General features: G+C 62.0%; 102 protein-coding genes, 1 pseudogene and 2 riboswitches. Of the genes and pseudogenes, 53 read left to right on the top strand and 50 right to left on the bottom strand.

Annotated features, from left to right (window positions below; all coding sequences use genetic code 11):
• Positions 1-16: 16 nt before the first annotated feature.
• The 4 genes from AC1MEK_RS01025 to AC1MEK_RS01010 all read right to left on the bottom strand — a co-directional run bounded on the left by AC1MEK_RS01025 (position 17) and on the right by AC1MEK_RS01010 (position 4,187).
• On the bottom strand, positions 17-1,351 hold the full coding sequence (locus AC1MEK_RS01025; protein ID WP_480394397.1) for an MFS transporter: 1,335 nt from the start codon (positions 1,349-1,351) through the stop codon (positions 17-19).
• A 100-nt stretch (positions 1,352-1,451) separates the two neighbouring features.
• Complete coding sequence (locus AC1MEK_RS01020) at positions 1,452-2,297, bottom strand: NAD(P)-dependent oxidoreductase (RefSeq protein WP_480394396.1); 846 nt, start codon at positions 2,295-2,297, stop codon at positions 1,452-1,454.
• A gap of 11 nt (positions 2,298-2,308) precedes the next feature.
• The gene (locus AC1MEK_RS01015; RefSeq protein ID WP_480394395.1) at positions 2,309-3,310 is read right to left on the bottom strand and encodes a transketolase family protein; all 1,002 of its coding nucleotides are present in this window, start codon (positions 3,308-3,310) and stop codon (positions 2,309-2,311) included.
• Between the two features lies 1 nt (position 3,311).
• Entirely contained in the window at positions 3,312-4,187 is an 876-nt protein-coding gene (locus tag AC1MEK_RS01010; RefSeq protein ID WP_480394394.1) for a transketolase, read from the bottom strand.
• Positions 4,188-4,373: 186 nt separating this feature from the next.
• Between AC1MEK_RS01010 and AC1MEK_RS01005 the strand changes: the two genes are divergently transcribed.
• The 5 genes from AC1MEK_RS01005 to AC1MEK_RS00985 all read left to right on the top strand — a co-directional run bounded on the left by AC1MEK_RS01005 (position 4,374) and on the right by AC1MEK_RS00985 (position 9,494).
• The gene (locus AC1MEK_RS01005; RefSeq protein ID WP_480394393.1) at positions 4,374-5,261 is read left to right on the top strand and encodes a LysR substrate-binding domain-containing protein; all 888 of its coding nucleotides are present in this window, start codon (positions 4,374-4,376) and stop codon (positions 5,259-5,261) included.
• 219 nt (positions 5,262-5,480) lie between these two features.
• Complete coding sequence (locus tag AC1MEK_RS01000) at positions 5,481-6,464, top strand: DUF1852 domain-containing protein (RefSeq protein ID WP_480394392.1); 984 nt, start codon at positions 5,481-5,483, stop codon at positions 6,462-6,464.
• A gap of 30 nt (positions 6,465-6,494) precedes the next feature.
• A complete protein-coding gene (locus tag AC1MEK_RS00995) occupies positions 6,495-7,532 on the top strand; it encodes a methionine synthase (RefSeq protein ID WP_480394391.1) in 1,038 nt (345 codons plus the stop codon).
• Positions 7,532-8,038, top strand: coding sequence for a flavin reductase family protein (locus tag AC1MEK_RS00990; RefSeq protein WP_480394390.1), 507 nt, complete (start codon positions 7,532-7,534; stop codon positions 8,036-8,038). Before AC1MEK_RS00995 ends, AC1MEK_RS00990 begins: the two co-directional genes overlap by 1 nt.
• A gap of 193 nt (positions 8,039-8,231) precedes the next feature.
• Positions 8,232-9,494 (top strand): DUF1835 domain-containing protein, encoded by a 1,263-nt coding sequence (locus tag AC1MEK_RS00985; protein WP_480394389.1) that lies wholly within the window; start codon positions 8,232-8,234, stop codon positions 9,492-9,494.
• Positions 9,495-9,545: 51 nt separating this feature from the next.
• Here the strand turns inward: AC1MEK_RS00985 and AC1MEK_RS00980 are convergent, their stop codons facing one another.
• Both AC1MEK_RS00980 and AC1MEK_RS00975 read right to left on the bottom strand, forming a co-directional pair.
• Positions 9,546-10,463: a bifunctional helix-turn-helix transcriptional regulator/GNAT family N-acetyltransferase gene (locus AC1MEK_RS00980; RefSeq protein ID WP_480394388.1), complete on the bottom strand. Its 918-nt coding sequence runs from the start codon at positions 10,461-10,463 to the stop codon at positions 9,546-9,548.
• Positions 10,464-10,548: 85 nt separating this feature from the next.
• The gene (locus tag AC1MEK_RS00975) at positions 10,549-11,418 is read right to left on the bottom strand and encodes an AraC family transcriptional regulator (RefSeq protein WP_480394387.1); all 870 of its coding nucleotides are present in this window, start codon (positions 11,416-11,418) and stop codon (positions 10,549-10,551) included.
• Positions 11,419-11,638: 220 nt separating this feature from the next.
• On the opposite strand from AC1MEK_RS00975, the gene AC1MEK_RS00970 reads away from it, so the two are divergent.
• Entirely contained in the window at positions 11,639-12,055 is a 417-nt protein-coding gene (locus tag AC1MEK_RS00970; protein WP_480394386.1) for a GNAT family N-acetyltransferase, read from the top strand.
• A gap of 41 nt (positions 12,056-12,096) precedes the next feature.
• Here AC1MEK_RS00970 and AC1MEK_RS00965 read toward each other — a convergent pair whose 3' ends face one another.
• A complete protein-coding gene (locus tag AC1MEK_RS00965) occupies positions 12,097-12,990 on the bottom strand; it encodes a LysR family transcriptional regulator (protein ID WP_480394385.1) in 894 nt (297 codons plus the stop codon).
• A gap of 121 nt (positions 12,991-13,111) precedes the next feature.
• Between AC1MEK_RS00965 and AC1MEK_RS00960 the strand changes: the two genes are divergently transcribed.
• The 3 genes from AC1MEK_RS00960 to AC1MEK_RS00950 all read left to right on the top strand — a co-directional run bounded on the left by AC1MEK_RS00960 (position 13,112) and on the right by AC1MEK_RS00950 (position 14,575).
• The gene (locus tag AC1MEK_RS00960) at positions 13,112-13,555 is read left to right on the top strand and encodes a GFA family protein (RefSeq protein WP_480394384.1); all 444 of its coding nucleotides are present in this window, start codon (positions 13,112-13,114) and stop codon (positions 13,553-13,555) included.
• A 16-nt stretch (positions 13,556-13,571) separates the two neighbouring features.
• The gene (locus AC1MEK_RS00955) at positions 13,572-14,042 is read left to right on the top strand and encodes a GFA family protein (protein WP_480394383.1); all 471 of its coding nucleotides are present in this window, start codon (positions 13,572-13,574) and stop codon (positions 14,040-14,042) included.
• Between the two features lie 143 nt (positions 14,043-14,185).
• Positions 14,186-14,575 carry a VOC family protein gene (locus tag AC1MEK_RS00950; protein ID WP_480394382.1) on the top strand — a complete coding sequence of 130 codons (390 nt, stop codon included), beginning with the start codon at positions 14,186-14,188 and terminating at the stop codon, positions 14,573-14,575.
• Between the two features lie 42 nt (positions 14,576-14,617).
• Here AC1MEK_RS00950 and AC1MEK_RS00945 read toward each other — a convergent pair whose 3' ends face one another.
• Positions 14,618-15,331, bottom strand: coding sequence for an SDR family oxidoreductase (locus tag AC1MEK_RS00945; protein ID WP_480394381.1), 714 nt, complete (start codon positions 15,329-15,331; stop codon positions 14,618-14,620).
• 171 nt (positions 15,332-15,502) lie between these two features.
• On the bottom strand, positions 15,503-16,729 hold the full coding sequence (locus tag AC1MEK_RS00940) for an MFS transporter (RefSeq protein ID WP_480394380.1): 1,227 nt from the start codon (positions 16,727-16,729) through the stop codon (positions 15,503-15,505).
• Between the two features lie 135 nt (positions 16,730-16,864).
• Here AC1MEK_RS00940 and AC1MEK_RS00935 point away from each other — a divergent pair, with 135 nt between their 5' ends.
• Complete coding sequence (locus tag AC1MEK_RS00935) at positions 16,865-17,332, top strand: winged helix-turn-helix transcriptional regulator (RefSeq protein WP_480394379.1); 468 nt, start codon at positions 16,865-16,867, stop codon at positions 17,330-17,332.
• Here AC1MEK_RS00935 and AC1MEK_RS00930 read toward each other — a convergent pair.
• Complete coding sequence (locus AC1MEK_RS00930; protein WP_480394378.1) at positions 17,316-18,980, bottom strand: M24 family metallopeptidase; 1,665 nt, start codon at positions 18,978-18,980, stop codon at positions 17,316-17,318. The genes AC1MEK_RS00935 and AC1MEK_RS00930 overlap by 17 nt on opposite strands.
• A 77-nt stretch (positions 18,981-19,057) precedes the next feature.
• Here AC1MEK_RS00930 and pdxR point away from each other — a divergent pair, with 77 nt between their 5' ends.
• On the top strand, positions 19,058-20,557 hold the full coding sequence (pdxR, locus tag AC1MEK_RS00925; protein WP_480394377.1) for a MocR-like pyridoxine biosynthesis transcription factor PdxR: 1,500 nt from the start codon (positions 19,058-19,060) through the stop codon (positions 20,555-20,557).
• Between the two features lie 83 nt (positions 20,558-20,640).
• Here pdxR and AC1MEK_RS00920 read toward each other — a convergent pair whose 3' ends face one another.
• The 3 genes from AC1MEK_RS00920 to AC1MEK_RS00910 form a co-directional block, all read right to left on the bottom strand.
• Entirely contained in the window at positions 20,641-21,513 is an 873-nt protein-coding gene (locus AC1MEK_RS00920) for a DMT family transporter (RefSeq protein WP_480394376.1), read from the bottom strand.
• 318 nt (positions 21,514-21,831) lie between these two features.
• Positions 21,832-22,338 carry a GNAT family N-acetyltransferase gene (locus AC1MEK_RS00915; protein WP_480394375.1) on the bottom strand — a complete coding sequence of 169 codons (507 nt, stop codon included), beginning with the start codon at positions 22,336-22,338 and terminating at the stop codon, positions 21,832-21,834.
• A gap of 1 nt (position 22,339) precedes the next feature.
• Positions 22,340-23,455: a metallophosphoesterase gene (locus tag AC1MEK_RS00910; protein WP_480394374.1), complete on the bottom strand. Its 1,116-nt coding sequence runs from the start codon at positions 23,453-23,455 to the stop codon at positions 22,340-22,342.
• A gap of 211 nt (positions 23,456-23,666) precedes the next feature.
• On the opposite strand from AC1MEK_RS00910, the gene AC1MEK_RS00905 reads away from it, so the two are divergent.
• On the top strand, positions 23,667-23,972 hold the full coding sequence (locus AC1MEK_RS00905; RefSeq protein ID WP_480394373.1) for an NIPSNAP family protein: 306 nt from the start codon (positions 23,667-23,669) through the stop codon (positions 23,970-23,972).
• Positions 23,973-23,995: 23 nt separating this feature from the next.
• Here the strand turns inward: AC1MEK_RS00905 and AC1MEK_RS00900 are convergent, their stop codons facing one another.
• Positions 23,996-24,883, bottom strand: a complete 888-nt coding sequence (locus AC1MEK_RS00900; RefSeq protein ID WP_480394372.1) for an SDR family oxidoreductase — start codon at positions 24,881-24,883, stop codon at positions 23,996-23,998.
• Positions 24,884-24,981: 98 nt separating this feature from the next.
• Here AC1MEK_RS00900 and AC1MEK_RS00895 point away from each other — a divergent pair, with 98 nt between their 5' ends.
• Positions 24,982-25,830: a helix-turn-helix transcriptional regulator gene (locus AC1MEK_RS00895; RefSeq protein ID WP_480394371.1), complete on the top strand. Its 849-nt coding sequence runs from the start codon at positions 24,982-24,984 to the stop codon at positions 25,828-25,830.
• Between the two features lie 33 nt (positions 25,831-25,863).
• Here AC1MEK_RS00895 and AC1MEK_RS00890 read toward each other — a convergent pair whose 3' ends face one another.
• The gene (locus tag AC1MEK_RS00890; protein ID WP_480394370.1) at positions 25,864-26,064 is read right to left on the bottom strand and encodes a hypothetical protein; all 201 of its coding nucleotides are present in this window, start codon (positions 26,062-26,064) and stop codon (positions 25,864-25,866) included.
• 406 nt (positions 26,065-26,470) lie between these two features.
• Here AC1MEK_RS00890 and AC1MEK_RS00885 point away from each other — a divergent pair, with 406 nt between their 5' ends.
• From AC1MEK_RS00885 to AC1MEK_RS00875, 3 genes are read left to right on the top strand one after another with little or no spacing between them, the layout of a single operon-like run.
• A complete protein-coding gene (locus AC1MEK_RS00885; protein ID WP_480394369.1) occupies positions 26,471-26,707 on the top strand; it encodes a DUF2798 domain-containing protein in 237 nt (78 codons plus the stop codon).
• Positions 26,708-26,724: 17 nt separating this feature from the next.
• Entirely contained in the window at positions 26,725-27,573 is an 849-nt protein-coding gene (locus tag AC1MEK_RS00880; RefSeq protein ID WP_480394368.1) for an SMP-30/gluconolactonase/LRE family protein, read from the top strand.
• 15 nt (positions 27,574-27,588) lie between these two features.
• A complete protein-coding gene (locus AC1MEK_RS00875) occupies positions 27,589-28,503 on the top strand; it encodes a LysR family transcriptional regulator (RefSeq protein WP_480394367.1) in 915 nt (304 codons plus the stop codon).
• Positions 28,504-28,517: 14 nt separating this feature from the next.
• On the opposite strand, the gene AC1MEK_RS00870 is transcribed toward AC1MEK_RS00875, so the two are convergent.
• Positions 28,518-29,393 (bottom strand): LysR family transcriptional regulator, encoded by an 876-nt coding sequence (locus tag AC1MEK_RS00870; protein ID WP_480394366.1) that lies wholly within the window; start codon positions 29,391-29,393, stop codon positions 28,518-28,520.
• A 289-nt stretch (positions 29,394-29,682) separates the two neighbouring features.
• On the opposite strand from AC1MEK_RS00870, the gene AC1MEK_RS00865 reads away from it, so the two are divergent.
• The 5 genes from AC1MEK_RS00865 to AC1MEK_RS00845 all read left to right on the top strand — a co-directional run bounded on the left by AC1MEK_RS00865 (position 29,683) and on the right by AC1MEK_RS00845 (position 33,972).
• Positions 29,683-30,939: a 3-isopropylmalate dehydratase large subunit gene (locus tag AC1MEK_RS00865; RefSeq protein WP_480394365.1), complete on the top strand. Its 1,257-nt coding sequence runs from the start codon at positions 29,683-29,685 to the stop codon at positions 30,937-30,939.
• Between the two features lie 13 nt (positions 30,940-30,952).
• On the top strand, positions 30,953-31,453 hold the full coding sequence (locus tag AC1MEK_RS00860) for a 3-isopropylmalate dehydratase small subunit (RefSeq protein WP_480394364.1): 501 nt from the start codon (positions 30,953-30,955) through the stop codon (positions 31,451-31,453).
• 55 nt (positions 31,454-31,508) lie between these two features.
• The gene (locus AC1MEK_RS00855) at positions 31,509-32,345 is read left to right on the top strand and encodes an isocitrate lyase/PEP mutase family protein (protein ID WP_480394363.1); all 837 of its coding nucleotides are present in this window, start codon (positions 31,509-31,511) and stop codon (positions 32,343-32,345) included.
• A gap of 152 nt (positions 32,346-32,497) precedes the next feature.
• A complete protein-coding gene (locus tag AC1MEK_RS00850; protein WP_480394362.1) occupies positions 32,498-32,911 on the top strand; it encodes an ester cyclase in 414 nt (137 codons plus the stop codon).
• Positions 32,912-33,012: 101 nt separating this feature from the next.
• The gene (locus AC1MEK_RS00845) at positions 33,013-33,972 is read left to right on the top strand and encodes a LysR family transcriptional regulator (RefSeq protein ID WP_480394361.1); all 960 of its coding nucleotides are present in this window, start codon (positions 33,013-33,015) and stop codon (positions 33,970-33,972) included.
• Between the two features lie 53 nt (positions 33,973-34,025).
• Here AC1MEK_RS00845 and AC1MEK_RS00840 read toward each other — a convergent pair whose 3' ends face one another.
• From AC1MEK_RS00840 to AC1MEK_RS00830, 3 genes are all read right to left on the bottom strand, one after another.
• Positions 34,026-34,343, bottom strand: a complete 318-nt coding sequence (locus AC1MEK_RS00840; RefSeq protein WP_480394360.1) for a sigma factor — start codon at positions 34,341-34,343, stop codon at positions 34,026-34,028.
• 94 nt (positions 34,344-34,437) lie between these two features.
• Positions 34,438-34,809, bottom strand: a complete 372-nt coding sequence (locus tag AC1MEK_RS00835) for a VOC family protein (RefSeq protein ID WP_480394359.1) — start codon at positions 34,807-34,809, stop codon at positions 34,438-34,440.
• 132 nt (positions 34,810-34,941) lie between these two features.
• A complete protein-coding gene (locus tag AC1MEK_RS00830) occupies positions 34,942-35,853 on the bottom strand; it encodes a LysR family transcriptional regulator (RefSeq protein WP_480394358.1) in 912 nt (303 codons plus the stop codon).
• A 120-nt stretch (positions 35,854-35,973) separates the two neighbouring features.
• On the opposite strand from AC1MEK_RS00830, the gene AC1MEK_RS00825 reads away from it, so the two are divergent.
• On the top strand, positions 35,974-37,089 hold the full coding sequence (locus AC1MEK_RS00825) for an alkene reductase (RefSeq protein WP_480394357.1): 1,116 nt from the start codon (positions 35,974-35,976) through the stop codon (positions 37,087-37,089).
• A 63-nt stretch (positions 37,090-37,152) separates the two neighbouring features.
• Here AC1MEK_RS00825 and AC1MEK_RS00820 read toward each other — a convergent pair.
• Positions 37,153-39,005 (bottom strand): annotated as a pseudogene (locus AC1MEK_RS00820) (ABC transporter ATP-binding protein).
• A gap of 169 nt (positions 39,006-39,174) precedes the next feature.
• Positions 39,175-39,489 (bottom strand): hypothetical protein, encoded by a 315-nt coding sequence (locus AC1MEK_RS00815; RefSeq protein WP_480394356.1) that lies wholly within the window; start codon positions 39,487-39,489, stop codon positions 39,175-39,177.
• A 393-nt stretch (positions 39,490-39,882) separates the two neighbouring features.
• Between AC1MEK_RS00815 and AC1MEK_RS00810 the strand changes: the two genes are divergently transcribed.
• Together AC1MEK_RS00810 and AC1MEK_RS00805 are read left to right on the top strand one after the other, a co-directional pair.
• Positions 39,883-42,348 carry a PAS domain-containing protein gene (locus AC1MEK_RS00810; protein WP_480394355.1) on the top strand — a complete coding sequence of 822 codons (2,466 nt, stop codon included), beginning with the start codon at positions 39,883-39,885 and terminating at the stop codon, positions 42,346-42,348.
• Between the two features lie 83 nt (positions 42,349-42,431).
• A complete protein-coding gene (locus AC1MEK_RS00805) occupies positions 42,432-43,187 on the top strand; it encodes a carbon-nitrogen hydrolase family protein (RefSeq protein WP_480394354.1) in 756 nt (251 codons plus the stop codon).
• A gap of 834 nt (positions 43,188-44,021) precedes the next feature.
• Here AC1MEK_RS00805 and AC1MEK_RS00800 read toward each other — a convergent pair.
• On the bottom strand, positions 44,022-44,591 hold the full coding sequence (locus AC1MEK_RS00800; protein ID WP_480394353.1) for a GNAT family N-acetyltransferase: 570 nt from the start codon (positions 44,589-44,591) through the stop codon (positions 44,022-44,024).
• A 169-nt stretch (positions 44,592-44,760) separates the two neighbouring features.
• Between AC1MEK_RS00800 and AC1MEK_RS00795 the strand changes: the two genes are divergently transcribed.
• Positions 44,761-46,005: a 2-aminoadipate transaminase gene (locus tag AC1MEK_RS00795; protein ID WP_480394352.1), complete on the top strand. Its 1,245-nt coding sequence runs from the start codon at positions 44,761-44,763 to the stop codon at positions 46,003-46,005.
• Positions 46,006-46,020: 15 nt separating this feature from the next.
• Positions 46,021-47,400 (top strand): 2-oxoadipate dioxygenase/decarboxylase HglS, encoded by a 1,380-nt coding sequence (gene hglS, locus AC1MEK_RS00790; RefSeq protein ID WP_480394351.1) that lies wholly within the window; start codon positions 46,021-46,023, stop codon positions 47,398-47,400.
• Positions 47,401-47,488: 88 nt separating this feature from the next.
• On the opposite strand, the gene AC1MEK_RS00785 is transcribed toward hglS, so the two are convergent.
• Together AC1MEK_RS00785 and AC1MEK_RS00780 are read right to left on the bottom strand one after the other, a co-directional pair.
• The gene (locus AC1MEK_RS00785) at positions 47,489-47,935 is read right to left on the bottom strand and encodes a hypothetical protein (protein ID WP_480394350.1); all 447 of its coding nucleotides are present in this window, start codon (positions 47,933-47,935) and stop codon (positions 47,489-47,491) included.
• Between the two features lie 105 nt (positions 47,936-48,040).
• Positions 48,041-49,363: an NAD(P)/FAD-dependent oxidoreductase gene (locus tag AC1MEK_RS00780; RefSeq protein WP_480394765.1), complete on the bottom strand. Its 1,323-nt coding sequence runs from the start codon at positions 49,361-49,363 to the stop codon at positions 48,041-48,043.
• A 414-nt stretch (positions 49,364-49,777) separates the two neighbouring features.
• Here AC1MEK_RS00780 and AC1MEK_RS00775 point away from each other — a divergent pair, with 414 nt between their 5' ends.
• The gene (locus AC1MEK_RS00775) at positions 49,778-50,461 is read left to right on the top strand and encodes a GntR family transcriptional regulator (RefSeq protein WP_480394349.1); all 684 of its coding nucleotides are present in this window, start codon (positions 49,778-49,780) and stop codon (positions 50,459-50,461) included.
• A gap of 81 nt (positions 50,462-50,542) precedes the next feature.
• Here AC1MEK_RS00775 and AC1MEK_RS00770 read toward each other — a convergent pair whose 3' ends face one another.
• Positions 50,543-51,178: a cysteine peptidase family C39 domain-containing protein gene (locus AC1MEK_RS00770; RefSeq protein ID WP_480394348.1), complete on the bottom strand. Its 636-nt coding sequence runs from the start codon at positions 51,176-51,178 to the stop codon at positions 50,543-50,545.
• Positions 51,179-51,256: 78 nt separating this feature from the next.
• Entirely contained in the window at positions 51,257-52,162 is a 906-nt protein-coding gene (locus tag AC1MEK_RS00765; RefSeq protein ID WP_480394347.1) for a hypothetical protein, read from the bottom strand.
• 699 nt (positions 52,163-52,861) lie between these two features.
• On the opposite strand from AC1MEK_RS00765, the gene AC1MEK_RS00760 reads away from it, so the two are divergent.
• From AC1MEK_RS00760 to AC1MEK_RS00735, 6 genes are all read left to right on the top strand, one after another.
• The gene (locus tag AC1MEK_RS00760) at positions 52,862-54,181 is read left to right on the top strand and encodes an NAD(P)/FAD-dependent oxidoreductase (protein ID WP_480394346.1); all 1,320 of its coding nucleotides are present in this window, start codon (positions 52,862-52,864) and stop codon (positions 54,179-54,181) included.
• A gap of 93 nt (positions 54,182-54,274) precedes the next feature.
• Positions 54,275-55,609 (top strand): MFS transporter, encoded by a 1,335-nt coding sequence (locus AC1MEK_RS00755; RefSeq protein WP_480394345.1) that lies wholly within the window; start codon positions 54,275-54,277, stop codon positions 55,607-55,609.
• 70 nt (positions 55,610-55,679) lie between these two features.
• A complete protein-coding gene (locus tag AC1MEK_RS00750) occupies positions 55,680-56,585 on the top strand; it encodes a dihydrodipicolinate synthase family protein (RefSeq protein ID WP_480394344.1) in 906 nt (301 codons plus the stop codon).
• The gene (locus tag AC1MEK_RS00745; protein WP_480394343.1) at positions 56,582-58,084 is read left to right on the top strand and encodes an aldehyde dehydrogenase; all 1,503 of its coding nucleotides are present in this window, start codon (positions 56,582-56,584) and stop codon (positions 58,082-58,084) included. The genes AC1MEK_RS00750 and AC1MEK_RS00745 overlap by 4 nt, the downstream gene beginning before the upstream one ends.
• 296 nt (positions 58,085-58,380) lie before the next feature.
• Positions 58,381-59,259 carry a DMT family transporter gene (locus AC1MEK_RS00740; protein ID WP_480394342.1) on the top strand — a complete coding sequence of 293 codons (879 nt, stop codon included), beginning with the start codon at positions 58,381-58,383 and terminating at the stop codon, positions 59,257-59,259.
• Positions 59,260-59,437: 178 nt separating this feature from the next.
• A complete protein-coding gene (locus tag AC1MEK_RS00735; protein WP_480394341.1) occupies positions 59,438-60,130 on the top strand; it encodes a tRNA (adenine(22)-N(1))-methyltransferase in 693 nt (230 codons plus the stop codon).
• Between the two features lie 20 nt (positions 60,131-60,150).
• On the opposite strand, the gene AC1MEK_RS00730 is transcribed toward AC1MEK_RS00735, so the two are convergent.
• Positions 60,151-60,825 carry a GntR family transcriptional regulator gene (locus tag AC1MEK_RS00730; protein ID WP_480394340.1) on the bottom strand — a complete coding sequence of 225 codons (675 nt, stop codon included), beginning with the start codon at positions 60,823-60,825 and terminating at the stop codon, positions 60,151-60,153.
• 67 nt (positions 60,826-60,892) lie between these two features.
• Positions 60,893-61,627 carry an SDR family NAD(P)-dependent oxidoreductase gene (locus tag AC1MEK_RS00725; protein WP_480394339.1) on the bottom strand — a complete coding sequence of 245 codons (735 nt, stop codon included), beginning with the start codon at positions 61,625-61,627 and terminating at the stop codon, positions 60,893-60,895.
• A gap of 244 nt (positions 61,628-61,871) precedes the next feature.
• Between AC1MEK_RS00725 and AC1MEK_RS00720 the strand changes: the two genes are divergently transcribed.
• The 3 genes from AC1MEK_RS00720 to AC1MEK_RS00710 are packed head-to-tail and all read left to right on the top strand — an operon-like array spanning position 61,872 to position 65,346.
• Positions 61,872-62,903, top strand: a complete 1,032-nt coding sequence (locus AC1MEK_RS00720) for an ABC transporter substrate-binding protein (RefSeq protein WP_480394338.1) — start codon at positions 61,872-61,874, stop codon at positions 62,901-62,903.
• Between the two features lie 56 nt (positions 62,904-62,959).
• On the top strand, positions 62,960-64,027 hold the full coding sequence (locus AC1MEK_RS00715; protein WP_480394337.1) for a phosphotransferase: 1,068 nt from the start codon (positions 62,960-62,962) through the stop codon (positions 64,025-64,027).
• Entirely contained in the window at positions 64,024-65,346 is a 1,323-nt protein-coding gene (locus tag AC1MEK_RS00710) for an aspartate aminotransferase family protein (RefSeq protein WP_480394336.1), read from the top strand. The genes AC1MEK_RS00715 and AC1MEK_RS00710 overlap by 4 nt, the downstream gene beginning before the upstream one ends.
• On the opposite strand, the gene AC1MEK_RS00705 is transcribed toward AC1MEK_RS00710, so the two are convergent.
• Entirely contained in the window at positions 65,347-66,294 is a 948-nt protein-coding gene (locus AC1MEK_RS00705) for a LysR substrate-binding domain-containing protein (RefSeq protein WP_480394335.1), read from the bottom strand. It lies immediately after the preceding gene.
• 121 nt (positions 66,295-66,415) lie between these two features.
• Between AC1MEK_RS00705 and AC1MEK_RS00700 the strand changes: the two genes are divergently transcribed.
• Positions 66,416-67,138 (top strand): AzlC family ABC transporter permease, encoded by a 723-nt coding sequence (locus AC1MEK_RS00700; protein WP_480394334.1) that lies wholly within the window; start codon positions 66,416-66,418, stop codon positions 67,136-67,138.
• On the top strand, positions 67,135-67,461 hold the full coding sequence (locus AC1MEK_RS00695) for an AzlD domain-containing protein (protein WP_480394333.1): 327 nt from the start codon (positions 67,135-67,137) through the stop codon (positions 67,459-67,461). The genes AC1MEK_RS00700 and AC1MEK_RS00695 overlap by 4 nt, the downstream gene beginning before the upstream one ends.
• On the opposite strand, the gene AC1MEK_RS00690 is transcribed toward AC1MEK_RS00695, so the two are convergent.
• The gene (locus AC1MEK_RS00690) at positions 67,442-68,377 is read right to left on the bottom strand and encodes a LysR family transcriptional regulator (RefSeq protein ID WP_480394332.1); all 936 of its coding nucleotides are present in this window, start codon (positions 68,375-68,377) and stop codon (positions 67,442-67,444) included. The two genes, AC1MEK_RS00695 and AC1MEK_RS00690, sit on opposite strands and share 20 nt — an antisense overlap.
• Before the next feature lie 137 nt (positions 68,378-68,514).
• On the opposite strand from AC1MEK_RS00690, the gene AC1MEK_RS00685 reads away from it, so the two are divergent.
• Positions 68,515-68,778: a DUF2798 domain-containing protein gene (locus tag AC1MEK_RS00685; protein ID WP_480394331.1), complete on the top strand. Its 264-nt coding sequence runs from the start codon at positions 68,515-68,517 to the stop codon at positions 68,776-68,778.
• 232 nt (positions 68,779-69,010) lie between these two features.
• Positions 69,011-69,628: a trimeric intracellular cation channel family protein gene (locus AC1MEK_RS00680; protein ID WP_480394330.1), complete on the top strand. Its 618-nt coding sequence runs from the start codon at positions 69,011-69,013 to the stop codon at positions 69,626-69,628.
• Between the two features lie 134 nt (positions 69,629-69,762).
• Here the strand turns inward: AC1MEK_RS00680 and AC1MEK_RS00675 are convergent, their stop codons facing one another.
• The 5 genes from AC1MEK_RS00675 to AC1MEK_RS00655 all read right to left on the bottom strand — a co-directional run bounded on the left by AC1MEK_RS00675 (position 69,763) and on the right by AC1MEK_RS00655 (position 77,422).
• Positions 69,763-70,254, bottom strand: a complete 492-nt coding sequence (locus AC1MEK_RS00675) for a GNAT family N-acetyltransferase (protein WP_480394329.1) — start codon at positions 70,252-70,254, stop codon at positions 69,763-69,765.
• A gap of 587 nt (positions 70,255-70,841) precedes the next feature.
• Complete coding sequence (locus AC1MEK_RS00670; protein WP_480394328.1) at positions 70,842-72,641, bottom strand: ATP-binding protein; 1,800 nt, start codon at positions 72,639-72,641, stop codon at positions 70,842-70,844.
• Between the two features lie 215 nt (positions 72,642-72,856).
• A complete protein-coding gene (locus AC1MEK_RS00665; protein WP_480394327.1) occupies positions 72,857-73,705 on the bottom strand; it encodes a mechanosensitive ion channel family protein in 849 nt (282 codons plus the stop codon).
• Positions 73,706-73,910: 205 nt separating this feature from the next.
• The gene (locus AC1MEK_RS00660; protein WP_480394326.1) at positions 73,911-75,941 is read right to left on the bottom strand and encodes a response regulator; all 2,031 of its coding nucleotides are present in this window, start codon (positions 75,939-75,941) and stop codon (positions 73,911-73,913) included.
• Complete coding sequence (locus tag AC1MEK_RS00655) at positions 75,938-77,422, bottom strand: ATPase domain-containing protein (RefSeq protein WP_480394325.1); 1,485 nt, start codon at positions 77,420-77,422, stop codon at positions 75,938-75,940. Before AC1MEK_RS00655 ends, AC1MEK_RS00660 begins: the two co-directional genes overlap by 4 nt.
• 266 nt (positions 77,423-77,688) lie before the next feature.
• Here AC1MEK_RS00655 and AC1MEK_RS00650 point away from each other — a divergent pair, with 266 nt between their 5' ends.
• Entirely contained in the window at positions 77,689-78,501 is an 813-nt protein-coding gene (locus tag AC1MEK_RS00650; RefSeq protein WP_480394324.1) for a crotonase/enoyl-CoA hydratase family protein, read from the top strand.
• A 102-nt stretch (positions 78,502-78,603) separates the two neighbouring features.
• Positions 78,604-79,452, top strand: coding sequence for an NAD(+) diphosphatase (gene nudC / locus AC1MEK_RS00645; protein ID WP_480394323.1), 849 nt, complete (start codon positions 78,604-78,606; stop codon positions 79,450-79,452).
• On the opposite strand, the gene AC1MEK_RS00640 is transcribed toward nudC, so the two are convergent.
• The 6 genes from AC1MEK_RS00640 to AC1MEK_RS00615 form a co-directional block, all read right to left on the bottom strand.
• On the bottom strand, positions 79,414-80,187 hold the full coding sequence (locus AC1MEK_RS00640) for a TSUP family transporter (RefSeq protein ID WP_480394322.1): 774 nt from the start codon (positions 80,185-80,187) through the stop codon (positions 79,414-79,416). The genes nudC and AC1MEK_RS00640 overlap by 39 nt on opposite strands.
• Before the next feature lie 203 nt (positions 80,188-80,390).
• Positions 80,391-81,530 (bottom strand): Gfo/Idh/MocA family protein, encoded by a 1,140-nt coding sequence (locus AC1MEK_RS00635; protein WP_480394321.1) that lies wholly within the window; start codon positions 81,528-81,530, stop codon positions 80,391-80,393.
• A 933-nt stretch (positions 81,531-82,463) separates the two neighbouring features.
• A complete protein-coding gene (locus tag AC1MEK_RS00630; RefSeq protein ID WP_480394320.1) occupies positions 82,464-83,231 on the bottom strand; it encodes an SDR family oxidoreductase in 768 nt (255 codons plus the stop codon).
• A 35-nt stretch (positions 83,232-83,266) separates the two neighbouring features.
• Complete coding sequence (locus AC1MEK_RS00625; protein WP_480394319.1) at positions 83,267-84,334, bottom strand: phosphotransferase family protein; 1,068 nt, start codon at positions 84,332-84,334, stop codon at positions 83,267-83,269.
• Between the two features lie 201 nt (positions 84,335-84,535).
• Positions 84,536-84,850: an SCP2 sterol-binding domain-containing protein gene (locus tag AC1MEK_RS00620; RefSeq protein WP_480394318.1), complete on the bottom strand. Its 315-nt coding sequence runs from the start codon at positions 84,848-84,850 to the stop codon at positions 84,536-84,538.
• Between the two features lie 58 nt (positions 84,851-84,908).
• Entirely contained in the window at positions 84,909-85,619 is a 711-nt protein-coding gene (locus AC1MEK_RS00615; RefSeq protein ID WP_480394317.1) for a histidine phosphatase family protein, read from the bottom strand.
• 217 nt (positions 85,620-85,836) lie between these two features.
• On the opposite strand from AC1MEK_RS00615, the gene sohB reads away from it, so the two are divergent.
• Complete coding sequence (sohB, locus tag AC1MEK_RS00610; protein ID WP_480394316.1) at positions 85,837-86,859, top strand: protease SohB; 1,023 nt, start codon at positions 85,837-85,839, stop codon at positions 86,857-86,859.
• A 184-nt stretch (positions 86,860-87,043) separates the two neighbouring features.
• Here the strand turns inward: sohB and AC1MEK_RS00605 are convergent, their stop codons facing one another.
• On the bottom strand, positions 87,044-87,538 hold the full coding sequence (locus AC1MEK_RS00605; protein ID WP_480394315.1) for a DUF934 domain-containing protein: 495 nt from the start codon (positions 87,536-87,538) through the stop codon (positions 87,044-87,046).
• The gene (locus AC1MEK_RS00600; protein WP_480394314.1) at positions 87,522-89,180 is read right to left on the bottom strand and encodes a nitrite/sulfite reductase; all 1,659 of its coding nucleotides are present in this window, start codon (positions 89,178-89,180) and stop codon (positions 87,522-87,524) included. The genes AC1MEK_RS00605 and AC1MEK_RS00600 overlap by 17 nt, the downstream gene beginning before the upstream one ends.
• Positions 89,181-89,738: 558 nt before the next feature.
• Here AC1MEK_RS00600 and AC1MEK_RS00595 point away from each other — a divergent pair.
• Entirely contained in the window at positions 89,739-90,824 is a 1,086-nt protein-coding gene (locus tag AC1MEK_RS00595; RefSeq protein WP_480394313.1) for an ABC transporter substrate-binding protein, read from the top strand.
• A gap of 8 nt (positions 90,825-90,832) precedes the next feature.
• On the opposite strand, the gene AC1MEK_RS00590 is transcribed toward AC1MEK_RS00595, so the two are convergent.
• Positions 90,833-91,075: a DUF2970 domain-containing protein gene (locus AC1MEK_RS00590; RefSeq protein ID WP_480394312.1), complete on the bottom strand. Its 243-nt coding sequence runs from the start codon at positions 91,073-91,075 to the stop codon at positions 90,833-90,835.
• Positions 91,076-91,276: 201 nt separating this feature from the next.
• Positions 91,277-94,987: a methionine synthase gene (gene metH / locus AC1MEK_RS00585; RefSeq protein ID WP_480394311.1), complete on the bottom strand. Its 3,711-nt coding sequence runs from the start codon at positions 94,985-94,987 to the stop codon at positions 91,277-91,279.
• A gap of 174 nt (positions 94,988-95,161) precedes the next feature.
• Here metH and AC1MEK_RS00580 point away from each other — a divergent pair, with 174 nt between their 5' ends.
• From AC1MEK_RS00580 to nfuA, 3 genes are all read left to right on the top strand, one after another.
• A complete protein-coding gene (locus AC1MEK_RS00580; protein WP_480394310.1) occupies positions 95,162-97,474 on the top strand; it encodes a fatty acid cis/trans isomerase in 2,313 nt (770 codons plus the stop codon).
• A gap of 260 nt (positions 97,475-97,734) precedes the next feature.
• The gene (locus AC1MEK_RS00575) at positions 97,735-98,754 is read left to right on the top strand and encodes an acyltransferase family protein (RefSeq protein WP_480394309.1); all 1,020 of its coding nucleotides are present in this window, start codon (positions 97,735-97,737) and stop codon (positions 98,752-98,754) included.
• Positions 98,755-98,851: 97 nt separating this feature from the next.
• The gene (gene nfuA, locus AC1MEK_RS00570) at positions 98,852-99,445 is read left to right on the top strand and encodes a Fe-S biogenesis protein NfuA (RefSeq protein ID WP_480394308.1); all 594 of its coding nucleotides are present in this window, start codon (positions 98,852-98,854) and stop codon (positions 99,443-99,445) included.
• 186 nt (positions 99,446-99,631) lie between these two features.
• Here the strand turns inward: nfuA and cobM are convergent, their stop codons facing one another.
• The 4 genes from cobM to AC1MEK_RS00550 are packed head-to-tail and all read right to left on the bottom strand — an operon-like array spanning position 99,632 to position 101,737.
• Entirely contained in the window at positions 99,632-100,378 is a 747-nt protein-coding gene (gene cobM / locus AC1MEK_RS00565) for a precorrin-4 C(11)-methyltransferase (RefSeq protein WP_480394307.1), read from the bottom strand.
• Positions 100,375-100,809 carry a cobalamin biosynthesis protein gene (locus AC1MEK_RS00560; protein WP_480394306.1) on the bottom strand — a complete coding sequence of 145 codons (435 nt, stop codon included), beginning with the start codon at positions 100,807-100,809 and terminating at the stop codon, positions 100,375-100,377. The genes cobM and AC1MEK_RS00560 overlap by 4 nt, the downstream gene beginning before the upstream one ends.
• Complete coding sequence (locus tag AC1MEK_RS00555) at positions 100,806-101,528, bottom strand: CbtA family protein (RefSeq protein WP_480394305.1); 723 nt, start codon at positions 101,526-101,528, stop codon at positions 100,806-100,808. The genes AC1MEK_RS00560 and AC1MEK_RS00555 overlap by 4 nt, the downstream gene beginning before the upstream one ends.
• A gap of 11 nt (positions 101,529-101,539) precedes the next feature.
• A complete protein-coding gene (locus AC1MEK_RS00550; protein WP_480394304.1) occupies positions 101,540-101,737 on the bottom strand; it encodes a CbtB domain-containing protein in 198 nt (65 codons plus the stop codon).
• Positions 101,738-101,839: 102 nt separating this feature from the next.
• Positions 101,840-102,069: riboswitch (cobalamin riboswitch) on the bottom strand.
• A gap of 221 nt (positions 102,070-102,290) precedes the next feature.
• A riboswitch (cobalamin riboswitch) is annotated at positions 102,291-102,509 on the top strand.
• Between the two features lie 134 nt (positions 102,510-102,643).
• Here AC1MEK_RS00550 and cobW point away from each other — a divergent pair.
• The 4 genes from cobW to AC1MEK_RS00530 are packed head-to-tail and all read left to right on the top strand — an operon-like array spanning position 102,644 to position 109,161.
• Positions 102,644-103,708 carry a cobalamin biosynthesis protein CobW gene (gene cobW, locus AC1MEK_RS00545; protein ID WP_480394303.1) on the top strand — a complete coding sequence of 355 codons (1,065 nt, stop codon included), beginning with the start codon at positions 102,644-102,646 and terminating at the stop codon, positions 103,706-103,708.
• A gap of 3 nt (positions 103,709-103,711) precedes the next feature.
• Positions 103,712-107,476: a cobaltochelatase subunit CobN gene (cobN, locus tag AC1MEK_RS00540; RefSeq protein WP_480394302.1), complete on the top strand. Its 3,765-nt coding sequence runs from the start codon at positions 103,712-103,714 to the stop codon at positions 107,474-107,476.
• A 6-nt stretch (positions 107,477-107,482) separates the two neighbouring features.
• Positions 107,483-108,493, top strand: coding sequence for a magnesium chelatase ATPase subunit I (locus AC1MEK_RS00535; protein WP_480394301.1), 1,011 nt, complete (start codon positions 107,483-107,485; stop codon positions 108,491-108,493).
• Positions 108,475-109,161 (top strand): vWA domain-containing protein, encoded by a 687-nt coding sequence (locus AC1MEK_RS00530; RefSeq protein WP_480394764.1) that lies wholly within the window; start codon positions 108,475-108,477, stop codon positions 109,159-109,161. The genes AC1MEK_RS00535 and AC1MEK_RS00530 overlap by 19 nt, the downstream gene beginning before the upstream one ends.
• A 72-nt stretch (positions 109,162-109,233) precedes the next feature.
• On the opposite strand, the gene AC1MEK_RS00525 is transcribed toward AC1MEK_RS00530, so the two are convergent.
• Complete coding sequence (locus AC1MEK_RS00525) at positions 109,234-110,058, bottom strand: HDOD domain-containing protein (RefSeq protein WP_480394300.1); 825 nt, start codon at positions 110,056-110,058, stop codon at positions 109,234-109,236.
• A 345-nt stretch (positions 110,059-110,403) separates the two neighbouring features.
• Between AC1MEK_RS00525 and AC1MEK_RS00520 the strand changes: the two genes are divergently transcribed.
• Both AC1MEK_RS00520 and AC1MEK_RS00515 read left to right on the top strand, forming a co-directional pair.
• Positions 110,404-112,401, top strand: a complete 1,998-nt coding sequence (locus tag AC1MEK_RS00520) for a type III effector HrpK domain-containing protein (protein ID WP_480394299.1) — start codon at positions 110,404-110,406, stop codon at positions 112,399-112,401.
• A 74-nt stretch (positions 112,402-112,475) separates the two neighbouring features.
• Positions 112,476-113,438, top strand: a complete 963-nt coding sequence (locus AC1MEK_RS00515) for a lytic transglycosylase domain-containing protein (RefSeq protein ID WP_480394298.1) — start codon at positions 112,476-112,478, stop codon at positions 113,436-113,438.
• Positions 113,439-113,542 lie beyond the last annotated feature (104 nt).

Genomic DNA, 113,542 nt, shown 5'->3' with positions numbered 1-113,542 from the left:
TTAAGACTTCTTTCGGTTATTGCAACGCTTGCTTGCCCACCGGCGCCGTACGCTCGACCACCGCCACACCCCGCGCCACGGCCGGTGCGGTTTCGCGCATTTTCACCGCGCACAGGGTCGAGACCACGCCCAGCAGGCTGAACAGTATCGCCGGGCCCATCCAGCCCACCTGGGAGTACAGCGCGGTGGCGATGAAGGGCAGGGTGCCGGCGATCAGCGAGGCACAGTTGTAGCCCAGGGAAATCCCCGAGGAGCGCACGTTGGCCGGGAACTGTTCGGTGAACCAGCTGGCTTCGACGGCGAAGATCGGGTCGTGGCTGAGGATCAGCGCCAGGGCCACGGCAACCACGATCAGCGGCACGATGCCGGTGTTGATCATCATGAACATCGGGATGCCGAACACGATGGTGAACAGCGAGCCGATGAGGAACACCGGTTTGCGGCCGATGCGGTCGCTCAAGGCGCCGTAGAACAGGTGGCTGCCCAGGCCAATGGCCGAGCCGATCATGGTGCCCCACAGCACGTTCTGCTTGGTGGCAATACCCGCCAGCAATACGTAAGACAGCATGAAACTGGTCGCCAGGTAGTAGCCGCCGGTTTCCGCCAGGCGTAGGCCGGCGATCTGCAGCACTTTGCGCCAGTCCTTGCGGATCACTTCCAGCGCAGGCTGTTTGACCAGGGTGTTTTCGGCCTTGGCCTTTTCGAACTCGGGGGATTCACTGACGCTCAGGCGAATCCACATGCCGACCGCGACCATCACCACCGAGGCGAGGAACGGCGCACGCCATACCCAGTCGCCCTCGAACAACGCCGCCGAAAGCAGGAACGCGCCGTTGGCCATCAGCAGGCCCAATGGAATGCCGATCTGCGGCACCGCGCCGAAGAATCCACGGCGATGAGCGGGCGCATGTTCGCAGGCCATCAGCACCGCGCCGCCCCATTCGGCGCCGAAACCGATGCCCTGGATCATGCGCAGCAGAATCAGCAGGATGGGTGCGATGACCCCGGCCTGCGCATAGGTGGGCAAGGCGCCGATCAATACCGTCGCGCCGCCCATGGCCAGCAGCGACCAGAGCAGCACGGTCTTGCGCCCGAGGCGGTCGCCGTAATGCCCGGCCAGATAACCGCCCAGCGGGCGCATGAAGAAGCCCACGGCCATGGTCGCGAAGGCGGCGAGGATGCCGACGATGGGCTCGGTGGTGTGGAAAAACACCTGGCCGAACCAGCCCGCGGCGGCGGTGCCATAGATGAAGAAATCGTAGCTTTCCACGGCCGAGCCGACCATGGAGGCGAAAGAGACTTTACCGGCCTTGCTGTCTGTGTGGGTTGACGCCGTAGAGGATGTGCTCATGGCAAACTCCGAACTTTTATTGTTGTTGTAGCGGGCAGGGCCTGTGTGTGCAGGGGCCTGCCCAGAGTGTTGGAACGGATCCTTGTCAGTGTATCGGGCGTTACTCCCAGGTCTCGATGACCCGGCTGTCGTCGCGCCTGCCCAACCCGGCCTCAGAGGCCTGGCTGAAACGGGCGTGGGCGATGTCGAGCAACGGCACTGCGGCGTTGCATTCGCGGGCGGCGTGAGCCACCAGGCCGCTGTCCTTGACGAAAATGTCGACCATGCTGGTGACCTGGGTGTCGGTGCCTTCGAGCATTCGCGGCCCGCGGTCGGACAGCATCCACGAACCGCCTGCGCCTTTCTGCACCAGATCCAGCACCCGCGCCGGGTCCAGCCCCAGCGAGCGGGACAGGCTCAGCGCTTCGGCCGCTGCTACCAGGTGCACCGAGCACAGGTGCTGGTTGACCACTTTGATCGCCTGGCCATCGCCGACCTCGGCACCGGCATCGCGAACCTCGCCCATGCAACGCAGCACCGGTTCGACGTACGCAACGGCAGCCTTGGGGCCGGAGGCGAAAATCAGCAGGCTACCGGTCTGCGCGCGGGCCACACCGCCGGTCACCGGCGCATCGACCACCTGCACGCCTTTTTCCGCCAGGCGAGTGGCCTGTTCACGCACCGAGGCAGGGCCCACGGTGCTCATCACCACCCAGTGCTGGCCAGGTTTGAGTGCTATGCACTGGCTGACCAGCGCGTCGAGCTGGGCCGGGGTGGCAACCATCACCACCACCACGTCGGCGTCACTGGCCGCGCGCCAGTCGGCGCTGGATTCGATACCGAAGCCCTGCGCCAGCGCGCGGTTGTTGTCACTGAGTTCGACGCCGACCACATTGTGGCCCGCCTTGAGAATCTGCCGGGCCATGGGCAGGCCGATGGCGCCCAGACCGATAAATGCAACGTTCATGTGCGCGCTCCTTATGCCAGCCACTTGAGAATGTTGGCGGCCATGACCTGAGTGGAAATGCCGTAGCGGTCGTGCAGCGTCGGCAGCGCGCCGGCGTCGAGGTAGGCATCGGGCAGGGCGATCTGCTGGAACGCCGGGCTGACCCGCGCTTTCAACAGCGTCAGCGCCACCGCTTCAGAAAGGCCACCCACGGTACTGTGGTTCTCGGCGACCACCACCAGACGCCCGCTGCGACGGCATTGCTCGATGATGGTCGCTTCGTCCAGCGGCTTGATGGTCGGCACGTGCAGCACCGCCACATCGGCGCTGCCATCGCCCAGCAACTCGGCCACTTCCAGGGCGCGCATGGTCATGATGCCGCTGGAGATGATCAGCACGTCCTTGCCGTCGCGCAGCAGCTTGGCCTTGCCCAGCTCGAACGTGTAGTCGTACTGGTCCAGCACCATCGGCACCTTGCCGCGCAGCAGGCGCATGTACACAGGGCCGTTGTGCTCGGCCATGGCGGCCACGGCTTGCGTGGTGTCCAGCGCATCGCACGGGTCGATCACGGTCAGGCCCGGCACCGCGCGCATCAGCGCCAGATCGTCGGTGGCCTGGTGGCTGGGGCCGTAGCCGGTGGTCAGGCCGGGGAGGGCGGCGCAGATTTTTACGTTGAGGTTTTCTTCGGCGATCACCTGATGAATGAAGTCATAGGCGCGGCGAGTGGCGAACACGGCATAAGTAGTAGCGAACGGGATCAGGCCCTCTTTGGCCATGCCGCCGGCGGCGGCCATCAGCAATTGCTCGGCCATGCCCATCTGCAGGTGGCGCTCTGGAAATTCGCGACCGAAGATGTGCAGGTCGGTGTATTTGGACAGGTCAGCAGTCATGCCGACGATGCGCTGATCCTTCTGCGCGGCGGCGACCAGCGCGTGGCCGAACGGGGCGGTCTCGGTGCGCTGCCCTTCGCTGGCAATCGAGGCGATCATCGCCGAGGTGGTCAGGCGCGGTTTGTTTGCGATTGGCGTATCCATCTCAGCGTGGCTCCTGTTCCAGACGCGATTGGTAATGAGCATCCAGCACCTTGATCGCGGCCTGCCATTCGTCAGGCTCGACGCGGATGAAGTGGTTCTTCTCGCGGGTTTCCAGGAAATCCACGCCTTTGCCCATCAGGGTGTCGAACAGGATCACGCGGGGTTTGGCCTCTTTGAGCGCCATGGCCTGATCGAACGCGTTGATGACCGCCGCCAGATCGTTGCCATCGACACGTTGCACGTGCCAGCCGAACGCCTGCCACTTGTCCGCCAGCGGTTCGAAATCGAGAATCTCGTGGGAGTTGCCGTCGGCCTGCTGTTTGTTGAGGTCGACCAGCGCGATCAGGTTGCCGAGCTTGTGGTGGGCCGCCGACATCGCGGCTTCCCAGGTCGAGCCTTCGTCCAGCTCGCCATCGGACATGGAGTTGAACACCCACGCCGGATTGCCCTTCATGCGCAGGCCCAGCGCCATGCCGACGCCAATCGGCAGGCCCTGGCCCAGCGAGCCGCCGGAGATTTCCATGCCCGGCGTATAGCTGGCCATGCCGGACATCGGCAGGCGGCTGTCGTCCGAGCCATAGGTGTCCAGTTCGCTTTCGGGAATGATCTGCGCCTCGATCAGCGCGGCGTACAGGGCGATGGCGTAGTGGCCGTGGGACAACAGGAAGCGGTCGCGGCCTTCCCACTGTGGATCGTTGGGGCGCACGTTCATGGCGTGGCAGTAGGCGGTGGCCAGTACATCGGCCCAGCCCAGCGCTTGCCCGACGTAACCCTGACCCTGAACCTCGCCCATGCGCAGGGCGAAACGGCGAATGCGCCAGGCGTGATGGGCCACTCGCTGAAGCGGCTCGAGCGCCGCTTGGGGATTGATTGTCATGCTTGATTCCTGCTTATTTTTATAAAGGCATCAATCATTGAAAGCAGGCTGGCAACTGATGTTTCGAATTCATCAAAGCGCCTGCATCCAACCTGTAATCAAGCTACCATCGGCAAATAAACCCTTACAAAAGACATTTTTGCAGCAATGACTGAGCAGAATTCACTAATCCAGCAGCTTCGCCGTGTGCCGCTCTCATCACTGCGGGTGTTCGAGTCGGCGGGCCGCTCTGGCTCGTTCATTCAGGCCGCGCAGGAGCTGGGGATTTCTTCCAGTGCGGTCAGCCATTCGATCCGCAAACTCGAAGAATCCATCGACATTCAGCTGTTCGAACGCACCACCCGCGAGGTCAATCTCACGGCCAAGGGGCGGTTGCTGATGGAGCACGTGAAGCGCGGGCTCGAGGAAATGCAGCGCGGTTTCGTGCTGGCCAAGACCGAAGAACCGCCGCCGCTGCGCCTGCACACCGCACCGAGTTTCGGCATGCAATGGCTGATGCCGCGCCTGTCGCGTTTCGTCCAGGCCTACCCGAACATCGACCTGCGCTTCTCGGCCAGCACCGATTACGCCCAGTTCGAAAACGACGACTTCGACCTCGACATTGTTTACGGCGAGCCGCGTTCCAGCCTGATCGAAAAAGTGCCGCTGGCGGTGGAGCACCTGACACCACTGTGCAGCCCGGAACTGGCAAAGAGCATTCACACGCCCCAGGACTTGTACGAGCACCGGCTGATCCAGTGCGACGTGCAGATGCTGCAATGGAAAGGCTGGTTCGAGGCCAACCACCTGATGTCCCCGCACCATTACGCCCTGCGTTTCGACCGCAGCATCATGGCCATCGCCGCGGCCACCAGTGGCATGGGCGTGGTGCTGGAATCGACCCTGCTGGCCCAGACCGAGCTGGAAAACGGCAGCCTGGTCGCGCCGTTGCGCGCGGTGACCCACGACATCCAGTACATCGGCCACTACCTCGTCTACCCGAAACGGCGCACCCGGCACGAGGCGGCCGAGGTGTTCAAGAAGTGGCTGCTCGATGAGCTGGGGCTGCGGCCTGCAGTGCCGGCGCAATCCTGAAAGTGCAGCCCTGAGTTCTTTTTTGGCTCATGAATATGGCTAATGTTGCTTTGAAATCAATTCGTTTTCATTCATGCAGCCATCTTCTTAACATGCGCCCAGCTCTTCACGGTACAGCGCCACGAGTACCGGGCAGAAAGACAGAACAGCGGCGGGCAGTGCGAACTGATTCATCAATGGATTGAGCACTGCTCCCGAAAGATCAGGGTGCACATCACGATGAACACAGCCTTCACCTTTGCGATCAAGCGCATTCGTTTCGATGAGAACTATTACCCATCGGACAGCACGCGCATCACCACCAACTTTGCCAACCTGGCCCGAGGCGAGAGCCGCCAGCAGAACTTGCGCAACACCTTGAAGATGATCGATAACCGTTTCAATACCCTGGCGCATTGGGATAATCCCAAGGGCGATCGTTACCGGGTGGAGCTGGAAATCATCTCGGCTGAAATGAATATCGAGGCGAGCGGCGACGGTCGCGCCATCCCGTTGATCGAGGTGTTGAAAACCACCATCCTCGACATGCAAACCAACGAGCGCATCAAGGGCATCGTCGGCAACAACTTTTCATCTTATGTGCGCGACTACGATTTCAGCGTGGTCTTGCAGGAACACAACAAGGATCAGGCCGGGTTCAGTACGCCCGAGGATTTCGGCGATCTGCACGGCAAGTTGTTCAAGTGCTTTGTCAATTCGGATGCCTACAAGGCGCACTTCGACAAGCAGCCGGTCATCTGCCTGAGCGTTTCAAGCAGCCGAACCTACCAGCGCACCGAGAACTGGCACCCGGTACTGGGTGTTGAATACCTGCAGGATGAATATTCCCTGACGGATGAATACTTCAAGAAAATGGGCTTGAAGGTTCGCTATTTCATGCCGCCCAACAGCGCAGCGCCGCTGGCGTTCTATTTCTGTGGCGACTTGCTCGAGGATTACAGCAATCTTGAGCTGATCGGCACCATCAGCACCATGGACACGTTCCAGAAGATCTATCGCCCGGAGATTTACAACGCCAATTCCGCCGCCGGGAAAGTCTATCAGCCCAGCCTCAAGCACCAGGATTACTCGTTGACGCGCATCGTCTACGACCGCGAAGAGCGCAGCCGCCTGGCGGTCGAGCAAGGCAAGTTCGCCGCAGAGCACTTCATCAAGCCTTATCAGACCGTGCTTGCACAGTGGTCTGCCCAATACGCGCTTTGAGTCATTGAACAAACAAGGTTTGAATCAGCCATGAAAAAACTGCTACCCACTTCAACTGCCGGCAGCTTGCCAAAACCCTCCTGGCTCGCGCAGCCGGAAACCCTCTGGTCGCCCTGGAAGTTGCAGGATGAAGGCCTGGTCGAGGGCAAACAGGATGCGCTGCGCCTGGCATTGCAAGAACAACAGCATGCCGGTATCGATATCGTCAGCGACGGTGAACAGACCCGCCAGCACTTCGTGACCACGTTTATCGAACACCTCGAAGGCGTCGATTTCGAAAAGCGCGAAACGGTACGGATTCGGGATCGTTATGACGCCAGCGTGCCGACAGTGGTGGGCGCTGTTGCGCGCAAGAAGCCGGTGTTCGTTGAAGATGCCAAGTTCCTGCGTCAGCAAACCGGGCAGCCGATCAAATGGGCGTTGCCTGGCCCGATGACCATGATCGACACACTCTTTGATGCTCACTACAAGAGCCGTGAAAAGCTCGCCTGGGAATTCGCCAAGATCCTCAACCAGGAAGCCAAAGAGCTGGAAGCGGCGGGCGTCGATATCATTCAGTTCGATGAACCGGCCTTCAACGTGTTCTTCGATGAAGTGAACGAGTGGGGTGTTGCCACGCTGGAGCGGGCCATCGAAGGGCTCAAGTGCGAAACGGCCGTGCATATCTGTTATGGCTACGGCATTAAGGCCAACACCGACTGGAAAAAGACCCTGGGCTCGGAATGGCGCCAATATGAAGAGGCGTTTCCCAAGTTGCAGAAATCCAGCATCGATATCGTCTCGCTGGAGTGCCACAACTCTCACGTGCCGATGGACTTGATCGAACTGATTCGCGGCAAGAAAGTGATGGTGGGCGCTATCGATGTGGCGAACCATGCCATCGAAACGCCCGAGGAAGTGGCCAATACCCTGCGCGAGGCCCTGCAGTTCGTCGACGCCGATAAACTCTATCCGTGCACCAACTGCGGCATGGCGCCGTTGCCTCGCCAGGTGGCAAGGGGCAAGTTGAATGCGTTGAGTGCCGGCGCCGAGATCATTCGCAAAGAGCTCTTGAACCGGGAGCTGTGATGTCACTCTCTGCTACTGTCATCGAGCCGCTGAGCTTTCGTGAAGCGCTGGGGCACTACGCTTCCGGGATCACGGTGATCACATCGCACAGCGGTGACGAGCCGATCGGCTTTACTTGCCAGTCGTTCTACAGCGTGTCGATGGATCCGCCGCTGGTGTCGTTCAGCGTCATGTGCAGTTCGGCCAGCTATCCGAAGATTCGCCAGGCGGGTCGGTTCGCCGTCAACATCCTGGCAGGCGAGCAGGCTGGAGTTTCCAACCAGTTCGCTCGCCGCGGCGCGGATAAATGGCAAGGCATCCAGTGGCAGGCATCACCGCTGGGCAACCCGCTCATCGAGGGCTGCCTGCATTGGCTCGATTGCGAAATCCACGCCGAGCATGTGGCAGGCGATCACCTGATCGTGATTGGCGAAGTGAAAGCCCTGGATGTGCAAAAAGCCGATGCCGCCCAGCCCTTGCTGTACTTCAAAGGGCAGTATCGCAACCTGGCCCACGGCTTGGCTTGATTCGCTTGCCACGCAGTGGCGCTGTCGCTGCGTGGCTGCCCCGGTTGCATCTGCCCCACCTTCCCGCTAGATTCCGCAGCTGGGCGTTTGCTGCGCCTGCGGTCCGCGCGAAGGGGTCACCCAAGGCATGCTTGCCACATTTTTCATTCCAGCTCCCGGCTTGTCGGCGGACCGAGCCCAATAAGGAGTTGGCATGCCCGCCAGTATTGTTTCCCGTCAACACGGTCTTCTCGATTTACCTTCCCTGCGCAAACGCGCAAAGCGCCTTCTCAAGGCCCTCAAAGAAAACGAGGCGGATGAGGTGCGCCTGCAGCTGCGTGCTCTGGGCTTATCCGGCCCGGATTATCGACTGGCCGATACCCAGTGGCTGGTGGCCCGTGAGGCAGGTTTCGCCAGTTGGCCAAAAATGATCGCCCACGCCGACAGCGTCGCTTTCGCGGCGCGCCATCCGGATTTCAGCACGACTTTTGAGGCGACCGTCCAGCATTGGCGCTGCGGCAATGACATCGAGCACAGCCTGCGAATCGCCGGCTTCTCGGGCGCGTTTCACATGTTCGACGATCCGATGGTCATGGGCCCGGTTCCGGCGCTCCCCGACGAGCAGTACTGGGCAGTGCGCGCGGCTTTTGCGCAGCAGGCGTTCGGGCTGAGCGCCGCCGATATCCAGCAGCGTCAGGCCAGCCAGCGCAAGGCACTGGCGCAGCTGAATGCGCACAGCGAGCTGGTGCTCTGGTGTGAAGGCGACGCGTACGATCAGCTGTTTCTCATCCGTTTGCTGGCCAGCCTGCCAGCCTTGCCGCGCAGGCTCGAACTGATCGAGACCCACCGTGTGCCTGGCGTTGAGCGCTTTATTGGCATCGGCCAGCTGGCGCCGGACCTGCTGGCCTGGCTGTGGCCGCAACGTCGTCCGCTGGGCGAGGATGCGCTGGCACTTGCCCGCGAAACCTGGAAAGCCTACACCGCCCCCGACCCGAGCGACTGGGCGCAACTGGCAGCTGACCCGCATCCGGTCTTGCCGCTGCTGGGGCCCGCGCTGGCGAGGCAACTGCAAGAACTGCCTGGCGCAGAAGATGGCCTGAGCCTGACCCAGCGCCTGACGCTGCGCATCCTCGCCGAGCAGGGCGAACTGCCCGCTGGCAAGGTCTTTGGCCACCTGATGATGCGCTACGAGCCGCTGCCGTATCTGGGCGATCAGATGTTTCATGCGCTGCTGCGCCCCTTGATCGATACCCCGCAGCCGCTGATCGACGAGCAGCAGGGAGACGCGTGGGAAAGGCGCCTGCTGCGGTTGACCCCGCTGGGCGAGCAAGTGTTGCGCGGGCAAGTGAACTGGCTCGATTGCGCGCCCGCCGAGCGCTGGGTCGGCGGCGTGCGCATCGTGGCGGATGACTCGCCTTGGGTGGTCAGTGAGCAGGGGAGCGTGTCGCGTCGGCAGGTTGGGCGAGGGCGGTCCTGATCACTGAGTCGCTTGCTGAACCATCGTCGCGATAAGTCCCTCGCGGCGATGTTACAAATCCAGCGACCAGGTCTGGCTCACCAGCTCCCTACCGAACTGCTGAACATTTTCCTGCTCGATCAATTCGAAGCCGGCTTTCCGGTACAGCCTTGCTGCGTCGACCAATACGCTGGTGGTCCACAGCTCCATGCGTTGGTAGCCGACACGGCGGGCGAACTGGATCGTTTCCTCGACCAGCCGCTTGCCGATGCCCATCCCCCGGGTGCTGGCGTCGACATAGAGCATGCGCAACCTGGCGGTGGTGGGGTTCTCCCTGACGACGAACACGGAACCTACGACCTTGCCATTCTTCTCGGCAATCCAGCAGCGCTCCGACGCGGGGTCGAACTGGCGAATGTAGTGCGCGACGATCTCGGCCAACAGCGCTTCGAACTCTGCATTGAAGCCGTATTCGCGGGCGTAGAGCTCGGCCTGCTGCTGGACCACGGCGCCCATGTCACCGGGCCCCGGGGCGCGCAACAGCCATGAGTTGTCGCCATCGCCCAGCAGCGCCTGCATCTGTTGCATGGCCTGAACCAGCTGTTTCTGCTGCGCCTCGGGCATTTTCTCCAGCATCACCACCACCTCGTCACGCGCGGCCTGCTCCAGCGCGGCCAGCACCGTCGAGCCGTGTTCGGTGAGGCTCAGGTCCGAAGCCCGGGCGTCGCTGGCCGAACGGGTCTTGGCGATCAGGCCGTCCTTCTCGAGGCCTGCGATGGTGCGGCTGAGGTAGCCGGGATCCAGCCCCAGGGTCTGGCGCAGGTCGGCGCTGGTGATCCCGGCGCCGGTGCCCAGCTCATAGAGAATCCGGCTTTGCGTGAGTGAAAACTGCGAATGCAGCAGGTGCTCATCCAGCACGCCGATCTGGCGGGTGTAGGAGCGGTTGAAGCGGCGGACGGCTTCGGCGCGGTCAACGATGGGAGAGGCCATGTAAATACCCATATATTTGCTTTTGGCAATTATATGTTTGCCTAAGACAAATATGTCAAATGACGTTTCCATCGCCGGAATCCGGTCACTTCAACGGCACGTACACATCCGTCTGCCATTGATCCAGCGGCGTCTCGGGGTAGACGCTCAGGTAATGGAAAAACAGCGGATGATCCCGCAGCTCCTCGGCGCTGGCGGGCAGCCAGTCGCGGAACAGCGGGTAGATGCTTTCGCTGATGTGATCGGGCGAGCCCAGATGCCGGATCACCGCGCAACGCCCGGCGGGGATGACCAGATCGCGGACGCCGAAGTCATTGGGCAGGACGGACTCGTCGATTTCGCCGCAGATCGCAAAGCGAAAGTCGTCCGCCGGTGTGGTGTCGGGGTTGTCATAAGGAATGCCGAAGGTGCGGCTGCGCGCCACCGGCGACTGGCCGCTTTGCATGCGCCATTGCCGAAAACGCGCCACGCTCTGGTCCAGCAGGGCGGGTGCGCCGCGATGTTCGAGCGCCGCGACACGGGTTTCGGCGAATTCCACGATACGGATTTGCACAGTGATACTCCTGGAAAAATGAGGAACGACAAACACCGCACTCCAGACCTGCCAGTTCGGCGCCTTGCCGAATGCGCTCGGCGCTATCCCGAAGGCCCGCTTGAAGGCTCTTGAAAACGCCTCCGGGCTCTCGAAACCCACCTCCAGCGCCGCCTGCAACACCGATTGCCGAGGCTCGCCGACCAAGCCATGGGCCGCGCGTCTGAGCCTCATCAGCTGTACATACTGCGAAACCGGAACGCCGACGTAGATCGTGAACTGCCGATGGAAATGAAACACCGAAAAGTTCGCGACACGGCTCAAGGTGCTCACCGACAGGTCGCCATCCAGATGGGCGTCGATGTAGGCGAGCACGGCTTCGAAGCGCTGCTGATAGGCGTGGGCAGTGGAGGTTTCGGTCACCGGGTGAGGTCTCCTGGGAATGCGGTGAGGAGGATCATCCGGGTTTTATCCTACGCGGGCCTAGCCGGGTTTGCTTTGTTCGAATCCGTTCTCCGGACAGCTTTTGAGGGACAGATACTGTGTGGCAGCTGAGGTTCGGCTACCCACCCATTACCAGATGTAAACTGGAAAAAATCAATCAGGGAGCGATGCAGTGGCGCTACAACTAAGGAAAGCCCGCGTGACCGATCTACCGGCCATTTACCGAGGCGAGGAAAGTTACATCCGCGCCTTTGAGCCTGCACACGAAGCGGCATGGCGCGCTGACCTTGCGCGGCATCTGACGCGGTGGGTCGAGCACTTCGAGCGTCTGACCGTCGCTGTCGTCGATGAGGCGTTCGCCGGTTATTCGTTGTGGATGCCGGAGGGTGACTGCGCGGAGCTTTGCACCCTTCATGTCGCCCCGGGTTTGCGTCGCAGCGGCATAGGATCGAAGCTGCTGCAGGCTTACATGGCCGATGCCGGATCGCAGGGATTCAACCGATGGCGCTTGAGTGTGCGGCCTGACAATCCGGCAAGATTCATGTATCAGAACGCGGGTTTTGCATGCCTGGGAACTGGCGAGAATGGCTATCTGAACTACGAGCGTTGCCTTTGACAACGTTCTGGCCGGTCGCAAGGATACGCCTGCATCTGTCATCAAGCGTCGGCCAGAAAGCGTGAAAGGGATTGCGAAAGCGCATCGAATACCAGCGCGACACGCCGTACCCGCTTGAGGTCGTGGTGCATCGCGATCCAGACGTCGACCGTAAAATCCACTTGCTCGGGCAGTACGCGCACAAGGCCGTGACGTCGCGCCAGTTGGCTTGAACACACGCCGATGCCCAAGCCCGCCCGCAGAGAGGCGAACTGGGCCAGATGGTTGTCGCTGCGGATGACGGCATTCTCGCCGGTACAGAAAAATCCCTGCTGCTTGAGCAACGTCTGTTCCGTCAGGTTGCGGTCCGGGCCGATCACCGGGTAGTCGTTCAGTTCATCTGCATTGCGGGGCAGGCCTCGATGTTCGAGCAGTTGCGCCGATGCGTAGAGGCCCACGCGCAAGTCGCCGACGTGGCGGGTGACGACTGCAGCCTCTGAGGGGCGACGAATACGAACGGCAACGTCGGCTTCTTGCAGTGCCAGGTCTTCCAGCCGGTTCGACACACTCAGTTCGATCGCCAGATGCGGTTGCGCAGTGCGGATCTCACCCAGCATCGCCGGCAGCACCTCCACGCCCAGCAACTGGCTGCTGGTCACCCGCACTGTGCCGCCTGCTCCATTGGCCTGGGCCGAGGCGGCGCGGGCAAATGCCTCGGCCGCCAAGGCCATCGATTGCGCGTGTTCGATCAGCTCCCGCGCGGTGTCCGTGGGCATCAAACCTGCTGGCGAGCGGACGAACAGGCTGGTGCCCACGCTGTGTTCAAGCGAGTCGATGCGTCGTCGCGCAGTGGCCTGGGCGATGCCAAGCGCCCGGGCGGCGGCGGACAGGCTGCCCGTGCGCAGGACGGCAAGAAAAACCCGTTGGGTTTCCCACTGAAGTGGCGCGATGTTCATACATTTCCTATGAGCGGGTGGTACGGTTTGATCAATTTTCATCAGGTGCAATGTTGGGCATGCTTAACCCGGTCGATGCATGGCATCAAGTCTTACCTTCGGAAAAATAGAGAAATTGCCCATGAAACTTGCCGGTGGTTGCCGTTGCGGCGCTGTCACCTATCGTTCAGACAGCGACATGCAGGTGGCTGTTTACGCTTGCCATTGTCAGTTCTGCCAGATCTGGAGCGGCAGCAGTTTTGCGCTGCACGCCCTGCTGCCTGGTGATGCGTTTGTCCTGCACGGCCCGACTGTGGAATACATTCACGAAGATCAGGGTCAGATCGCGCATCACTACTTGTGCGCGACCTGCCACACCCGTATCTACAACACCACGACGGCGGCACCGGGGGCGTGGGTGCTGCGCGCAGGGACCCTTGAGGAGCGTTCCTCGCTGACGCCGATGGCGCACATCTGGGTCAAGCACAAACAACCCTGGCTGAGCCTTCCCGCTGATGTTGCCACCTGGCCGCAAAGCCCGACACCCCAGGCATTTGCTGCTGCGTTGAACGCTGGCCGATCCTGAGTCAAGCGAGGCAATCATGAGCGATGACCCGTACTGTGCAACCGGCAGCTGTCGGTGTGGTCAGGTGACATTTGAAGTGCGCGCCCAGCCGGTGATGACCAGCGCGTGCCACTGTGTCGGCTGTCAGAAAATGTCGGCCAGCGCGTTTTCCCTGACCGCGCTGTTTCCCGCCGAAGGCTTTTTCATCACTCAGGGCGCACCGGTAATCGGCGGGCTGCATGGCGCGAGCCGGCATTTTTTCTGCCCGCACTGTTTGTCCTGGCTGTTCACACGCCCCAGCGAAACCGACGCATTCGTCGGAGTGCGCAGCAGCCTGCTCGACCAGCCCTGGCGCTACGCCCCCTTCATGGAAACCTGGACTCGCGAAAAACTGCCTTGGGCTGGCACCGGGGCAGGGGGCAGTTACCCGACCTTTCCCGAGCCGCAGGATTACCCTGGGTTGATGGCTGCGTTTGCGGCAATGGCTGCGGGTGCCGAGCGTGAGTGACGCGAGCGCGCGCGGCGTGAACTCGCACCATTACCGCTTCCGTTCTGGGAAGGGTGGGGGAAAACTTTGAAATTCTCAGGCTGTGTCTTTTAGGCGATGATCCGGACAGAAACCTTGACCCACACCGAACCGGAGCATACGCATTGATCGATCATCTGGACCATCTGGTACTCACCACAACCGACCTCCAGGCGTGCAAGGACTTCTACGTGCGCGTGCTGGGAATGCGCGCCGAGACCTTCGGCAACGGCCGGCTGGCGTTCTGTTTCGGCAATCAGAAAATCAACATCCACGAGCGCGGACGGGAGTTCGAACCCAAGGCCCATTTGCCGGTGCCCGGTGCGCTGGATCTGTGTTTCATTGCCAGTGTCGGGTTGGATGCTGCGGTTGCCCGGCTGCAGTCCGAGGGCTGGCCAATTGTCGAGGGGCCCGTACAAAGAACCGGCGCCACCGGGCCGATTCGTTCCGTGTATGTCCGCGACCCCGACCTGAACCTGATCGAAATTTCCGAGCTTCTCGTACCTGGTCACTGAAGGTCTCATCACTCCCGTCGTGCAGACGAGAGTGACCTCCACTCAAGCAATGCTCGCCCCGCCATCCACCAGCACCGTTGAGCCGGTGGCGTAAGGCGTGCTCGCCAGATAGACGATCGCGTTGGCGATGTCCTCGGCTTGGCCCATTACCTGTGCAGGCAAGCGTGCTGCGGCGCCGTCGAACATGGACTGGCGGGCGTCGTCGGAGAGTTTCGACCACAGCGGGGTGGCGATCAGTCCTGGCGAGACGGTGTTGACCCGCACCGGCGACAGTTCCAGGGCCAGGCCGCGGGACAAGGCTTCCAGCGCCGCATTGATGGCGCCTTGCAGGACTGATGTTTTGCTGGGGCGTACGCTGAGGAAGCCGGAGACGAACGTCAGCGAGCCGCCGGCCTTGATCCTGGCCACGCGTGCGACGTGGTAGGCGCCCCAGAACTTGCTGTTCATCGCGGCGTGGGCATCCTCCAGGGCGAGTTGCCGGATCGGGCCGCCCGGGGTTTGCGCGGCGGAAATGACCACGTGATCGAACTCGCCGGCCGAGGAAAAAAATGCGCTGACGGCCGCTTCATTGGTGGTATCGAGCACGGCGGTCTTGATGTTGGCGCCGATGCCGTTGGCGACGGCGTCGAGTTTTGCCTGGTTGCGCGAGGCAATGGTGACCTGGGCGCCGAGTTTTGCGAATGCCTGTGCAGTGGCGGCACCGATGCCCGAACTGCCGCCTACGATCAATACGTTGCTAGCTGAGAAGTCTTTCATGGGGGTTCCTCCGGTTGAGTGGCCCCATTCTGCGAAACAGCTGTGATATTGAAAATTGGCTCGGCATTTGATGGATTTTCAAATTATTTGGAAATATCCAAGGGCTGATCTGTCACCCAGCAGCCAGAACTCCCCAAGCTCTCCTCGGTTGCACGCGCCCCACCAGCGCGGTCACGGTGGATTTGCGGCAGTAGCGGCGCACGCTGGGCTGCGGGACGTCAGCAACCACAGGATCAGGGCACTGGCGCTGACCGATGCGCCCAGCAGGCTCACGGCGGGCCATCCCCAGTGCTCGTAGACTTGAGTCGCGGCTGCTGCGCCCAGGGCGCTGCCGGTGGAGTAGAAAACCATGTAGGCGCCGACCAGGCGGCTTTGCGCATCCGGCCGGGCGGCGAAGATCAGGCTCTGATTGGTGACGTGAACGGCCTGGACGGCGAAGTCGAGCAGGATCACTCCGCAGACGAGGGCGAACAGTGAGGATTGGGCCAAGCCGATCAGCAACCATGAAAGCGTCAACAGGCCCAGTGCGAGGCCGCTGATCCGTTGCCCCAAGCCCTGATCCGCCCAGCGACCCGCGCGTCTGGCGGCCAATGCACCGGCCACGCCTGCCAGGCCGAACAGGCCGATGGTGGTGTGGGATAACGACAGCGGTGGCGCGCTCAAGGGCAGCACCATCGCCGTCCACAACACCGAAAACGCGGCGAAGATCAGCAACGCCAGCAGCCCGCGAATCCGCAGCACAGGTTCGGTCATCAACAGCGTGAACAGCGAGCGGATCAACTGCCCATAGCTGCCGGCGGACTGCCGGGAGGGCGTGTCAGGCACGCATTTGAACAGCACTGCAGTGAGGGCAAGCATCAGCCCTGATGAAACCAGATAAACCGCTCGCCAGCCGGCCAGATCCGCGATCAACCCCGATGCGAAACGCGCCAGAAGAATGCCCAGCACAATGCCGCTGGTCACCGTCCCGACCGCCTGGCCGCGTTGTGAAGGCGCTGCCAGCACCGCCGTGTAAGCGACCAACACTTGAACGACCACCGCCATCAACCCCACGACGACCATTGCGGCCAGCAACGCCAGCCATGTCTGCGACGCGCCAACCGCTGCAAGGGCAATGGCAGACAGCACGGTCTGGCTCAGCACCAGCCGCTTGCGATTGACCAGATCGCCCAGCGGCACCAGAAGCAGCAACCCCAGCGCGTAGCCGACTTGGGTCATGGTCACCACAATGCCGATCGACCCGGGTGCTACGTTAAGACTCTCAGCCATCGAATCGAGCAGCGGCTGGGCGAAATACACGTTGGCGACTGCCAAGCCGCAAGTGATCGAGAACAGCAGAATGAGCGAGGCAGGGAGGCTGGAAAGGCCGAAGGGTGGAGACTCAGGCTTGGCTGTCATAAGGTCATCCGTGCAGGTAATCTGGTTGCAAAATGAAACTTGATGGATTTTTGCTTGATCCTGTTTCAAAATGCAACCAGATTTGTCCGGGCTGCCCCACAGCCCCTCACGCGGATTTCTCAGCGGAAGGTAAAAATGCCCGAAACGTTTTCTCAGGACAGCCGTGAATGCCCGGTCGCTCGATCGCTTGAGGTGATCGGCGATCGCTGGTCGCTGATGATCATTCGCGACGCGTTCGACGATATCCGCCGCTTCAGCGAATTCCAGAAGAGCTTGGGCGTGGCCAGGAATATCCTGACCTCGCGGCTCAAGGCGCTGGTGGAGGTTGGGGTGTTCGAGATCTGCCCGGCATCGGACGGCAGCGCCTACAAGGAGTACGTGCTGACGGAAAAAGGGCGCGAGATCTTTCCGATTGTGGTCAGCCTGCGCCAGTGGGGCGAGCGCTTCGAGTTCGAACCCCATGAGACGCGCTCGGTGCTGCTGGACAACGCCAGCGGCCAGCCGCTGGCGACGTTGGCGGTGCGCTCTGCGAGCGGCGAGGTGCTTGGGCCGGCAGACTGCCACCGGGTCAGGATCGCCCCGGCGGTCACCCCTGACGGCTGATCAGAATGTCCTCGAAAAACCCACCGACCGGCTCGGTGGGGTGGCACAACTGGATTTCCAGGACCCAGACCATCTCGCTCGGCACGATATCCACGTCAGCCAGCTTGTCTTGGCCGAACAGCGCGTGGGGGAAATCGGCGATGCGATGGCCCGCCAGATTGCGCTCCAGCTGCCAGCCCTTGGCTTGGGCGCTGGATTCGGCAAAGTCGTACAGCTCGCGCCCGGTCAGGCCGCGGTGCCAGGCCTCACGAGTTTCGTTGAACACCTCGTGCAGCGCCTGGGTGCAGGCGTGGTGCAGCGGGTTGCCGCCGAACACGAAGGTGTCGCCGTAATCGCCTTCGTAGCCGTCCCACACCGGGCCGAGGTCGACCACCGCGATGTCGCTGGCGCGCAGCGTGCGCTGAGGGTCGACGCCCTGACGAGGCGTGCGCACCGTGTCGTCGCCGAAGCGGATGTAGGTGGGGTGCCAGGTGTGGGACGCGCCCATCGCCTGTAAGGTCTGGCGGGCCATGGCCTGCGCCTGCGCCGTGGTCATGCCGACCCTCAGTTGGCTGGCGATGGCCGCCAGCGCTCGAGCCGACTGCTCCCGGGCTGCGAGCATGCCATCCAGCGAGTAGCGCGGCCCGACCTTTTCCAGCAACGGGTCCAGCGGCCGCGAGGTAGCAGCAGGCACCGACGAACCGCTGGGCACGAAGGCCTCTGCCACGAAGCGGTGCGCCTGCACGCCGGCCGCCAGGCAGGCTTCGCGCACCTGGCTGATCATGTTGCCGTTGCCGCAGGCATACACCTGGGTCTCGGTCCATTGGTGAGACTGGCTCAGGGCAACCTGCTGCACCCGTGCAACGGGCGAGCGTACGGGGTGCCAGTTGAAGTTTGAATGCGCCTGATCGGCCTGATCGAGAAAGTCCTGATCATAGAAGTCTGCGGTCGACGATCCAACCCAGTACAGCGTGACCTTTGCCCTGCGCCCCAATGCCGTCAGCAGCAAGGGTTTGACTCCCGCGTAGCCAGTGCCGGTGGCAAACAGCACCACGGGCCGCTGATCTTCGTGCTGCCAGGTGCAGGCGCCCACCGGGCCTTCGAGTTCGACAGCATCGCCCCGCTTCAGCATCGGCAAAATGCCCTGGGAAAACCGCCCGCCACTGACCTGACGAATGTGAAACACCAGCCGTCCCTGATCCTCGGCGGGCAGGTTGGCGATGGAGAAACAGCGGCTGTCGCCGTCGGCCAGACGAAAGCGCAGGTACTGGCCGGGTTTGACCTCCAGCGCCTGAGCGGGCTGCAGCACCAGTTCGATGATGTCTTCACTCAGCGGGCGCTGGCTGACAACCTGGGCGCTGATGTGCAGGGTGGGGGTGTCCAGCGACCAACCGGGAATCTCCAGGCGCAGGTCGCTGCAGGCGTGGCTCTGGCACAGCAGCATCTCGTCGGCGGCCAGCGGGTAGGAGGGCGCTGGCATGTCCTCGGTGCGCAGCTTGTCCCGCCAACTGCCCGACACCACCTTGACCTTGCACGACCCGCACGCGCCCCGGCGGCACGAAAACGGCACGGCCAGGCCGCTGGCGAGCATGGCGTCGAGCAGCAACTGGTCAGCGGCTTCGAAGGTTTTGCCCGAAGGCGACAGTTCAACGACGTGGCGGTTTTGCATAAACACCTCGGGGCAAGTGAGCCTCGATTGTTGCGTTACACTGGAACCTAGAAAACCTCCAGTTTCGGATAGTTCATATGGTCCAGCTGCGCAAATGGCGTCTGTTGCTCAACCTCGACAAGGGCAGTGGGCAAGCGTCCTACCGTCAGATCGTCGAGGGCCTGGTGGCGGCGATCGTCGAAGGCCGCGTGCCGCCCGGCGCGCCACTGCCGGGCACGCGGGAAATGGCCAAGTTGCTCGACGTCAACCGCAAGACCGTGATCCTGGCCTACGAAGAGGCCGCCACCAAAGGCTGGCTGGTCAGCCTGCAGCGGCGCGGCACCTTCGTCAGCACGCAACTGGCAACACCAAATCCTGATCCACACTCCGCGCCGCCTTCGTTCGCGCTGCCTTTGCGTGATTCGCCCGCAGTGGCGTATTTCACTCCTGGCGAGCAGGTGACGGCCCTTCAGCACCGGCCCGGCGCACTGTTTTTTGACAACGGCGCCTGTGATCACCGCCTGCTGCCGCAAGCCGTGCTGCATCGTTACTACCGCAATGCCCTGCGCTACAGCTTCACCACCAACACCGTGCGCCACGGCACTGAAAGCAGCAGCCAGTACCTGCGCAGCGCCCTGGCCGACATGCTGCGCCAGCAGCGCGACCTGGCGGTGCAGGCCGAGCACATCTGCCTGACCCAAGGCGTGCAGATGTCCTTGCAACTGGTGGCCAGCGCCTTGCTCGAGCCCGGGGACGTGGTGCTCATCGAGCGCCTGAGCTATCCGCCAGCGTGGGAAATCTTCCGCCAGCTGGGCGCCCGGCTGGTGCCGGTCGACCAAGATGACGAAGGCTGCCGCGTCGATCAGATCGACGCCCTGTGCCGCCAGCACAAGGTGCGCATGATCTACCTCACGCCCCATCACCAGTTTCCCACCACCGTCAGCCTGCACGCCGGCCGCCGCCAACAGTTGCTGGAACTGGCCCGGCTCCACGACTTCTGCGTGATCGAGGAAGACTACGACCACGAATACCATTTCGCCGGCCGACCCTACCTGCCACTGGCCAGCGACCGCGCCCAGCGCCATGTGATCTACATCGGCTCCCTGTCCAAATCCCTGGGCAGCACCTTCCGCTGCAGCTACATCGTCGCCCCCGCCAACGTCATCCGCCTGCTCGAACGCACAGCGGCCCTGACCCTGGGCCAGGGCGATGCGGTGATGCAACGCATGCTCGGAGACCTGATCAACGACGGCGAACTGAAAAAACACCTGCGCCGCGTCTCCCGTGAATACCGACGACGCCGACAGGTACTGCTGGAGTGCCTGCGCGAAGCATTCGGCGATCACATCACCGTGCAGGAACCGGAAGGCGGGCTGGCGCTGTGGGTCAGGTTCAGCGAGGCGATCGACGTCGAACAACTGGCCGAACGGGCGCTGGAACTGGACCTGGTGGTACGCAGCGGCCGCCAGTTTTCGCCGTTTGGCGAGCCGGTGAATGCATTGCGGCTGGGGTTTGCTTCGCTGGATGCGGAGGAGATTCGTGAGGCTGTGCGGCGGTTGGTGGAGGTGGCGGGGGTGGCTGGGGTGGCCAAGGCATAGCGCCAGTCCTTCATACTCTGCGACCGCCGGACGATTGCCAGCTTGGCTTGCTTTTCAGATGGCTTGGGTGGTGCGCTATATGTTCAGCTATTGGCGTGCAGTACGGCTGCACCAGCAAGCACCAAAAGAATGCCTGCTAGCTGTAACACAGCGAGCCTCTCCTTATAAAAGAAGTACCCCATGATCGCAGCGATACCTCCTGAGAGCGTGCTGATGACAGTGACAACTGCAATCGACCCATTTAGCGCTCCCCAGGCAAATGCAGAAAAACCTCCGAGATTGAATAAGCTTGCAGCGCAGAGAGGAAGTAAGGCGGCGTTTGGCGGAAGCTTTAGCGTGGCTTTGGCAACGCTAATCAAGAATGTAGGCAGCATCGCAATTATTCCAACTGCGTATCCCAACCATAGCATTGCAGCGGCCCCGATATAGGGCAGCGCAAATTTCCCTTGCAGCCAAAAACTACTTCCATACAACAAAGCCGCCAGCAAAGCGAAGAAAATGGATGCCCCATTGCTCTGCGTTGCCCTAGTGTCCAGCGCTCTCTCCTTGATACTTGCGAAGACCACACCTGTCACGCAAACGATCATGCCCAGGAGTTGCGTGGGAGAGATGTTATCTCCACCGATCCAGGAAAATAGAGCAGTGACCACACCATACAATGTGACTAATGGGGCAACGACTGCAGTCTTGCCTAATGCAAATGCCTTGGAAATGGCCAGTGATCCTCCCAGGGTGAAAAATGAGGCGACTACTCCAATCATGAGTGCGTGACTGGATGCCATAAAAAGTTTTTGGTAGGCGGAAGACCCGAAAAGAATAGCGCTCATTAAAATCAAACCTATGAGCTGACCAAAGAAAACAGCTCTCTGAACTCCGACATTGCGAGCATTTACGCCTACCAGAAAGTCGGTCGCGCCCCAGCACAACGCTGCCAAAAGCCCCATGACTACGTCCACTGCATGTCCTTATATTGTTAGATCCCTGTGATAACGGACAGTAATCGGGTTCCATTCACAAATCAAACTCTCTTTCGGACTATCCGTTTGTCGGGGTCGCCTGCTTATCGGATTATCTGTTTATCAAATGAATAAGGGGCGGTGAGAGCAGTTGATAGCAAAACCAGCAATAACAGGACGCTATATGCAGTGGTGCTTAAAATCCCTGTCTGAAGGTCGATTCCCCATGCAACAAGCTCCACTAGTCCTTGTGTGTTCATGAGCCAAGGCTGACGAGCCTTTCAATTCGGCAAGTTCGTGTCGACCTAAGCTGCCGTGCTAAAGCATCAAACTGAACCGGCACTCACGGCCAGCGCCGTCTTCTGTTTGCGGATGCTGGCTAAAGCCACAACGGGCAAGCACCTTTTGTGAGCCGATGTTCTCCGGAAACACATACGCATCCAGACGCTCAAGCTGCCAGTGTTGCCGTGCCACCTGGATCAGGTGCATGACTGCCTGCGTGGCGATCCCCTGGCCTGTGCAGGCGTGCGCCACGCGGTAGCCCACTTCGGCGCAGCCACGATGCTGATCGATATCTTTCAGATTGGCCCGGCCTGTGATCGAGCCTTGGTTATCGACGATGACGAAAGGGTGCCATGTCCGGGCGGCCAATCGGGCCAGCAGGTCATCGATGTGCTGGCTGACGCCGGGCTCGGAGTAAAAAGATGCCTCTCGTGCATCGATGTTCGCTTCGAACCAGGCGCGATTCAGTGTTTCGAAGGCCAGCAAGCCCTGAAGGTCGGTGTGGGTGAGTTCACGAACCCGGTAGATCTTCACGTTGGCCATCTCAACCACGCCTCAATGTAATGCGCGTCAACTCCGACGGCACGCCCAGGCGCAGGGCAAAGCCCGGCCACAGCGCGGTGCCGTTGTTCACGTAAAGCTTGAGACCGTCCACATCGTAGAACCCGGAGACGAAGCCCTCGTTGGCCCGCGCAATGAACGGCGCGAGGGGACGGATCATGCCGCCGTGGGTATGGCCGGAGAGCTGCAAGGCCACACCGGCTTCGGCGGCGCGGCGGGCGTTGCGCGGCTGGTGGTCGAGCAGGATGACCGGTGCATTCGCAGGCGCTCCGGCCAATGCCTTTTTAAGGTCCGGGCCGGGCAGGCCGGCGCGGGGGGCGCTGAGGTCCGTGACCCCGGCCAGGGTCAGTTGTGCGCCGTTGCGCTCGATCACTGCGTGGCTGTTGTTCAGGCGGCGCATGCCCTGTGAGCTGAAATACTGCATCCAGGTTTCGTTGTCGAAGAAGTATTCGTGGTTGCCGGGGATGACATACACGCCATCGGGCGCGCGCAGGTCGCGCAGGGGTCCGACGTCTCGGGTGCGGGCGCTGAGCGGGCCGTCGATCAGGTCGCCGGTGATGACGATCAGGTTCACCCCCAGTGCGTTCGAGCGGTCGACCACGGCTCGTGCCCATGGCTCGTCGAACAGGCGGCTGATGTGCATGTCGGTCAGGTGCAGCAGCGTGTAGCCGTCGAATTGCGGGGGCAGGTTCTTGATGGCGACTTCAATGTCTTTGACCGGCGGCACGCGCATGGCCTGATGCACGCCAACGGCTGCCAGCACCAGCGCCACACTGCCCAGGGCATATCGCAGGTTCGCCGGAATGATCAGCCAGCGCTGGCGAACCAGCATGGCCAGCAGCGTGCACAGATCGACGACCAGTTGCAGCACCGCGATCAGCAGGATCGCCCCGAATGCCCAGTTGAACAGCACCACCACCGCCCGCGGAAATTCCGGGTCGAACACGCTGCCGGAAGAGAGCCGGGAGTAAAAGTGATATTGCGAAGCGAGCAGCAGCAACAGCGCGCCGGCCAGCCTGGCAGCCAGCGGCCAGGGCATGGGCCAGATGAAGCGCACGATCACGTACAGGCAAGGGGTGGTAAACATCAGGTGAAACATCGGGTCACTCCTGTGATCGTGACGGGCCGATTGAGCCGTCCGCGCGAGGATCTGAAAATACGTGCCCGGAGAGGTTCAGATCAATTGCTGACGTGCATTCCTGGGTGACTTTTTTGTAGATCGCCTACCGGCAATTCGACATTGGTCGCCAAAACAGAAGACCGACGATGTGTAGAATATCGCCCCTCTAAAAAATCAAAGGACTGATCCCATGATTACTTGCCACGTCAAATACGTCATCGACCCCTACCAGATCGCGGCTTTCGAGCGTTATTCACGGCAGTGGATCGCGGTGGTGACGCGTCTGGGCGGCTATCACCACGGTTATTTCCTGCCGGCCGAAGGCGCCAACAACGTGGCGTACTGCATGTTCAGTTTCGCCAGCCTTGCCGACTACGAGCGTTACCGCCAGCAGGCCGCACAGGATCCGGAGTCTGTGCGGCTGGTGGAGGAGGCGAGTGAGTTGAAGTTCATTGTCAGCTACGAGCGAAGCTTCCTTCGGCCGGTCTTGGAGTGATCGATCCGGCACCCGGATGAGGGCTAGCGGCCAAAGAGACTTCTGAGGTCGCTGAGCAGATCCGGCCCCGTTGGCGTCCAGCCCAGCCGCGCTTGCGTTTTGCTGCTCAGGGCGGTCATGTCCTTGCCCACGAAGGTCGACAGCCAGCCGAAATTCGCCGTCACTTCATCTGCCGGTACTGACACCGTGGGCATCTGCAGGCCTTCGCCAATGGTCTCGGCGATCAGGCGGAAGGGAATGCGGGATTCCGCGGTGGCGTGGTAGCGCGCACCCGGTTGGTGCTTTTCCAGCGCCAGGCGATACAAGCGGGCGGTATCGACAAGGTGCGCGGCTGACCAGTGATTGAGGCCGTCATCGACGTAGGCGCAAAACCCTTGAGCCTGCGCCTGCTTGATCACTTCGCTGACCAAGCCCTGTTTGACCGGGTTGTGGATCTGCGAAAGGCGCATGACCACCAGGTTGATGCCGCGCTGCAGCAGTTCGTTTCCGGCTCGCTCCGACGCGGCTCGTGGGTGAGGGTGCTCAGGGTCGAAGTAGTCTTCGTCTGCCGGCTGGCCCTCTGCCGCCGAGCCCATGGGCGTTCCGGAGGTGATGATCAGCGGGCGCTGGGAACCTTCCAGCGCCGCCCCCAACGCGGCAATCACGCGGGCGTCCTTCTGGCAGTTGGCGAGGAAATGGCTGAAGTCATGATCGAACGCGGTGTGGATGACGGCGTCGCACACCTCGGCACCGCTTTGCAGGCTGGCGAGGTCTTCGATGTTGCCCTGGTGCGGTTCAGCGCCCATTGCCAGCAGCGCACGGGCACCGGCATCCGAACGTGTCAGGCCCAGCACCTGATGGCCTGCGTCGAGCAACTCGCGGGTGACTTGTGAGCCAATGAAACCTGTCGAGCCGGTAACGAATACGCGCATAGCTGAATGCTCCCTTTGCTAAAGGTTGCAGAGTGCGCGTAACGTTTATCCGGTTAAAGGCGTGACATTATCAGGGTATAGAAACTAACAGGATCATTATGGCGAGCCAGTCTGCTCATCTCTTGGGAACCTATCTGAAGGACTGCCGGGCGCGGCTGGATCCGGCGAGTTTCGGCTACCCGGCTGCGCGCCGGCGCACCCCTGGCCTGCGCCGCGAGGAAGTCGCGCAGCGGGCCAACATCAGCGCAACCTGGTACACCTGGCTCGAGCAGGGGCGCGGCGGTGCGCCTTCGGCACAGGTGTTGAACCGTATTGCCCAGAGCTTGTTGATGACCGAACCTGAGCGCGAGCACTTGTTCATGCTTGCCTTTGGTCATCCGCCTGAAGTGGTCTACAGCGCGCCGGATGCGGTGACGCCGCGCCTGCAACGGGTGCTGGATACGCTCGAGTACAGCCCGGCGTTCATCAAGACCGCGACCTGGGATGTGCTGGCATGGAACACCGCGGCCGCGGCGGTGTTCACCGACTACAGCCTGTTACCGGTAGCCCAGCGCAACATCCTGCGGCTGATGTTCTGCAACCCCGGTGCGAGGTCCAGGCAAGACGACTGGCAGGCGGTGGCGCGTTTTATTGTCGCGGCCTTCCGGGCCGATGCCACCCGCGCGGGAGCGGCATCGGAAGTCGCCCGGCTGGCCGATGAGCTGTGCAGCCTCAGTCATGAATTTGCGGTGCTGTGGCGCGACAACGACGTGCGCTTGCACAGCGAGGGCACCAAGCGCCTGCGTCATCCTGCCCATGGTGTCATCGAACTGGAATACTCGGGCTTCGCGGTGGACGGGCGCCCGGACCTGTCGATGATCGTTTACAACCCGGCCAGCAGCGCCGATGCCGAGCGGGTCAGGGCGATGGTGCAGAGTCATCTGGCAGCCAAGGCGGCAGAGAGCTGACAGAAGACCCACCGCCCCGTTGCATCCAGTCGGTTACTTACCGTCCAGCGATTGCGCCACAGCGTTCATGAACACGGCCTGTTCGTCGTAAAGCGAGCTCGGTGTCTCGGCGTTCTTCCAGGTCAACCATTGCACGACCACCAGCTTTCGCGCCGGGTTGATGGCGATGGTCTGGCCGTAGATGCCCAGGGCCCAGAAGGTCTGATCGCTGTCGGCGATGGCACTGGCGTGCAAGGAGCTGCAAGAGGGCAGCCTGGTCAGGTGCGTGGATCACCGCGTGGCGCTTGAGAGCTATCAGGTGCTCACGCCTTCCCCCGGCGCTGGGGGAGGATGCGTTGTGGTTTATCGAGTGGTTGAGTGAGAGTTTGTGACGCAGTTATCCGGATGCGGTGTGTGGTGGGTGACAGTGTGTCGCGTTGTAGCCTCTGAAAGTTCTGCTCTAAGTCTACGTGTTTGGAATGATCAAGCCGCAATGAATGTATTTGAATTTCAAATGCTTCACATTTGAAATAGTCGTTTGCGTCACCGGTCGTTTATCTTCATTCTTTGTTTCGGTTACTCAGGCGTCAGAATAAATATTCTGATGCGACGAATGAGTCGTGAAGTTCTACTCAGGGAAACGTTGGGTAAATAGTTATCCATGCCAAAAATTCCGAAACGATATTCTCACTTTGTAGCGGGAGCCCTTCAGTCGGGGTTCACGTGCGCAGTCACCTCTGCCATCGCAACTGCACACGCTTATCGGCATGACCTAGCAGGGTTTCTCTGCCATTGGCTACCGATGTATCTGATTTCATGGATAACCTTGCTTCCCTTGGTCTTCATTGCGATGCCCTTGATCAGAAAGTTGTCCGACTCACTGACCAGTAAACACTGATAAACCAGGATCTGATGATGATTGAATACACCTGTACTTTGCTGGTGGACGGATTTGAATTTCTCGAGGCCCCGCGCTGGCGTAACGACAGTTTATGGGTGTCGGATATCTATGGGCACAAAGTCTATCGTATCTTTCCAGAGGGCGATGTCGAGCACGTATGTGATATTCCCGGGAGGCCATCGGGCCTGGCCTTTTTGCCGGACGGCGCATGTATTGTCGTGTCCATGACGGACCGCAAGTTGCTGCGAATAGACGCTCACGGGGTTAGCGAATACGCCGATCTGTCGGACCTGGCCCCGGCGGATCTGAACGATATGGTTGCTGATGATCTGGGTCGTCTTTATGTCGGTAATTTTGGTTATGACCATTTCGGCGGTGCGTCGAAGCAGCCGGCAGATTTGATCCTGGTCGAACCAGACCGATCGGCGCGAGTCGTTGCGTCCGATCTGGATTTCCCCAACGGTGTGGTCGTCACAAAAGAGGGGCGCAAACTCATCGTTGCTGAGTCATGGGCCAATCGGCTCACCCGCTATGAGCGTGATGCAAAAGGCAATCTTTACAATCGTGAAGTATTTGCCGATCTGGGCATTCGCCAACCGGATGGACTTTGCCTCGATATCGAGGGTGGCGTATGGGTAGCCTGCTTCAATACCGGTGAGGTGCTCAGGGTGCTCGAAGGAGGGGAAGTCACCCACAGGGTTTCATTGGGCTCCAAACGAGCCGTTGCGTGTCAGTTGGGGGGCGTGGACGGCCGAACCCTGTTTTGCTGTTCCTATGACGGCACGGCCGAGGAACTGGCAGCGGGCAAACCGGGTGCGGCGATCGAAGTTGCTTACGTAGATATTCCTGGCGAACGGGGCTGAGGCTCGACAAACCTCATGTTCAATCTTCTCAAAAGTCTTCACTGGGATGATTTGCGCATTGTCAAAGCGATAAATGAACAAGGCGGTCTTGTCATGGCCGCCGATGCCCTGGGCATGAATCATTCAACCATTTCACGGCGCCTCTCTGCGCTGGAAAATCGATTAGGCGTTGCGTTGTTCGATCGTCGTCGCCACGGCTACGTTCCGACCAGTTCCGGTGCGGAGTTCATCGCCTTGAGCAATAGAGTGGAATGTGAAATCCACAATTCGGTGCGCAAGGTTGTGTACGCCTCAAATACCTCTGTCGGCCACCTGCGGGTCACGACGAGCGATGCGTTGTTGCTGGACTTTTTGACACCTGTCGTCGCAGATTTCCAGACGCAGCACGAGGGAATCCGGATCGATGTCATCGCTGACAACCGACCGCTCAACCTGGCCAGAGGCGACTCGGACATCGCGTTGCGCGCGACCCTTTCTCCACCCGAGAATCTCGTGGGCAGGAGATTGGCGACGATCGCCTGGGCGGTGTACGGTCGCCGCAGCGATTTCCAGGAAGGTTCATATCAGTTGCACGATCTATTCAGCCGCAAGTGGATATCGTTTGCCGGACGTTTATCGGAGCTCGATGCCGCCAGATTCATCCGCCAGAACGTCTGCCCGGATCGAATCATGTATCGCAGCGATTCTCTGGCCGGAGTCATGGCGGCGATCAAGGCAGGAATCGGTGTCGGAATGCTTCCGTGCATGCATGCTGATCTGCAATGCGACCTGGTCCGGCTTCACACTGCTGAATTATCGATTCAGGGCCAGTTATGGCTTCTCACGCATCCGGATATCAGAAAGTCTGCGCGGGTTTCTGCGTTCATGACGCATTGCGCAGAGGCCATCCTGGCCCGCCGTGAATTGATCGAAGGTCGGGCACCGTGCTGAGTGGTCGATGGTGCTTACGTCAGTTGCCCATTCGACATCAACCCCTGCGTGAGAATCGATACCAAGGGTTGAGTAAGCGGTTCGAAATTCGGATCGTCGCCAATGACGGCGACTTCAGTACTGGGAAGTGACGGCAGGCCGATCGAGCTGTCGACAATGCTCATGCCTTGCTGAAGAAATGACGCCCCCAGAGCGGTAATCCCCAACCCACCGCAAACCGCTGCCTGGACACCCATCAGGTTGCTCGCCAGACATGCCGAAACCCATTCGCGTTTAACCTCCGCAAGCGTTTCGATCATGATTGCGCGATAAGCACAAGGCGGCCGCATCATGACCAGGCGAAGCGGCGCCAACGGGTTCATCTCATAGTCGCTAGCCGCCATCCAGACCAAGGGTTCGCGCCAGATGACGCGCCCCTTGCCGGCATTGCTCATCTTGCGCTTGGCGATGACGATATCCAGTTGGCCGGCTTCATGTTCAGCCAGCAGCTGATGGCTCAGCCCCGTGGAGAGTTCCAGTTGAACCTCCGGGTGAAGGCTGGTGAATTGGGATAGCAACCGCGGAAGTTGAGTAGGCACCAGATTCTCCGATATGCCCAGACGCAGCAGCTTGACGCGGGAAGGTGACCGGACCTCCCTGAGAAAGCCGTCGTAATGCCCAAGCATCCGTCGAGTCGAAATCAGCAGATGCTCACCTTCCCGAGTCAGGGTGAGTGAGCGGCTGGTGCGCTCGAACACCCGGATATCGAGAATCTCTTCCAGCCGCAGGATTTTCTGGCTGACCGCAGACTGTGACCTTCCGATCACCTCGGCGGCCGAGGTGAAACTCCCTGACTCCACGACGGCGACAAACGCTCGAAGCAAGTCAATTTCAACATCCAAAAGCGCCATGGTTCATCTCGTAAAACGACTCAATGGTGAGAATCCTAGAAGCCTCGCAACTGAATGACAATATCTGCTGACAGCGTCCCAACGTACATCCTGCGTTTGTCACTGAACAATCTATTCGAAATTCTGATTTCAAAAAGTTGTTTTATCCGTTTGTCGAATCCTTGCCGCTGGGCGACCATTCTTCTCGCAACGTTCTGCCGAGATCGCAAAAGGGTGAATGTCCTTGGCAGCCAAGACGCAGTGGGCAGGCGTTGCCAAGCCATATGTGTTCCTCGGTGGAGATTGAAAAATGGGTCATACCGTCGTAGAGAAAATATTCGCTCGCGCCGCAGGCTTGCCGTCAGTACGCGCTGGCGAGGAAATCAAGGTCAAGCCGGATTTCGTGCTGGCGTATGACTTCCCTGGCTACACCGATAACTACTTCCGGCAAATGAAAGAGGAGTTTGGCATTTCGAAGCTCTCGGACCCCAGCCGATTTGGCGTCTTTATCGATCACATGATCCCGACCATCAGTGCTGCCGAAGAAGATTTCCATATCAATACCCGGCATTGGTGCGCCGCGCAGGGGGTCGAACTCCACGAGCGCAAGGGCATTGGTCATCAAGTGGCATCAGAAGCCGGATATGCCGCCCCTGGGGCGCTTATCGTGCACTTCGATCCACATATTGCTCAACTGGGGACATTCGGAGCACTGGCATTGGGTATTCACCGCAACATGCTCGAAGCTTTCGTCAAGGAAACCATCACATTGACGGTGCCCGGCGTTGTTCGAGTCGAGCTATACGGTGCATTAAGACCGGGCGTGATGGCTCGTGATGTCTTTCACCATATGGTGAGGGTGATGGGACCAAGCGCCTGCTGCTTCCAGGTCCTTGAACTTGCGGGCGCCGGGGTTGCGCAATTGAGCTCCGATGGCCTGCAAACGATCACGGGAATGGCCATGTTTACTGGCGCGCTGTCCGCCATCGTGGAGCTGGACCAGGCGCGGCTGCAAGCGGCTCGCGACAAAGGCCGGATCCGCTTCGCTCCTGTGGCGAGCGATCCGGATGCCGAGTATGTCTCACGCTACCGGATAGACCTGTCGACACTCGAGCCCGCCGTCGTCGTACCTCCAAGTCCTGCGGATGTGCAGCCGCTTTCCGAGCATCTGGGGCGCGAGATTCAAGTGGGTTATCTGGGCTCCTGCGCCTCGGGTCGACTGGATGACCTGCGCATCGCCGCTCAAGTATTGAAAGGGCGCAAGGTCGCCGATGGGTTTGCCCTGAACGTGGTGCCGACCAGCCAGGAAATCATGGCGCAGGCGACGCGCGAGGGGTTGATCACCACCCTGATCGAGGCTGGAGCCTTCGTGTCTTCGCCCAGTTGCGACTTCTGCTATGGACGCATTGGCCTCATGACCGCCGGGCAACGCGCAGTCTCCACTGGCACCTTGAACGTGAAAGGCCGAATGGGCAGCGTCGACGCCGAAATCTATTTGTGCAGTGCAGCGGTAGTGGCGGCCTCTGCAATCGAAGGCCGAATCGCGGACCCTCGTAACTATCTATGAAGAGTATGTGGCGATGAAAAATCTAAGGGGGCGAGTGGCGTTCATTTTCGAAGAAGACAACTTCGATGTGGACCAGATAATTGGCGTGCAGAACATACGCATGAAAAACGTTGATGACATGGTTGCCGTGATGATGAGCGAGTATGAAAACGATTTTGCCGCCAAGGTGCGTGCGGGGGACTTGGTCATTGGCGGTAAGAACTTCGGTTATGGACATCCGCATTATCCACCGATGATGGCCATGCGCGCAGTCGGTATTTCTGCGGTCATCGCCGAATCCTATTCACCCGGATATTGGTTGGGAGAAATGGCAGAAGGGTTCCCGCAGATCACCTGCGGCGGAATTCTGGACACCGTTGAACGTTGGGATGAACTGGAAGTTGATTGGGTGCGCCACGTCATTACCAACCTGACTCAAAAAAAAGAGATCGCCTTTCAGGCGTTCAGCCCTACGCAAATGCGAACTTTACAAGTGGGCGGACTGATCCAGCTGTTACAACAGGCCCCTTATTGATACCTCGCGGTATTCAATTCATTGACAAGGGTATACAGGCAGTGAGGCATTGATCATGAACACATTAACCACCCTTATTGAGCGCACCCAAACCCTGGTGCTGCCTGGCGCTTATGACGCATTCAGTGCTCGAATGGTTCAGGGCGCAGGTTTCGAAGCCGTTTATATCGGCAGTTATGCGACCGCTGCGGCCGCTTACGGGCTGCCGGATGTGGGCGCGCTGACACTGGACGAGTTGGTGGCGCATGCCCGCAAGGTCGTCCAGGCAGTGGATGTGCCTGTGATCGCTGATGCTGAAGGCGGCTTTTTTGACCCGGCCAATATCTGGCGCACGGTCAGATCGTTCGAAGAAGCCGGTGTTGCCGCGATTCATATCGAAGACCATGCGGGCGGTAAACACACCAATCTGCCCCAGACGCTGATTCCACTTGAAATGATGCTCGCTCGCCTGCGGGCGGCATTGGACGCACGCAAGAGCCCCGACTTCATCATCATGGCGCGGACTGACGCCATCTGGGCGCTCAAACAGCCGCAGGAGGCCATCAGGCGAATACGCGCCTTCGTGGAGATCGGGATCGAATATGTATTTGCCAACGGCGCATCGCCCGAGCAACTGAAAGCCATTCGGCGACAGGTTCCCGAGTGCAAGTTCGTCACGATCAATCTGGATCAGATTCGCGATCGGCAAGTCTGGCAAGGCGCAGCGGATGTGGTCATTGATTATGGCTATTGCCTGCAAGTGGTTGCCAAAAGTCTCGATGTGGCATTGCAGGATTATCGGCGAACGCCCGATGCGCAGGTCAGTGATGCCCATAAGGAGTCGGCCGATAAGTTCGAGCAGCGATTGGACTACGAGGCATTCACCGTTCGAGCACTGAATTATCAAGGTTGAATGATATTGAAACCCTCACTTACCCGTTGGATGACATAGCCGATGTTCAAGTGACTGGCACCGGGAAGGTTTCAATGATTCAAGCGTTAGTACACCGCGAATGGAAGCGTCGTTCGCCGGTTCTTTACTGTTTTTAAGCGAGAGGAAATGTCATGAGCGATAACAGCGCAGTACAGGTGGTCGAAAAGTTTTGGAGAGAAGTATGGTCGGCTCGCGACGCGCGTGCCGCCGAGCGATTCGTTGCAGAGGATTTTGTCATCACCAGTGGCGGTGTGGATATTGCAGGTCGTGATGCGTTTATCCAGTGGATCGAGGCTTTTCTGCAGAAGATCGAAGACTTCAAGTTCGAGAGCATTGAAACGTTCCAGAATGCGGAAGGTACTCGCGTGGCGTCACGCTGGAAGTTGAGTGGCCGCAACAAGGGCTTTTTTGCCGGAAGGCAATGCCTCACCCCGTTTGAAATGCTCGGAACGGCCATCTGGGAAGTCGGTGCTGATGGCCGGCTGCATCATAACTGGGTCGAGCGCAATGCACTGGAGGTACACAGGACTGTCGTTGGAGGGTGACTTTCATCGAGTGGTCTAACGCTTCTCGGCGGTAACGTATTCGCGCTCTGCCATGACAGGCAGACGAACGCTCAGCGATTGGAGACATCACGCAGGTCGTCATGGATATTCTGACTTCAATGCAAGTTTTTATTCGTGTGGCTGAGCGGGGCAGTTTTACTGCCGCCGCCGAGGTCCTCGGACACACCACGACCCACGCCTCCAGATGCGTGTCTGATCTGGAAAGGCATCTAAAAACCAAGCTCATTCACAGGACAACGAGAAAGCTGTCGTTGACCGAGGCGGGCGTGCGCTACCTGGAAAGATGCAGGCGCATCATTAATGAAGTTCAGGACGCTGAGCTTGAGGCGGCCAGCGCTCTGACAAAACCGTTTGGCACGCTGAAGGTGCACGCGCCCAATGGCATCGGCCAATACCATATTGTGCCTTTGATTGCGAAATATTCGACGCTCTACCCTGACGTGGATTTCGAACTTGTGCTCTCTCAAAAGTCGCCTGATCTTATCGCGGGGGCATTCGACCTGATGATTTCATCGGGCAGTCGAGTGCATGACTCAAGCTTCATCGCCCAGGCGCTGGGTGTCACTTACAGTGTGCTCTGTGCGGGCGCTGGATATCTGGCGCAACGGGGAGTTCCCAACAGCATTCAAGACTTGGCAATGCATGATTGCATTGGTTTGAATGACCCGGACTTTCCAAGTGGTTGGGAGTTCGACGGGGTCGATTCCGGCGTTGTTCCGGGTAAAGAACGCATCCGGCTGAATGTGGCCAATTCAATGGTCCAGGCGGCCAAAGAGAATATGGGGATCTGTTTGATTCCCGATTATGTGGCCGCCGAATACGTGAAAAGCGGGCAACTGATCAGGGTGCTTCCAACGCTGAGGGCACATTCGCGCACGCTGTCGGTGGTGTACCCGTCCAGGCAGTACCTCGACGCCAAAGTCCGAACGTGGATAGCGTTCCTCAAGAGCCATCTCCCTGACCGGTTGAATGATGATGAGCTGTTTCTCCAGAGTCCTTCGAGTCAGGGGGATACTCGACTCCGTGAAGCGACGATGTAACAGGCATACCGCATGGCCGGGGCGAGAAACCCTGTGGAACTCGCCCCACCCCCTCAATACGTCGCCCGCACCGTCAGCATGAAATTCCTTGGATCCCCATAGGTATTCCCGTAGGTCGAGGTCCCCACCGTCTGGTAGTAGGTCCTGTCCAGCAGGCGCAGCGACACGCGGCTCAAGTAGGCCCTGGCGTGCTCGTCGCTGTCGAATGCCCGAGGCTTGGCGAGCAGGCGCACGAACACGTCCTGGGCCAGTTCCGCCGCATCGCTTGCATTGCCCAGACGGCGGTTGATCCATTGCTGGATCCAGCTGTGATTCTCGACGTACAGGGTTGCCACGTTGGCGCGGTGGGCGCAGGCGATGGGTAGAGTCATGGGAAGCCGCGAAAGTTTGACAGGTTCGCAAATGCGAATCCTTATCAAGATAATCGATGGCCCCGTGCCAGATCAACAGCGCAAATGGCCCGCCTCAGCGGGCAACGGTCATTTCGACGGTCACGCCGGGAACTGGCTCGACCCACAGTTGCAGGTCTTGTACGTGGGCGCCGGCATTGAGTTGGTAGTCGATGCCCCGCGCATTCAAGCGCTCGAGCAGGGCGTTCCATTCATCCAGGCTGGCCAGGCGCAGGGCGACGTGGTCGATGCGCGACGCCAGCCGCGCCGCAGGCAGGCCGCCGGTGGCCTGGCTCAAGTGAATCAACGGCCGGCCTTCGCTGTACAGCCAGGCGCCGGGCACCGCGAAGTTCGGGCGCGGGCCGAGGGTGAGGCCGAGGATGTCGGTGAAGAACGTCACGGCCTGCGCGAGATGCGGGGTGACGATGTTGGCGTGGTCCAGTTGCATGGGGATGCCCTGCGTTGCTGATTTGATGCCGCCAGTGTGCGAACAGGGCAGCAGTTTGAAAATGGGCCTGGCGTTTGACGGATTTTCAAAATTTTTGGAAATGTCGGTGCTATTCGATTACGACCGATCGGTTCAAAAGACGATTTCCTTCGCCGCCTGCTCGAAGCGCTCACGCAGAAAGTCCAGCAAGGCGCGCACCCGCGGCGCCAGGTAACGGCTGCGCGGGTACAGCGCGTAAACCGGCGCCTCCGCAGTTTGCCAGTCAGGCATCACCCGGATCAGGCGGCCTGCGGCGAGGTCGGCGCTGACGTCCCAGATCGATTTCAGCGCGATGCCATGGCCATCGATGGCCCACTGCCGGGCCAGCGCACCGTCGTTGGTTTCCCGGGCAGCTTCCAGCGGCACCTTGAACAGCGCGGTTTCTGCCCCGCGTTGCAGGCGCCATTCGCTGGCCCAGCCCGACTGCCCGGAGACGATGTGATCGAAATCGGCCAACTGGTCCGGATGTTCCGGCCGACCTTTACGCTGCAGATAGCCGGGCGCGGCGCACAGTACGCGGTGGTTGTCGGCCAGGGGGCGGGCGATCAGCGAGCTGTCCGGCGGCACGCCGAAACGGATCACCAAGTCGACCTCGTCGACGATCAAATGCGACAGCGTGTCGGACAGCAACAGCGCGGGGACCACGTCGGGATAGTCGGCGGTGAACTGATCCAGCCAGGGATTGAGCACGTGGCGGCCGAAGTCCGAGGTGGCGGACAGGCGGATCTTGCCGCGAATCTCTTTCTTTTCTTCCGAGAGCGCTGCGCGGCCATCGTCCAGCGCCTGCAACGCCTGGCGGCAATGCTGCAAATAGAGCCGGCCTTCGTCGGTCAGCCGCAATTGCCGTGTGGTGCGCTCGAACAGGCGAGTGGACAGCGACGCTTCGAGCTTGAGCAAGCGGGCGCTGGCCGCCGCCGGTGACAGCCCGAGTTTGCGACCGGCCGCAGAAAGGCCACCCAGTTGAGCGGCCTCGACGAACAGGCGGATGGCTTCCAGGTTGTCCATATAGGGAAATCCTTATTGTTCCGTTTTTTTTGAAAATCCCTCAAAGATTAGCCCAATTATCAAATTCAGTGTCTGGCCACAGACTGAGCCCATCCACTTCACTGGCTCAGGAGATTCACCATGACAACGCCTTCTTCGTTATTCAGCCCCATCCGTTTCGCAGGCCTGGACGCTCCGCATCGCGTGGTGATGGCGCCCATGACCCGCGCCCGCAGCACCCAGCCAGGCGATGTGCCGAACGCCCTCAACGCGCAGTACTACGCCCAGCGTGCCTCGGCGGCCCTGATCGTCACCGAAGCGAGCCAGATCTCGCCCCAGGGCAAGGGCTACTCGTTCACCCCCGGCATCTACAGCCAGGCGCAGGTCGAAGGCTGGCGCGGCATCACCCAGGCCGTGCACGAAAAAGGCGGGCGGATTTTCCTCCAGCTGTGGCACGTCGGGCGCATGTCGCACCCGGATTTTCATCAGGGCGAGCTGCCGGTAGCGCCCTCTGCGGTGCCGTTCGAAGGGCAGATCTGGAAAGTCGATCCGGCCACGGGGCAAGGCGCCATGGTCGATTGCCCAACGCCTCGGGAGTTGAGCCGCAGCGAGATCGCGCAGATCGTCGACGATTTCCGCCAGGCCGCGCGCCGGGCGATCGAGGCCGGTTTCGATGGGGTTGAAGTGCACGGCGCCAACGGCTATCTGATCGACCAGTTCCTGCGCACCACGTCCAACACCCGCACCGACGAATACGGCGGCTCGCGCAGCAATCGTCTGCGTTTTCTGCGGGAAGTGATCGACGCGATCAGCGATGAAATCGGTGCCGAACGCACGGCGATTCGCCTGGCCCCGTTCCTGACCGCACGCGGCATGGACTGCCCGGACATACTGCCGACCATTCTGGAAGCGGCGCAATACCTGCAGGCCAAGGGCATCGGCTACCTGCATCTGGTGGAAGCCGACTGGGACGATGCACCGGTGTTCACCGAAGCGTTTCGCCAGGAGCTGCGCGAGCGTTTCACCCGCCCGATCATCGTCGCCGGCCACTACGACCGCGCCCGCGCCGAGTGGGTGATTGCCAAGGGCTATGCGGACCTGGTGGCTTTCGGCAGAGCGTTCGTTGGCAACCCGGATCTGCCGCTGCGTCTGGAGCGCGACCTGCCATTGGCCGCTCTCGATCCAGCCACGCTGTTCGGCGGCAACGCCCAGGGTTACAGCGACTATCCCGCACTCACTGCGGCCGAAGTGGCGTGATCTGATTCGCTACTTCTAACCTGTCACGCGCTGATAACCCGGGCTGTCAGCGCGTGTCTGCGTTTACTCGACGGCCTCGATCACGCCCTGATCCTCCCCGAGGAACCCGCCGCTCTGATGCTGCCAGAGCCGTGCATAAACGCCGTTCTTTTCCAGCAACTGGGCGTGGGTGCCCTGTTCGATGATCCGGCCTTCGTCCATGACGATCAGCCGGTCCATCGCTGCGATCGTCGACAGGCGGTGGGCGATGGCGATGACGGTCTTGCCCTGCATCATCTCGTCCAGGCTTTCCTGAATCGCCACTTCGACCTCCGAATCCAGCGCGCTGGTGGCTTCGTCCAGCAGCAGGATCGGCGCGTTCTTGAGCATCACCCGGGCGATGGCGATCCGCTGACGCTGGCCGCCGGAGAGCTTGATGCCGCGCTCGCCGACCAGCGTGTCATAGCCGGTGTGGCCCTGTTTGTCGCTCAACTGGCTGATGAACACATCCGCCTGGGCGTTGGCAGCGGCGCGCTGGATCTGCGCGTCGGTGGCGTCCGGGCGGCCGTAGGCGATGTTGTCGCGAATCGAGCGGTGCAGCAGCGAGGTGTCCTGAGTGACCATGCCGATGGCGCCGCGCAGGCTGTCCTGGGTGACGTGGGCGATGTCCTGGCCGTCGATGCGGATCCGCCCGCTGTCGACGTCGTAGAAGCGCAGCAGCAGGTTGATCAGGGTCGATTTGCCCGCGCCGGAGCGGCCCACCAGGCCGATTTTTTCGCCGGGCTGGATGCTCAGGCTCAGGTCATTGATGACCTGACGCTCGCCGTTGTAGTTGAAGCTCACCTTTTCGAAGGTCACCGCGCCGCCGCGGGTGGTCAGCTCGCCGGCGTTCGGCGCGTCCTGCACCTTGGGGCCGCGGGTCAGGGTTTCCATGCCGTCCTGCACGGTGCCGATGTTCTCGAACAGCGAGGTCATCTGCCACATGATCCAGTGCGACATGCCATTGATGCGCAGCGCCATGGCGGTGATCGCCGCCACTGCACCGGCGCCGACTTCGCCCAGATGCCACAGCCACAATGCATAGCCGCCCGCGCTCATGATCAGCGCGACGACCAGCGCCTGATTGACGATCTCGAACTGGCTGACCAGGCGCATCTGCCGAAAGCCGGTCTGCTTGAAGTCTTCCATCGCCGCGCGGGCGAAGTGCGCCTCGCGTTTGGAGTGGGAGAACAGCTGACCGTGGTGATGTTGGTGTAGGCGTCAGAGACCCGCCCGGTCATCGACGAGCGCGCGTTGGCCTGTTCCTGGGCGACCTTGCCCAGACGCGGCACGAAGTAGCGCATGGCAACGCCGAATAGCACGATCCAGGCAATGAACGGCAGCATCAGTTTCAGGGCAAAGCCACCGGCCAAAGCGATGATCGCGATGAAGTACACGCCGATGCCCGGGGCGATTTCGATCACCGTGAACAGCACTTCGCGCACCGCCAACGCGGTCTGCATCACCTTGGTGGTGACGCGGCCGGAGAATTCGTCGGAGAAAAACGACAGGCTCTGGCGCAGCATCAGCCGGTGGAAATCCCAGCGCAGGCGCAGCGGCAGGTTGATCGCCAACACTTGGTGCTGAACCATGGTGCGCAGCGCCACCAGCACGACGCTGGTCAACAGCACGACGCCGATGCCCCACAGCACGCCGGTTTCCTGGGCGCTGACGGTGCCGTCTTTCTGCCAGGCGGACAGCAGGTCGACCACCTGGCCGAGGAAGGAAAACAGCCAGGCTTCGTAGATCGAAACACCGGCGCTGAGCAGCGCAAGCGCCAGCACATAGCCCCGCGCCCCTCGGGTGCAGGCCCACAGGAACCGGGCCAGGCCCACGGGTGGCGGCGGCACTTCATCGGGCGGGAAGGGGTCGAGCCAGCGCTCAAACACACGAAACATACGGGTCTCCATAACCATCAAGTCATGGAATTGTGCCATCGACCGATGGCTTTGCGGGTGATTTGCCGGTTCCACGTGATGCAGTCGGCATCGAGCCGGCCTGGATCAGTCGGTTTTGCCAAGTCGTTCATGGACACCGCGGGCGCGGCAGACGCCCGCGGTTGTGGGGTCACTTCTTGTTGGTGCTGTCGCTGTCGGTGGAGCCTGCACCGGAGGAGGTCTTGTTGCCGAACCCCGAGTTGCCGCCGCTGCCAGCTTCGCCACCGGAACCCGGCAGCGCGGTGCCCTGGGTGGCTGCGCCATTGGTGCCCTTGGGCTGCGAAGAGTCGCCCGAGGAGGTCGCCTTACCGTCGGAAGGTGCCGACGGACCTTTCATGGTCGTGCCGTTGCTGTTGGTGGCAGGGCTGGTTTCGGCCATCACCGGGCCGGCCAGTACGCAGGTGAGTCCGGCCATGGCCAGCAGGCAAGTCAGTTTCTTGTTCATGTGTCGATGCCTCTTTTTGGGATAGGAACAGAACGTAAAGGCGATGGTGTCTTTGCCCATCGCGTTAGCGTTGTGACTGGCGCGGGCAGCGGAAAAGTTTGAAAAAATCACGAATCCGCGATAAACGGTTGCGCGCCTGGGGCGGTCCTCGGCTTCGGACGTGGATCTTCGCGAAAATAAATACTGAATTTTCGCGGGCGCCAGCGCTCTCTACTGATGAGCACGCGAGAGCTCCCCCGGTCGCATGGCCCCGCTGTCTTGCGCCGGGGTTACAGTCATTTACGAATCGGCCCTGCCAGCGTTGTCGTCGCTCGCAGGGCAGGTCGCATTTCTCGCCCGGGCCGGATCGCCCTCTCACTAAACCAGAAGATTTTCCTGTTGCGAGTGACCTCCGTGTCTGACAACTGCGCTGCCAAGCCCTCCATCGACGTCTCCCCGCTGGGAGGCAGTTATTCGCCCAAGGCGGTCATCGAGCGGGAGCAGCGCGTGCTGGGGCAGATCGCCTCAGGGGTGCCGCTGTCGGAGGTGCTTAGCGATCTGGTGCTGGCGGTCGAAGCGCAAAGCGAAAACATGATCGCCTCCATCCTGTTCCTCAGCGACGACGGCCAGTACATGCTCCACGGCGCGGCGCCCAGTCTGCCTGCGGCCTACAACGAGGCGATCCACGGCATTGCCATTGGCGAGGGCATCGGTTCGTGCGGCACGGCGGCGGCCCGAGGCACGCCGGTGTTTGTCACCGACATCGCCACCGACCCTTTGTGGGAAGGCTACGCCGATCTTGCGACCTCCCATGGCCTGCATGCCTGCTGGTCGATGCCGATCAAGGCCGCCGATGGCGTGGTACTGGGCACTTTCGCGGTTTACTACAGCGAAGCCCGGGCGCCGACCCAGAGCGACATCGAAGCCATCGCCGTCATCGCGCAGACCGCGGCCCTGGCCATCGAACGGCATCGCACCGACCAGCGCCTGCGCCACAGCAACGATGAGCTGCTGGCGCTCAATTCCGAGCTGGAGCGCAAGGTCAACGAGCGCGCCAATGCCCGAAGCCGGACCTGGATGCTCAGCCCGGACCTGCTCTCGGTGATCGACGCCCAAGGCGTCATCGAGGCCTCCAACCCGGCTTGGCGCATCACCCTGGGCTGGTCGCCGGAGGACGCCCACGCCACCTTTCTTTCGTTCGTTCACCCCGATGATCTGGAGGCCAGCCGCGCGGTGTTCGCCAAGGCGGTGAAGGGCCGGCCCATCCTGCGTTTCGAAAACCGCTGCCAGCACCGGGATTCCAGCTACCGCTGGCTGTCTTGGGTGGCGGTGCTCGAAGACGGCAAGGTGTATTGCAGCGCGCGGGACATCACCGCCGAGAAGGAACAGGAAGCCAAGCTTGCAGCGCGCACCCGCGAGCGCGATCGTGCCTGGGGGCTGTCCCAGGAGCTGCTGGCGATTGTCTCGCCTGACGGCACGCTGGAGGAGGTGAATGCCCGCTGGCCCGAGCAATTGGGCTGGTCGGAGCAGGAACTGGTCGGCGTGCGGTTCACCGAGTACACCCATCCGGACGATCTGGAAAGCGCGGTGAAAATCTTCCACGGCATCGCCTTCGCGCCGCTGACCGTGCCCTATGAATACCGGCTGCGGCACAAGGACGGCACCTACAAGTGGTTCAGCTGGACCGGCGCTTTCCAGGAAGGCCGGGTCTACGCCGCTGGCCGCCACGTCACCGCCGAGCGTGAACAGGCCGAGGCGCTGCGCCAGTCGCAGAAGATGGAAGCGGTGGGGCAGTTGACCGGCGGCGTGGCCCACGACTTCAACAACCTGCTGACCGTCATCCGCTCATCCACCGATCTGCTCATGCGTCCGGACCTCAACGAAAAACGCCGCATGCGTTACGTCACGGCGATCTCCGAGACGGTGGACCGCGCCGCGAAACTTACCGGCCAACTCTTGGCGTTCGCCCGCCGGCAGGCGCTCAAGCCTGAAGTGTTTGGCGTGTGTGACAGCGTCAGGGCCATCAGCGGCATGATCGGCACGCTCACCGGCTCGATGATCGAAGTGGCCACCGACCTTCCCGACGAGGCCTGTTTCGTCAACGCCGACCTGAGCCAGTTCGACACCGCGCTGGTCAACATGGTCGCCAACGCCCGCGACGCCATGAACGGCCAAGGCAAGCTGACGGTGGCGGTGCGCGTGCTCGAGTCGATGCCGGCCGGGCGATTGCACGGTGTGGTCAGCGGACCGTTCGTGGCCGTGTCGATCACGGACACCGGCACCGGCATTCCGGCGACGCACCTTGAGCGCATCTTCGAGCCGTTCTACACCACCAAGGGCGTGGGCCAGGGTACAGGGCTGGGGTTGAGCCAGGTGTTTGGTTTCGCCAAGCAGTCGGGCGGCGAAATCACCGTGGCCAGCGAACTGGGCAAAGGCACGACCTTCACGCTGTTTCTGCCACGGGTCGAAGCCGAGCCTCGCACCCAGGATCAATCCGGCGCCGATGACGGCCTGGAAGACGGTCACGGGCTCTGCGTGCTGGTGGTGGAGGACAATGCCGATGTTGGCGTTTTCACCACCCATGCGCTCACCGAACTGGGTTATGTGACGGTGCTCGCCAGCAACGCCCACGATGCACTGGCCGAACTGAAAGCGGACGTCGAGCGTTTCGATGTGGTCTTTTCCGATGTCGTCATGCCCGGCATGGGCGGCATCGATCTGGGCTACGAACTGCGCAGGCTCTACCCGAAACTGCCGGTGGTGCTGACCTCCGGCTACAGTCACGTGCTGGCCGAGCATGGTGCCGATGGTTTCGAACTGCTGCACAAACCGTATTCGGTGGACCAGTTATCCAGGGTACTGCGCCGGGTCAGCAAGTGATCGGCCCGGTTTGCTGAGGATTGCCGAGAAAGCGCAGGCCAGATGCGGTATAACCTGCGCACCTTTTCCTGACCTCGATTGCCATGACTGATCTTGTTCTCTGCGCTGCCCAATTCTGTTCGACTGCCGGTGACCTCGACGCCAACATCGAAGGCCACTTGCGCCTGATGCGCCATGCCGCCAAGCATGGCGTGCAGTTGCTGATGTTCCCGGAGTTGTCCCTGACCGGCTACGAGCCGACCCTTGCCCGTAAGCTGGCGCTTGCGCCTGACAGTGCGCGGTTGCAGCCGCTGCGTGATCTCGCCATGCAGACGGCGATGACCACGGTCGTCGGCTTGCCGCTGCGTCAGGCGGACTCTGACGACATCCTGATCGGCGCGCTGGTTTTCGCGGATGATGGCTCGCAGGCGGTTTACAGCAAGCAGCATATGCACCCGGGGGAGGAGGTGGTATTCAGCGCAGGTTCTGGCGGTGATGCCTTGATGCTGGGGGGCGAACGGATTGCGTTGTCGGTGTGTGCCGATTTCACCCATGCCAGCCATGTGCAGGCGGCGGCCGATGCGGGCGCGGGTATTTACGCCACCAGCGTGTTGATCGGTGAGGGCGGTTATCCGCGGGACAGTGGCCTGTTGCAGGGCTATGCGCGGGAGCATTCGCTCGGTGTGTTGATGGCCAATCATGGCGGGCCTTCCGGCGGTTGGGCCTGCGCGGGGCGCAGTGCGTTCTGGGCGGCGGGCGGGGAGTTGGTCGTGAGTGCGTCTGGGATGGGGGATTGTCTGGTGATTGCGCGGCGTCGTGGTGGTGGGTGGCAGGGTGAAGTTGTGGAGTGCTCGGTTTAGGCCGCTAAAGGTCAAGATCAAGAGCGTTCTTCCTAACGTCAGACCTGTTTCGACTTCGTCGAGTTACTTGGAAAAGCCCCAAGTAACCAAGGGCTTTTGCTCCTGGTTTGGCCTCGACTTCGTCGAGGTTCCCTCTCTCCGGCGATGTTCCGTGGGCCCGGCGCGAAAGGGCCATCCATGGCCCCGCGCCTCGCGCGGCATCCTGCCGCTTGGCCCACTCCACATCACCTGCGTTCGGCCTGCACCCAAGTCGCGTTATGTGTCGCCTGGACATGCGTGCATGAAGATCAAAATCAAAAGCGACTTGCCAACGCCCTCGACCGGCTAACGCCGTCCCCGTAGCAGTCCGGCTTGCCGGCGACCTGGCGCGAAGCGGCAGCAAATCCTGTGCACGCGGCTTACCTGACACACTCCAGTCGCCTGATTTTACTGCCGCTGCGCGCCAGAACGCCGGCAAGCCGGACTGCTACGGGGATGTGGTGTTCTCAAAACCGTAGCAGTCGAGCTTGCTCGCGGGTCGCCCTCAAGATCGCCCCGCCGGCAAGCCGTGCTGCTACGGGGCGGTGTATACCCGTTTTTGATTTTGATCTTCGTACGCGAATCTCACAGACGCCACAAATTGCGACTTTGGGAGGCCGAGTGGAGGCATTGAGTAGTGGGCCAAGCGGCAGGATGCCGCGCGAGGCGCGGGGCCATGGATGGCCCATTCGCGCCGGGCCCACGGAGCAATGCCGGAAGGAGGGAACCCGGCGAAGCCGGGCCGGACAGGGAGCGCCAAACCCTTGGTTACTTGGGGTCATCAAGTAACTCGACGAAGTCGAAACAGGTCTGACGTTAGGAAGAACGCTCTTGATCTTGATCTTGATCTTGACGTTCACCTTCACCTGTCATCACGCAAAAAACCTGAAAAACCAGGCTCTGAGCCTCCCCCGGCACATCATCCAGGGTCCCTGCGCGCTGCATGCCGATCTTCTCCAGCACCTTGATCGACGCCTGATGATCCGGTCGCACCAGCGCCCAGACCCGCTCGATGCCCAGCGTCGAAAACGCATGTTCAAGCGCCGCATGCCCTAATTCGGTCGCAAACCCCTTGCCCCACGCCTCAGTCGCAAAGCGGTAGCCGACATTGACCCTCGCCTCACCCAGATAATCGTAATAAGCCACACCACCGAAGCCGATCACGTGCTCAGGCGTCGCCCGCTCGGCAATCGCCCACCAGCCCCAGCCATGCTGCGCCCAATGCCCGATCCAGGCGTCGAGCAAGGCGCTGGCCTGAGCCGGATCGCGCAAGGGCCCGGCAGGGTTGAACTGCTGGGTCTGCGGGTCGCTGTAGATCTGGAACAGGCGGTCGGCGTCGTGCATCGAGGGGCGGCGGTAGATCAGTCGGGCGCTGGTGAGGGACATGAACAGATAACCCAATGAGTGAGATCCCACACCCTAACCCAGTCTTGCGCTACAGCCAAAACCCTTGCGCTGCATGAATCGATGGAATGACCCCGCGACTATTTATCGTTTGTCTTGCCCACGCCTGATCGCTTGAATGGAGCCACTTTCATCAGGACTGCAACGGGCCATGAATCAGGACTGCATCAGCCAATCGATCAACATCGTGCACCCCGTGGAATTGACCCACGGCCGCAACGCCGAAGTCTGGGACACCAGCGGCAAGCGTTACATCGATTTCATCGGCGGCATCGGCGTGCTCAATCTGGGGCATTGCAACGAAGGCGTCGTCGCTGCCATTCGCGAGCAGGCCGGGCGCATGACCCACGCCGCGTTCAACGCCGTGCCCCACGACCAGTACGGCGCCTACATGCGGGCCCTGGCGGGGTTTGTGCCAGTGAGTTATCCGGTGTCCGGCATGCTCACCAACAGTGGCGCGGAGGCGGCGGAAAATGCGCTGAAAATCATTCGGGCCGCCACCGGGCGCGGCGGCGTGATTGCCTTTGACGGCGGCTTTCATGGTCGAACTCTGGCGACGCTGAACCTCAATGGCAAGGTCGCACCCTACAAGCAGAAGGTCGGCAGCCTGCCCGGGCCAGTCTTTCACCTGCCTTACCCGAGCGTCGACACTGGCGTCACGGCCGAGCAGGCGCTCAAGGCGCTGGAGCGGCTGATCAGCGTGGAGATCGATGTCGAGGAAATCGGCGCGATCTTCATCGAGCCGGTGCAGGGCGAGGGCGGGTTCCTGGCGCTGGACGCCGATTTTGCCAAGGCCCTGCGCGGGTTCTGCGACCGCCACGGCATCGTGCTGGTCATCGACGAAGTGCAATCCGGTTTCGGCCGCACCGGCGAACGCTTCGGTTTCAGCCGGCTGGGTATCGAGCCCGATCTGCTGCTGGTGGGCAAGAGCATGGCCGGTGGCGTGCCGCTGGGGGCGGTGGTCGGCCGTCGCGAGCTGCTCGACGCGCTGCCCAAGGGCGGGTTGGGCGGCACGTATTCCGGCAACCCGCTGGCCTGCGCGGCGGGCCTGGCCACGCTGGCGCAGATGACCGATGCAAACCTGTCGCGCTGGGGCGAAATCCAGGGCCAGACGATTGCCCGTCAGCATGCCCGCTGGAAGGAACGCTTCCCCTGCATCGGCCGCCTGACGGGTGTAGGCGCGATGCGTGGCCTGGAGCTGATCAATGCCGACGGCAGCCCCGCACCACAGCACCTGGCGGCCGTGCTGGCCAGCGCCCGCAAGGCGGGCCTGCTGTTGATGCCGAGCGGCAAGGCGCGGCATATCATCCGCCTGCTGCCACCCCTGACCACCGAACCGGCCATCCTGGAAGAAGGCCTGACCATTCTGGAAACATGCCTGGCTCAATTGGCCTGAGCGGAGACTTGTCTGATGAGCAATTTCGTTTCGCCTGATCGTATTCGTGCCGACTTTTCCCGGGCCATGAGCGCCATGTATCAGGAGGAAGTTCCGCTGTACGGCGACCTGATGCAACTGGTCGCCGACACCAACCGCCGCACCCTCGACACACATCCCGAACTGGCCCAGGCCTTGACCCATACCGGGGAACTGGAGCGCCTGGACCTGGAACGCCACGGCGCGATCCGCGTCGGCACCGCTCAGGAATTGGCGACCATGGGCCGTCTGTTCGCGGTCATGGGCATGCAGCCGGTCGGCTATTACGACCTGACGCCTGCAGGCGTACCGGTGCACTCCACGGCCTTTCGCGCAGTGGACGAAGCGGCCCTGCGCGCCAGCCCGTTTCGCGTGTTCACCTCGCTGCTGCGCATGGAGCTGATCAAGGACGCCGAACTGCGTGCCTTTGCCGAACGCACGCTGGCTGCGCGGCAGATCTTCACCTCGCGCGCCGTGGAACTGATCGAACAAGCCGAACGCGAAGGCGGATTGAGCGAAGCAGCAGCCAATGAGTTCGTGAGTCAGGCGCTGGAGACCTTCCGCTGGCACGGCCAGACCACTGTGAGCCTGGCCGACTATCAACGGCTGGACGGCGCGCACCGCTTGATCGCCGACGTGGTGGCGTTCAAGGGCCCGCACATCAATCACCTGACCCCGCGCACGCTGGACATCGACCAGGTGCAGGCCGACATGCCGTCTCGCGGCATCACACCCAAGGCTGTGATCGAAGGCCCGCCACGCCGGCAATGCCCGATTCTGCTGCGCCAGACCAGCTTCAAGGCGCTCAACGAGGCCATCGATTTCGTCGGCGATAACGGCGTGGAGCAGGGCAGCCATTCGGCGCGTTTCGGCGAGATCGAACAGCGCGGCGTGGCCCTGACGCCGAAAGGGCGAGCGCTGTACGACGCATTGCTGGCTCAGGCCCGCGAAGCGCTGGGCGGCTTTCCGTCAGAGGCCAACGCAGTGCGCTACAGCGAACTGCTGTCCGACGCCTTCAAGGCCTTCCCGGATGACTACGAGACCCTGCGGCGCGAACAACTGGCGTTCTTCCGCTACCGCGCCACCGACAAGCCGCATACACCCTCCAACGATGTCGATGCGCTGCTCGCCAGTGGCGCATTGGCGTATGAGCCGCTGGTGTACGAGGACTTCCTGCCGGTCAGCGCTGCGGGGATCTTCCAGTCCAACCTGGGCGACAACGCCCAGGCGCACTACGCCGAAATGGCCAACCGCGAGGCGTTCCAGCGCGCGCTGGGGCGTGAAACCCTGGACGAGCTTGAGATTTACGCGCGCACCGAGCAAGCCTCGCTGGACAACGCACTTCAGAGGCTGGGCGTTTCCGGGTTGGCGCGCTGAGTCGTGGCGCCCGTATCGACCCTGCGGGCATAGCGTAGCGCTCGGGCAAATTCTGCGATCTGCCGACCGCTGAGCCCGCGACCGGCACTTACCCCGGATGCACCATGACCGTGATCCGCCGCCGCTCGATGACCTTGAGCGAACCCGGCTCACCGGAAAGCCGGTCGAAGGTGACGGTGGCGTCGGCATTCTTTTTCGGCGATGGGGCGATTTTGATCAGTTGATACTGAGTGCCGTCTGCGACGTCCTGTTCCGGGATGTTCTGGATCTTGATCGTCGCGGCGTCGGAAGGGCTGGCGATCCAGGTTTCGCCGGGCTTGCGCGAGAGATGTGCGTCATAGGTGTCGCCTGCGACGCTGTGGAAGGTGCAGCCATCGACGGTTTCCACCTGGGCATCGCAGTACGGTGCCTTGGCACCCGGGCGCAGCGGGTTGGCGATGTCGTAGGCGACGTCGATCTGGTGGACCGCAGGCGCTGCGTTGGCGAGGCTGCAGAAGGAGAGGGCAGTGAAGCTGATCAGCAGTGGGCGGATCATGGCGTTACATCCTTTTAAATGAAGGAAGACACCCGGGCGGACGCAGCGCCAGCACAGGCTGCTGCGTCCGGGTCTTGCGTCAGGCCCGGGAATCAGGCTTGAAGATCAGGCCTCGAGGCCCGCGTCAGACATGCCTTTGCGCAGGGTGAAATTCACGCCCATCGACAGGAACGGCTGTGGCGGGTTCCAGTTGGGTTTCGGCGCCGAGAGCAGGTACTCGGTCAGCGGGTGTTTCTTGCCTGCCAGCATGTCGGCCAGCAGCGTGCCGGTGGCGGTGCCACGCACGGTGCCCAGACCGTTGCAGCCCAGCGCGCCGTAGACGTTGGGGCGCAGTTCACCGAAGAAACCGGCGCCGTTGCGGGTCATCGCCAGGCCGCCGCCCCAGGTGTGTTCGAACGGCACTTCCTTGAGTTCTGGGAAACGGCGCTCGAAGGACTGGCGATGGGCGACGCGGAACTTGTCGGTGTAGCCGGGCTTGGAGCGGCCGTCCGGGTTGAAGCTGAAGTTGTTGCGCACCAGGATGCGGTTGTCGTGGGTACGACGCAGGGTGGTGCCGAACGGGTCGGCCGGGATCACGCCCCAGAATTCCTTGCCGCCGATGCTTGCCTGTTCGGCAGCGGTCAGCGGGTGGGTCAGGCTGCCGTAGGTGAAGATCGGCAGCATGGTCCCGGACAGAAAACCGAAGTAGCCGCCGAAGGCGTTGTTGGCCAGCACCAGGGTGTCGGCAGTGATGCGGCCGGTCGGGTGGTGCAGCACGGTTTTCTGGCCATAGTCGACGGCGGTGATCGGCGTGTCTTCGTACAGCTTGACGTTCTCGGGCAGGCTGTCGGCCAGGCCTTTGACCAGCGCCGACGGCTGAACCAGCATGGTGCCCGGGGTGTACAGCGCCTTGCGGTAGAACGAGGTGCCGATGTGATCGCGCAGCTCGGAGCCTTCGATGATTTCGACCTTCTCGCCGAGTTTTTCCAGGCCGCCCTTGTAGGCATTGAGCACGGCGATGCCTTTGTTTTCGATGGCCGCCTGATATTTGCCGGAGTGGCGCAGGTGCGCATCGACGATGTTGTGCTCGTCGACCAGATCACGCAGCTTGCCTTGGCCGAATTGGTTCAGGTGCAGGATCTGCGTGGCGGTGGCCGGGTTGCCGATGTAGTCCGGCGCGCCGATGTCGTGGGGAACGTCGATCAGAAAACCGGCGTTGCGACCCGAGGTGCCGAAACCGACCTGCTGGGCTTCGACCAGAATCACCGTGTCGTTGGGGAAGTTCAGCGCCAACTGGCGCGCGGCGGCAAGCCCGGTGAAGCCACCACCGATCACCACCCACGGCGCCTGAGCGTCACCGATCAGCGGCGCCTTCGGCTGGCGCACGCGGCTGGTGTGGAACCAGCCCGGATCGGCGTCGTCCTTGGGCAGCGAGGCGATGCGCTGCAGCGACGACGGGTCGCTTGGCAGGCCGTCCGACAACAGGTTGGCGGCCCCACCCGAGGCCACGACACCGGCACCGACGCCAGCGCCGATCAGAAGATTCCTTCTTGTAACTCCCATGAAAACTCAACTCTTTGCAAAGGGTGGTGGATGACGCTCAGAAAAAACCATGCTTGGTTTTCCTGGGCAGAACAGGCGCGGCGGATCGCCGCACCTGGCAGTCGAGCGGGAGAATACACGATGTATACACAAAGTATATCTATGGTTTTTGTAGGGGATTATCTGTGATCGTCTTGAGCGCAGCCCGTGGTTCGCCGATTTATGTACAATCTGTGTACAACGAGTCGTTCAATCAACGAACGCGCGCGACGACGTCTCACCAGGCGAGTCGCCAAAACCTTGATAAGCCGGAGGTTGTGTGTGAGGGACAGCAAGACAACGATCTACGAAGACTTGAAGCGCCAGATCCTGACGATGGAGCTCTGCCCCGATGAAGTCCTGGACGAGCTGACGCTGAGCGAGCGCTATGGCATTTCCCGCACGCCGATCCGTGAAATCTTCCGCCGCCTGGAAGGCGAGGGCTACGTGCAGATCCGCGAGAACCGCGGCACGCGCGTGGTGCCCATGGACCACACCACACTGCGCAGCTTCTTCCAGGTGGCGCCCATGATCTATGCCGCCATCGGCCGCCTGGCCGTGCACAACTTCCGGCCTGCGCAACTGAACGAACTCAAGGCCACCCAGTTGCGCTTTCGCACCGCCACCGCCGAGCGCGACGCCTACGCGATGGTGCTGGAGAACAACCGCTTCCACGCGATCATGGGCGAGATGGCTGACAACAAATACCTGCAGGCCAGCCTCGATCGCCTGCTGATCGACCACGCGCGCATCGGTGACACCGTGTACCGGCCGCACAACGAACAGATGGAAAAGCACCTTGAACTGGCCGTCGCCCAGCACGACCTGTTCATCGAAGCCATCGAGCGGCGTGACGAAGAAGCGGTGGCCAGATTGGTGTTCGAACACTGGGAACCGGCACGGCAGAACATGGAAATGTATGTGGCACCACAGGGGATGCAGGCCGAGCGATTTTCGGTGGGTTGAATCCTTTGCTATTACTTCTAAAAACAAACCGCCGTCAGTCAAGTCGGCGGTCTTTGAGTCCAGCGCGCTGCAAGAGAATCGTTATACCGGTGTGACAATCGGTAAGGCGAGATAGCGAATATGCCCACCTAGGTGCATAGGAACCAACTCTCCTGGATCATTCAAGCCCCGGATCCCGTTGCCCGGCCAAGGGTCCATAAAACCTAAGTTAATGATATGAGGACCGGCTGGGGTGTTTTGGAAAGCAGCGGCGGTCAACACCATTGCATGAGAGAGGTTGCCAAATATCAATGGGCGTTCTTGCGCGAGACTTTCTAATATGAGTTGATTGTTAATCGCATACACGCCTGAGTCTGCGTCGTACGCTGCGATCAATCGGACATCAAATCGCTTACCTCGGGTGTCTGTCCAGCGTCGTGTCAGTGCTTGAGAAATAACGACACCTGATAAGGCAGGTATGTTGTCGATTGTTCCATACGCTCGTAGAACAATATCCTCTTGGTTTACATAGAAGCCATAGTAGGAGAAAACCATCTGAATTGATGCTGCCCAACACCACTGAGACATGCGCTGCGCTGCATAGGTTTCCTGAAGCCTTTGCATGGATATGCCGACTTCGCAGGCACCCAGCGGATTGCATTGTTGATATGAAAGTGCTCTAAATGGAGCTCCAACGGTCGCGAGCCCCAAGGCACTAATCAGCTGTCTACGATTCATGACTGTCCTGTATTCTGGCATGCAATGGATTTAAATTATTTAGAGCTCAATCTATGCGATGAAACGACTGCAGTCGCACTATGGCGCGCCAAGGGATACGTCTATTTGAGACAGCTCCGGAGGCGACGGACAGCGCGAGGTGGTTGTCAGGATTTGATTTACTTGAGTCTTCAATGTTTCGATGAGAGCAATCCGCGCCATGCCGGCAATTTGTGACGATTTCACCAGATTAGTAAAGTCTCCTACACGGCGACTGGCCAAGCTACAATCGCCCATGGAAAGTTCAGCGATGATCCAATCAGACACAACAAATGCGCGTGTCGCATTTATGCCGAAAGCCTTCTCGTCCTTCAATGCTTCCATGGAGTGCTCATAGGCGCGCCGGCCTTCGTCGACCTTGCCCGTAAAGAACATGAGTCTGCCTTGAAAGCGAAAAGCCTCTGACATCATTGAAGGTGGTGCATTTTTTGTCGCGATGGCCCGATCCACCAACTTCTTTGCACTCTTCCAGTCGTAGATGTTCATTGCCTCAGAGATTAATACGATCAGCTGTGGGATGCCTACTTCGTCACCGAGTCTGGGCAGTACTTCAGTCGCATACTGAATATTGGCCAGCACCTGAGGCACGACCATGGATGTCATCGCTGCCACCAGCTGAGGATTGTTTGAGTCAAACTGTATTTTCACCATGCCTTGGCGAAGATTTGCAACTGCATTTACAGCACCGTTGAATTCCGCCAAGTCTCGGATACGCTCCTCGCGAGGTTTACTCCAAAATACATCAAATAACGATAGCGTGCTCAGTGCGATTCCCACGATAAGCGCGATGAAGCTGATCCTCTTCTCGGTTTTTTTTAGCCATGTATTATCGCTTGGCTTTTCCAGTTGTTCTAAGCGTGCGTCGAATGCGTTCAGCGCAGCGCCGACAAGTGCATCAAGATCCTGTTTGTTTTGTTGGTTGGGGAGGCTGCGTTCTTCGCTCATGTCACGCTCCTTGTCAAAATGGATGCGCTGACCACAAACAACCGGCGACCTCTAGAGTCAAGGTGACGATCGACAGGGCGTCAAGAGATAATCGATCTTTTGTTCCGTTTTTCGAGTTCGGAGGTGGAAAGCCGGTTAGCGGCATATAGGCCTCGTCGAATTTCATGGCTAAGAAATGACAGCGGGTGAGACGTTCAACTTTGTGGGCACTTAGGAGCGACAAATAGATTTAAGTTGTTCACCTTCCAGCGGTGGTGCTTTGTAGGGGCAGACCCATCGTAGAGGAGATCAGCTCATCAAGCCTTGTGCTCCGCTCAGCGTAGATGTCGGATGCCTAAAGGGGCAGTCAGGTTTCGAGAAAGCGACAGTACGCGAATGAAGTCCACGTGTCGTATTTCCAGAATTGAGCTGGTAGGAGACTGTGGCGTCAGCATCCAAATGCTTATCCAGCGACCGAGCTTCTGCCTGGGTTAAGGGAGCCTGAAATCGACTCTCTTTGGTCTGTTAGCGACATGCTCAATGACATCGATAGTTAAGTAAGTATCTGATTTAAAAGAAAAATATAGGTTGTATAGCTCATTTTTTCCTGAATACTCTATGTATACACACAAAATACAATCCATTGACCGGCCATTTTGGCCATGCGAATCTGCGCGCCATCGTTGCACTCACAAGTACAAATAACGCAGGTCGCAAGAGATGGTGAAAGTCGTAAATACTCCGGCCGATGACGCCACGTGTGGATGGTTCCATTTGAGCCCTGCACGCCGGGCGCGCAGTTCGCACTACGGCATCAGCCGGGCCCGCTGGGTGGTGGTCGGGGCGGGGTTTACCGGCCTTGCGGCCGCGCGTCAGTTGGCGCTGAAATTCCCCGATGACGAGATCGTGCTGGTCGAGGCGCAACAGGTCGGTTTCGGCTCGTCCGGGCGCAATGCCGGTTTTGCCATCGACTTGCCCCACGACATCGGTGCGGCCGATTACATCGGCGATATCGCCACGGCGAAGATGAGCATGAAGCTCAACCTGACCGGGCAGAACATCCTCAAGGATCTCGTGGCCAAGCACGGCATCGACTGCCAGCTGCGCGCCTGTGGCAAATACCAGGCGGCGGTCGAGGACCGTGGCATTGCGGTGCTGGACGCCTACCGCGGCGGGCTGGACAAGCTGGGCCAGGAATACGAAGTCATCGATGAGCAGGACCTGCCGGGCCACATCGGCACCTCGTTCTATCGCAAGGCGCTGTTCACCCCGGGCACTGCGCTGATTCAGCCGGCCGCGCTGGTCAAGGGCTTGGCCGACAGCCTGCCGGCCAACGTCACGCTGTATGAAAATACCCCGATTACCGAAGTGCAGTACGGCGAGCGGACAGTCTTGAGTCATGCACACGGCCGCATCGTCGCCGACAACCTGGTGCTGACCAACAACGCCTTCGCCATGAGTTTCGGCTTCCTCAAGGGTCGCATGCTGCCGGTGTTCACCTACGCCAGCCTGACCCGCCCGTTGACCGAGGAAGAACAGGCAAAACTGGGCGGCCTGCCGTTCTGGGGCGTGATCCCGGCCGACCCTTACGGCACCACGCTGCGCCGTACCGTGGACAACCGCCTGCTGGTGCGCAACAGCTTCAGCTTCAACACCGACGGGCGCGCCAATCCCAAGTACCTGCAGCGTTTCGTCAAGCGCCACCGCGAGTCGTTCATGCGCCGCTTCCCGATGCTCGGCGACGTGGCCTTCGAATACACCTGGGGCGGTTCGCTCAGCCTGTCGCGCAACCACATGGCGCATTTCGGCCAGTTGGCGAAAAACGTCTACGGCGCGCTTTGCTGCAACGGCCTGGGTGTGACGCGCGGCACCGTGACCGGAACGCTGCTGGCCGACTGGCTGGCCGGGGAGCGCAACGACCTGATCGACTTCGCCGCCCAAGGGCCGGGGCCGAGCCGCAACCCCCCGCAGCCGCTGCTGTCGGCCGGGGTCAACATGAACCTTCTGTGGGGCCAGCGCCGCGCCGGTATGGAGAGCTGATCGACGCATTGGAAGGATTCAGCGCGTTCGCGACACCCGATTCTTGCGTAGATGCCGCGCCTCTCAATGGCGCGGCCGGTAGAGGAGACAATAATGACAAGTCCTGCAAAATCATCGATTGAAGATGTTCCGCTCAATAACTTTCACCGCCTGCTGACCGTACGTTCCGGCGGGGGCTCCTTCGTCGATGGCTACGTGCTGAGCATCATCGGCATCGCCATGCTGCAGATCACCGCCGCGCTGAACCTCACCGAGTTCTGGCAGGGCATGATTGCCGCGTCCGCGCTGATGGGCGTGTTTTTTGGCGGCTTCCTCGGCGGCTGGTTGACCGACCGGCTGGGGCGCAAGCGCGTCTACTTCATCGGCCCATCGCTGTTCATTCTCTGCTCCGTGGCGCAACTCTGGGTGCAGTCGGCCGAGATGCTGTTCCTGCTGCGCTTCGCCATCGGCCTGGCCGTGGGCATCGAATACCCGGTGGCGACTTCGCTGCTGGTGGAGTTCCTGCCGCGCAAGCAGCGCGGTCCGCGTCTGGCGGCCCTGACCATTCTCTGGTTTGCCGGTGCGGCCTGCGCCTACATCGTCGGCACCGAGATCCTCAACAACGGCGGCGACGAGGCCTGGCGCTACGTGCTGGCCAGTGCCGCCGTGATCGGCCTGGTGCTGTTCGCGCTGCGCATCGGCACCCCGGAATCGGCGCGCTGGCTGCTGAGCAAGGGCCGCGATCAGGAAGCCGATCAGGTGATCAAGCGGGTCTACGGATCGAGCTGGTCGCTGCGTGATCTGCCCGAGCAACCGGACGAGAAGAAGATGTCGTTCCGCGACCTGCTGCGCTCCGGCTACGGCCAGCGCCTGCTGTTCGTCACGGTGTTCTGGTCGTGCTCGATCATCCCGGTGTTTGCCGTCTACGCATTCGCGCCGAAGGTGCTGCAGGCGCTGAATTTGAAAGGCGAGTGGGCTTCCTACGGTTCGATGGCGATCACGCTGTTGTTCGTGGTCGGCTGCATCATCGCCACCAAGCTGATCAACACCATCGGCCGTCGCAGCATGCTGATCCACAGTTTCCTCTGGTCCGGCTTGGCCCTGTTGGCGTTGGCGCTCAACGCCGAAGGCAGCCCGATGGTGGTGCTGGTGCTGTTCGGTGCCTACGCGCTGTTCATCGGCGGCGCCCAGGTGCTGCAACTGGTGTACCCGAACGAGCTGTTCCCTACGGAAATCCGTGCCTTCGCGGTGGGTATCGGCACCTCGCTGTCCCGCGTCGGCGCAGCAATCGGCACCTACCTGGTACCGCTGTCCCTGCAGAGCCTGGGCATCGCCGACACCATGTACGTCGCAGCATTCGTGACCCTGGTCGGCCTGGTCGCGGCCTGGACCATGGCCCCGGAAACCCGCTCGCTGAACCTGCGCGATGCGGCTGCCCTGAATAACTGAATCCCTGACACCACGGCGGCGTGCCAACGTTGGCGCGCCGCCAGAAACTTCTTCTGAAAGAGAGGCAACCATGAAATTCGAAGGTATCTACACCCCAGCCATCACCCCGCTGACCGCCACCGGCGAGATCGACAAGCGCGCCTTCGCCGAGGTGCTGGAGTACCTGATCGACGCCAAGGTGCACGGCATCATCATCGGCGGCTCGACCGGCGAGTACTACGCGCACTCGTCCACCGAGCGTGCAGAGCTGGCAGCGCTGGCCAAGGACGTGATCGGTTCGCGCCTGCCGCTGGTGATCGGCACCGGTGCCATTCGCACTGAAGAGTCGGTGGACTACGCGAAGGTCGCCCGCGAAATCAAGGCCGACGCAATCCTGGTGGGCTCGCCTCCCTACGCGCTGCCGACCGAACAGGAAAACGCCATCCACGCCCTGACCGTGGACCGCGCCGCCGACCTGCCGATCATGCTCTACAACTACCCGGCGCGCATGGGCGTGAGCATGGGCAACGCGTACTTCTCGCAAGTGGTGCAGTCGAAAAACGTTGTGGCGATCAAGGAAAGCTCCGGCGACATGGGCCAGGTTCATCGCCTGGCGCGCAATTTCCCGAACATCGCGCTGTCCTGCGGCTGGGACGATCAGGCGCTGGAGTTCTTCGCCTGGGGCGCGCGCAGCTGGGTCTGCGCCGGTTCCAACTTCACCCCGCGCGAACACGTGGCGCTGTATGAAGCCTGTGTGCTGGAGAAGGATTTCGACAAGGGTCGCAAGATCATGAACGCCTTCATGCCGTTGATGGATTTCCTCGAAGGCGGCAAGTTCGTGCAGTCGATCAAGTACGGCTGCGAGCTGGGCGGCCTGCGCACCGGTGGCGTGCGTGCGCCGCTGCAAGGGTTGGTCGAGGCCGAGAAAGAAGCGCTGCGTGACATCGTCAAGACCCTGAAAAACGACGTCGCGCAGATCCAGGCAGGTGCGCAATGAGCGGTGCGAGCGAGCTGCTGACCGCGGCGCAGTACGCCGACATCGCTGCCAGGCTGACGTTGCCGACCCAGTCGTTCGTCAATGGCGAGCGCTACACCTCGGTGTCCGGCAAGACCTTTACCACCACCAACCCGGCGACCAACGAGGTGCTGGCGCAGATCACTGCGTGCAACGCCGAAGACGTCGACTACGCCGTGGCCAAGGCCAACGAAGCGTTCAACGATGGGCGTTGGCACAAGCTCAGCCCCGGTGATCGCAAGCGCGTACTGCTGCGCTTCGCCGATTTGCTGGAGCAGAACGCGGTGGAGCTGTCGGTGCTGGAAAGCCTGGACAGCGGCAAGCCGATTCGTGAATGCCAGTTGACCGATATTCCGGAAACCATTCACACGCTGCGCTGGCACGCCGAACTGATCGACAAGATCTACGACAACACAGCGCCCGTCGGCAACGGCGCGCTGACCCTGGTGGTGCGCGAAGCCATCGGCGTGGTCGGCCTGGTGCTGCCGTGGAACTTCCCGCTGCTGATGCTGGCCTGGAAAATCGGCCCGTCGCTGGCGGCTGGCTGCTCGATCATCGTCAAACCGGCCAAGGAAACCACCCTGACCGCGCTGCGTGTGGCTGAACTCGCATATGAAGCGGGCGTTCCGGCCGGTGTGTTCAACGTGCTGTCTGGCGGCGGTCGCGATGTGGGCGAGCCGCTGGGCAAGCACATGGACGTGACCATGGTCAGCTTCACCGGCTCCACCGACACCGGGCGCCTGTTCCTCAAGTACGCGGCGGATTCGAACCTCAAGCGCATCGTGCTCGAGTGCGGCGGCAAGAACCCGGCGGTGGTCATGCCCGATGTCGCCGATCTGGACCACGTGGCTGCGCAAGTGGTCAACGGCGCGTTCTGGAACATGGGCGAGAACTGCTCGGCGTCGTCGCGCCTGATCGTTCACGAGGACATCAAGAATGACCTGCTCGAACGCATCGGCGTGCAGTTGCGCGAATGGAAACTGGGCGATCCGCTGGACCCCGAGAACCGTCTGGGCAGCATGATCAGCCGCTCGCACTTCGAGAAGGTGCGCTCCTACATCGAGCAGGCAGCGGTGGAAAAACTGCCGGTGGTGTTCGGCGGCAAGACCTCGGGCGAGATCTTCGTCGAGCCCACCGTGGTCGATGGTGTGGGCGCGGACAGCCGTCTGTTCCAGGAGGAAATCTTCGGCCCGGTGCTGGCGGTCAGCACCTTCAGCACGATCGAGCAGGCCATCACCCTGGCCAACGATTCGGTCTATGGCCTGGCGGCGTCGGTGTACACCGACAACCTGCGCAACGCCATCAAGCTGTCGCGGGAAATCCGCGCGGGCGTGGTGACGGTCAACTGCTTCGGCGAGGGCGATGCCTCCACGCCGTTCGGTGGTTACAAGGAATCCGGTTTCGGTGGTCGCGACAAGTCCATCTGGGCGCATGACCAGTACACCGAACTGAAAACCATCTGGATTGACGTTTCCGAGTGATGTTCGCTCGGTAGCGACAAGGGGCGCACCCGCTGCGGATTTCCCCGCAAAGTCCGCAGCGGGCCGCGAACCAGGCTTTACCTCTGTCTCCTGCAACACACAAGAACAACACCTTAAAGGGCTTGAGCAGATGCATTTTGTTGAACGAAGCACCGTTACGAGTGCGAAAAACACACGGCTCACACTCACGGAACAGAGGAGAACGGCAGCCCTGAAGCTTTTCCAGGACTGCACGTAAAAAACCGCTCCCGGCCGAGAGGATAGCCACAGATGCCACCTATTCTCGGTTACTGCCCATGACGACTTACAGAACTGCCCTGACTTCTGCTCATGTCACCGCTTTACTCTTCGGACTTACCGGCATTTTTGGCGCCCTGATTCATGCCGATGCCAGCGTCATCACCCTGGGTCGCGCAGGCTTTGCCATGCTCGCTCTGGGCCTTTTTGCCCTGGTTCAGCGCTTGCCGCTGTTTCGCGGGCTGGATCGCTACAAACTCGGAATCCTTCTGCTCTCGGGCGCGTTGCTGGCGGCGCACTGGGTGACGTTTTTCATCGCCATCAAGGTCGGCGGGGTGGCGGTCGCGACCTTGGGCTTTGCCAGCTTCCCGGCGTTTATCGCAGTGCTGGATATTTTGATTTTTCGCGAGCGTCTGCACCTGTCCGAATCCATCTTGCTGGTGCTGGTCACCGCCGGTCTGGTGCTGGTCACGCCGTCGTTCGGCCTGGGCGACAGCGGCACTATCGGGCTGCTTTGGGGGCTGGGTTCGGGGTTGTCGTTCGCGCTGTTGGCGATGACCAACCGCCGCGCAGCCAAAGGCATCAATGCCACGCAGGTGGCGTTCTGGCAGAACCTGACGGTGGTGCTGCTGGCGCTGCCATTCGCTTATCAGAGCCTGGACGGCCTGGGGGAATATGACTGGGTGAACCTGGCGCTGCTGGGGATCTTCTGCACTGGCTTGTCGCAGTACCTGTTCGTCAAGAGCCTGGAAGGGCTCAATGCCCGCAGTGCCGGGATGATCATCTCGCTGGAACCGGTCTACGCCATCGCCTGCGCCTGGTGGTTGTTCAAGGAAGAGCCGTCGTACCGCATGCTGGCCGGGGCTTCGTTGATCGTGCTGGCGATCCTGCTGTCGGCCCAGATCAAATCGCCGCAGCGGCAGTCTGCTGCGCATTGACCCGACGCCGCGAACCGTAGCAGTCCGGCTTGCCGGCGAGACGCCCGCAAGATCGCTGCCGCCGGCAAGCCGTACTGCTACAACCCGATCACCGGGATTTGTGTTCGCGGCCTTGGCCCGGCAGAATCGCGCCCCCGATCCGGCGGTGGGTGCCGGGTGGTGTGGTGAGGGTCGGCGGTTGAACGAACAGACATTGTCCAGGCGGCTCGAACGGGTGGCGGCCCATGTGCCCCTGGGCGCGCGGCTGGCCGATATCGGCTCGGATCACGGTTATCTGCCGGTGGCGCTGGTCAAGCGCGGGCAGATCACTGCGGCGGTGGCCGGTGAGGTGGCGCTGACGCCGTTCAACGCTGCCCGGCGCACGGTGCGCGAGAACGGCCTGGAGCAGCAGATCAGCGTGCGCCTGGCCAGCGGTCTGGCGGCCATCGAGGCGCAGGACGGGATCACCGCGATCAGCTTCTGCGGCATGGGCGGGGAGACAATCCGCGACATCCTCGAACAGGATCAGGCACGCCTGAACGGGCAGGAATTGTTGATCCTGCAACCCAACGGTGGCGAACAACCGCTGCGCCTGTGGCTGATGGAACACGGCTATCGCATCGTCACTGAAGACCTGCTGCACGAGAACCGTTTCTTCTACGAGATCATCGTCGCCCAGCCCTCGAATCCTGTGGTCTACAGCGAGCGGGAGCTGTACTTCGGCCCCTTGCAGCTGCAAGCCCGCAGCCCGGACTTCTTGCTCAAGTGGCAACGCATGTTGCGCCTCAAGCAGCGCACCTTGAGTCAGTTCACCCACGCGCAAAGCGTGCCCGAAGAGAAAGTGCGAGAACTGACCCGACAGATCCAGTGGATCACCGAGCTGCTGGGTTAAGGCTGCAAAAAACGCCTGAGTCAGTCGTGGGCCGATTCCAGGTACTCGACCATCTTCTGGTTGCCATCCAGGATGTCACAGCAGATCGCCGCCCGCGCCGCAGCGCCGTCTCGACGCTTGAGGGCGTCGAGCACTTCCCAGTGATGATCGATGGCCATGCGCTCGTTGAAGTTGGCGTAGGCGCGGGCGATCAAGGGCCCGGTGCGCATCCACAGACTGTCCAGCAACCCGGCCAGCACCGGCATGCGGGCGATGGTGGTCAGGGCGTAGTGAAATTCCTGATTGCACTTGAGCGCCGCCTGCAGGTCCTGCGCGTTGATCGCGGCGATGTTACGTTCGATACAGTCCGCCAGGTCGATCAGGTCGGCGTCGGTGACCAGCGCCGCAGCGGTTTCTGCGGCCAGGCCTTCCAGCGCCAGGCGGATGCTGCGGATTTCCGCGTATTGCGCGGTGGTGAGCCTGGGCACGCGGATGTCGCGGGGTGTCTTGAGGATCAGTGCCTGTTCCTTGGCCAGTTGCAGGATCGCGTCGCGCACCGGGGTGACGCTGGTGCCCAGTTGCTCGGCCAGGTCGCGGATGCGCAGGCGATCGTCAGGCTGGAAGCGCCCAGTGATCAGCGACTCGCGCAGCAGCTCGTAGATGCCGCTGCCCAGATACGCGTGGTTGAGGGGTTGGATGGGGTAGGAGTGGCTCATGAATCGCTCGTCAACGGCAGATGCCCGGCCTGAATGATGGGAGTTTCCGGCCGGGATTTCCAGCGTCTCAGACGTGCTGGCCGCCGTTGACATGGATTTCCGAGCCGTTGATATAGGCCGCGCCGTTGGTGCAGAGGAAATGCACCAGCGAGGCGACTTCCTCGGGCTTGCCCAGGCGATGCATGGGAATGTCGCGCTCGACGATCAGTTCGGTGCCGGCCGAGAGAATCGAGGTTTCGATCTCGCCCGGCGCGATGGCGTTGACCCGCACGCCGTGAGGGCCGAAATCGTGGGCCATTTCCCGGGTCAGCGCGGCCAGCGCGGCCTTGGAGCAGGCGTAGGCAACCCCGGCAAACGGATGAACCCGCGAGCCTGCAATCGACGTGACATTGATCACTGAACCCTGCGCCGCCTTGAGCTCGGCGAACAGCCCTTGGGCGAGCAGGGCGGTAGAGAACAGGTTGACGTTGAACACGCTCAGCCAGGTCGCGTAGTCGGATTCCAGCACACCCAGGCGCGAACCGCCTTCACCCTTGGGCGAGATCCCGGCGTTGTTGACCAGCGCATCCAGCCGGCCGCCGAGTTTCTCCCGAATGACCGGCAGGCTGCGGCGGACTTCGTCGATGTCCTCCAGATCCAGATGAATGTGGTTCAGCAATCCTTCGGCCCAGGGGCAGTCCTGCGTCCAGTCTTGCCTGGAGGCAGTGAACACGCGCCAGCCCGCAGCGCTGAAGTGTTTCACCGTCGCATGCCCGATACCACGGCTTGCACCTGTCAACAGCAGTGTTCGTTGCTCGCTCATGACGCGCTCCCTGAAGTTGGATGGCTGGGGACAGCCTACACCACGATACTACAGGATAAAAAATATGATGCATCATATTCTGAATGTGTTACTAATGAGCCGCGCCCGGGTTCCGGCCCGACGGCGCCAGCGACCCGACGCTCGACGTCAGGCGCTGAATGCACCACTGCTGCCAAAAACAACAAAACGACCTGCCATCCCTTGAACGCTGCCGCTGACGCACGTAGCCAATGTGGAGAGACGCATGAACACGAAAATCGCAGCTGTACTCTTGCTCACGACCCTTGCGGGTGCAGTGAGCGCCGCTGAAAAACTGACCGTGGTTTCCTTCGGCGGCAACAACCGCCAGGCTCAGGAGAAAATGTTTTACGCGCCTTTTACGGCGCAGAAGGGCGTGGCGATCACTGCCGACGACTACAACGGCGAAATGGCCAAGATCCGGGTCATGGCCGACACTGGCAAAACCAGCTGGGACGTGGTGGAAGTCGAAACCCCGGAACTGCTGCGCGGTTGCAGCGAAGGGCTGTTCGAGCCGCTGGACTGGTCGCGCATCGGCAAGAAGGAAGACTTCATTCCGGCGGCTGTCAGCGACTGCGGTGTCGGCATTTTCATCTGGTCGACGGTGCTGACCTACGATCCAAAAAAGATCAAGAACGCGCCCCAGAGCTGGGCCGATTTCTGGGACGTGAAGAAATACCCGGGCAAGCGCGGCCTGCGTCGTGGCGCCAAGTTCAGCCTGGAGTTCGCCTTGCTGGCTGATGGTGTGGCCAAGGAAGATTTGTACAAGGTGCTGGGCACCGAAGAGGGCATTCAGCGGGCGTTCCGCAAGCTGGACCAGATCAAGCCCGAGATCCAGTGGTGGGAATCCGGCGCGCAGCCGCTGCAATGGCTGGCCGCGGGTGACGTGGTGATGACCTCGGCGTACAACGGGCGGGTCACCTCGGCGCAGAAAGAAGGGCAGTCGTTCGCCATGCAATGGAACGGCAGCCTGTATGACCTGGACCACTGGGCGATTGTGAAAGGCTCGGCGAAAAAGGCCCTGGCCGAGAGTTTCATTGCGTTTGCCAGCGAACCGGTGCAGCAGAAGAACTTCGTTGAAACCATCCCTTACGGGCCGGGCAACAAAAATGCGATGCCGCTGGTAGAAGCCGCCGTGGCGAAAAACCTGCCGACGGCGCCTGAAAACCTGCAGAACGCTCGGGCCACCGACGCGGAATTCTGGATCGACCACGGCGAAGATCTGGAAGAGCGCTTCACCGCCTGGGCCAACAAATGATCCACCGGGCCTGTCGCAACGGCGGCAGGCCTGTCACCGGGGCGAGGAGCCAGAAGATGTCGCTCGACAATGTATTGGATCAGGCCTGTCTGCTACAGGCCGCACCGGCGCGGGTGACCGACGCGCAAGTGCTGGCGGTCCTCAGGCAGCACTACGGGTTGAGCGGGCGCCTGGAAAAACTGGGCGGTGAGCGCGACCTGAATTTCCGGGTGGTGCTGGCGGACGGCTCGTCGCGCCTGCTCAAGATGTCCCATCCGCTTGAAAGCGCCGAAGTGGTGGGTTTCCACAACCAGGCCATGGGCCTGATTGCCCGGCGCGACCCGGAGCTGCCGGTGCAGCGGGTCTATCCCTCGCTCGCCGGTGCGTTCGTGGAAAGGGTCGAGATCGACGGCCAGTCGATGCTGGTCAGGCTGTTGTCGTTCGTCGACGGCCTGCCGCTGTACCGCGTCGGCCACACCTCGAAAGTGTTCCGGCAGAACCTGGGGCAGGCGCTGGCGCGTTTCGACCGGGCGCTTGAAGGCTTCGATCATCCGGCCGCCGGGCATGTGCTGTTGTGGGACATGCAGCACGCCGAGCGCATGCAGCCGCTGTTGCGGCATATCGAGCACGGCGCGCTGCGTGATCGGGTGCAGGTCAGCCTGGCGCGGTTCGAGGCACAGGCGTTGCCCAGGCTTGCGTCGTTGCGCCGCCAGGTGATCCACAACGACATGAACCCGCACAACATCGTCGTCGACCCGGAGCAGCCTGACGTGCTGCGCAATATTCTGGATTTCGGCGACATGGTCCAGGCACCGTTGGTCAACGACGTGGCGGTGGCGGCTTCCTATCAATTGGGGCTCTCGGGTGACGTGCTGGAACCGGCGCTGGACATGATCAGCGCCTATCACCGGGTCAATCCGCTGACCGCCGATGAGCTGGCGCTGCTGCCGGTGCTGATACAGACCCGTCTGGCGCTGTCGTTGTGCATCAACTTCTGGCGTGCCGACCTGCACCCGGACAACCGCGCATACATCCTGCGCAATTCCCATCGCGCCCGGGAAAGCCTGATGGGGCTGGCCGGGGTGTCCGATGCACTCATCCACCAGCGAATCGTTGCCGCCTGCGGCCAGGAGCTTCACGCATGAGCATGATCAACGGCTTCACCGCAGACGACGCCGAGCGTCTGTCAGAGAAAGAGAAACAGCTCATCGAACGTCGGGCTCGGGTGTTGGGTACCGCCTACCGACTGTTCTACGAGCGCCCGCTGCACACGGTGCGCGGCGAAGGCGTGTGGCTGTATGACGAACAGGGCCGGCGCTATCTGGATGCCTATAACAACGTGGCGTCGCTGGGCCATTGTCATCCGCGGGTGGTCGAGGCCATCGCCCGTCAGGCCGCGCAACTCAACACCCACACCCGCTATTTGCAGGAAGGCATTCTCGACTACGCCGAGCAGTTGCTGGCGACCTTTCCCGAGCCTCTGCAGCGGGTGATGTTCACCTGCACCGGCAGCGAGGCCAACGACTTGGCGCTGCGCATCGCCCGACAGTACACCGGTGGCACCGGCGTGATCATCACCCAGTTTGCCTACCACGGCGTCACCGGCGACATCGCCCAGCTTTCGCCTTCGCTGGGGCCGGCGATGGTGCTGCCGCCCCGTGTGCGAACGGTGCGCGCGCCGGACGCTTATCGCCTGGGCGCAGAGAATGTCGCGTCAGTGTTCGCCGCCGATATCAGGGCGGCCATCGATGACCTGCGCGCCCACGGCATTCGTCCTGCGGCGATCCTGTTGGACGGCATTTTTGCCAGCGACGGCGTGCTGGCCGAGCCGGCAGGTTTCCTTGCCGAAGGCATCGCGCTGGCCCAGGCCGAAGGGCTGCTGTACATCGCCGACGAAGTGCAATCGGGGTTTGCCCGCACCGGCCTGAACATGTGGGGCTTCCAGCGCCATGGCGTGCAGCCGGATCTGGTGACGATGGGCAAGCCGATGGGCAACGGTCAGCCGATCGCCGGATTGGTCGGGCGGGCGGAGGTGGTCGATCACTTCGGCAAGAACATGCGCTACTTCAACACCTTCGGCGGCAATCCGGTGTCCTGCGCGGCGGGCCAGGCAGTGCTGGACGTGATTCGTGACGAACAACTGCAAAACCGCTCCCACGAGATGGGCCAGTACCTGCTGACCGGCCTGCGCACGCTCGCCGAGCGCAATCCGATCATCGGCGATGTGCGTGGGGCCGGGCTGTTTCTGGGCGTCGAACTGGTCACGGACCGCGCCAGCAAGGCACCAGCCGCAGCGCAAACCCGCGCGGTGGTCAACGCCATGCGCGAACAGGGCGTGTTGATCAGCGCGGCGGGGCCTTTGGAAAACATCCTGAAGATTCGCCCGTTGCTGGCGTTCGAGCGCGAACACGCCGATCTGTTCATCGACACGCTGGGCAAGGCGCTGGAGGGTGTCGAAGCCTGATCAGGCGAACTGGGCGATCAGCCAGTCCTTCAGGCGGCGAGTGGCGGGGTCCTGGGCCTGCTGCTCGTTGACCACCAGGCACTGCAGCGATTCGCGCAGGATCATCTGTTCCTCCACCGGCCGCACCAGCCGGCCCTGTTGCAGGTGATGGCGGACCAGATGGTCCCAGCCCAGTACCAGGCCGCGGCCGTCCAGCGCCATCTGAATCAGCAGGCTGTAATCGTTGCTGCTGAAAAACGCCGGGCTGGCGGCTGCATGCAGTTCCGGCGACTGAAAGGCGAACCACACGTCCCAGTCCACCTGCTCGGAGAGCTGCGAGCGGCCATAAGGGTTCAGATCCAGCAGGCGGCTCTGGCGCAAACCCTCCAGCGTGCGCACCTGCGGATTTGCTTCCAGAAACTCAGGCGTGCACACCGGATAGACCGTTTCGTTGAACAGCGGAAGGGTCAGGTAGCCGGGGCGAGGGTCGGCACGCTTGGTGATGAAGATGTCGGGGGAAATCCCCGGCTCCATGTTGAGAAAGTGCGCCGTGGTGATGACGTTGAGCTCGATGTCCGGATGCGCGTCGATGAAGTCGTTGAGCCGGGGCGCCAGCCACAGTGCCGACAGGGCCGGCGAGCAGCACAGGGTCAGGCGGCGGTTGTCGTTCTGTTCGCGGCGGATGCGCTCGGTGGCCTGGAATATGTTCAGCAGCGACAACTGCGCGGCGTCGAACAGCGCCGCGCCTTGCTCGGTCAGGTCCAGTTCGCGTCCGGTACGGATGAACAGCTCGGTGCCCAGGTACAGCTCAAGGTCGCGGATCTGCCGGCTGATGGCGGCCTGGGTCACGCACAGGGTCTGCGCCGCTCGCGAGAAGTTGCGGTGCTTGGCTGCCGCCACGAACGAGCGCATGGCCTTGAAGGACGGCATCTTCATCAACGCGTGGTCGGGTAGCGGGCCGTTGCTCATAACAAAAAATGCCTGATTGTGCGAAGAAAAAGTCGATTCTGCCCCTCGTCGGGCGGCGCGTACACTCTATCGCACAACGCGCGCGAGGGCGCCGCTGTCGACAACAATAACGGGGACCCGCATGGCTTTCGGATCTGCAACCGGCGCGTTCATGGCTGGCGTACGCGCACTTCTTCCTCTGACACCGGGCGTGGTGCCGTTCGGCCTGGTGACCGGGGTCATGGCCATCGACATGGGCATGTCGCCTGCCACGGCGATGAGCATGACGCTGATCTTCTATTCAGGCTCGGCGCAGATGGTTGCCCTGCAACTGCTGCATCAGGGCGTGGTGCCGGTGGCGATCGTACTGACCGCGCTGATCATCAACCTGCGCTTCATCATGTACAGCGCCTCCATGGCGCCACATCTGCAAGGCATGCCGCGGCGCAAGACCTGGCCGCTTTCCTACCTGCTGTCCGATCAGTCCTTTGCCCTGTGCAGCTTCAAGCTCCGATCCGGGGAACTGGGCCGTTTCGCGCTGCCGTATTACGCAGGCACCGCGATCACCATGTGGCTGGTGTGGAACCTGTCGGTGCTGGCGGGGATTCTGATGGGCGCCAAGGTGCCACAGGCCTGGTCGCTGGGCTTCACCATTCCGCTGTCGTTCCTGGCGCTGCTGGTGCCGGCCATCCGCAATGTGCCGAGCCTGGCGGCGGCGGTGGTCGGTGGCCTGCTGGCGGTGCTCGCGGTCCGCTTGCCGTACAACCTGGGGCTGGTGACGGCGGCCTTCGGCGGCGTGGCAGCGGGGCTGCTGACGGAAACCCTGCGCAACCGCGCGCCGCAAGTGGAGGGGCAGACGCCATGAACGATCTGTCGATGTGGGGCATGTTTCTCGGCGCCGGGATCGGTACTTTTCTGCTGCGCCTTTCCTTTGTCGAAATCCACGGCCGCTGGGGCATTCCGGCGCTGCTCAACCGGGCGCTGCCTTATGTGCCCGCCAGCGTGCTGTCGGCGCTGGTATTGCCTGCGGTGGTCTACCCGGCAGGGCCGGGCGAGTGGGTGACGAACAACCCGCAATTGCCAGCGGCCTGTGTGGCAGCGCTGGTGGCCTGGTTCAGCAGAAGCACGGTGCTGACCCTGGCGCTGGGCATGGCCGCACTCTGGGCGTTCAAGTACCTGGCGAGTTGATGGGCCACTGGGCGCGCATCGCCTGTTCGACGAACTCGATGAACGCCCGCACCTTGGCATTCAACGCTGAACGCTCGGTGACACAGGCGTAGATCTGCATCGGTTCGGACTCGGCCCACGCTTCGCTGCGGCTGGCCGACTCGAACAGTGGCAGCAACCGCCCGCTGTCGATCAGCGGCTGGGCGATGAAGCTGGCCAGCCGCGCGATGCCGCCGCCGTTCAAGGCGATCTGGGCGATGGTGTCGATGTCGTCGCAGACAAATTCCGCATTGACCTTTACCTCGAAACGCTGGCCGTCGCGGCGAAAATGCCACGGCAGAAAGCGCCCGTCGGTGGGGTAGCGAAACACCAGGCAGGCGTGCTGTTGCAGTTCCTCTGGCGTCTTCGGCACCCCGGCGCGATCCAGATAGCCGGGAGCCGCACAGAACAGGAACGGAATCGAGGCGATGTGGCGGGCAATCAACTGATCATTGAGCTGCGCGTCGATGCGCAGGCTGACGTCGACACCCTCAAGCCGATGATCGACCCGCCGGTCGGTGCTGATCAACTCGATGTCGATGCGCGGGTAGGCCGCCTTGAACGTGGGTAACAGCGGCGCGAGCAGGTAACGGCCGAACGCCGTAGTGGTGGCAATGCACAGCGGGCCTTGCGGGGCAGTGGCGACAGCGGCGGCCTGAGAGGCGAGTTCGATGTCGTGGGGAATGTGCCGCACCTTGTCGAAGTAGCGTGCGCCGCTTTCGGTCAGGGCCATGCTGCGGGTGGTGCGCGACAGCAGGCGCACGCCCAGGTGCGTTTCAAGCCGCGCGATGCTCTGGCTCACCGCCGCCGGGCTCATGCCCTGCGCCCGTGCTGCGGCGGCGATGCTGCCGTTCTCGACCACGCGGATGAAGGTGTTGATCAGGCCCAGGGTGTCCATGGAAATCCTTTTGCGTGGCAGACGGATTCGTTGATTTTACTTAACGATCAATCAAGTGCAATGCGCCTACCGGGCTGTGCATCGGGTTGTTAGGTTAGCCGCTCACTGACCTTGTGCAGCCCGAAAAGGACGCTTCAATGGAAAACACGCCCACTGCAAAAACCTCATCCCTTCGCTTTTCCAAACACCTGACGCCTTATGTGTTCGCGCTCTACATGGCGACGATCATGGCGTTTCTCATGTGTCTGGTGATCACCGTCGCCGAGTTCGGCATTGGCGAGGACTACATGAAAAATGTGATGAATGCCTACCGGGTCGCGATGCCGTCGGCGTTCGTCTGCGTGCTGATCGTGCGGCCGTTGGTGGCACGGTTGGTGGCGTGGACGGTGCATCCGCATTGATCGGTTGACGTGCCGCATCGCGGTCCTGTAGGAGCGAATTCATTCGCGAAAATGGGGCAGGCGACAGAGATGCTTCGCCTGTACCGGCCCATCGCGAATGAATTCGCTCCTACAGGGGGAATGCGTTTGGCCTGGATAAAGTGGAACGCACACACTACCCGATCTTGCCGATTCTCCGATAACCGCCCATGCTCAGCGAGCAGCGCCTTACAACCTCAGGCAGGTCGGCTCGATGGGTTTTGAAGTCTTTCGTTATATCGATTTGATGGGCACCTTCGTCTTTGCCTTGAGTGGCGCGATGGCCGCGATTTATCGGCGCCTCGATATCTTCGGGGTGTTCGTCGTGGCGTTTGTCACCGCCTGCGGTGGCGGGGTGATTCGCGATCTGTGCATTGGCGTGTTCCCGCCCGCAGGGCTGGTCAATATCGAATACCTGAGCCTGGTGATCGTCGCCGTGGCGCTGGCGGCGTTCTTTCAGAATCAATTGCTCAGGCTCGCCCAGCCGACACTGTTTTTCGACGCCGTAGGCCTTGGCTTCTTTGCCGCGTTCGGCGTGCACAAGACCTTCGTGCACATTCCCCATGTCGAGCTGTCGATCGTGCTCGGGGTGATCTCGGCGGTGGGCGGCGGGGTGATTCGTGACATTCTGCTGGGCCGCGTGCCCGCCATCCTGACCAAGGAAATCTACGCGCTGGCGGCCTTTGCCGGGGCGTTCGTCCAGTTGCTGGGCGATACCCAAGTGATTGACGACCGCCTGAGCCCGTGGCTGGCGATCGCCCTGTGCACGGGGGTGCGGATGCTGTCGCTCAAGTACGGCTGGAATTTGCCGGCCCTGAAGAAGGAGCCTTGAATGAACGCACTGATCGATGGCGTTCTCAAGGGCCTCTCGCCGGCAAGCCGGACTGCTACGTCGATATGTGGGTGTTCTCGAATGACGAGTTTGCCTAGGTCCCGTAGCAGTCCGGCTTGCCAGCGACCGCCTTCTCAGAGCTCCATCACCATCTCATGCCAGGCCATGCCGCCATGGTCGGATTCCGAAGGTTTGACGTAGCGATAACCCATGCGCGCGTACAGCTCGACATGGCGCTCCTTGCATATCAGGTGGATGGTGCGCTTGCCCAGGTCGCGCATGTGCTGGACGAAGTGGCGCATCATCAGCGACGCGTAGCCCTTGCCCTGATGGGCCGGGTCCAGTACCACTGACATGATCACCACGTTCGGCGCGGCGCTGTCGTGGCCGATTAGTTCCTTGAACGCTTCATCGGACATGACCACGTCAAAGGCGCAGCCGCCGTTGATGAAGCCGATCACTTCGCCGCCCAGCTCCAGGATCTGGAAGCCCTGCGGGTATTGCTCGATACGAATGGCGATCTTCTCGCGGGTGGCTGCCTCGTCGCCCTCGTAGGCCGAGGTTTCGATCTCGAAGCAGCGGGAGACGTCCGCCGGTGTGGCGTCGCGAAAAACGGGGGTGGTCATGATGGCCTCGCAAGGAAAATCGAGGCGCCATGATAGGAAAATCCCGCGGCGCTGGCTAATGCCTGCAGATACCATCGTAGAACTCAAGCTCTGATCCGTAGCAGTCCGGCTTGCCGGCGGTAGCGATCTTGCGGATTACCCGCCGGCAAGCCGTGCTGCTACGGAGGGCATCGCTCTCGTGCTTTTGATCTGGCTTTTGATCTTGGTGCGCGATAGCTCAGACACCACAAATCGCGACTTGGGTGCAGGCCGAATGGAGGTCTCGTGGAGTGGGTTGAGCGGCATGGATGCCGCGAGAGGCGCGTTGGGCCATGGATGGCCCTTCGCGCCGGGCCCACGGAGCGGGACCGGAGAGAGGAAACCCGACGCAGGAGGGCCCAACCAGGAGCAGGACCCCTTGGTTACTTGGGGGTGGTGCGGCATTCCGACTTTTCCAAGTAACTCGACGAAGTCGAAACAGATCTGACGTTAGGAAGAGCGCCTTTGATCTTCCTCCCTACGCATTCTTTCTGACACGGCCAGGTCGCTTGATTTTACTGCCGCTGCGGTCGGACGCGACCCCGGGCGACCGCCGGCAAGCCGGACTGCTACGGATCGGGCGTAACCTGAATCGGCAGCCACAGCGTGATCGTCGTGCCTTGGCCCTCGACGGACGTGATATCGAAACCGCCCCCCGACTGCAGCGCCAGGCCCTGGGCCATCGACAGGCCCAGGCCGGTGCCCTTTCCCGCGCCCTTGGTGGAGTAGAACGGTTCCAGACAGTGGGCGAGGGTGTCGGCGCTCATGCCACAGCCGGTGTCGGACACGGTCAGGCAGACGTAGTCGCCGGCCTGCATCATCCCCCGCGGCAGGAAAATGGACTGGACTGACGCGGCGATCTCGAGCCGGCCTCCGTCAGGCATGGCATCGCGGGCGTTGACCGCCAGGTTGAGCAGCGCCAGCACCAGCTGTTGCGGATCCACCCGCACGGCGGGCAGGGCGGCCGGTATCGCAATCTCGAGGACGATCATCGATTCCAGCGAACGTTCGATCAGGTCGCGCAGTTCGCCCACCAGTTGCCCGAGGTTGACGGCTTCCGGCTTGAGGGTCTGGCGGCGGGCGAAGGTCAACAGTTTGCCTGCCAGCGAACGGGCCCGCTCGGCAGCCTGCAAGGCACTCTTGGTCAGCCGCTGGCTGCCGGCGTCATCGTTCCGGCGCGCGATCAGCTCAAGCGAGGCGATGATCGGGGTCAGCAGGTTGTTGAAGTCATGGGCGATGCCGCCGCCGATCTGCCCGACCATTTCCATCTTGCGCGACTCATGCAGCTGCGCCAGGGTCATCTCCCGTTCGGCGACGATGCTGGCGACGCGCTCCTCGAGTTGCTCGTTGAGTTTGCGCAGGTCGCGCTCGCCCTTGGCATGGTTGATCCACAGCCAGGCCAGTTTGGCGACTTCACGGGTCAGACGCAGGTGATGGCTGCCGAAGCTTTCCAGTGCGGCCGGCACAATGCTCATGACCGCCGCAAGCTTGCCGTGATGCAGCACCGGGATGTCCACCCGCGCAGGCGGCTCATGCTCCAGAAAGGCCAGGATATCCGGGTCGGGCATGCCGCTGCGGGCGCCGCTGTCGTGGTGGAAGATCACGTAACCGGCGCGCAGCTGGCTGAGGGCGAGGGCATCCCAGCTGAACAACTCGCCATCCCGGCACAGGCGCCCGCGATCGTAAACTTGCGCGAGTTCGAAGGATTCGCCGTCATCCTCGCTGATGGCCAGGCGAATGGTTTCCGGCTCGAACTCCGAGCCCAGCTGGCGCAGGACATGGGCTTCGATCACGTCGGGATCGTTGAAGGCGGGCAGGGCCTTGCCCAGGTCGACCAGAAACGCCTGGCGCTGTTCGAATTGCACGCGCTCGGTGGTCTCGGTGACGATGCACAGCACGCCGCCCACCGAGCCGTCCTGCTCGCGCACTGCCGAATACGACACATCGAAATAGACCGTTTCGCCCCGCGCGCTGCGCTTGATGTAGAAGGGGCGGTCCTTGGCGCAGAAGGTCTGGCCGGTTTCGCGCACGCCGCGCAGCAAGGGTTCGAGGTCGTCCCACAGCTCAGACCAGTTCTCGACGGCGGGCCTGCCCAGGGCGCCGGGGTGCTTGTCGCCGATAGTCGGGAAGTAGGCATCGTTGTACAGCGCCACGTACTGCGGGCCCCAGAAGATCACGATCTGCGCTTCGACGGGCAGGGTGGTCGCCATCAGCATTTTAAGGCTGTGGGACCATTGCGCCGGCGGGCCAAGGGGTGAGCGGTGGTCCAGAGTGGTTTGCAGCAGCGTGCTCACCTCGCCAGTGCCGGGCAGGAACCACGTCGCGCTGTCAGCGGGCGCGCGGGGCTCTTCGGGTCGCAGTCGTTCCATGGGCGGTGGGCACTTTATCGAGGGTGGGCGGGCATGTGCTGTTAGAACCACGGCGATGGCCGACCGTTCCATCCAGATCAAGCGATTGCCCGCAGCGGGATCAGCACGCCGAGCAGATTCGATATTCATCGAACAAAAGTCAACGCACTTTCAGTTGTTCAGACGCTGCCGATCCGGCGAACCACCGGATCGGCAGGCAAGTGCGGCGTGACGCCTTAGCCGGCGCTCTGTTGCAGAAGCACGGTCTGCGCGGGCATCGGCGCCGGAAAACCGGCGTCGCCCAAGGCATCCTTGATGGTGCGGTTGGTGTCGAAATACACCTGCCAGTAATGCTCGTTATGGCAGTACGGCCGTACCGCCAGCACCGGGCCGACCAGATTGAAGTCCAGAATTTCCACGTCGACGCCAGGTTCCGTGACGACGTTGGGCAGAGCGGCGATTTTCTCCTTGAGCAGGGCCGCTGCGGCTTTCCAGTCTGCCTGGGCCGATAGCTGTGCGGTCAGGTCGACCCGGCGGAACGGGTTGTGGGTGAAGTTCTGGATGTTGTCGCCGAAGATCTTGTTGTTGCCCACCAGCGTCAACACGTTGTCCGGTGTGTTGAGGGCGGTGGCGAACAGGCCGATTTCCGTGACGGTCCCGGTCACACCGCCGGCACAGATGAAATCGCCGACCTTGAACGGGCGCAGGACAATGATGAACGCCCCGGCGGCCAGGTTGGCCAGAAGCCCCGACCAGGCCATGCCGATCGCCAGCCCGACAGCGGCCAGCAGGGCGGCGAAGGTGGTGGTCTGCATGCCCAGATAGCCGAGGATGGCGATGACCAGCACGATGTTCAGGGTCACGGTGATGGCCGAACCGACGTAGCGCAGGACCGTCGGGTCGACCTTCTGCTTGCTCAGGGCGCGCTGGACCATGCCGACGGCAAAGCCGATCAGCCAGCGTCCGACGATCCAGAAGGCGATTGCGGAGAGGATTTTTACAGCGAAAGCGGCACCGTACAGCTGCACTACGGCCAGAAGTGCGTTGAACTTCTCGGTGGTGAGGTTAACGATGGTGTCGTCCATGGTAGGGGTGCTCGCGTTGAGAAGGAACAGCCTTCAAACGCTAGCACATGGGGACGAGCTTCGAACGTGTGGGAGCCGGCTTGGTGCGGGCGGCGTTCCGACGAATGCATTCTGGCGGTTGCCACTGCATTGAATGACACACCACATTCGCCAGCAAGCCGGCTCCCACGGCCTGCGGCCAGAGGCGGTTCATGCGTGCGGCCCTTTACCCCTCGATCATCTCCCGCACCTTTGCCGTCAACTGATCGAAGGCGAACGGTTTGGTGATCATCTGCATGCCGGTTTCGAGAAACCCCGCCCGCACGCCTGCATTCTCGGCATAGCCGGTGATGAACAGGACTTTCAGCTCCGGGCGCATCTGCCGGCCGATGTCCGCCAGTTGCCGGCCGTTCATGCCCGGCAGGCCGACGTCGCTGATCATCAGGTCGATACGCTGGCCGGACTCAAGAATCGGCACCGCGCCCACCGCATCGCCGGCTTCCAGGTACGCATACCCCAGCTCGCCCAGCACCTGGCTGACCAGCGCCCGCACCGCCGGGTCGTCCTCGACGATCAGGATGGTTTCGCCTTCCTGGGCACCCACGGGCTGATGATCGAGGGCGACATCGGTTTCTTCCTTCGCGCCCTGGAACCTGGGCAGGAACAGTTGCACCGTGGTGCCATGCCCGACCTGGCTTTCGATTGACACGTGGCCATGGGACTGCTTGCTGAAGCCGTAGATCATCGACAGCCCCAGCCCCGTGCCCTGGCCGATCGGCTTGGTGGTGAAGAACGGGTCGAAGGCACGGCTGATGACCGTCTCCGGCATGCCGCTGCCGGTGTCGGTGACGCTGAGCACCACGTAATCGCCGGGCAGCAGGTTTTCGTGGGCGTTGGTGAAGTTGCGGTCGAGCTTGCGGTTGAAGGTCTCGATCATCAGCATGCCGCCACCGGGCATGGCGTCGCGGGCGTTGAGTACCAGGTTGAGCAGGGCGCTTTCGAGCTGGTTGGGGTCGGCCTCGGCGGTCCACAGTTCCTTGGCCAGGCACATGTCCAGGCTGATGCTCTCGTTGACGCTGCGATGCAGCAGCTCGCCCATGGAGCGCACCAGCTCGTTCATCTCCACCGGTTTTGAGTCCAGCGACTGGCGCCGGGAAAAGGCCAGCAGACGGTGGGTCAGGGCAGCGGCGCGGTTGGCCGAGGTCACGCCCAGATCGATCAGGCCGTCCAGATCATCGGTGCGGCCACGGGCGATGCGTCGGCGCAGTAATTCCAGGCTGCCGATGATGCCGGTCAGCATGTTGTTGAAGTCGTGAGCGATACCGCCGGTGAGCTGGCCGACCGCTTCCATTTTCTGTGACTGGCGCAGCACTTCTTCGTTGTGGCGCAACTGCGAGGTGCGCTCCTCGACCTGTTGTTCGAGGGTTTCGTTCAGGCGCCGCAGCTGGGTTTCAGCGCGCTTGCGCTCGGTGATGTCCGAGGTCACGCCCACCAGCAGGCTGACCCGGCCGTTGCGCCCGCGAATCGCCCGGGCACGGGCGTCCACCCAATGCAGCGAGCCGTCGGCCCAGACGTTGCGAAATTCGAGGATGAAGTCTTCACCGGTGTCCAGCGCATGCTGCAGCGACGACTGCATGCGCGGCTGATCTTCGGCATACACCGACTCCAGCCAGTCGTGGTAACTGAACGGCGCATGTTCATCGCGGCCGAAATGCACCTTGCTGATCGCCGAGCAGTTGAGCCGTAAATGCTCGGCCTCCAGCTGCCAGGAACCCAGGCGCCCGGCCTTGAGCGCGTGTTGTAGACGCTGCTCGCTCTCGAACAGGTCTTCCATGCGGCTGCGCGCTTCGTACTGGCGCCTGCGCCCGCGCACGGCGGTGCTGACCAGGCTGACCAGGGTCGCCGGATGAAAAGGCCGTTCGAGGAAGGTCACGTTACCCAGCATCTTGCCCAGCCGCGCCGACGGATTCTGCTCCGGGCCGCCGTGATGGGTCAGCAGCACGATGGGCAGGTCCGACCAGGCCGGTTGGTTGCTCAAAAGGTTGAGCAGCGGATTGAGGTCGACCCCGCGCATTGCTTCGTCCGCCACGATGGCAAGGCCGGCGCCGGAAGACAGCTCCCGGCACAGGCCTGCCAGATCGTGGGTGATGAGCGCCGGGAAGCCCGCTTCCTGCAGGATCATCAGGGCAATCTGGCTGTCCCGGCCGTGTGGCGCGAGGATGATTGCCCGTTCCGAAAGTTGTCCCGGTGTACTCACACGTCCTCATCCTGCAGCAGCGGGTTGTTCTCACCCATATATTGCGGGACCCCGCGCAGCACGCCCTGGAATTCATCCAGCGGCGTGCCGATCCGCAAGCCATTGCTGCTGATGCGGTATTCACGGATGGTCGACTCGTGGGTGCCGGTGCGCTTCTTGATGATCGAGATGGCACGCCGAACTTTGCCCAGCGCCTCGAAGTACCGCAACAGGATCACGGTGTCGGCCAGGTAGGTAATGTCCACTGGCGCCTCCATGTCGCCCACCAGGCCGTGCTGGGCCACGGTGATGAAGGTCGAGGCGCCCTGACGGTTGAGGTACAGCAGCAGCTCGTGCATGTGCAGCACCAGCGCGTTTTCTTCCGGCATCGCCGCGCGGTAGCCGTTGAGGCTGTCGATGACCACGGTGCGGATCTGCATCTCGTCGACGCTGCGTCGTACCCGATGAGAGAACTCGCCGGGCGACAGTTCGGCGGCGTCCACCTGTTCGATCAGCAGGTTGCCGGTTTCCTGCAGGGCGGCCAGGTCGATGCCGACTTTGCGCATGCGTTCGAACAGTAGGCCGATCTCTTCGTCGAAAATGAACAGCCCGACCTTTTCGCCCCGGGCGACGGCTGCGGCGGCGAACACCAGGCTGACCAGCGATTTACCAGTACCGGCAGGGCCGAGAATCAGGGTGCTGGAGCCGCTGTCGATGCCGCCACCGAGCAGCGCGTCGAGTTCGCCGATGCCGCTGTTCAGTTGAGTACTCTGGTAGGCCGAACGGTGCTCGGCGGCTACCAGGCGCGGGAACACATGCACGCCGTCCTCAAGAATGGTGAAGTCGTGGTAACCGCCGCGATAGCGCTGGCCGCGGTATTTCACCACCCGCAGGCGACGACGCTCGGCGCCATAGTTGGGGGTCAGCTCCTCCAGGCGGATCACCCCGTGGGCGACGCTGTGCACGGTCTTGTCCAGCAGCTCGGTGGTAAGGTCGTCGAGCAGGATGACCGTGGCGTCGTAACGCGCGAAGTAGTGTTTGATCGCCAGGATCTGGCGGCGATAACGCAGTGAACTCTGGGCCAGCAGGCGGATTTCCGAAAGGCTGTCGATGACCACGCGCGATGGCTTGACCCGTTCGACGATCTCGAAAATCTGCTTGGTCGCCTCGCCCAGTTCCAGGTCCGAGGAGTACAGCAGGCTTTGCTGCTGCTCGGCATTGAGCAAGTCTTCGGGCGGGGTCAGCTCGAACACGCTGATCTGCTCGTTCAGTTCCCAGCCGTGGGAGCGGGCGCCGTCGCGCAGTTCGCGCTCGGTCTCCGACAGCGTGATATAGAGGCAGCGTTCGCCTGCGGCCACACCCGCCAGCAGGAACTGCAAGGCGACGGTGGTTTTGCCGGTTCCAGGCTCACCTTCCAGAAGAAAGACGTGGCTGCGTGACAAGCCGCCCGCGAGGATGTCGTCCAGACCGGTGATGCCGGTTGCCGCTTTTGATGTAGTCAAAGATCGCCCTCTTGAAACCTTGAGAAGTGGCGCGCCGATGGCTCAGTGGCAGCCCTTGGCTGACGAAAATAGCAAGAAATTCGCGATCGCGCGTCGCCATCATTCTGGACCGTTGGCGTCGCCGACGGTTCCCTTTTTCCGGCGCGTGTCGCCTGGACGGCTCGATTCTGGTCCGGCAAATGGCGCAACCGTGGCCTGCGACCGAAAAACCGGCTTGTTATAGTCGGCGCTCCCGGATTTCCCACCGCCAGCCAAGGATCATCGCCGTGTCCGACTACAGCGCTTTCAAGGTCGAACTGACCGACCACATCGCCCACGTGCAAATCAACCGCCCGGAAAAGATCAACGCCATGAACGCGGCGTTCTGGACCGAGATCATCGATATCTTCCAGTGGATCGAAGACACCGACGAGGTGCGCGTGGTGGTGCTCAGCGGCGCGGGCAAGCATTTCTCCTCGGGCATCGACCTGATGATGCTGGCGCAGGTGGCCAACGAACTGGGCAAGGACGTGGGGCGCAACGCGCGCATGCTGCGGCGCAAGATCCTGCAGATGCAGGAGTCGTTCAGCGTCGTCGACCGCTGCAGCAAACCGGTGCTGGCGGCGGTGCAGGGCTACTGCATCGGCGGCGCGATCGACCTGATCAGCGCCTGTGACATGCGTTACGCGGCCGATGATGCGCTGTTTTCCATCCGCGAGATCGACATGGGCATGGCCGCCGACGTCGGCACGTTGCAGCGCCTGCCACACCTGATCGGCGATGGCATGATGCGCGAGATGGCCTACACCGGGCGCAACGTCAAGGCCGATGAAGCCCTGCGCATCGGCCTGGTCAACCGCACCTTCGGCGATCTTGAGCAGTTGCTCGACGGAGTGTTCGGGATCGCCCGGGAAATTGCCGCCAAGTCGCCGATCGCCATCAGCGGCAGCAAGCGCATGATCGGCTACATGCGCGATCACAGCGTCGATGACGGGCTCGAATACGTTGCCACCTGGAACGCTGCCATGTTGCAATCAGCGGATCTTAAACTGGCCATGGTTGCCCACATGGGCAAACAGAAACCGGTCTTCGACAATTGACCGGCCAGACCGTATTTGCAGGCACCCGTTGCCGCCGAACCTGACGCGCCGCTTGTGCAGGCGCGTCGAGCCGCGCGGGTCGCCCATAAGAGGAGTGCTTTCATGACGCGCCCCAGGCGTTGGACCACCGCCGTACTCGACACCCAGGCCACCGGCGGTTGGGCCGTAGTTCACAGTGATCAGGGCTTTCTGCTGGATGGCAACGGGGTGATGTTTCCCCGCCAGTGGCTGGCGCAACAGGACCTGCCACTGATGAGTGAGCACGGCATCGGCCATTTCGATGGCGAGCCGGTTTACGTGCAGGTGCTCAAACAGCCGGTGGAACTGCCTGGCACTCACTGGCAGACCCTGCGCCAGTTCATGCTGGCCGATGACGTCGATGTGTTCCAGAAGCTCGGCTATGCCGCGCAGATCAGCACCTGGGCCCGCGAGCACCGCTTCTGCGGCAGCTGTGGCCAGCCGACGGTTCAGGTGCCGGGCGAGCGGGCGATGTACTGCAAGGCCTGCGACCTGCGGGCCTACCCGCGTATTTCACCGAGCATGATCGTGCTGGTGACCCGCGGCGACGAAGTACTTCTGGCCCGTTCGCCGCGTTTTGTCACCGGTGTCTACAGCACCCTGGCCGGGTTTGCCGAGCCAGGCGAATCCGCTGAAGACTGCCTGCGCCGCGAGGTGATGGAAGAGGTGCAGATCAAGGTCAAGAACATCCAGTACAAGGGCAGCCAGTGCTGGCCGTTCCCGCACTCGATGATGCTGGGCTTTCATGCCGAATACGAGAGTGGCGAGATCGTACCCCAGGCCGACGAGATCGAGGATGCGCAATGGTTCAGCGTGCACGACATGCCGCCGTTGCCAGCCAGCCGCTCCATCGCGCGCTATCTCATCGACCTGTACCTGGCCCAGCGCCTGGGCTTAGTTGAACCAGTGCTGCCAGGCCAGGCGGACGGTTAACGCCAGCACCACGGTGATGAACACCGGGCGGATGAATTTGGCGCCGCCCGAAATCGCCGTGCGCGCACCCAGGAACGCACCGACCATGAGCGCCGAACCCATGGCCAGGCCGATCGCCCAGTCCACCGTGCCGTTGATGGCGAAGATCGTCAGTGCGGAGGCGTTGCTGACGAAGTTCATGCTGCGCGCCACGCCGCTGGCCTTGACCAGGTCCACCGGGTACATCAGCAGCGTGCTGACGGTCCAGAACGCGCCGGTGCCTGGCCCGGCCACGCCGTCGTAGAAGCCCAGGCCGAAACCTTGCGGGAACTGCCAGCGGGTCTTGATCGGCGCGTCACTGTCCAGCGGCGCCTTGGGTGTGCCACCGAACAACAGATACAGGCCACAGGCGAAAACGATCACCGGCAGCATCTGGTTCAGCAGTTCGGCCGGCAGGTAGTGGGCCACCACCGCTCCGACCAGGGCGCCGATCAGCGTACCGAGCAGGCCGCGCTTCCACTGCGCCGGGTGAAACAGCTTGCGCCGGTAGAAGGTGAAACTGGCGGTGGCCGAGCCGAAGGTCGAGCTCAGCTTGTTGGTGCCCAGCACCAGATGCGGCGGCAAACCGGCAGTGAGCAGGGCAGGCGTGGTCAACAGACCGCCGCCACCGGCGATGGCATCGATGAAACCGGCCACGAAGGCGACAAGGGCGAGCACCAGCAGCGTGGTGGGTTCTACGGACAGTTCTAACGGCATGGGCAAGGGCTTACTTGGCAGACGGGCAGAATGGCTGCCCGGAAGCGCGGCATTCTACCTGTGCCCTTGCCAACAACGTACCTGTAGGAGCGAATTCATTCGCGAAAGATCTGCCAGGCGATGTTGATGTGTCGTCTACACCAACGATTCGTCGGAATGCCGCCCAGAATGAATTCGCTCCTACAGGGAACATTTGCGGCCTATCAGATGGTGGCCACCTTCACCCAACGCTCCTCGCTGGCCGCCACGCGAATGGCCGTTGCCAGGCGTTCCACTTCCAGCGCTTCGGCAAAATCCGGCCCTTCATTGCCTTGCCCGCACAGCGCCTGGATCAGCGCATGCACCTCCAGCGTCTTCAGCTCGTTGTAGCCCAACTGATGCCCCGGTGCCGGGCAGAAGGCGGCGTAACCCGGCTGGGTGGGGCCGGCGAGAATCCGCTGGAAACCGTCACGCCCCGGGGCACCTGCGCGATACAACCTCAATTCGTTCAGCCGCTCCTGATCGAAGGACAGCGTGCCCAGCGTGCCACTGATCTCGAAACTCAGGTGGTTCTTGTAGCCGTGCTTGAGCCAGCTGCTGCCGAAGGTGCCACGCGCGCCGTTGGCGAAGCGCAGCAGGGCGAAGGTCTGGTCATCGATGCTGATCGCGCGCGACTCCGCGCTGCCCTTGGTGGTGGGGCGGCGGGTGTGGACGGTCTGGGAGTCGGCACACACCGCTTCGATGTCGCCCAGCAGGTAGCGCGCCATGGCCAGCAGATGGCTGCCCAGATCCGCCAGCGCACCGCCGGCATGGGCCTGTTCGCAACGCCAGGACCACGGGGACTGGCCATCGCCCATGAAGTCTTCGCTGAACTCACCCTGGAAGCTGACGACCTGCCCCAGCTCGCCGCTCTGGATCATCTGCCGGGCGAGGCCGATCATGGGGTTGTGCTGGTAGTTGTAGCCGACCCGCGTCACCACGCCGGCTTTGCTGGCGGCCTGTTGCATCTCGCGGGCCTGCTCCAGGCTGACGGCCAGTGGCTTTTCGCAGTAGACGTGCTTGCCCGACTCCAGCGCGGCCATGGCCATGGGATAGTGGAGGTGGTTGGGGGTGGTGATGGCGACGATGTCGACGGTCGGGTCGCTGATCAGTTGCTGCCAGTCGGCATGGCTGCGCTCGAAGCCCCAGCTGCGGGCGCACTGTTCGGCGCGGGCGGCGTCGGCATCGGCCAGTGCGGCGAGTTTGAGGTGCACGGGCAGGTCGAAGGTGGTGCGGGTGTTGTGGAAGGCCAGGGCATGGGCACGGCCCATGAATCCGGTGCCGATCAGGCCGATGCCCAGGGTGGGGAGAGTTGATTCGCGCATGACGATGGGTCCTTTCCGGGGTGTTGTTATTCGCAAAATGTATTCGGTCGGGGTGGTTGGGTGGAATCTTTTTTCCATCAAATGTGCGTCAGGATCGCCTCACGGGATTGTTTTTTGGTTTGTGTACATCCTTGGCGTCTCGGGTGTTTTGGCGATTGAAGGGTCTGGCTAACGCCAGACCTGTTTCGACTTCGTCGATCAAGATCAAGATCAAGATCAAGAGCGCTCTTCCTAACGTCAGATCTGTTTCGACTTCGTCGAGTTACTTGAAGGGACCAAGTAACCAAGTCCTTGTGCTCCTGGTTTGGGTCCGACTGCGTCGGACTTCCTTCATTCCGGCCTCGTTCCGTGGGCCCGGCGCGAATGGGCCATCCATGGCCCCGCGCCTCGCGCGGCATCCTGCCGCTTGGCACACTCCACGAGACCTCCATTCAGCCTGCACCCAAGTCGCGTTTGGTGTCGTCTGGGCTATCGTGCATGAGGATCAAGAGCAAAAGCCAAATCAAGAGCGCGAGGGCGATGCCCTTCGCAGCAGCCGAGCTTGCTCGCGGGTGGCCCTCAAGATCGACCCCGCCGGCAAGCCGTGCTGCTACGGGGAGGATGTGGTGTTCAAAAGCGCAGATATCACAGGCGACACCAAACGCGACTTTGGGAGGCTGAGTGGAGGTTTCGCGTAGTGGGTCAAGCGGCAGGATGCCGCGCGAGGCGCGGGGCCATGGATGGCCCATTCGCGCCGGGCCCACGGAGCGGGACCGGAGCGAGGGAACCCCGACGAAGGAGGGGCCGGACAGGGAGCACGAACCCTTGGTTACTTGGGGTCATCAAGTAACTCGGCGAAGCCGAAACAGGTCTGCCGTTAGGCAGACCCTCTAAGCATCAACCCGAAAAGCGGATATGCACCCATTGTCAGGATCGCCTCACGGCGCAAAAGCGCTAAGACAAAAAACCCCCATCCACATTCAACGCCACCCCCGTCGTATAACTCGACGCATCGCTGGCCAGGTACAACACCGTCCCGGCCATCTCGCTCGGGTCGGCCACGCGCTTGAGCGGAATCTGCGCCAGTGCAGTGTTGAGGATCTTCTCGTTGCTGACCAGCGCCGACGCGAACTTGGTGTCGGTCAGTCCCGGCAACAGCGCATTGCAGCGGATCCCGAACTGCGCGCACTCCTTGGCGAACACCTTGGTCATGTTGATCACCGCCGCCTTGGTCACCGAATAGATGCCCTGGAAAATCCCCGGCGACACCCCGTTGATCGACGCCACGTTGATGATGCTGCCGCCGCCGTGTTCGCGCATCAGCTTGCCGGCTTCCACCGACATGAAGAAATACCCGCGAATGTTCACATCGACCGTCTTCTGGAACGCGCCGAGATCCGTGTCCAGCACGTTGCAGAACTGCGGGTTGGTGGCCGCGTTGTTGACCAGAATGTCCAGCCGGCCGAATTCTTCGCGGATGCGCGCGAACACGCTGGTGATCTGTTCCATCTCGCCGATGTGGCAGGCGATGGCCGTGGCCTTGCCGCCTGCGGCGATGATCGCGTCGGCGACCTGCTGGCAGCCGTCGAGTTTGCGGCTGGAAACGATGACGTGGGCGCCCTGTTGGGCGAGCAATTTGGCGATGGCCTCGCCGATGCCGCGGCTGGCGCCGGAAACGAAGGCGATCTTGCCGTCGAGGTCGAACAGTGGGGTCTTGGACATGTTGTCTTCCTTATCGTGTCTCAAAAGGTCGCAAATCAGAGCGCAGAACGGTCGATGACCTGCAGGGCCATGTGCTCCAGCAGTTTGTTCATGTGGATGAACTGGGCGAAGCGTTTGTCCTGGGTCTGGCCGTTGAAGAAGCGGTAGTAGATCTGCTGCACGATCCCGGCCAGGCGAAACAGGCCGTAGGTGTAGTAGAAGTCGAAATTGTCGATGGCAATCCCGGAGCGCTCGGCGTAGTAGGCCACGAACTGCTGGCGGGTCAGCATGCCCGGCGCGTGGCTGGGCTGGCGGCGCATCAGTTGCACCGGCGCCGGGTCGTCCGCCTGAATCCAGTACGCCAGGCTGTTGCCCAGGTCCATCAGCGGATCGCCCAGGGTGGTCAGTTCCCAGTCCAGCACGCCAATGATCTGCATCGGGTTGGCGGGGTCGAGGATCACGTTGTCGAAGCGGTAGTCGTTGTGCACCAGGCTCGACACCGGGTGGTCAGCAGGCTTCTTGTCATCCAGCCAGCGCGCGACCTTTTCCCAGCTCGGCGCGTCGGCGGTGCGGGCCTTGTCGTAGCGTTCGGTCCAGCCGCGAATCTGCCGCTCGACGTAACCCTGAGGCTTGCCCAGGTCGCCCAAACCGCAGGCGTTGTAGTCGACCCGGTGCAGGTCCACCAGCTTGTCGATAAAGCTCTTGCACAGCGCCTCGGTCTTTGCCGCGTCGAAGTTCAGCTCGGCCGGCAATTCGGCGCGCAGGATGATGCCCTTGACCCGCTCCATGACGTAGAACTCGGCGCCCAGCACCGATTCGTCGGTGCAATGCACGTAGGCCTTGGGGCAATACGGGAAGGCGTCCTTGAGCTGGTTGAGGATGCGGAACTCGCGGCCCATGTCGTGGGCGCTCTTGGCTTTGTGGCCAAACGGTGGGCGACGCAGCACGAACTCGTGTTCGGGGTATTTCAGCAGGTAGGTGAGGTTGGATGCGCCGCCGGGAAACTGGCTGATCTGCGGCTCGCCGCTCAAGCCCGCAATATGGGCCTTGAGGTAGGGATCGATCTGCGCAGCGTCGAGTTCTTCGCCGGATCGAACCTGGGTGGACTGGTCGGTTAGGGCCATGCTTATCCCTGCTGTTTATTTTGATGGGTCAGGATCATTGGCTAATCTAATGCGCCAACGCTTTGCCGGACAACGTCAACGGGGTGTTATTGGCGAGCGTGTTGAAGGTCGATCAGCCGTTTTGATTCGTAGCGATCAGAAACCATGGCGCAAAAAAAACCGAAGCGCCAAGGCCTCGGTTTTTCGTGTATCACCCTGTCATTACGACGGGAACAGCTCGCTCAGTTTCATCGCCAGCATCATGTCGCCTTCGGCGCGCAGCTTGCCGGCCATGAACGCCTGCATGCCGTCGGTCTCGCCGCTGACGATACCTTTGAGGGTTTCTTCATCCATGACCAGTGTGACTTGAGCGTCAGGGTTTTCGCCGTCCTTCAACTCACAGGTGCTGTCCTTGACGATCAGCGAGAAGTGCTTGGATTCGTCGATACGGAAACCGAACACCAGGTCCAGGCCGGCAGCGGCGCTTGGGTTGAACTTGGCTTTCATGGCTTGTACGGCATCAGCTGCGGAAGTCATGGTGTCATCCTTTTATATGAGTGATTTGCAGGCACCTTGCGGGTGCGTTTGGCCGGGCTCAGCGGTAGGTGATGAGCTCCGGCGCCTTCATCAGTTGCAGGTGCGTCTGACTGTTGAAGGAAGCCAGTGACACCTCGCGCCCCCGGAATTTCAGGTGGTTGAGCGAGGTGTTGACGATTTGCCAGTTGAGTTCGAACGCCTGGGTTGCCGGCATTCGGGTGATCAGGTGGAGCAGGGCGGTGATGGTGCCGCCGGAGGTGAACACGGCAATGCGCTCGTTGGGCGCTGCGCGGTCGAGAACCCGCTCAAGCCCCGCCTGCACCTGGGCCACGAAGGACAGCCAGCTTTGCAGGGCAGGTGTGTCGTGCTCGCCGCCTAGCCAGCGGCCGATGATCAGTGCGAACAGGCGCTGGAATTCGGCGCGGTTATGCGCGGCGTTGCGCATGATTTCCAGGGCTTCGGGTTCGTCGGGGAGCATGGCCGGGAGCAGGGCGCGAATCACCCCTTCGGCGTCGAATTCGTTGAAGGCCTGGTCGATTTCCAGTTCAGGCTGCTTCGGGCCCTTGGCATCGAGTTGCGCGATCACGGTTTCGGCGGTGTGGCGCTGGCGGAACAGGCTGCCGCTGATGCAGCGATCGAAGCTCAGATCGAGCTGCGCCAGGTGCGCGCCGAGCACTTCTGCCTGACGGTAGCCGGTGGGCGACAGGACGTCGTAGTCGTCGGCACCAAAGGAGGCCTGGCCATGTCTGATCAGATAGATGCTGCCCACGTTCGTCCAATCCCGGCACGCTGAAAGTGAAGCGAGGTTATGAGCAGGGCGCGGGGTCTGTCAATAAAAAAACATACGCTTGTTTGAATTGTCCGCTTGTCATGATCTTTGACCACCGCGTCGCTGGCCCGGCGTGAGGCGCGACGGTATGCTGGGGCCATTCACGACAGTGATCGGGCGCTGCTTCAGCGCCCAAATGTGCAGGTAAGGAGCCTCTGTGGAGTTCATTTTCGATTACGCCAGCTTCCTGGCGAAGACCGTGACCGTGGTGGTAGCTATTGTCATGGTGCTGATTGTCATCGCCTCGCTGCGTGGCCGCGGGCGCCGTGGCGGCGGTGGCCAGTTGCATGTGACCAAGCTCAACGATTTCTACAAGGGCCTGCGTGACCGCCTGGAAGGCTCGCTGCTGGACAAGGCGAAACTCAAGGCACTGCGCAAGTCCCAGGCCAAGGAACTGAAAAAAGACAAGAAGCAGACCGAGGTCAAGCCTCGGGTCTACGTGCTGGATTTTGACGGCGACATCAAGGCTTCGGCCACCGAAAGCATGCGCCACGAAATCACCGCACTGCTGTCGCTGGCCACCGAAAAGGACGAAGTGGTGCTGCGCCTGGAAAGCGGCGGCGGCATGGTGCACAGCTACGGGCTGGCCTCCTCGCAACTGGCGCGGATTCGTCAGGCAGGCATTCCGCTGACCATCTGCATCGACAAGGTGGCGGCCAGCGGCGGCTACATGATGGCCTGCATCGGCAACCGCATCATCAGCGCGCCTTTTGCCGTACTGGGTTCCATTGGTGTGGTGGCGCAGTTGCCCAACGTCAACCGCCTGTTGAAGAAGCACGACATCGACTTCGAAGTGCTGACGGCTGGCGAGTACAAGCGCACGCTGACCGTGTTTGGCGAAAACACCGAGAAGGGCCGCGAGAAGTTCCAGCAGGATCTGGACATCACCCACGAGCTGTTCAAGAACTTCGTCGCCAGCTATCGCCCGCAGTTGCAGATCGATGAAGTGGCCACCGGCGAGGTCTGGTTGGGCATGGCGGCCAAGGACAAGCTGCTGGTTGATGAGCTGAAGACCAGTGATGAGTACCTGGCCGACAAGGCGAAGACTGCCGAGGTGTTCCATCTGCATTACGCAGAACGCAAGAGTTTGCAGGAGCGGGTGGGGCTGGCGGCCAGCGGTTCGGTGGATCGTCTGGTGACCGGTTGGTGGAGCCGTTTGACCCAGCAGCGGTTCTGGTAACAGGCCGGGACCGTCGTGGGAGTGAGCTTGCTCACGAACAGGTCAGCGCATTCAAAACAAGCGCCATGTGGGGGGGCGTTCGTGAGCAAGCTCACTCCCACAAAGGCCAGTGTTTCAGATCAGTCAAAAAAGCCCCGGCTTCTCACGAAACCGGGGCTTTTTGTTGCCCGCTAAACCCGTCGAATCAACGACGACGGAACAGCGGCAATGGCTCGTCGGTGGCGGCCTGGTAGGTCACCGAGAAGTCCTTGAGGCTTTCCAGTGCTTCGTACGGGTCCTTGTCGGCCCGGATCGCGAAGGCGTCGAAACCGCAGCGGCTCAGGTAGAACAGCTGGTCACGCAGCACGTCGCCGATGGCCCGCAGTTCGCCCTTGAAGCCATAGCGATCACGCAGCAGGCGAGCGTTGGAGTAGCTGCGCCCGTCGGTGAAGGCCGGGAAGTTCAGAGCGATGACCTGGAAGTGCTTGACGTCGTCGCCGATTTCCTCGGCTTCTTCGTCGCTGTCCAGCCACACACCCAGGCCGCCGTCGCGAGCCTTGAGCGCGTGACCGTGCTCGCGCCACAGGGCCAGCGGTACGATCAGGTCGTCGCAGTTGGACAGGCTGTCGAACTCGGTGTCCTTGGGCAGCAGGTGCCAGGTCTCGTCGATGACTTCGTTGTTCTTAATGATTCGCTGCATAGACGCGCTCCTTGAAAGGGTCGATGCCGATACGCTGGTAGGTGTCGATGAAGCGCTCGTCTTCGGTACGTTTTTCAACGTAGACGTCGATCAGCTTCTCGATCACGTCCGGCATGGCTTCCTGCGCGAACGAAGGGCCGAGGATCTTGCCCAGGCTGGCGTCGCGGCTGGCGCTGCCACCCAGGGAGACCTGATAGAACTCTTCGCCTTTCTTGTCCACGCCCAGAATGCCGATGTGGCCGACGTGGTGGTGACCACAGGCGTTCATGCAGCCGGAGATGTTCAGGTCCAGCTCGCCGATGTCGAACAGGTAGTCCAGGTCGTCGAAGCGGCGCTGGATGGATTCGGCGATCGGGATCGACTTGGCGTTGGCCAGCGAGCAGAAATCACCGCCCGGGCAGCAGATGATGTCGGTCAGCAAGCCAATGTTCGGCGTGGCGAAACCGCCTTCGCGCAGCTCGCCCCAGAGGGTGAACAGCTGGCTCTGCTCGACGTCGGCCAGGATGATGTTCTGCTCGTGGGAGGTGCGCAGGTAACCGAAGCTGTAGCGATCGGCAAGATCGGCGATGGCGTCCAGCTGCTTGTCGGTCAGATCGCCCGGCGCAACGCCAGTCGGCTTGAGCGACAGGGTCACGGCCACGTAGCCCGGCTTCTTGTGGGCCAGGACGTTGCGCGTGCGCCAGCGGGCAAAACCCGGGTGCGCCTTGTCCAGCTCCGCCAGTTCACTGGCAAAGTCCGGCAGCGCCTTGTAGTCGGGGTCGACGAAGTGCTTGGCAACGCGGTGCACTTCGGCTTCGGTCAGGGTGGTCTGGCCGCCGCGCAGGTGGGCCATCTCGGCCTCGACCTTCTCGGCGAAGACTTCCGGCGTGAGCGCCTTGACCAGAATCTTGATCCGCGCCTTGTACTTGTTGTCGCGACGGCCATAGCGGTTGTAGACCCGCAGGATGGCGTCCAGGTAGCTCAACAGGTCCTGCCACGGCAGGAACTCGTTGATGAAGGCACCGACCACCGGGGTACGGCCCAGGCCGCCACCGACCAGCACGCGGAAGCCCAGCTCGCCGGCGGCGTTCTTGATCGGCTCCAGGCCGATGTCGTGCACTTCGATGGCCGCGCGGTCGGACGTCGAGCCGTTGATCGCGATCTTGAACTTGCGCGGCAGGTAGGCGAATTCCGGGTGGAAGGTCGTCCACTGACGCACGATCTCGCACCATGGGCGCGGATCGACCAGCTCGTCGGCTGCAACGCCGGCGAACTGGTCGGTGGTGACGTTGCGCAGGCAGTTGCCGCTGGTCTGGATCGCGTGCATCTGCACCGTGGCCAGCTCAGCGAGAATGTCGGGGATGTCTTCCAGCGCCGGCCAGTTGAACTGCACGTTCTGGCGGGTGCTGATGTGCGCGTAGCCCTTGTCGTAGTCGCGGGCGATTTTCGCCAGCATGCGCACCTGGCGCGCACTCAGCTGACCGTAAGGCACAGCCACACGCAGCATCGGCGCGAAGCGCTGGACATAGAGGCCGTTTTGCAGGCGCAGCGGGCGAAACTCTTCTTCGCTCAGCTCGCCAGCCAGATAGCGGCGGGTCTGGTCGCGGAACTGCTTGACGCGGTCCTCGACGATCCGCTGATCGTACTCGTCATATACGTACATGGTGGTCCTGTTCTCAGGCGATTCACTGCTGCTTGGACGAACTGAGAGGCGATGCGGTGCCGCCTGCGTTCAGGGTCCCAACAAATCTGCGCGCACGGTCGCGCAGCCTCCATCGAGGCTGGCGCACGATACCAGTTCATACATATGCGCAAAAGTGATGTTTTTTTATATGCAAATAGATAAAAGCGATAAGCATCCCGTCGGCTGCTCATAACCACACTTGTGATAAGGACAAGCCTCGACTTTACTCTTGGTCAGGCCGGGGTCAACCGTCTTCGGCCGTTTAAATGTCTCAATCACAATAAGACTGACAAGAGGCAAGCCAATGAGCCGATCCCACCCTAAACCTGCCAAGTCCGACAGTCATGTAGACGCCTGGGCGATCCTGTTTCTCATCATTCTGGTTGTAGGTGCTGCAGTGTTCTGGGTGAGTCACCAGTAACCCAGGCACCGGGTGTCAATGTGCCGGGTAGAACTTACCCGACGCCTGCCGATAAGGTATAAGCAGGCCTGATGCAGGTCGGCTGTATCGTCTTTGGCGTTGAGGCTCGGTGTCCAATGATCAGGTTTTTCAGTGGCTGCCTCATGCTGGTCGTGGGCGGGTTGTGGCTGGGTAATGCGTGGGCGGCCTCGGTGGTGTTTCTCAACCCGGGCGCAGCGCCGGCCCCCTATTGGTCCAGCTACTCGCGTTTCATGCAGGCGGCTGCCGATCGGCTGGGCATGCACCTGACCATTCACTACACCGACCGCGACACCCGCACGCTGCTCACTTTTGCCCGCCAGGCGCTGCAGGGCCAGGAGCGGCCCGACTACCTGGTGTTTTCCAACGAGCTCAACGTCGCCCCCGAAGTGCTGCGCCTGTCGGTGGGCAGCGGGGTGAAGCTGGTCGCAGTCAACAACACCTTCACTGCCAATCAGCTGAGCATCCTCGGCGATTTGCGCAGTCGCTACCCGGATTTTCTCGGCAGCGTGGTGGCCAATGACGAAGAGGGCGGCTACCTGGTCGCCAGGCGCCTGATCGAATCCCATCCTCCCGTGCCTGCCGGGCAGTTCATCGACATGCTGGCGTTTTCCGGCACCAACAGCACGCCGGTGTCGCTGCAGCGCGAGCGTGGTCTGTACCGGGCGCTGGCCGAGTTTCCGCAGGTGCGCCTGCGGCAGATCGTGCTCGGCGGCTGGCGCCGTGACCGGGCCTTCGAGCAGGCGCAGGTGCTGCTCAAGCGCTACCCCGATGTCAGCCTGATCTGGGCCGCCAGCGACCTGATGGCCTTTGGTGCGATGGATGCGGTGCGTGAAACCGGCAAGCAACCGGGCAAGGATGTGCTGGTCGGCACCATCAACGACTCCACGGCGGCCTTGCAGGCGTTGCGCGAAGGCTCGCTGAGTGCCGATGCGGGCGGCCACTTCACCCTCGGTGGCTGGGCGCTGGTGTTGCTGCATGACTACGACCAGGCCGACAGCCAGAGCCGCCAACCCTTCGGCACCTGGCGGGTGTCGGCCATGCAATTGCGCGAGCGCAAGGACAGCCAGCGTTTCATGCAGGCCAACAACCAGGATGACTACGGCATCGACGTGCGCCAGTTCACCGGTGGAAGAAGCCCGGAAGGGGTGGCGTATCCATTCGTGAAAGTCGGGGCGAACTGAGCGAAGGTTCAGGGCACTGCGAAATACAGCACCAGCTGCACGATGCCCAGCAGTACCAGGGCGAAGGCTGCGGTGAACACAATCCCCAGAATCACGAAATGCGACGGTTTGCCGTGGGTGAAGTCGCGGGCGCGGTTTTTCTGGCTCTGCACGCCGAAGGCGGCGGCCATGACGCTGTGCAGCATTTGCCAGAAGGTCGGTGGTTTGTTGTCGTCAGGGAGCGGGGGCGGGGTGTTGGATGAGGGTTCCATGACATCCTCCATTCGTCCCGCAAGGATAGTCCATGGTTGAGTGTTGAGCGCTGGGTGCGCTGTTGATTCTGGCCGAAGGCCGTGGGAGCCGGCTTGCTGGCGAATGCGCAGGGTCAGACACCTTGTAGGTGATTGATCCACCGTATTCGCAAGCAAGCCGGCTCCCACATAAGCGAGAGCGCGTGCGACAGGTTCTCCTATTTACTCGTCATACCCCAGGTTCGGCGCCAGCCAGCGTTCGGTCACGCGCATTTCCTGGCCCTTGCGGGCGTTGTAGCTTTCGACCTGGTCCTTGTCGACCTTGCCCACGGCAAAGTACTGCGCCTGCGGGTGGGCGAAGTACCAGCCGCTGACCGCTGCCGCCGGGAACATCGCGTAGTGCTCGGTGAGGAACACGCCGCTGATGCCGGGTTTGCCTTCGCCGGAGGCCGGGTCCAGCAGGTCGAACAGCACACCTTTCTCGGTGTGGTCCGGGCAGGCCGGGTAGCCGGGGGCAGGGCGGATGCCGACGTACTTTTCCTTGATCAGGTCTTCGTTGTCCAACTGCTCGTCGCGAGCGTAGCCCCAATGGGTCTTGCGCACTTCCTGGTGCAGCCATTCGGCGCAGGCTTCGGCCAGACGGTCGGCCAGGGCCTTGACCATGATCGCGTTGTAGTCGTCGCCCTTGTCCTGATAGGCCTTGGCCACTTCCTCGGCACCGATGCCGGCGGTGGTGATGAAACCGCCCACGTAGTCGGTCACGCCGCTGCCAGCGGGCGCGACGAAGTCGGCCAGGGAGAAGTTCGGCTTGCCGTCGGTCTTGATGATCTGCTGGCGCAGGTGGTGCAGCTTCGCCAAAGGCTGGCCGTGGTCGTCGAGCAGCTGGATGTCGTCGTGGTCGACCTGGTTGGCCGGCCAGAAGCCGAACACTGCGCGGCTGCGGATCAGCTTCTCGTCGATCAGCTTGCGCAGCAGTTCCTGAGCGTCCTTGAACAGCGAAGTCGCCGCTTCACCCACCACTTCGTCGGTGAGGATGCGCGGGTACTTGCCGGCCAGGTCCCAGGAAATGAAGAACGGCGTCCAGTCGATGTAATCCACCAGCACGTTCAGGTCGATGTCTTCCAGCACCTTGACCCCGGTGAAGGTCGGCTTGACCGGCTGGTACTCGGCCCAGTCGAACTGCGGCTTCTTGGCGATCGCCGCGCTGTAGCTCAGGCGCTCGGTGCGGGCGCTGCGGGCCGAGGTGCGCTCACGCACTTCGACGTATTCGGCGCGGGTCTTCTCGATGAAACCGGCTTTGAGCTCCTTGGACAGCAACTGCGTCGCCACGCCCACGGCGCGGGAGGCGTCGGTCACGTAGACCACCGCGTCGTTGCTGTACTTGGGCTCGATCTTCACCGCCGTGTGCGCCTTGGAGGTGGTGGCGCCGCCGATCATCAGCGGCAGGTTGAAGTTCTGCCGTTGCATTTCGCGGGCGACGTGAACCATCTCGTCCAGCGACGGGGTGATCAGGCCGGACAGGCCGATGATGTCGCACTTTTCTTCCTTGGCCACCTGCAGGATCTTCTCCGCAGGCACCATCACGCCCAGGTCGACGATGTCGTAGCCGTTACAGCCCAGCACCACGCCGACGATGTTCTTGCCGATGTCGTGCACGTCGCCCTTGACCGTGGCCATGAGGATCTTGCCCTTGGCTTCCGGCTTGTCGCCTTTTTCCGCTTCGATAAACGGGATCAGGTGCGCCACTGCCTGTTTCATCACGCGGGCGGACTTGACCACTTGCGGTAGGAACATCTTGCCCGAGCCGAACAGGTCGCCGACCACGTTCATGCCGGCCATCAGCGGGCCTTCGATGACTTCGATGGGGCGGGCGAAGGTCAGGCGCGAGGCCTCGGTGTCTTCGACGATGTGGGTGGTGATGCCCTTGACCAGCGCGTGCTTGAGGCGCTCGTTGACCTCCCAGTTGCGCCACTCTTCGGTTTCCGCTTCCTTGACCGAGCCGTCGCCCTTGAACTCGTCGGCGATGGCCAGCAGCACCTCGGTGCCGTCGTCGGTGCGGTTGAGCACCACGTCTTCCACGGCGTCGCGCAGCTTGACCGGGATCTCGTCGTAGATCTCCAGTTGGCCGGCGTTGACGATACCCATGGTCAGGCCGTTGCGGATTGCGTGCAGCAGGAACACCGAGTGGATCGCTTCGCGCACCGGGTTGTTGCCGCGGAACGAGAACGACACGTTGGACACGCCGCCCGAGGTCAGCGCGTAGGGCAGCTTGTCACGGATGTAGGCGCAGGCATTGATGAAGTCCACGGCGTAGTTGTCGTGCTCTTCGATACCGGTGGCGATGGCGAAGATGTTCGGGTCGAAGATGATGTCTTCCGGCGGGAAGCCCACTTCGTTGACCAGAATGTCATAGGAGCGTTTGCAGATTTCCTTCTTGCGCGCTTCGGTGTCGGCCTGGCCGGCTTCGTCGAAGGCCATGACCACCACCGCCGCGCCATAGCGCTTGCACAGTTTGGCGTGGTGGATGAACTGCTCGACGCCTTCTTTCATGCTGATCGAGTTGACGATGCCCTTGCCCTGAATGCACTTCAGGCCCGCCTCGATCACCTCCCACTTGGAGGAGTCGATCATGATCGGCACGCGGGAGATGTCCGGCTCGCCGGCGATCAGGTTGAGGAAGGTGATCATCGCCTTCTTCGAGTCGAGCATGCCCTCGTCCATGTTGATGTCGATCACCTGGGCACCGGCTTCGACCTGCTGCAGGGCGACTTCCAGCGCTTCGGTGTAGTTGTCTTCACGGATCAGGCGGGCGAAACGGGCGGAACCGGTGATGTTGGTGCGCTCGCCGACGTTGACGAACAACGACTGGCGATCGATGGTGAACGGTTCCAGGCCCGAGAGGCGGCAGGCTTTCGGGATCTCGGGAATCGCCCGCGGCGCATACTTGCTCACCGCCTGGGCGATGGCCTTGATGTGCGCCGGGGTGGTGCCGCAGCAGCCGCCGACGATATTGAGGAAGCCGCTCTGGGCGAATTCTTCGACCACCGCCGCCATTTCGGCCGGGGTTTCGTCGTACTCACCGAACTCGTTCGGCAGGCCGGCATTCGGGTGCGCGGACACATGGGTGTCGGCCTTGTTCGACAGCTCTTCCAGGTACGGACGCAGGTCGCTGGCGCCCAGGGCGCAGTTCAGGCCCACGGAGATCGGTTTGGCGTGACGCACCGAGTTCCAGAACGCTTCGGTGGTCTGGCCGGACAGGGTGCGGCCGGAGGCGTCGGTGATGGTGCCGGAAATCATGATGGGCAATTCGAAACCGATTTCCTCGAACACGCCTTGCACGGCGAAGATCGCTGCCTTGGCGTTCAGGGTGTCGAAGATGGTTTCGATGAGGATCATGTCCGCACCGCCTTCGATCAGGCCTTTGGTGGCCTCGGTGTAGTTCTCCACCAGTTCGTCGAAGGTGACGTTGCGGTAGCCGGGGTTGTTGACGTCCGGCGACAGCGAGCAGGTGCGGCTGGTCGGGCCCAGCACGCCGGCAACGAAGCGCGGACGGTCCGGGGTTTCCAGGGTCTTGGCGTCGGCCACCTGACGGGCCAGGCGCGCGCCTTCCACGTTCAGCTCATAGACCAGTTCCTCCATGCCGTAGTCGGCCTGGGACACCTGGGTGGCGTTGAAGGTGTTGGTTTCGAGAATGTCGGCGCCGGCGTCCAGGTATTCCTTTTCGATCGCACCGATCACGTCCGGGCGGGTCAGCACCAGCAGGTCGTTGTTGCCCTTGACGTCGCTGGGCCAGTCGGCGAAGCGCTTGCCGCGGTAGTCTTCTTCTTCCAGGCGAAAGCTCTGGATCATGGTGCCCATGCCGCCGTCCAGAATCAGGATGCGCTCTTTAAGGGCCTGCTGAAGTGCTTTAAGACGCGCGTTGCGATCTGACATAGGGATATCCGAGCATAGAAGTACAAGAAAAGATGACGCTGAAAGGTGCGAAATAATAGCAAACCTGTACGCTTTTAAACCGTCGCAGGTTTTTCATGAATTCTGCTCATGTTGATGGCTGCTCGCCACAGGTAGAATCCCCTCCGGATTTTCATTTTTCAGGACGTTCGTTCCATGTTGCATCGCTTGTTCGCCATGACTCTGGCTCTGTTCTTCTGCGGTGCAGCGTTCGCGCAGCCCCTTGCGCAGTCTTCCGTGCCTCATCCCGCCATTTCCTACAGCCGCGACATCCAGCCGATCTTCACCGAGAAGTGCGTGGCCTGCCATGCCTGCAACGATGCGGCCTGCCAGCTCAATCTGGGCAGCGGCGAGGGTGCGTTGCGCGGAGCCTCCAAGGTGCCGGTGTATCAGGGCGAGCGCAGCAAGGCGATCGCGCCGTCGCGCATTTTCTACGACGCCCAGGGCCCTGAAGCGTGGCGCAAGAAAGGCTTCTACTCGGTGCTCGACGGCCAGAGCAATCAGGCCGCGCTGATGGCCAAGATGCTCGAATTCGGCCACAGCGCGCCGCTGGTGCCCAATGCCAAGCTGCCTGACGACATCGTGCTGGGGCTCAATCGCGAGAACATGTGCCCGCTGCCGGAGGAGTTCGAAGGCTACGCCAAGTCCCATCCGGGGCAGGGCATGCCGCTGGCGGTCACGGGGCTGACCGACGCCCAGTACAACACCCTGCAAACCTGGCTGGCCGCCGGTGCGCCGGTGGAACAGACGCCGGTGCAGCCCAACGCCGTGGAAGCCGCGCAGATCACCGAATGGGAGAACCTGTTCAACCGCCCGGGCTCCACCGAAGCGCTGGTTGCGCGCTGGCTGTACGAGCACCTGTTCCTGGCGCACATCTATTTCGCCGACGGCCAGCAGGGGCATTTCTTCCAGTGGGTGCGTTCGCGCACGCCCAGCGGCCAGCCGGTGGACCTGATCGCCACCCGCCGCCCCGATGACGATCCGGGCACCACCTTTTATTACCGCCTGATGCCGGTGCAGGGCGTGATCGTGCACAAGACCCACATCACCTACCCGATGGGGCCGCAGAAGCTGGAACGGGTCAAGCAGCTGTTCTACAGCGGCAACTGGCACGCCACTTCGCTGCCAGGCTATGGCCCGCAGCGTCGCGCCAACCCATTCGACACCTTCAAGGAAATCCCGGCGGTGGCCCGTTACCAGTTCATGCTGGATAACGCCGAATACTTCGTGCGCACCTTCATCCGCGGGCCGGTGTGCCGCGGCCAGATCGCCACTGACGTGATCCGCGACCACTTCTGGGCACTGTTCCAGGAACCGGCCCACGACCGCTACATCACCGATGCCGCGTACCGCGCCAAGGCCACGCCGCTGCTGGCCATGCCGGGCCAGGACGACGATGTCGGCAGCGTGCTGAGCCTGTGGCACAACTACCGTGACAAGCGTAATGCCTACGAAGACCTGCGCAGCGACGCCTACGCGCACATGCCGCCGCCGGGCTGGGCGACGTTGTGGGCGGGCAACGACAACGCGCTGCTGACCATCTTCCGCCACTTCGACAGCGCCACGGTGAACAAGGGCCTGATCGGCGATCTGCCGACCACCGTCTGGCTGTTCGACTACCCGCTGCTGGAACGCACCTATTACCAGTTGGTGGTCAACTTCGACGTCTACGGCAACGTCTCCCATCAGGTGCAGACGCGCCTGTACTTCGACCTGATCCGCAATGGCGCCGAGGTCAACTTCCTGCGCCTGATGCCGGCCGACAAGCGCGACGACATCCTCGGCAGCTGGTACCAGAACAGCGGCAAGGTGAAGATGTGGCTGGATTATCAGGCCATCGACGACGACACGCCGACCGGTATGAAACTCGACGAGAAAGACCCCAAGCGCGACTTCGAACGCAAGCTGATCGAGCGCGCCGGGACCCTCAACGTGGCGCCTGACCCGATCAACCGCTGCGCGGGCGCCTACTGCTCGCGGCCGGGGATTGGCCCGGTGTTCAGCGATGTCGAGCAGTCGCTGAGCCGTCTGGTGGCCCGCCCGGCGGCGGGGCTGAAAGTCATCAATCAGCTGCCGGAAGCGACCATGCTGCGGATTCAGGACGGCAGCGGCAAACGCATCGTCTACAGCATGCTGCGCAACCGCGCCCACAGTAACGTGGCGTTCCTGCTGGGCGAGGCGTACCGCTACCAGCCGGGGCTGGACAATTTGACGATCTATCCGGGCGTGCTGAGCAGCTACCCGAACTTCATCTTCAACATCCCGGCCAATGAAGTGAACGCCTTCGTCGACGCAATGGAAAAGGCCCACGACCACAAGGAAGCCTTTGAGAAGATCGTCGAACGCTGGGGCGTGCGCCGCAGCCATCCGTTGTTCTGGACCTATTTCCATGACCTGAACCGCTACATTCAGGAGACCGAGCCGCAGGAGGCGGGGGTGTTGGACATGAATCGGTACGAGAACCTCTAGGTCGCCTCATCTTTTCTTGTGGGAGCCAGCAAGCCGGCTCCCACAGTTTTTTGCGTTCAAGCCGAAATTCGAGGTGGCCCGCAAGTGCGGCGCGAAACCGGAAAAGCCTTATAAAACATGGCCTGCAGCCATTATGCAGCCCGTCAGTCCCCGCGAACCTTTTGCCAACCTGTCCGTCCGACCCTGTGAGTCGTCCCTGGCGTCGCGCCGTTTTTCGGTCGCTGAACCCGGGCCAACCCAATACAGATCAGAGGTTGCAGATGTTGATTTCGGTTCAGGCCCTGCGGGCGCTCGCCGCGTGGGTCGTTGTGTGTCACCACTTCATGCAGATTTTTTTCGACTTTCACCCCTCAGGCCCCATCGGCCGGTTCTTCACTGAAAAAGGCGCCGTGGGCGTCGACATCTTCTTCGTCATCAGCGGCCTGGTGATCTACCTCTCCACGGTGGACAAGGACATTCCTGCCAGCCGCTTTATGCTCAATCGCATCATTCGCATCGTGCCCGCCTACTGGCTCTACACCCTGGTCATGGGCCTGCTGGTGGTGGTCGCCCACCCGTTGTTGCCGCATCAGGTGGTGGACTGGCAGAGCTTCATTCTCTCGCTGCTGTTCATTCCCTCGGAAAACCCCGGTGGCTATGGCCTGTACCCGACCCTCAACGTCGGCTGGACGCTGAACTACGAGATGCTGTTCTACGTGCTGTTTTCCATGGTGTTCCTGTTCCAGCAGCGCCTGCGCCCGTTGATCGTCGCCGCTGCGCTGTTCGCCGTGACCGATGTGCTGGGGCGCTCCGGGCTGATCAGCCGGTTCTACGCCAACGACATCGTCTACGAGTTCCTGCTGGGCATCGGGATCGGTATCGCCTACCGTCGCGGCTGGATCACCGAGCGCCTGTGGCTGCCGCTGCTGGCCATCGGCGGGGCGCTGGTGACCATCAAGCAGCTGCCGCCGGACCTGCGCATCGTCAACTGGGGCCTGCCCAGCGCGGTGATTGTGGTAGCGTGCATTTCCCTGGAGCCCTATCTGCGTGGCAACCGCGTGCTCAAGGCCATGGGCGACTGCTCGTACTCGGTGTACCTGCTGCATGTGCTGGTGCTGTACGGCGGCTGGCTGGCCAGCGAGCGCTTCGGGCTCGACCCGTATCTGGCCTTTGCCGTTTGCGTTCCGGTGATCGCGCTGGGCGCCTGGCTCAGTTACGAGTGGATCGAGAAGGGCCTGTACCGGCGCATGAAGGGCTGGCTGGATGGGCGCCGGGCGCTCAAGGACGCGGCGCTTTCCTGAGGCGTATTCTCATTCGTATTACCTGAGCAAAATAGTAGGGCTTTGTCAGTTGACGTGGAATGGCGTAGACTGCGCCCCACGTCTGCGAGGAATTTTCATGACCGCTATTACCATTACCGATGCCGCCCACGATTACCTGGCCGATCTGCTGCAAAAGCAGAACACGCCCGGCATCGGCATCCGCGTGTTTATTACCCAGCCTGGCACCCAATACGCTGAAACCTGCATTGCCTACTGCAAGCCCGGCGAAGAAAAACCGGAAGACAAGGCGATTGGCCTCAAGAGCTTCACGGCCTGGATCGACTCCTTCAGCGAGGCCTTCCTGGACGACGCCGTGGTCGACTACGCCACCGACCGCATGGGCGGCCAGCTGACCATCAAGGCGCCGAACGCCAAGGTGCCGATGGTCAACGCCGACAGCCCGATCAACGAGCGCATCAACTACTACCTGCAGACCGAGATCAACCCGGGTCTGGCGAGCCATGGCGGCCAGGTGACGCTGATCGACGTGGTCGAGGAAGACGACAAGAACATCGCCGTCCTGCAATTCGGCGGCGGCTGCCAAGGCTGCGGCCAGGCCGACGTGACGCTCAAGGAAGGCATCGAGCGCACCCTGCTCGAGCGTATTCCGGAGCTGTCCGGCGTACGTGACGTGACCGACCATACGCAGAAGGAAAACGCTTACTACTAAGCGATTTGCCTTCCACAAAAAGCCCCGACTGGTTCGGGGCTTTTTATTTTATGGGGCACGCTGGCCATTGTGGTTGTTCGCGATCCCTGTGGGAGCCGGCTTGCTGGCGAATGCGGCGGTTCAGACACTGCAACGGTGAATGACATATCGCATTCGCCAGCAAGCCGGCTCCCACAAAGGATGGGTTCAGGGCCTGAAAACGTGAGCGTGGCCCGCGCGGTACAGGGACGACTCGCTGAACACTTCATTGCCCAGCACCCGGCCCACCAGAATCAACGCCGTGCGCCGAAAACCCTTGGCCTGCACCTTCTGTTCGATATCCGCCAGCGTGCCACTGACCCAATCCTGATCCGGCCAGCTGGCGCGGTGGACCACGGCGATCGGGCAGTCTGCGCCGTAGTGGGGCGTGAGTTCGGCGACGATCTTGCCGAGGTTGTTCACCCCCAGATGAATCGCCATGGTCGCCCTGTGCTGCGCCAGGTCGCCCAGCGCTTCGCCTTCGGGCATGGCGGTCTTGTCGCCATAGCGGGTCAGGATCACGCTCTGGGAGATGTCCGGCAGGGTCAGCTCGCTGCCCAGCAAGGCGGCGCAGGCGGCTGTCGCGGTCACACCGGGGATGATTTCGAAGGGAATATCCAGCTCGCGCAGGCAGCGAATCTGCTCGCCGATGGCGCCATACAGGCTCGGGTCGCCGGAGTGCACGCGGGCGACATCCTGGCCGTTTGCATGAGCAGATTTCATCAAGGCGATGATCTGGTCCAGGTGCAATTCGGCACTGTTGGTCACCTGGGCCGCTCTGTGGCCTTGCAGAACCGCTTCAGGCACCAGCGATCCGGCATAGATGATCACCGGGCAGTTGCGGATCAATCGCTGGCCCTTGACCGTGATCAGATCCGGATCACCCGGGCCTGCGCCGATGAAATAAACAGTCATGGGGTCTCCATAGGCAAACAAAGGCTGCCCGCCATTGCGACGGTGGCGCGGGAACTCTTGCGGCGCGGGATCAACAATTTGCCGGGGCGGCCTGACAGGTGCGAGGCCATCGCCAGCGCCGCGCTTTCCGCCACGCCATAACAGCCGGTGTGATCGAAGGAAATCTGCGAGCGATGGCTCAGCCTGTCTTCATAGGCGAGCAGTTGTCCGGCGCTGAAAAAGTGCAAGGGCAAGCCCAGTTGCTGCGCCAGTTCCGCGAGGCCGGCCTCCGACGACTTGCTGTCGATGGAGGCCAGCGCGGTGATGTCTGAAAACGCCAGGCGGTGTTCGACCAGCGTGACTTCGATCAACCCCCGCAGCACCAGCGCCGGACACCCGCGCTGGCAACCCAGGCCGATCACCAGGACCGGCCGCTGACCGGCTTCACTCATACAGCGTGGTTCAGGCCGGCCTGCGCCGAGGGCGCCTGGTCACGGCGGAACAGCCAGGCGCTGATCAGGCCCATCGCCACCCAGAACACGGCGTTGGTCAGCAGCGATGCGATCTTGAACTGGGCTTCCAGCGCTTCAGGGGCCAGTGCCGAATGCACCAGCGGCTGTGGCGCGCCGACGACGTGGGGCACGACCAGAATCGCCGCGCCCAGCACCTTGAGCAGCCAGTGATGGGCGAACACGATCAGCGCCAGGCCCACAGCAGTGGACGCCGCAGTGCCGATCCACCAGATCTGCCGTTGGGTCAGGTCGGCGGCGGCAGTGCCCGGCAGCTCAGGCGGCAGGCCCAGGGTCGGCGCCAGCACGAACACGGCAAACCCGGCCAGGCCCCAGAGCGCGCCTTGAGCCGTGCTCGAAGGTGTGCGCAGGGTATACAGCGCTGCCAGCATCAGGGCGAAACCGACCGCGACCACCAGATTGCCGCCGGTGGTGGAGAGCACGCGCTGCCAGCCGTCTTCCGGCTCCCAGGCTTCTTCGTCGTGCACGTGACCGGCCATGGCGCCTTCTGCGTGTTCATGCACGTGCACGGCAGGCTCGGCTTTCTCATAGGTTTCGGCCTGCAGGATCAGCGGCGCGACCCAGAAACTTTGCACCAGGGTCAGCAGCAGGGCTGCGAGCAGGCCAGTGAAACCGGCCGTTTGAGCGATACGCTTGAACATGGCGGCAGGTCTCAGTGGCAAGGGAAGGCAGAGCTGTGACGGGTGTCGTGGGCAGCGTTGTGCACGGCGTCGATGTGCGAGAAGCCGGCGAAGTAGACCAGGCAGGCGCCCAGGATCATCGCGCTGACGGCGGCGGTCAGGCGCTGGCTTTGCGTGGTGGCTTGGCTTGCGGTTTGGCTGCTGGTCTGGTTGGTCGTGCTGATCGACATGGCGCTTCCCTCTGAAAGTGTCAGCGGACGGGAAGGCGCAAAGGCGCGCCGCTGACAGGACGTCAGTGGCGAACTCAACTGCACCCGCCCACCGCGGGTCTGTTATGTGAACGTTGTCGGGCCGGTCTCCGGGCTTGCGAGGGGCATCGGGCTGATTAACAGCACCAAGCCTGCAAGAATCGCCTTCCCATATCGCTGACCGACACAGTGGATCTGACTCTTCGCTCGCTTACCGTTGCGGGGGCAGCGCCGGACTTGCACAAGCCTTGTGGCCTGTACGCACCGGTTTCCCGTTTCACCCTGTGAAGGGCACCCGTAACAAGGTGTGTAGGAGAGCATGGGGCGGGGCGGCAGTCAATCGGACAACGTGGTCCTGCGGCTGGCAGAGGTCAATGTGGGAGTGAGCTTGCTCACGAAAGGGCTTTGACAGGCGTCATAAATAGTGGGGCTAGGTGATCGCTTTCGTGAGCAAGCTCACTCCCACAAAAAAGCCAGGCCGAATCTCGCATCGCGCAACACGCCGTTTCTGCGTTGACCTTCTTTCAGCCACTGCGTAGCCTTGCGCACTTGAGGTTCACCGATCTGCCTGTCGACCCGGCAGCGGTGCTAAGAAGGGAATGTGGTTCGATGCCACAGCTGCCCCCGCAACTGTAAACGGACAGGTTCATTGCACAGCCACTGCACCCGCGGGAAGGCGCGATGAACGCTCGTCGGCTGATCCACGCCGCGAGCCACCGTGAGCCAGGAGACCTGCCTCGAACGGACGTCACGTCCATGCATTCTCTTTACAACCGGGCGGGGTGATCCGGTGGCGAATCCAACGGCGGGCCTGCGTACAGCATGGGGCGCGCGGTTCTCGTCCTGTTTGCCCGCCGCAACGCCGCAGAGCATTCGATAGGGCATCCGATGAAAACACTGGCCAAACTTCCCGTCACCATCGTCACCGGCTTTCTGGGCTCGGGCAAGACCACGCTGCTGCGCCACATGCTCGACAACGCCGAAGGCCGCCGGATCGCGGTGATCGTCAACGAGTTCGGCGAGCTGGGCATCGACGGCGAAATCCTCAAGCAGTGCACCATCGGCTGCACCGAAGAAGAAGCCAATGGCCGCGTCTATGAATTGGCCAACGGCTGCCTGTGCTGCACCGTGCAGGAAGAATTCTTCCCGGTGATGCAGGAACTGGTCGCCCGTCGCGGCGATCTGGACCACATCCTCATCGAAACCTCGGGCCTGGCCCTGCCAAAACCCTTGGTGCAAGCCTTCCAGTGGCCGGAAATCCGCAACGCCTGCACGGTCGATGCGGTGATCACCGTTGTCGACAGCCCGGCAGTGGTGGCGGGCACCTTCGCCGCCTTCCCCGATCAGGTCGACGCCCAGCGCAAACTCGACCCGAATTTGGACCACGAATCCCCGCTGCACGAGCTGTTCGCTGATCAGCTGGCCAGTGCTGACCTGGTGGTCCTGAACAAGGCCGACATGCTCGACGCCCAGGCGCTGGCCGCCGTGCGTGCCGAAGTCGCCGAAGAACTGCCGCCTGCAGTGAAAATCATCGAAGCCAGCAAGGGCCAACTGCCGATCAACGTGCTGCTGGGCCTGGGCGCAGAGTCCGAGCTGCATATCGATGGCCGCAAGACCCACCACGATCACCACGAAGGCGACGACCATGACGACCACGATCACGACGCGTTCGATTCCATCTCTATCTCGCTGCCCCAGGCCGACGAAGCACTGCTGCTCGATGCGCTGACTCAGGCAGTGATCCAGCACGGCATCCTGCGGGTCAAAGGCTTCGCGGCGATTCCCGGCAAACCGATGCGCCTGCTGGTGCAGGGTGTGGGCACGCGCTTCGACAAACATTTCGACCGCGCCTGGAAGGCCGACGAGGAGCGCGTCAGCCACATGGTGCTGATCGGTCAGGACCTCGACGCTGCCGCCATCGAAGCTCAGCTGCGCGCCGCCATTCAGGGCTGATCCATGCACCTGCTGCGCACCCAGCCCGGTGGCTTTGTCCCCGATGACAGCATCGCCGATCTGGGACAGACCCCGGCCGATCTGGTGATCCTGTGCAGTGGCGATTCACACCTGGCGCTGCTGGCCGAGACCGCCCAGCAGCTGCCGGACGACTACCCGAGCCTGCGTCTGGCCAACCCGATGCAGGTGCAGAACCACGCCTCGGTCGACCTGTACGTCGACGAGGTGCTGCGTCACGCCAAGGTCATCCTGATTTCCCTGCACGGCGGCATCGGCTACTGGCGCTACGGCGTCGAGCGGCTGGTGGAGCTGGCCGGCAGAGGCATAAAGCTGATCCTGGTCCCCGGCGATGACCGTCCCGACCCAGAACTCAGCGACCTGAGCACTGAATCACCCGAAGATCGCGAACGGCTCTGGCATTACCTGCGCCAGGGCGGCAAGCACAACGCCCTGCAGCTGTTCAACTGCCTGGCCAACCGTTGGCTTGGCCGCGACTACCGCTGGGACGAGCCACAGACCCTGCCGCGCACGGCAATCTATCACCCACAGAAAAGCAACGCCGCGCTGGCGGACTGGCAAGCCGACTGGCAAGCCGATCAGCCGGTCGCCGCCGTGCTGTTCTACCGCTCGCACCTGCAGGCGGCCAATACCGGTTTCATCGATGTGTTCTGCCAGTGCTTGCAGGCTCAGGGCCTGAACCCGTTGCCGATTGCCGTGGCGAGCCTCAAGGAGCCCGCGTGTCTGGAAGCGGTGCAGAACTGGCTGGACGAGGTCGATTGCGAAGTCATCCTCAACACCACCGGGTTTGCCCAGTCCAGCCCGGAAGCGCCGCATTTAAGACCGTTTCGTCTAAATGTGCCGGTGGTCCAGGCCATCTGCGCCCAGGACAACGAACCGGCCTGGCAGCAAAGCGAGCAGGGGCTCGGCTCGCGGGATCTGGCAATGCACATCGCGCTGCCCGAACTTGACGGGCGCATCATCAGCCGGCCGATCAGCTTCAAGGACCTGGCCTGGCGCAGCGAGCGCAGTCAGTCCGACGTGGTCTGTTACCGCGCGCAACCGGAGCGCATGGATTTCGTCGCCGAGCTGGCCCGGCGCTGGGTCCTGCTGGCGCGCACGGCCAATGCCGACAAGCGCGTGGCGCTGATTCTGGCCAACTACCCGACCCGCGACGGGCGTATAGGCAATGGCGTGGGGCTGGATACCCCGGCGGCGGCGCTGAATATCCTCAAGGCCATGCAGGCTGAGGGCTACCCGGTTCAGGACCTGCCGGAAAACGGCACTGCGCTGATTCAGGCACTGCTCGGCGGCGTGACCAATGACCCCGACAGCCTCGATCAGCGCCCCTGCCAGCAAAGCATGGCGATGGACGAATACCTGGCAGCGTTCGACGCCTTGCCTGAAACCAATCGCCTGGCTGTCATGGAGCGCTGGGGCGCACCGCAGCACGATCCGATGTGCCGCCACGGGCGCATGATGATCGCCGGGCTGCGCTTTGGCCTGACGTTCGTCGGCATTCAGCCGGCCCGTGGCTACAACGTCGATCACAGCGCCGTGTACCACGATCCGGACCTGGTGCCGCCCCATGGCTATCTGGCGTTCTATTTCTGGCTGCGCAAGACCTACGGCGCCCACGCTGTGATTCACGTTGGCAAGCACGGCAATCTGGAATGGCTGCCGGGCAAGGGTGTGGGCCTTTCCGAGCAGTGCTGGCCGGATGCGATTCTCGGCCCGTTACCCAACATCTATCCGTTTATCGTCAATGACCCGGGCGAGGGCGCCCAGGCCAAGCGTCGCACCCAGGCGGTGATCATCGACCACCTGATGCCGCCCCTGACCCGCGCCGAGACCTACGGGCCGCTGCGCAATCTGGAATTGCTGGCGGACGAGTACTATGAGGCGCAACTGCTCGACCCACGGCGCGCCCGCGAGCTGCAAAAGGACATTCTGCGTCTGGTACGCGAAACCCATATCGACCGCGAATTGGCGCTGGATGAAGGGCTCGATGGCGAAGCCGATGCGGCGATCTGGCTGCCGCGTCTGGACACCTATCTGTGTGATCTGAAGGAGTCGCAGATTCGCGATGGTTTGCATGTCTTTGGTGAGTCGCCTCAGGGCCGATTGCGCATCGACACGCTGCTGGCGATTCTGCGGGTGCCGCGTGGCGACGGCCGCGGTGCGCAGGCCAGCCTGCTACGCGCCTTGAGCAATGCGCTGGAGCTGGGTTTCGACCCGCTGGACTGCGATCTGGGTGAGCCCTGGGCGGGAGCCAAACCTCAGAAGTTACTTGAGGTGAGCGCTGATCCATGGCGTACGGTGGGTGATACCCGCGAACGCCTGGAGCTGTATGCGGCGCTGCTGATCCAGCAAGTTCTTGCTGATGAATTCGATGTAAATACGATTGAAAACAATGATTTGAGAGCTGTAATTAAAGCGTTGAAAGAAGTTGTAGCGACGCGTCTGGATCACTGCGGCCCGGCCGAAATGGGCGGTCTGCTCGACGCGTTGAGTGGCCGCTTCGTGCCTGCCGGGCCCAGTGGCGCACCGAGCCGCGGGCGGCTGGACGTGCTGCCGACCGGGCGCAATTTCTTCTCGGTGGACGTGCGCAACCTGCCGACCATGACCGCCTGGCGCATCGGCTTTCAGTCGGCCAACCTGTTGCTGGAACGACACCTGCAGGACCATGGCGATTACCTGCGTCAGCTCGGCCTGTCGGTCTGGGGCACTGCGACCATGCGCACTGGCGGCGACGACATCGCCCAGGCCATGGCGCTGATGGGCGTGCGCCCGGTGTGGGCCACGGGCAGCCAGCGGGTCGATGATTTCGAGATCCTGCCCCTGAGCCTGCTCGACCGACCTCGTGTGGACGTGACACTGCGGGTTTCCGGGTTCTTCCGCGACGCCTTCGCCAACCTGATCCGTTTGTTCGACGCCGCCGTGCAAGCGGTGGCCGCGCTGGACGAGCCCGACGACATGAACCCGCTGGCCGCCCGGGTCCGCCAAGAGCGCGAACAGCTTGAGCGTGACGGCCTCAGCACCGAGCAGGCGGCGAAGCAGGCGGGCTGGCGGATCTTCGGCGCCAAGCCGGGGGCATACGGCGCCGGTGTGCAGAACGCCATCGACGGCCGCCTGTGGCAGTCCCGCGAGGACTTGGCCGAGGTCTACCTGAACTGGGGCGGCTATGCCTATGGCGCAGCAGACGAAGGCACGCCCGCTCGGCATGATTTTGCCCGGCGCCTGAGCCAGGTCCAGGCCGTGGTGCAGAACCAGGACAACCGCGAGCACGACCTGCTCGATTCCAACGACTACTACCAGTTCCAGGGCGGCATGCTGGCAGCGGCCGAAAGCCTGAGCCGCGAGGCGGTTGCCAGTTATCACGGTGACCACAGCCAGCCTGATCTGCCGAAGATTCGCACACTCAAGGAAGAGCTCAATCGGGTGGTGCGCTCGCGGGCAGCCAACCCGAAATGGATCGAAGGGGTCAAGCGCCATGGCTACAAAGGCGCGTTCGAAATGGCTGCGACCGTGGATTTTCTCTTCGCGTTCGACGCCACCACCGAACTGATCGACGATCATCAGTATGCTTTGCTGGCGGATGCATACCTGCTCGATGAATCCACCCGTGAATTCATGCAGCAGCATAATCCCGACGCCTTGCGCGACATGACCGAGCGTATGCTCGAAGCCCAGCAGCGCGGTTTGTGGCAGGAGCCGGGCGAATACCGTCAGGCGCTGGAGAATCTGTTGCTGGATATAGAAGAGAACTGAGTTGCCATGACCCACACCCCACATTTCCCGCTGGCCGCCGTGGTGGGCGCCGATGAGCTGAAGCTGGCGCTGTGCCTGACCGCCATCGATCCGAAGATCGGCGGTGTGCTGATCGAGGGGCCGCGCGGCATGGCCAAGTCGACGCTGGCGCGCGGTCTTGCTGATCTCTTGGCCAGCGGGCAGTTCGTGACGCTGCCGTTGGGCGCCACCGAGGAACGGCTGGTCGGCACGCTGGATCTGGACGCCGCACTGGGCGAGGGCCGGGCGAGCTTTTCGCCGGGTGTGCTGGCCAAGGCCGACGGTGGCGTGTTGTACGTTGATGAAGTCAATCTGCTGCCGGATCATCTGGTCGACCTGCTGCTGGACGTCGCCGCCAGCGGGGTCAATCTGGTGGAACGTGACGGCATTTCCCACACGCATCCAACACGTTTCGTCTTGATAGGCACTATGAACCCGGAAGAGGGCGAGCTGCGGCCGCAATTGCTCGACCGCTTTGGCCTGAACGTAGCGCTCAGTGGTCATACCCCGCCCGAGCAGCGCGGGCAGATCATTCGCCGGCGGCTGGATTTCGATGCCGCACCTGAAGACTTCTGCCAGCAGTGGGCAGCGCAGCAGCAGGCGCTGAAGACCCGTTGCGAGACGGCCCGCGGTTTGCTGGCCGGGATCGAACTGGATGACGCAAGCCTGAGCAAGATCACCGAGCGCTGCTTCGCCGCCGGTGTCGATGGCCTGCGCGCGGACCTGGTGTGGCTGCGCGCCGCCCGCGCCCACGCGGCATGGCGCGGTGCGCCGGTGATTGCCGATGAAGACATCGAGGCAGTGGCGGAATTTGCCTTGCGCCACCGTCGCCGCGAAGCGCCGCCATCGCAGCAGCCTGCGGCGTCGAGTCAGGACAGCCCGAGCCCATCGCCCGAACAATCGCCGAAGCAAGGCGAGGGCCACTGGGGTGAAATGCCGGCGCAACCTGTCGCCACCGGTGCTCGCCGCGAAGTGCCCAGCTGGCCAAAAAAGCCCTAGGCATCCGCCCTCGTAACGCCACGGGGGCGGATGCCAGCCCCCGGCCCGGCAGGCTTGACGGTGGCAAGCGCGGTGCCGCGCGCCGAGGCGTCGAAGGTGCGATCGCTTGGGTACCGACCTTGCTGCGAGGCCGTCCGCAAACCCGCGCCGATCTGATCCACCAACCACGTAGTCGCCGCGCGCAGACCCTGTGGCTGGTGATTGTCGACGCTTCGGCTTCGACCCGCCGCCATCAGGCCCTCAGTGACGCCAAGGGTCTGCTTGCGCAGTTGTTCGATGATGCCTACCGCCAGCGCGCTCGGCTGGCCTTGCTCACGGCCAGCGGTCGCAGCGCCCGTTGGCAGCAGCAAGGGTTGAAGGCGGGAGCGGCGTTACAGCCTTGGCTTGATGCCCTGGGCGCAGGAGGCGGGACGCCCTTGTTCGAGGCGATCGCCCAGGCCGGTGAGTGGCTGGCCAAACGCCGCAAGCGCAATCCGGGGGAGTCACAGCGGGTGGTGATCCTGACCGATGGACGGGTCAAGGAGGTCCGGCAAGTCGAGGGTTTCGGATGCCCGAGCCTGTTGATCGACATCGAACGCGGGCCGATCCGGCTGGGTAGGGCGCTTGAGCTGGCTCGTCAATTGAGCGCCGAATATCGGCATATCGATGCACTGGCCGACGCGCAGTAGCACAGGCTGGCAACGCAATCGCTGCGGTTGGCCAGCCGAGCCACTACGAGATGGCAGGTGCCGTTTTGGTCGTCAGTTCAACAATTCGGCAAAGGCCTTGTCGGCCTCAAGCACCGCAGGCAGCGCGGCGAACAGGGCATTCAGATCAATACCCTCCATCAGCGGGCCATCGGTGGCCTGTTGCGCTTCAGGGGTGGCGCCGCCATGGTTTTCCAGGGCCTCGGAAATCGTCAACGCCTGGGCGACGATCCGCGCCTGAGTCGCGTCGCCAGGGGCTTGCATGGGGCGGGCCTGATAGGCGATAGCCTGTTGGATCACCGCGGGCAACTGCCAGCGACGGGCCAGTTCGGCGCCGACTTCCGGATAGCCGAAGCCCAGCTGCAGGGTTTCCAGCGCCGCGCGGCTGGTAGCGCCAGTCTTGGTCGCAGCGTTGATGCGCTCGGCGACGCTGCTGGCGCCGGTCTGGATCAGCAGTTCGCCGATGTTGTGCATCACCCCGCAAGTGAAGGCGATTTCGGCGTCTGCCCCGGATTGCTTGGCCAGCAGGCGGCAGATGCCGGCCACCCGGAAGCTCTCCAGCCAGAAGCCCTTGAGGTCGAAGCTGGGGCTGGCCTTGAAGGCGCCGGTGACGGCCGAGGCCAGCACCAGGGTGCGCAGGGTGTTGAAGCCCAGGCGCATGGCCGCGTCTTCGATGCTTGAAGACTCCCGCGCGCCGCGAAAGCGCGCGGAGTTGGCCAGGCGCAGGATCTTGGCCGAGATGACCGGATCCTTCTGAATGTTGCGCGCGATGCTTTCCAGATTCGACGAGGGGTTGTCGAATTGTTGAATCAGGTCCTGAGCCACTTTGGGAATGCTCGGAAGACTGCCCAGATCCGCGAAGAGTTGCTCGATACCCATGGCCTTGCTCCTGTTTCGTGTGGATTACAACACGATAGGCAAGATTGGCGGATCTGCACGGATGGTGTTGTGGTTTTGAAACAGATCTTTTGAGGGTTCGGTACATCCGTTTGAGGTTGTTGGTGCTTGTATTGAGTGAGTCTCGTTGATTGTGGTGACGCTGGCTTCGTGTTCTGGCTAACGCTTTTGATCTTGAGCCAGCCTCATCAGCGTCACCGCAAAAAAGCCAGACACAACAGGATCGACGCACCATCGCAAAAACGAAACAAAAAGAAACATTCTCTGGAACTGACCGCCATCTCCAGCCACACAGTCGTCATCCTCACCTTCCAATGGCGACCCCCCATGCGCATTTCCAACAGCCCGTTCAGTGGTATCGCACCGCAACCCGACAATGGCGATTCGCTCCAGAACCCCCTGCAACCCAACACCGCGCAACGACTGTTGTGCCCAGCCAGCAACCCCACTATCCAGTTCGGCGCCGCCCCCACACAACACCCCGGCACCACCCAATCACCCGAAAAACAACTGCTGTCCCTGCTGATCCAGCTGCTCAAAGGCAACAGCCAAACGCAAAACCCCACAGCCGCAAACAAACCCGGCACCGTCGACAAAACCCCAACCACCCCCCAGCCAGACACCCGCCAGCCCGTCGACTCAGCGAAAACCAACGAGGCCAGCTTCCTCGACGACTCCAAATATTCATCCCCCAAGGAACTCGAACGCTGGGCCCCCATGGTCGCCAATCTACCGCCGGAGCAGCGCGAGCAGGCCGCCAAGGAACTCAACCGACCCATCGCCGCCGCGCGCATGGCCGCGGAAAAGGGCCCGGACGCGGCCAAGGCCATGGACTTCATCAACGCCAACCCGGCGCTGAAAACCGCCGTGGACACCGGCAAACACGGGGGCAAGGCCGACGGCAAGATCACCGACGGCGACCTCAAGGCCTTCGCCAAGAACATGCAGAAGGCCGCCGACAGCGCCGACAAAGACATGGCCAACTACCAGAAGGACCATCCGGACGCCGACCCGCAATCCCTGGAAATGGTGCGCAGCGCCGCCCTGATGCGTGCCAACGAGCCGCTGACCAAGGCCGCCGACCCGAAACACGCGCTGGGCGCGGAAGACAAGACCAAGGTCGACGGCCTGACCAGCGCCGACGGGCTCAAGGCCATTCAGAACGACAACCCGGGCCTGGCCGGGCCGCTCAAGCAGGCAGCCAAGACCTGGTCGCAACCAGGCTTTCTGACCCAGATCGACCAGGGCGGCCTGGAAGGTCGGGCGCTTGCGGCCCACAGCCCGGACAAGTTGTTCAACGCAGGCAACATCAGCGACTGGATCAAGAAACAGGCGCCGACCAATGGCGGCGAGTTCGCCAGCATGCTCAGTGACGCCGCGACCCTCAACTCAGTGGCCGACGTCGACATCAGCAAATTGAACAAGGACGTCTTCGACAACCCTTCGGCCTACAGCGGCGAGCAGAAGGCCGCGGTGATGGTCAAGCTGCAGCAGACCCAGCAAAGCGTGGTCGCTGGCGCCGACCTGCGCAAGACCGGCAAGACCGAAGACGCGCTCTCGGAAAAAATCGCCCAGTTGCAGGCCGACCCCGATGTGCAGGCGTTTCTCGCGCAGCAGGTGCCGCAACAGTCACGGGCGCTGGTGGGCAGCACCCCGTCGCTGCAAAAGGCCGTGACCGAACAGATGCAGAAGGTCAACAGCGGCCAGGCGCTGGCAACTGACATGGCCACTGCCGACAAGGCGGCGGAAAAAGCCAAGGGCAAGGACAAAAACAACCCTGATTATCGCAATGCGGTGGGCGGCCTGTCGGCGCAGTTGCAGATGCAGCGGGATCTGTTCGGTGACAACGCCAACATTCCGAGTGTCGATCAGGTGCTGGCCAACCGGCCTGATCTGCAAGGCCGGGTGCAGAGCTCGTTCGAGCGCCAGGCCAGCGAGATCAACGACGCGAAACAGACCTCCGGCAAGAGCAAGACCGCCCAGGCCAAAGACATCTATGACACCACCAGGGACGGCCTCTCCGACGCCAAAAAGGTCTACGACTCGGTAGCCAAATCCGCCGGTCGTGCGGGGCTGGGCGAGGTCGCGGCCAAGGTCGGTGGCCGGGTCGCCGGGATGGTGGCAGGCGAAGCCGCTGGCATGGCAGCCGGGGCGGCCATCGGCGCATCGATTCCGGTGGTTGGCTGGATCGCCGACGCCGCCATGAGCCTGGGCTTCGGCATCTCGGCCATCATCGAGGCGGTCAAGAAACACAAGGCGCAGAAGGCCTTCGACCACAACGTCGACCCGGTTCTGGATCAGTTCGGTATTCCCAAGGCGCATTGAGCTGAAGCTTGACCGCAGTTCGGTTTCACCCGTTGCAATCAACCCCTGAATCAGAGAGGTAAACGACCATGAACATGGGTGTTTCATCGTATCGCCCGCTGCAGGACCCCAACGCGATGCCCACGGACTTTTCGTCCCTGAGCGGCAAACACGGCCAGCACAACGCGCTCAGTGGCAACGGCAGCGGCAATCAGAGCATCGACCCCAGCACCTTGCTGTTCGCCAATCCGGTGCAGTCACAGGTCAATTTCGCGCCGCCCAACAGCCAGGATCCGCAGACTGACCCGGCGAACGCGCTGTCCGGCAACGGCAACAACAATCAGGCCAGCATGGTGCAGCAGCTCATGAGTCTGGTGATGGAGCTGTTGCAGATGCTCATGAAATTGCAGAACGGCAATCAGCCCAACGCGCAGAATCTGGCTGCGCAAAATGGCGGCGGTGGAGGGGGCGGCGGTGGCGGAGACAATGGCGCCGTGAACAATGGTGGCGGGGGCGCGGGCAACGGCGTCAACACGCCGGGCAACAACTCTGCCAATGCGGTGTCCGGCGACACCTCGCTCAGCGGTTCGGGCGACCTGCATCTGCCCAAACAGCTGGAACCCTATCGCAACGACATCATGGACGCGTCCAAGGCCACCGGCGTGCCGCCCAGCATTCTGGCCGGGCAGATATGGGCCGAATCCCGCGGGCAACTGGGGCAGGACACTACCAACGTCAATGGCAAGACCGATGCGGGCCTGATGCAAGTCAATGCCGACACCTTCGCCGGGCTCAAGAAGGAGAATCCGGACTTGCTGGGCAATGCCGACGTCAACAACGTCCACGACAACATCATGGCCGGCGCGCTGTACATGCGCGATCAGCATCAGGCGTTCGGCGACTGGGGCTCGGCTTTGCGTGCCTACAACTCGGGCCCTGACAAGGTGAGCAAGGGGGATCTTTCCAATGTCGGCGGCGTGGGTGATCCGAACTACGTCAATAACGTAATGAACTTCGCGAAAATCATTGAAAGCGGGCAGGGTCAGTTACCGGCTTGAGAGCCTTGATCATACTCGTGCAGACCGACCGGTCTAAATGGCTCGGTCGGCTGTCAACGCTGCTTGCTATGCCTATAGGCAGTCAGCTCCTATCCGAGGATTGA

This window comes from Pseudomonas sp. 2 (assembly GCF_056627435.1).
Note: the sequence above shows the minus strand (reverse complement) of the source record. Positions and strands in the feature narration are given on the sequence as shown.

Coding starts and splice junctions, on each gene's coding strand:
- AC1MEK_RS00625 (WP_480394319.1), bottom strand. CDS start 84,334: ATGGCCCTAACCGACCAGTCCACCCAGGTTCGATCCGGCGAAGAACTC.
- AC1MEK_RS00635 (WP_480394321.1), bottom strand. CDS start 81,530: ATGCGCGAATCAACTCTCCCCACCCTGGGCATCGGCCTGATCGGCACC.
- AC1MEK_RS00515 (WP_480394298.1), top strand. CDS start 112,476: ATGGGTGTTTCATCGTATCGCCCGCTGCAGGACCCCAACGCGATGCCC.
- AC1MEK_RS00885 (WP_480394369.1), top strand. CDS start 26,471: ATGCCAAAAATTCCGAAACGATATTCTCACTTTGTAGCGGGAGCCCTT.
- AC1MEK_RS00715 (WP_480394337.1), top strand. CDS start 62,960: ATGTCGCTCGACAATGTATTGGATCAGGCCTGTCTGCTACAGGCCGCA.
- AC1MEK_RS00980 (WP_480394388.1), bottom strand. CDS start 10,463: ATGGCCTCTCCCATCGTTGACCGCGCCGAAGCCGTCCGCCGCTTCAAC.
- AC1MEK_RS00725 (WP_480394339.1), bottom strand. CDS start 61,627: ATGAGCGAGCAACGAACACTGCTGTTGACAGGTGCAAGCCGTGGTATC.
- AC1MEK_RS00745 (WP_480394343.1), top strand. CDS start 56,582: ATGAGCGGTGCGAGCGAGCTGCTGACCGCGGCGCAGTACGCCGACATC.
- AC1MEK_RS00550 (WP_480394304.1), bottom strand. CDS start 101,737: ATGTCGATCAGCACGACCAACCAGACCAGCAGCCAAACCGCAAGCCAA.
- AC1MEK_RS00675 (WP_480394329.1), bottom strand. CDS start 70,254: ATGACCACCCCCGTTTTTCGCGACGCCACACCGGCGGACGTCTCCCGC.
- AC1MEK_RS00520 (WP_480394299.1), top strand. CDS start 110,404: ATGCGCATTTCCAACAGCCCGTTCAGTGGTATCGCACCGCAACCCGAC.
- AC1MEK_RS00670 (WP_480394328.1), bottom strand. CDS start 72,641: ATGGAACGACTGCGACCCGAAGAGCCCCGCGCGCCCGCTGACAGCGCG.
- AC1MEK_RS00740 (WP_480394342.1), top strand. CDS start 58,381: ATGACGACTTACAGAACTGCCCTGACTTCTGCTCATGTCACCGCTTTA.
- AC1MEK_RS00730 (WP_480394340.1), bottom strand. CDS start 60,825: ATGAGCCACTCCTACCCCATCCAACCCCTCAACCACGCGTATCTGGGC.
- AC1MEK_RS01000 (WP_480394392.1), top strand. CDS start 5,481: ATGAACACAGCCTTCACCTTTGCGATCAAGCGCATTCGTTTCGATGAG.
- AC1MEK_RS00915 (WP_480394375.1), bottom strand. CDS start 22,338: ATGGCCAACGTGAAGATCTACCGGGTTCGTGAACTCACCCACACCGAC.
- AC1MEK_RS00835 (WP_480394359.1), bottom strand. CDS start 34,809: ATGCAACTGGACCACGCCAACATCGTCACCCCGCATCTCGCGCAGGCC.
- AC1MEK_RS00720 (WP_480394338.1), top strand. CDS start 61,872: ATGAACACGAAAATCGCAGCTGTACTCTTGCTCACGACCCTTGCGGGT.
- AC1MEK_RS00680 (WP_480394330.1), top strand. CDS start 69,011: ATGGGTTTTGAAGTCTTTCGTTATATCGATTTGATGGGCACCTTCGTC.
- AC1MEK_RS00840 (WP_480394360.1), bottom strand. CDS start 34,343: ATGACTCTACCCATCGCCTGCGCCCACCGCGCCAACGTGGCAACCCTG.
- pdxR (WP_480394377.1), top strand. CDS start 19,058: ATGGTCCAGCTGCGCAAATGGCGTCTGTTGCTCAACCTCGACAAGGGC.
- AC1MEK_RS01015 (WP_480394395.1), bottom strand. CDS start 3,310: ATGGATACGCCAATCGCAAACAAACCGCGCCTGACCACCTCGGCGATG.
- AC1MEK_RS00880 (WP_480394368.1), top strand. CDS start 26,725: ATGATTGAATACACCTGTACTTTGCTGGTGGACGGATTTGAATTTCTC.
- nudC (WP_480394323.1), top strand. CDS start 78,604: ATGACGCGCCCCAGGCGTTGGACCACCGCCGTACTCGACACCCAGGCC.
- AC1MEK_RS01025 (WP_480394397.1), bottom strand. CDS start 1,351: ATGAGCACATCCTCTACGGCGTCAACCCACACAGACAGCAAGGCCGGT.
- AC1MEK_RS00855 (WP_480394363.1), top strand. CDS start 31,509: ATGAACACATTAACCACCCTTATTGAGCGCACCCAAACCCTGGTGCTG.
- AC1MEK_RS00605 (WP_480394315.1), bottom strand. CDS start 87,538: ATGCAGCGAATCATTAAGAACAACGAAGTCATCGACGAGACCTGGCAC.
- AC1MEK_RS00590 (WP_480394312.1), bottom strand. CDS start 91,075: ATGGAACCCTCATCCAACACCCCGCCCCCGCTCCCTGACGACAACAAA.
- AC1MEK_RS00940 (WP_480394380.1), bottom strand. CDS start 16,729: ATGACAGCCAAGCCTGAGTCTCCACCCTTCGGCCTTTCCAGCCTCCCT.
- AC1MEK_RS00805 (WP_480394354.1), top strand. CDS start 42,432: ATGACTGATCTTGTTCTCTGCGCTGCCCAATTCTGTTCGACTGCCGGT.
- AC1MEK_RS00895 (WP_480394371.1), top strand. CDS start 24,982: ATGGCGAGCCAGTCTGCTCATCTCTTGGGAACCTATCTGAAGGACTGC.
- AC1MEK_RS00910 (WP_480394374.1), bottom strand. CDS start 23,455: ATGTTTCACCTGATGTTTACCACCCCTTGCCTGTACGTGATCGTGCGC.
- AC1MEK_RS00690 (WP_480394332.1), bottom strand. CDS start 68,377: ATGGACACCCTGGGCCTGATCAACACCTTCATCCGCGTGGTCGAGAAC.
- AC1MEK_RS00620 (WP_480394318.1), bottom strand. CDS start 84,850: ATGACTTCCGCAGCTGATGCCGTACAAGCCATGAAAGCCAAGTTCAAC.
- AC1MEK_RS00990 (WP_480394390.1), top strand. CDS start 7,532: ATGTCACTCTCTGCTACTGTCATCGAGCCGCTGAGCTTTCGTGAAGCG.
- AC1MEK_RS00580 (WP_480394310.1), top strand. CDS start 95,162: ATGTTGCATCGCTTGTTCGCCATGACTCTGGCTCTGTTCTTCTGCGGT.
- AC1MEK_RS00525 (WP_480394300.1), bottom strand. CDS start 110,058: ATGGGTATCGAGCAACTCTTCGCGGATCTGGGCAGTCTTCCGAGCATT.
- AC1MEK_RS00770 (WP_480394348.1), bottom strand. CDS start 51,178: ATGAATCGTAGACAGCTGATTAGTGCCTTGGGGCTCGCGACCGTTGGA.
- AC1MEK_RS00705 (WP_480394335.1), bottom strand. CDS start 66,294: ATGAGCAACGGCCCGCTACCCGACCACGCGTTGATGAAGATGCCGTCC.
- AC1MEK_RS00575 (WP_480394309.1), top strand. CDS start 97,735: ATGTTGATTTCGGTTCAGGCCCTGCGGGCGCTCGCCGCGTGGGTCGTT.
- AC1MEK_RS00685 (WP_480394331.1), top strand. CDS start 68,515: ATGGAAAACACGCCCACTGCAAAAACCTCATCCCTTCGCTTTTCCAAA.
- AC1MEK_RS00765 (WP_480394347.1), bottom strand. CDS start 52,162: ATGAGCGAAGAACGCAGCCTCCCCAACCAACAAAACAAACAGGATCTT.
- AC1MEK_RS00870 (WP_480394366.1), bottom strand. CDS start 29,393: ATGGCGCTTTTGGATGTTGAAATTGACTTGCTTCGAGCGTTTGTCGCC.
- AC1MEK_RS00800 (WP_480394353.1), bottom strand. CDS start 44,591: ATGTCCCTCACCAGCGCCCGACTGATCTACCGCCGCCCCTCGATGCAC.
- nfuA (WP_480394308.1), top strand. CDS start 98,852: ATGACCGCTATTACCATTACCGATGCCGCCCACGATTACCTGGCCGAT.
- cobW (WP_480394303.1), top strand. CDS start 102,644: ATGAAAACACTGGCCAAACTTCCCGTCACCATCGTCACCGGCTTTCTG.
- hglS (WP_480394351.1), top strand. CDS start 46,021: ATGAGCAATTTCGTTTCGCCTGATCGTATTCGTGCCGACTTTTCCCGG.
- AC1MEK_RS00860 (WP_480394364.1), top strand. CDS start 30,953: ATGAAAAATCTAAGGGGGCGAGTGGCGTTCATTTTCGAAGAAGACAAC.
- AC1MEK_RS00875 (WP_480394367.1), top strand. CDS start 27,589: ATGTTCAATCTTCTCAAAAGTCTTCACTGGGATGATTTGCGCATTGTC.
- AC1MEK_RS00700 (WP_480394334.1), top strand. CDS start 66,416: ATGGCTTTCGGATCTGCAACCGGCGCGTTCATGGCTGGCGTACGCGCA.
- AC1MEK_RS00755 (WP_480394345.1), top strand. CDS start 54,275: ATGACAAGTCCTGCAAAATCATCGATTGAAGATGTTCCGCTCAATAAC.
- AC1MEK_RS00595 (WP_480394313.1), top strand. CDS start 89,739: ATGATCAGGTTTTTCAGTGGCTGCCTCATGCTGGTCGTGGGCGGGTTG.
- AC1MEK_RS01010 (WP_480394394.1), bottom strand. CDS start 4,187: ATGACAATCAATCCCCAAGCGGCGCTCGAGCCGCTTCAGCGAGTGGCC.
- cobM (WP_480394307.1), bottom strand. CDS start 100,378: ATGACTGTTTATTTCATCGGCGCAGGCCCGGGTGATCCGGATCTGATC.
- AC1MEK_RS00535 (WP_480394301.1), top strand. CDS start 107,483: ATGACCCACACCCCACATTTCCCGCTGGCCGCCGTGGTGGGCGCCGAT.
- AC1MEK_RS00955 (WP_480394383.1), top strand. CDS start 13,572: ATGAGCGATGACCCGTACTGTGCAACCGGCAGCTGTCGGTGTGGTCAG.
- AC1MEK_RS00600 (WP_480394314.1), bottom strand. CDS start 89,180: ATGTACGTATATGACGAGTACGATCAGCGGATCGTCGAGGACCGCGTC.
- AC1MEK_RS00560 (WP_480394306.1), bottom strand. CDS start 100,809: ATGAGTGAAGCCGGTCAGCGGCCGGTCCTGGTGATCGGCCTGGGTTGC.
- metH (WP_480394311.1), bottom strand. CDS start 94,987: ATGTCAGATCGCAACGCGCGTCTTAAAGCACTTCAGCAGGCCCTTAAA.
- AC1MEK_RS00900 (WP_480394372.1), bottom strand. CDS start 24,883: ATGCGCGTATTCGTTACCGGCTCGACAGGTTTCATTGGCTCACAAGTC.
- AC1MEK_RS00640 (WP_480394322.1), bottom strand. CDS start 80,187: ATGCCGTTAGAACTGTCCGTAGAACCCACCACGCTGCTGGTGCTCGCC.
- AC1MEK_RS00995 (WP_480394391.1), top strand. CDS start 6,495: ATGAAAAAACTGCTACCCACTTCAACTGCCGGCAGCTTGCCAAAACCC.
- AC1MEK_RS00795 (WP_480394352.1), top strand. CDS start 44,761: ATGAATCAGGACTGCATCAGCCAATCGATCAACATCGTGCACCCCGTG.
- AC1MEK_RS00830 (WP_480394358.1), bottom strand. CDS start 35,853: ATGGACAACCTGGAAGCCATCCGCCTGTTCGTCGAGGCCGCTCAACTG.
- AC1MEK_RS00905 (WP_480394373.1), top strand. CDS start 23,667: ATGATTACTTGCCACGTCAAATACGTCATCGACCCCTACCAGATCGCG.
- AC1MEK_RS00930 (WP_480394378.1), bottom strand. CDS start 18,980: ATGCAAAACCGCCACGTCGTTGAACTGTCGCCTTCGGGCAAAACCTTC.
- AC1MEK_RS00865 (WP_480394365.1), top strand. CDS start 29,683: ATGGGTCATACCGTCGTAGAGAAAATATTCGCTCGCGCCGCAGGCTTG.
- AC1MEK_RS00935 (WP_480394379.1), top strand. CDS start 16,865: ATGCCCGAAACGTTTTCTCAGGACAGCCGTGAATGCCCGGTCGCTCGA.
- AC1MEK_RS00815 (WP_480394356.1), bottom strand. CDS start 39,489: ATGAACAAGAAACTGACTTGCCTGCTGGCCATGGCCGGACTCACCTGC.
- cobN (WP_480394302.1), top strand. CDS start 103,712: ATGCACCTGCTGCGCACCCAGCCCGGTGGCTTTGTCCCCGATGACAGC.
- AC1MEK_RS00760 (WP_480394346.1), top strand. CDS start 52,862: ATGGTGAAAGTCGTAAATACTCCGGCCGATGACGCCACGTGTGGATGG.
- AC1MEK_RS00710 (WP_480394336.1), top strand. CDS start 64,024: ATGAGCATGATCAACGGCTTCACCGCAGACGACGCCGAGCGTCTGTCA.
- AC1MEK_RS00845 (WP_480394361.1), top strand. CDS start 33,013: ATGGATATTCTGACTTCAATGCAAGTTTTTATTCGTGTGGCTGAGCGG.
- AC1MEK_RS00750 (WP_480394344.1), top strand. CDS start 55,680: ATGAAATTCGAAGGTATCTACACCCCAGCCATCACCCCGCTGACCGCC.
- AC1MEK_RS00695 (WP_480394333.1), top strand. CDS start 67,135: ATGAACGATCTGTCGATGTGGGGCATGTTTCTCGGCGCCGGGATCGGT.
- AC1MEK_RS00825 (WP_480394357.1), top strand. CDS start 35,974: ATGACAACGCCTTCTTCGTTATTCAGCCCCATCCGTTTCGCAGGCCTG.
- AC1MEK_RS00945 (WP_480394381.1), bottom strand. CDS start 15,331: ATGAAAGACTTCTCAGCTAGCAACGTATTGATCGTAGGCGGCAGTTCG.
- AC1MEK_RS00785 (WP_480394350.1), bottom strand. CDS start 47,935: ATGATCCGCCCACTGCTGATCAGCTTCACTGCCCTCTCCTTCTGCAGC.
- AC1MEK_RS00555 (WP_480394305.1), bottom strand. CDS start 101,528: ATGTTCAAGCGTATCGCTCAAACGGCCGGTTTCACTGGCCTGCTCGCA.
- AC1MEK_RS00985 (WP_480394389.1), top strand. CDS start 8,232: ATGCCCGCCAGTATTGTTTCCCGTCAACACGGTCTTCTCGATTTACCT.
- AC1MEK_RS00960 (WP_480394384.1), top strand. CDS start 13,112: ATGAAACTTGCCGGTGGTTGCCGTTGCGGCGCTGTCACCTATCGTTCA.
- AC1MEK_RS00965 (WP_480394385.1), bottom strand. CDS start 12,990: ATGAACATCGCGCCACTTCAGTGGGAAACCCAACGGGTTTTTCTTGCC.
- AC1MEK_RS01020 (WP_480394396.1), bottom strand. CDS start 2,297: ATGAACGTTGCATTTATCGGTCTGGGCGCCATCGGCCTGCCCATGGCC.
- AC1MEK_RS00630 (WP_480394320.1), bottom strand. CDS start 83,231: ATGTCCAAGACCCCACTGTTCGACCTCGACGGCAAGATCGCCTTCGTT.
- AC1MEK_RS00665 (WP_480394327.1), bottom strand. CDS start 73,705: ATGGACGACACCATCGTTAACCTCACCACCGAGAAGTTCAACGCACTT.
- AC1MEK_RS00850 (WP_480394362.1), top strand. CDS start 32,498: ATGAGCGATAACAGCGCAGTACAGGTGGTCGAAAAGTTTTGGAGAGAA.